This window comes from Rhodopseudomonas palustris (assembly GCF_003226555.1).
GTDB classification, from domain to species: domain Bacteria; phylum Pseudomonadota; class Alphaproteobacteria; order Rhizobiales; family Xanthobacteraceae; genus Rhodopseudomonas; species Rhodopseudomonas palustris_I.
The window spans coordinates 1465104-1569122 of record NZ_QKQS01000023.1; the positions used below are offsets into that span (position 1 = coordinate 1465104).

Genomic DNA, 104019 nt, shown 5'->3' on the forward strand with positions numbered 1-104019 from the left:
GCAGCAAGCTGCGCCTGCCGCGCCACCTTCTCCCCGCGCGCGGGGAGAAGGAACATCAGCCCAGCGCGGTGGCCTCCACACCCTCTACATCTCGCCGCTCAAGGCGCTCGCGGTCGATATCGCGCGCAATCTGGAGGCGCCGATCGCGCAGATGAAGCTGCCGATCCGGGTGGAGACCCGTACCGGCGACACCCCGGTGTCGCGGCGGACGAGGCAGCGGCGCAATCCGCCGGACATCCTGCTGACGACACCGGAACAACTCGCGCTGCTGCTCGCCTCCGACGACGCGCCGTATCTGTTCGGCAGCCTGCGGCGGATCGTGCTCGACGAATTGCACGCGCTGGTGACGTCGAAGCGCGGCGATCTGCTGTCGCTCGGCTTGGCGCGGCTTTGGCGGATCGCCCCGCATCTTCGCGCCATCGGCCTGTCGGCGACGGTGGCTGATCCGGACGAACTCGCCCGTTTCCTGGTGCCGCAGCCGGACGGCGAAGCGGTGTCGGCGGAGATCGTGGTGGCGACCGGCGCCGCGCCGGCGGTGGTCGAGATGCTCGACACCAAGGAACGGCTGCCGTGGGCCGGGCACTCGGCGCGCCATGCGCTGCCGGAGATCTACGATCTGATCCGGCGCAACACCACGACGCTGGTGTTCGTCAACACCCGCAGCCAGGCCGAGATGCTGTTTCAGGAGTTGTGGCGCATCAACGACGACAATCTGGCGATCGCGCTGCATCACGGTTCGCTCGACGTCGGCCAGCGCCGCAAGGTCGAGGACGCGATGGCGGCTGGCCGCTTGCGCGGCGTGGTGTGTACCTCCTCGCTCGACCTCGGCGTCGACTGGGGCGATGTCGATCTCGTCGTCAATGTCGGCGCGCCGAAAGGGTCGTCGCGGCTGATGCAACGCATCGGCCGTGCCAACCACCGCATCGACGAGGCCTCGCGCGCGGTGCTGGTGCCGGCCAATCGCTTCGAAGTGCTGGAATGCGCTGTGGCGATCGACGCGGTGGCCGAGAACGCGCAGGATACCCCGCCGCAACGCAAGGGCGCGCTCGACGTGCTGGCCCAGCATATTCTTGGCTGCGCCTGCGGCGAGCCTTTCTTCGCCGATGCTCTCTACGCGGAGATTCGCAGCGCTGCGCCCTATGCGGATCTGTCGCGCGCCGACTTCGACGACACGCTCGATTTCGTCGCCAGCGGCGGCTACGCGCTCAAGAGCTACGAGCGCTTCGCCAAGATCAAGCAGGACAAGCAGGGCCGCTGGCGTGTCGCTAACCCAAAGGTGCGCCAGAGTTATCGCCTCAATGTCGGCACCATTGTCGAAGAGGCGATGCTGAGGGTGAAGCTGGTGCGTTCGTCGCGCTCCAAAGGCGGCGGCGCCACCGGTGCGATCGCGCGCGGCGGCCGGATGCTCGGACAGATCGAGGAGGGCTTCATCGAGGGTCTGACGCCCGGCGACACTTTCGTGTTCGGCGGCGAGGTGGTGCGCTACGAGGCGCTGATGGAGGATCAGGTCTACGTCTCGCGCGCCCACGACAAGGACGCACGGGTGCCGTCCTACATGGGCGGCAAGTTTCCGCTGTCGACCTATCTGGCCGAACGCGTCCGCGGGCTGCTCGCCGACAAGCGGGCGTGGAAGGGCTTGCCCGATCAAGTCCGCGACTGGCTGGCGCTGCAGACCAAGGCCTCACAGGTTCCGGCGCGGCGCGAACTGGTGATCGAGACGTTCCCGCGCGCCGCCAAATATTATCTTGTCTGCTATCCGTTCGAGGGCCGGCTGGCGCATCAGACGCTCGGCATGCTGCTGACGCGGCGGCTGGAACGCGCCCGCGCCCGGCCGCTTGGTTTCGTCGCGAATGAATATGCGCTGGCAGTGTGGGGACTTGCCGACGTGTCGCAGATGATCCGGCAGGGCCGGCTCGATCTCGACGCGCTGTTCGATCCCGACATGCTCGGCGACGACCTTGAAGCCTGGCTCGCCGAGTCGGCGCTGATGAAGCGCACCTTCCGCAACTGCGCAATCATCTCCGGCCTGATCGCACGGCGGTTCGCCGGCGAGGAGAAATCACGGCGGCAGGTGCTGTTCTCGACCGATCTGGTCTACGATGTGCTGAACAAGCATCAGCCCGACCACGTGCTGCTGCGCGCCGCCCGCGCCGCCGCCGCCACCGGGCTGCTCGATCTGCGCCGCCTCAGTGATATGCTGATGCGAATCAACGGGCGTATCGTCCACAAGGAACTCGACCGGGTGTCGCCGCTGGCGGTGCCGGTGATGCTGGAAATCGGCCGCGAAGCCGTGTACGGCGAGGCCTCCGACATCCTGCTCGCCGAAGCCGCCGACGACCTGGTGCGCGAGGCGATGGGATCTTCGTAGGATGGGTTGAGCGCAGCGAAACCCATCGCACGCGCGCATTGAATCGATGGGTTTCGCTTCGCTCAACCCATCCTACGGGTGGATTGTTTTGCTGGCAGACCGCGCTTCGAACGAACTGGAAGAGGTGCCTGTTGTCACCATCGCCGGCGTGACGCTGGTCGCCGATCTGGCGGGGGCCCTGTATTGGGAAGACGAGCGGCTGCTGGTCGTTTCCGATCTGCATCTGGAGAAAGGCTCGAGCTTCGCGCTGCGCGGCGTGCTGCTGCCACCTTACGACACCGTGGCGACGCTCGGCCGGCTGGGCGCGGTGATCGCGCGGTTCGATCCGAAGGTGGTGATCGCGCTCGGCGACAGTTTTCATGACCGCGACGCGCACGGCCGGCTGTCGCCCGCCAATCGCGATATCCTGGGCGCGCTGCAGGCACGGCGCGATTGGATCTGGATCGCCGGCAATCACGACCCGGAGCTGCCGTGCAGTCTCGGCGGCAGCGTTGCCAGCGACGTTGCGATCGGGATGCTCGCATTCCGCCACGAGCCGACCGGCGCGACCGGCGAGATCGCCGGCCATCTGCATCCCAAGGCGCGGGTCAGCCGTCGCGGCCGCAGCATCGAGCGGCGCTGCTTTGCCGGCGACGGGATGCGCGTGGTGATGCCGGCGTTCGGCGCCTATACGGGGGGCCTCAACATTCGCGATGCCGCTTTCGCGCGATTGTTCGGCGGCGCGGCCTTCACCGCCCACGTGCTCGGCGACAACCGCCTCCACGCCATCGCCGCCGCGCGGTGCTGCTGATCCCACACCTTCTCCACGAGTCATTCCGGGGCGCGCGAAGCGCGAACCCGGAATCTCTCTTTGCAATAATCTCGGGTTTCCGGGTTCGCTTGCTACGCAAGCGCCCCGGAATGACGGCGAGGAAGAAGGATCACACCGCCTTGGCGTGAAGCTGGTCGCAGAATTCGGCCAGCGTTTCGGCGAGACGCTGTGTCGCCGGGCTGGCTTGCGGGGCGGCGATCAGCGCCAGCTCGGTGCGGTCGATCGGCGGAAAGCCGTCGCGCGCGGTGAGCTTCTGGTGATCGGCTTGGATCGAAATTTCCGACAGGATCGACAGGCCGAGTCCGGCCGCCACCGCGGCCTGAATGCCGGCGAGGTTTGAACTGCTATACGCCATGTGCCAGCGCCGCCCGGTGGCCTCGATCGCGTGGATGGCGCGGGTGCGATACAGGCAGCCGCCGGGGAAGAAGATCAGCGGCAGGCTGTCGGCCTTGGCGTTGCAGGGGTGGCTCTTGCTGTTCACCCAATACACCCGCTCCGGCCACACCGCGACCGCGCCCTGTCCGCCGGCCTCGCGTTTCAGCAGTGCCAGATCGAGGTCGCCGCGTGCGAGATCTCGCTTCAGATTGAGGCTCTGGTCGGCGCGGACATCGAGCCGCAGACCGGGCCGCGCGCGGGAGAAACTGCCGAGCAGCCGCGGCAGCCGATACAGCGCGAAGTCTTCCGGAATCCCGAGCCGTACCGCGCCCTCGGTGGTCGGCCGGCCCACGACGTCGCGTGCCTCTTCGGCGAGTGCAAGGAGGCGCCGTGCGTAGGACAAGAGCCGCTCGCCGGCCTCGGTCGGCAGCACTTCCTTGCCGCTGCGGTCGAGCAATTGCTGGCCGAGGTCGTCTTCCAGCCGCTTGATCTGCTGACTGACGGTCGACTGGGTCTTGTGCACGCGTTCGCCGGCGCGGGTGAAGCCGCCGGCCTCCACGACCGAGACGAAGCTGCGCAGCAATTCGAGGTCGAGCATCGCAAAGGCCGCCATTCAAAAATCCACTGAGATCTATCCTATCATTTAATTTCCAGATGACAACGCGAGCGCCTAGATCGGAGGGGTCTTCAGGAGGCCACCGATGTCCCTCGCGCCCACCACCTCGCTCGCGACCCCCGGCTTCAACACCCGTCCGCTGCAGATCGCGCTGTTCTGCGCGCTGTGGAGCTTCGCCTTTGTGGCCGGCAAGGCCGGTGTCGCCGATTGTCCGCCGCTGATCCTGCTGGCCGGCCGGTTCACCCTCGCCGGCGTGCTGATTCTCGGACTGTCCGTGCTGATGCGCGAGCAGTGGAATCTGCGCCCGCGCGACGTCGCGCTGTGCGCGCTGCTCGGCATCATCAACAACGCGCTGTATCTCGGCCTCGGCTATGTCGGCCTGCAGACCGTCTCGGCCGGCATCGGCGGACTGATCGTCAGCGCCAATCCGGTCTTCACCGCAGTGCTGGCGGCGCTGGTGCTGCACGAGGCGCTGACCTGGCGGAAGGTTGCCGGCCTAGTGCTCGGCGTTGCCGGCGTCGCCTTCATCGTCTGGCACCGCATCGCGATCGGCACCGAGGCGTGGCACGGCATCGGCTTCACGCTGGCCTCACTGGCGTCGATCGTCGCCGGCACCATCCTGTTCAAGCGGCTGGCGCCGCAGGGCAGCCTGTGGATCGGCAACGGCATCCAGAATCTCGCCGCGGGACTAGTGCTGACGCCGCTGGCGTTTTCTCTGTGGAGCGTCAGTGACATCGTGCCAAGCTGGCGGCTTGCGGGTGCCTTCGCGTTTCTGGTGTTCGGCGGCTCGATCGTTGCCTACTGGTTGTGGTTTCGCTTGCTGACTCTATACGGCGCGACCGCCGCCAGCGCCTGGCACTTCGTGATGCCGCCGCTGGCGATGCTGTTCGCCTGGCTGGTGCTGGGTGAAGCGATCGACCTCCGCGATCTGCTCGGTGTGATCCCGGTCGCAATAGGCATCTATCTGGTGACGCGACCGGCCAAGAGAGTTGTGCTGGCGGAGTGATCAGCCGGCTTGTTCCGTTGCCGGAACCGGCCGGCGTCGGCTACGTTGTGGTCGAGATCGGCGAGCCGGGGACCGAACGTGAAGAACAACGCCAAAGGCGCCGTCGAACATCCTGATTTCATCACGCCGGCACGCGGCGACGTCCCCAAGGTCCAGCGGCTCGAGAGCTTCCGGCTCCGCGGCTTCTTCAAGACACTCGGACCGGGCCTGATCACCGGCGCCTCCGACGACGATCCGTCCGGCATCGGCACTTACAGCCAGGCGGGCGCGCAGCTCGGCTATGGCATCAGTTGGACGATGCTGCTGACCTTCCCGCTGATGGTGGCGATTCAGGAAATCTCCGGCCGGGTCGGCCGAGTCACCGGTCATGGCATCGCCGGCAACGTCTGCCGGCACTATTCCGGCAAACTGCTGGCGGCGATCGTCGCGCTGCTGTTCACCGCCAACACCATCAACATCGCCGCCGACCTCGCCGCAATGGCCGACGCCACCAAGCTTTTGATCGGCGGTCACCCGCTGCTCTATGTGGCGGCGTTCGGCGGGATTTCGGTGTTGGCGCAGATCTTTTTCGACTACACGCGCTACGTTTCGGTACTGAAATGGCTGACGCTGTGCCTGTTCGCCTATGTCGGCGCGCTGGCGGTGGCGAAAGTGGACTGGCCTGAGGCCGCGGCCGGCGTGCTGATTCCGCACCTCACCTGGAGCAGCGGTTATCTCACCACCATCGTGGCGATCTTCGGCACCACCATCTCGCCCTATCTGTTCTTCTGGCAGGCCTCGCAGGAAGCCGAGGATGAGCGGATCGACCCGCACAAGAAGCCGCTGACGAAATCGCCGCAGGACGCTCCGCGGGAGTTCCAGCGCATCCGCGCCGACACCATCGTCGGCATGGCGTTCTCGAACTTGATCGCGCTGGCGATCATCATCACGGCGGCCGCGACCCTGCACGCCAGCGGCCGCACCGACATCGAGACCTCGGCGCAGGCCGCCGAGGCGCTGAAGCCGATCGCCGGTCCGTTCGCCGAATGGATCTTCGCACTCGGCATTGTCGGCACCGGCCTGCTGGCGATCCCGGTACTGGCCGGTTCGGCGGCCTATGCGGTCGGCGAGGGCCGGCGCTGGCCGGTCGGGCTGGCGCGCAAGCCGAAGCAGGCGGTGGCGTTCTACAGCGTGCTGGCGCTGTCGGCGGTACTCGGCGTCGCCATCAATTTCGCGCCGATCAATCCGATCTCGGCGCTGTATTGGAGCGCGGTGATCAACGGCGTACTCGCGGTGCCGGTGATGGTGCTGTTGATGCTGATCGCGCGGCGCCGCGACGTGATGCACCGGTTCATCGTGCGTGGTCCGCTGTATTGGCTCGGCTGGCTGTCGACCGCCGCGATGGGGCTGAGCGTCGTGGCGATGGCGGTGGGGTATCTGGTGTAGGGGCCGCCCCACGCCGGTCATTCCGGGGCGCAGGCAAAGCCTGCGAACCCGGAATCTCGATGTCGTGGTGAACCGAACAGTGCTCTGAATCTCCGGATTCCGGGTTCGCTCGCTACGCGAGCGCCCCGGAATGACGCGAGGGGCGGGTTAGTCGCGTCGGAACACGACCGATGCCATCCAGCCGGTCGCCAGCGCCATCAGCGCGGTAACCAGGCCGTAGATGATGCCGTGCTGGCGCGCCGCGGTGGCGACGAACTGTTCGAAGCCGATCTTGGCGATTTCGAACGAGGTATCGGTCTCGGCGAGCAGTTCGCCGGCCGCGAACAGCTTGATCGAGATGTCGTAGCTGCCGATCGGAACTTCGGCCGGAAGCGGAATTCCGGTGCGGAACAGCGTCGGGGTGAGGAATTTCACCGCGGCGGTGTCCTCGCGATACAGCTTGCGGTTTTCCAGGAGCCGGACGAAGGCCTGGCGGAATTGGTCGTCGGCGACGACGTCGGCATAGTCGGTTCCGATCCGCTGGGTCAGCAGCACATGGTTGATGCCGAGCTGCTGCCGCCGCCGCACCTCGAGCGGTGCGATCGCGTCGATCGGCCGATTGGCGAACACCGCCAGATAGCTCGGCACCATCAGGAACTCGCGCGAGTCGGTGTTGATCCAGATCCCGAACTTGCGCTCCTTGCGCCGCGTCACCATGCTGGCGCGGGGACCGAGCACGGTGATCACCAGATCGTATTTGGCCTGGTCGGCGAAGGCCGGATGGTCCTTCTCGATCGCGCCGAACAGCACCAGTTCGCCGCCCGAATAGTTCGGGGTCACGGTGACGCGGGCGTTGGACACCGACACGATCAGCCGCTCGGCGGCGGCCGGCGAGGCGAACGCCAGCATCAGCGCCAGCAGTCCGGCGGCGGGGACGCGGAGCGATGCGATCCGCCGCGGCATTACGTCGGGCCCAGTTCGCGCAAGGTGAACAGCTCGGCGGGCCGGATGCCGAGTTCGATCGCGAACCGGATGCCGACCGCCAGCACCAGCAGGCCGAGCAGAAGTCGGAGCTGTTCGCCGCGGATGCGCTGGCCGGCGCGGGCACCGAACTGCGCGCCGGCGACGCCCCCGATCATCAGGATCAGCGCCAGCACCGCATCGACCAGATGGCTGGTGGCGGCATGCAGCACGGTGGCGATCAGCATCGTCACCAGGGTCAGCACCATCGAAGTGCCGACCACCGTGCTGGTCGGCACCCGCAGCAGATAGATCAGCATCGGCACCAGGATGAAGCCGCCGCCGACGCCCATCACGGCGCCGATGAAGCCGATCAGCACCCCGATCGCGATCACCGGGAGCACCGACAGATAGATTTTGGAGCGCTTGAACCGCACCTTGAACGGCAGCGCGTACAGCCAGTTGCGGTTGCCGGACCGGCCCGCCAGCGCGACCTCGCCGCGGTTGGTGCGGCGGATCGCGCGGATGCCTTCATACACCATCAATCCGCCGACAGCGGTCAGCAGCACCACGTAGGATACCGCGATCACCAGATCGAGCTGACCGACCGCGCGCATCAACACAAAGAACCAGACGCCGAGCCCGGTGCCGGCGATGCCGCCGCAGAGTAAGAAGAAAGCGAGCAACGGATCGATCGCGCGGCGCCGCCAGTACGACAGCGCACCGGAGAACGACGAGGCCGCCATGTGGCTGGTCACCGAGGCCACCGCCACGGCCGGGGCGATCCCGATGAAGATCAGCAGCGGCGTCATCAGGAAGCCGCCGCCGACGCCGAACATCCCGGACACGAACCCGACCGCGGCGCCCATCGCCAGCACGAGCAGGACGTTGACCGGAATATCGGCGATCGGGAGATAAAGCTGCACGCAGGGTTCGCTTTGGAGTTCTCGCTGGCAAAACAGCAATCTCGCCGAAGCGGACAACCGGTTCGGCGTGGAGATGCTCGATGAGTCGACCGGGCGCGAATCCGAGCCGCCCAGCCGAGCCCCGCGGTCGCGGGATGCGCGGCAGACGGCGGTCGATCCGAACCGCACTCCTGCATAGCCGAAATTAGTTCGCGCCGGGATTCCTGAATCTGTCGCGGCCGGGATTTTTTCGTCCCGGCCGCGACGGCGCCGTCCAACCGGCGAACAACGAAGGTTAGCGCGCTGCGCGTTTCGCCGAGCTGTGCTTGCTCGCGGCGGTGGGCTGATCGTCCCAGCCGCCGGCCGGAGCCGCCACCTTCACCGCGGAGTCGGGCTGCGGCTCGGGCGTGAAGGTCTGGACCGCCAGTTTGGCGGCTGCCAGCGATTGCGGGTCGAGCCGCTTGCCGACATCGTCGCGCTTGCGGGCGGCGTCCTCGTCGCCCTGAGCGGCGGCGAGGGTGAACCACTTGTACGACTCGGCGAGGTTCTGATCGACGCCGATGCCGCGGGCGTACAGGATGCCGAGATTGAATTGGCTGTCGGTGACGCCACGTTCGGCGGCCTTGCGGAACCAGGCGGCGGCGGTCCGATAGTTCGCGCCCTTGCTGCCGCCGTCGGCGTACAGCACCGCCAGATTATGCATGGCCTTGGCGTTGCCGCGGTCGGCGGCGGTCGAATACAGCTTGCGAGCCATATCGAGATCTTTCTTCACGCCCAGCCCCTTCTCGTAAAGGGTGCCGATCCGGAAGACCGCCGGCGTCACGCCGGCATCTGAGGCGCGCTGATACCACTTGGCCGCTTCGTCGTAGTTCACCGGCACGCCTTTGCCCTCGGCGTAGCGGAGGGCGACCTCGTAGGCCGCAGCGGCGTCGCCTTTCAGAGCAGCCTTGCGCAGCACTGGGCCGCCGATGGCATCGGGCAGGCGCTCGGTCGCCGGGATCGCGACGGTGCCGAATTTCTCCGCTGGAGCGCTCGGCGACGCCGCCGGAATCGTGCCGGTGATGTCGTTGGCAGCGCTCGTCGCTGCAGGCTCGGCCTGCGGCGCAGCCTGAGGCGTATACAGCGATTGCCGCTCGACCGGAGTCGGCGATATCATCGACGGCGGGGGCGTCAATGGCGCGACCGGCGGTGGCGCGGCAGGTTCGGTCGGATCGGAGCTGGTCTCGTCCGCTGGCGCGTTCAGCTTCTCCGGCGCCGGTGCCGGTGTGGGCTTCGGCGTACCGACGCTGGCGACCGGCGGCGCATCGCCGCTGTCGAACAGCTTCATCGCCATGTGGAAGCTGGACAGCACGATCACCACGACGCTGGCGCCGACCAACAGCGATTTGACCTTGGAGCCGAGCGGCGAACCCGGCGTGCTGCCGTCCGGATCCGGCTTATCGCCGTCCTGCTTCGGCTTGCCGGCCTTGGCTTTGGCACCGCCGGAGCTGGCGGACGCCGCCGCCTGCGCGGCGCGGCGCGCCGCGGCGATGAAACTGGTGGCATTGGCCGGCTCGGGTTGCGCCGGTGCGATTGCGCCGAGCGCGCTCTCGGACGCGGCAATCCGTTCCGACGGCGACGCCGCGCGGGTCGGCGGCTTGGTGCCGGGTTCGAGCGGATGATCCGGCGGCAAAGTGGACGCGCGCCGCGGCGGTTGCGGCACGGCGATCGCCGGCTCGACCCTGGCGGGCTGCTGCGGGCCGGCGGCCGGCTCGTGCAAATCATGGAAGGCGCGCGGGCTGTGTGCCGGCGCGGCCGGAGCAGGAGCGGCGGGGGCTTTGGCGGCGCTGAACTCGCGCGGGGCCGCGGCGAACGGTTCGGCGGCCGGATTGACCATCTCCGGCTGCGGCTGCTGGATCGGTGCGGCCGCAGCGGGAGCGGGCGCGGCCGGAGGGGGCGCGATCGGGGCGGCGGCGAGGAAAGCAGGCTTGGCCGGCTCCGGCTCAGGGGCCGGCGGCGGCGCCAGCGGCGGAGCGGCACGGGCGGTGCGCAGATCGCCTTCGATCATCGCAAGCCGGTCGACGACGTGGCCGAGGGTGTTGTGCACCGCCTCGAGCGAATCCTGGGTGTGGCGATCGGTCTCCGACTGGCTAAAGCGCATGTCGGAGAGTTCGCGCTTGATGGTGTCGACGAAGCTCGGATCGAGCGCCGGCGCCGGGCTGCGGTCGGCTTCGGTCAGCATCGCAAATTGCGATTGCTGCCGCTCCAGCATGCGCAGGATGTCGTGCAGACCTTCCTCGACCCGGCCGAGATTGGCGCTGCCGCCACGCTGCTCGGTCGCGGCTTCCATCCGCTCCAGCAGATGCGCGACCCGCTGTTCCAGATGCGCGAATGCCGACTGGTTGTCGTTGCCGATCGGCAGATGGTCGATCCGCTCCGACAGCGCACGCACTGCGCTTTCAAGCTGTTCGGTAGACTCGCTCGGAGCGGGGCGCTCGCGGCTCTCCAGCGCCGTGGTCAGCGCCGAGATGCGCTGCTCCAGCGCTGCAAACGAGATGCTGTGGCTGTCGGCCTGGGCCAACTGCTCGATCTTTTCGCCGAGCGTGTGAACGTTGGCGCTGAGCTGCGCCAGCGCTTCGTTGGAGGCGACGTTGGAAACGATCCCGCGCAGCGCCCCGATGGCGTTTTCGAGCTGCTGCACCGTGCCCGGATCGTCGGCGTTGCGGACGATCATGTCGATCTTGCCGCCGAGATTGCGGATCGCCTCGTCGAAGCCAGCGAGCTGTTCGGCCGGCGTCAGCGAGCGCAATGCGCCGTGAATTTCGCCGAGGGCGCGCTCGATCCCGGCAACCATCTCGCTGTCGCTGCCGTTGGCGCGGCTTTCGTCGAGCCGCTGCGCCAACGACCGGATCTCGCCTTCCAGCGACTCGATCGCCTTGCGCGGCATCGCCTCGGTGATGGTCTGGCGGATCTCGGCGAGCTCGCTGCGGAATGCGGCGATCGATTGCTCGACCTTGTCGGAACGCTGCAGCGCGTCGATCTGGCTGGTGATCTTGTGGAGCTGCTGCTCCAGGCTGGAAAAGTCCGGCCCGACAGGTGGTGGCGGAGCCATTGCGGGCGCAATCGGCGGCGCAAACGAAGCCGGCTGCCGCGGCATCCGGCTCGCGGCAGCATCGAGCTCGCTCTGCCGCGCCGCGATTTCGGCAACCGCCTTGTCGAGCGCATTCGGATCGAGCGTCGGGGAAGGATAGACGTGCGCGGCGGCGCGCTCGACGCGGTCCGTTGGCGTCTGCGGCGGCACTGCGGCGGATTCGGTCGGCTGCGACGCCTGCTTCGGCTCGGTGATCCGCGCCAAGCGGGCGTCGAGCCGCGAGATGGCGTCGTTCAGTTGCCGCGCAACCGGCGGTTCGCTACGCGCCGGGGTGCGGGAAATCCGATCGATCTGGCGGGCGATGGTGTCGAGTCGCTGGTGGATCTCGGCGACTTCGCTGGCGCTGCGTTCCGGCATCGCCGGCCGGCTGGGAATGTGCGAGTGATCGGCCGCCGGCTGCGGCGCAGCTTCACCGAGCTGAGCATTGATCCAGTCGGTGAGCGACAGCCCGGCGCGCTTCGCGGCGGCCTCGGCCTTCTCGCGCACTGACGGCTCGATCTCCTCGATACTCCACGACACGCGATTCATGCTTTTGTCCGCACCCGAGCCGGCTCACAGCCGCGCCTGCAAACGTTCCGCGTTCCGGTCGAGCGAACATCGACACGACGCGGGAGTCTGCTTCTGGGGTGACTTTTTCCCGTTAGGGTAAATACCGAGTTAAGGAACGCGGCGGCTCGGGATGAAACTTAACGATCGAGGCGAAAACCGCCTTTTCCAGTGGTTTTCCGGGGCATTGAGCGCACGCGGAGCACCCAATGCTACCGCCGGCGTCGCTAACTGCCGGCGCGGGTGAACAGCGCGCTGAGGTCGTCGATGTCGGATTCCGTGACCGCATTGAGCGCGGGGTTCATCACCGCGCTCTGGCCGATATAGGCCCAGTACAGGAACTCCGCCCGCGGGCGGGCGTGACGGCTTTCGACCCCGGCTTCGATCATCAGCTTGGAGAGATATTCGACCCGCCGGGCGTCGACCGAAGCGACCATCGCAGCGGCAGCCGGATCGGTGGCCGCGAGCTCGCGGATGGCGCGGTCGAGGCTGCGGTCCTCGTTGAAGGCGAGCTTCATCAGATGTGTCAGCCGTGCGGGGCCGACGATCGCCGCATCGATGTCGCGGAACACCTGCTCGGTGACCCGCTCCTTCCACAGCTGCAACAGCTGGGTCCGGAAATCGGTCGCGTCCTTGAAGTGCCAGTAGAAACTGCCGCGCGAGACGTCCAAGCCGGCGGCCAGATCGCCGACTTTGAGCGCATTGGCGCCGTGTCGGGCGAGGGTGCGTAGCCCATGGGCGAGCCAGTCCGCACGCGTCAGCCGGTCTTTGGTATCCGAATCCATGCTCCCACCATACACGCGTGTATTGACACGGCCAAGCCACGCCATTAGATGCCATTCAGAGGTGTATGGAGATGATCTGGCAGGCTGCCGTGTTGCGGCCGCTGGAAATCGTCACATCGGAGGAGCGCTCGTGCACGCCATGTTGGTCCTGCGGCCGATGGTCGACCTGTTCCGATCCGCCATCCCGGTGCTTCGCGGAAATTTGAAGACCTGCCGGCGCCCGCGCGCGCCGCGGCGTCATCGCGCTTGATGTCGCGACCGATGATGGTCGAACATCCGCCCCGTCTCGTGTCTTCCTCGCAATTTTACCGCAACGATCTGGAGAGCGACTGATGGCCTTGAAAGGGCTCGACGCCTGGTATGCGTTCATGAAGTCCCACGACGCAGCGGCGCTGTGGGATTTGCTGCATCCGGATGCGGTGTTCGAAAGCCCGGTGGTTCACACCCCGCAGGCCGGCCGCGATATCGTGTTCAAGTACCTCAAGGGTGCCGAGAAGGTCCTGGGCGGCCCGGGCTTCACCTATGTGGGCGAATGGCGCAGCAATAATGGCGCGGTCCTCGAATTCGAAAATGTGATCGACGGCATCAAGATCAACGGCGTCGACATCATCACATTCGCCGACGACGGGCGTATTACCCACTTCAAGGTCATGGTAAGACCCCTGAAAGCGATCAACCTGTTGCATCGTTTGATGGGAGAACAGCTGGCGCAGAACTAACCGCGCCGGCGGCTGGTCGAATTCATCTCGCCGTCGTCTGAAGTTGGTTCAGGCGGCGCATACTTCACACCTGATCCCGATCGAGAGACCCGCATGACGATCTACAAGGCCCCGGTTGAAGAAGTCGGCTTCCTGCTCAACGACGTTTTTCAGTTCGATCGCTACAACAATCTGCCCGGGTTCGCCGATGCCGCTGCCGACGTGCGCGACGCGATCATCAACGAGGCGGCCCGGCTGAGCGAGGAAGTGCTGCATCCGCTCAACGCGGTCGGTGACCACGAAGGCTGCACCCGTCACGACGACGGCAGCGTCACGACGCCGAAGGGCTTCAAGGACGCCTACAAGCAGATCGCCGAAGGCGGCTGGATGGGCTTGTCGTCGCCGACCGAATATGGCGGCCAGGGGCTGCCGATCACGCTGACCCAGACGGTGCAGGAATTCCTGAACTCCGCCAACATGGCGTTCGCGATGTACCCGGGCCTGACCATGGGCGCGGCGGCGGCGCTGACGGTGCACGGTTCGCCGGAGCAGAAACAGACCTATCTGCCCAAGATGGTGTCCGGCGAATGGACCGGCACCATGAACCTCACCGAGCCGCAGTGCGGCACCGATCTCGGCCTGCTGCGCACCAAGGCAGTGAAGCAGGCGGACGGCAGCTACAAGATTACCGGTACTAAGATCTTCATCTCGGCCGGTGAGCACGACATGGCCGATAACATCATCCATCTGGTGCTGGCGCGGATCGAAGGCGCGCCTGCCGGCATCAAAGGTATTTCGCTGTTCGTGGTTCCGAAATTCCTGGTCAACCCGGACGGCACCGTCGGCTCCCGCAACGGCGTGATGTGCGGCTCGATCGAGCACAAGATGGGTATTCACGGCAACGCCACCTGCACGATGAACTACGACGGCGCCACCGGCTGGCTGGTCGGCGAAGAGAACAAGGGCATGCAGGGCATGTTCGTGATGATGAACGAGGCTCGCCTCGGCGTCGCCGTGCAGGGCCTGGCGCAGTCGGAAGTCGCGTATCAGAACGCCGTCGAATACGCCCGCGAGCGGCTGCAGGGCCGCGCGCTGTCGGGGCCGAAGGCGACCGACAAGCCGGCCGATCCGATCATCGTGCATCCCGACATCCGCCGCGCGCTGCTGACGATGCGTTCGTTCAACGAGGCGGCCCGCGCGCTGGTGCTGTGGACTGCGCTGAAGAGCGACGTCGCGCATCGCTCCAGCGACGCCAAGGAGCGCCAGGCCGCCGACGATCATCTCGGCCTGATGACGCCGGTGCTGAAGGGCGTGCTGACCGACGGTGGCTTCGCCAACGCGGTCGCGGCTCAGCAGGTCTATGGCGGCCACGGCTACATCGCCGCCAACGGCGTCGAACAGTTCGTCCGCGATGCCCGCATTGCGATGATCTACGAAGGCGCCAACGGAATTCAGGCGCTCGACCTGGTCGGCCGCAAGCTGCCGCGTGACGGCGGTCGCGCCGTGATGGCATTCTTCGCCGAGGTCGGCGCCTTCGCCAAGGAGCACGGCGGCGACGAGGCGATGAAACCCTTCGTGGCGCCGCTGTCGACCTCGCTCGGCCACCTGCAGAAGGCCACCACCTGGCTGATGATGAACGCGATGGCGCAGCCCGACAACGCCGGCGCCGCCGCCACCGACTACATGCATCTCTTCGGCCTGGTGGCGATGGGCTACATGTGGGCCAAGATGGCCAAGGTGGCGCAGGACAAGATCGCGGCCGAGGGAGCGACGCCCTATCTGACCAGAAAGCTGGTCACCGGCCGGTTCTTCGCCGAGCGGATGCTGCCCGAGACCGCGCTGCGGCTGACCCGGATCGAAGCCGGCTGCGGCACGCTGATGGAACTGCCGGCGGAAGCGTTCTGACATCGACACTGCCGTCATCCCCGCGAAGGCGGGGATCCAGTAAGCCGGGCGCCGGCGGTTTGATCGCCAGCGCCGTGATGACTGGATCGCCCGGTCGAGCCGGGCGATGACTCCTGAAAGAGCATCGCGTCACATTTTTATCGAGGGAGGTCCCATGCCCGAAGCCTATATCTACGATCACGTTCGCACCCCGCGCGGCCGCGGCAAGGCCGATGGCTCGCTGCACGAGGTGACCGCGCTGGCGCTCGCCACGGTGCCGCTGAAGGCGCTGAAGGAGCGTAACAACATCAAGAAGGACGTGGTCGACGACGTGGTGATGGGCGTGGTCGATCCGGTCGGCGAAGCCGGCTCGGACATCGCGCGTTTCGCGGCGATGAACGCCGGCCTCGGCGAAGCCGTCCCGGGCATCCAGATCAGCCGGTTCTGCGCCTCGGGCCTCGACGCGGTGAACTTCGCCGCAGCGCAGATCATGAGCGGCCAGCACGAGCTGGTGATCGGCGGCGGCGCCGAATCGATGAGCCGCATCGGCATCGGCGCTTCGGGTGGCGCCTGGCCGATGGATCCGTCGATGGCGGTGCCGTCCTACTTCATGCCGCAGGGCGTGTCGGCCGACCTGATCGCCACCAAATACGGTTTCTCGCGCGACGACGTCGACGCCTACGCGGTGCGCAGCCAGCAGCTCGCCGCGAAGGCTTGGGACGAGGGCCGGTTCGACAAGTCGGTGGTGCCGGTGAAGGACATCAATGGCCTCACCATCCTGGCCAAGGACGAGCACATGCGCCCCTCGACGACGATGCAGTCGCTGGCGCAGCTGCAGCCGTCGTTCGCGCCGATCGCGGCGATGGGCGGGTTCGACGCGGTGGCGATTCAGTCGCACCCCGAAGTCGAGAAGGTCAACTACGTCCACCATGCCGGCAACTCGTCGGGCATCGTCGACGGCGCCGGCGCGGTGCTGCTCGGCAGCAAGGAAGCCGGTGAGAAGCACGGCTTGAAGCCGCGCGCGAAAATCCGTGCCTTCGCCAATATCGGCTCGGAGCCGGCGATGATGCTGACCGGTCCGGTCGATGTCACCAACAAGCTGTTCGAGCGCTCCGGCATGAAGAAGAGCGACATCGATTTGTTCGAGCTCAACGAGGCGTTCGCCTCGGTGGTGCTGCGCTACATGCAGGCGTTCGAGATCGACAACGACAAGATCAACGTCAATGGCGGCGCGATCGCGCTCGGCCATCCGCTCGGCGCCACCGGCGCGATGATCCTCGGCACCGTGCTGGACGAGCTGGAGCGCACCGGCAAGGCGACCGCACTGGTGACGCTGTGCATCGGCGGCGGCATGGGCACCGCCACCATCATCGAGCGGGTGTGATCACTTGATATTGCCGCGGGCCGTGCAACGCGCGCGGGCCTGCTCCCTCCCCCCTTGCGGGGGAGGGGAGAAGAACATCAACCGCCGCGCCGCAACGGCTGCTGGCATCGAAGGAGCTAATCAGATGGCCTTCCAGAATTTCAAAGTCGAGACCGACGCAGACGGCATCGCGCTCGTCACCTGGGATCTGCCCGGCAAGTCGATGAACGTGCTCGACGCCAAGACGATCGAGGAACTCGGCGCGATCGCGGAAGCGACCTCCAAGGATGCCGCGGTCAAGGGCGTGGTGATCACCTCGGCCAAGGAGGCGTTCTGCGCCGGCGCCGATCTGTCGATGCTGGAAGGCATGAACCAGCAGTTCGCCCAGATCCGGAAAGACAAGGGCGAAGAAGCCGCGCAAAAAATGCTGTTCGACGAGAGCCGCAAGCTGTCGCAGATCCTGCGCGGCATCGAAACCTGCGGCAAGCCGTGGGTCGCGGCGATCAACGGCCTGGCGCTCGGCGGCGGCTTCGAAGTCACGCTGGCCTGCCATTACCGCGTCGCGGCCGACAATCCGAAGACCCGGCTCGGCCTCCCCGAGATCAAGGTCGGCCTGTTCCCGGGCGGCGGCGGCACCCAGCGGATTCCGCGCATCGTCGATCCGCAGAGCGCGATGACCATCCTGCTCAAGGGCGATCAGCTCAAGCTCGACAAGGCCAAGGCGCTGAAGCTGGTCGACGCCGTGGTGCCGGCGGCCGACCTGATCAAGACCGCCAAGGATTGGATCAAGAACGGCGGCAAGGCGGTGGCGCCGTGGGACGAAAAGGGCTTCAAGCTGCCCGGCGGCCCGGTGTTCTCCAAGCAGGGCATGATGATGTTCCCGGCCGGCAACGCCATCTATCGCCGCGAGACCTACGACAACTATCCGGCGGCCCGCGCGATCATGAGCTGCGTCTATGAGGGCCTGTTGGTGCCGATCGACGTCGCACTGCGGATCGAGTCGCGCTACTTCGCGCATGTGCTGCAGACCAAGGAAGCGGCCGCGATGATCCGCAGCCTGTTCCTGTCGATGCAGGAGCTGAATAAGGGCGCGCGTCGTCCGCAGGGCGTACCGCCGACCAAGGTCAAGAAGCTCGCCATCATCGGCGCCGGCTTCATGGGCGCCAGCGTTGGCTACGTCTCGGCCAAGGCCGGCATCGAGGTGGTGCTGATCGACCGCGACCAAGAGAGCGCCGACAAGGGCAAGGCGCATTGCCAGTCGGTCATTGACGGGCTGATCAAGAAGGGCCGCGCCAAGGAGGCCGACCGTGACGCGCTGATGTCGCGCATCACCGCGACGCCGGACTTCAATGCGATCTCGGATTGCGACCTGGTGATCGAAGCGGTGTTCGAGGATCGGAAAGTGAAGGCCGAGACCTACGCCAAGGCGCAGCCGCTCTTGAAGGAAGGCGCGATCTTCGCCTCCAACACCTCGACACTGCCGATCAACTCGCTGGCCGAGGAGTTCAAGGACCAGTCGAAGTTCATCGGCATCCACTTCTTCTCGCCGGTCGAGAAGATGATGCTGGTCGAAGTCATCGTCGGCAAGAACACCGGCGACACCGCGCTCGCGACCGCGCTCGACTACACCCGCCAGATCGGCAAGACCCCGATCGTGGTGAACGACAGCCGCGGCTTCTTCGCCAACCGCTGCGTGCTGCGTTTCACCGCTGAAGGCCTCGAGATGCTGATGGAAGGCGTCCCGGCGCCGATGATCGAGACCGCCGCCAAGATGGCCGGCATGCCGGTCGGCCCGCTGTCGCTGGCCGACGAAGTCGCGCTCGATTTGATCCTCAAGATCATGAAGGCGACCGAAGCCGATCTCGGCGAACAGGCGGTCGATCAGCAGCAGAAGAAGCTGATGGTCGAACTGGTCGAGAAGCAGGGCCGGTTCGGCCGCAAGAACGGCAAGGGCTTCTACGTCTATCCGGAGAAGGGCAAGGGGCAGAAGAGCCTGTGGGACGGCATCGCCGCGCTGCAGCCGAAGCACCTCGACCCCGACACCATCGATGTCGAAGAGCTGAAGCAGCGCTTCCTGGCGGTGCAGGCGGTGGAAGCGGCGCGCACGGTCGAGGACAACGTCATCGTCGATCCGCGCGAGGCCGATGTCGGCTCGATCCTCGGCTTCGGCTTCGCGCCGTTCACCGGCGGCACCTTGAGCTACATCGACTTCATGGGGACGAAGGAGTTCGTGGCGCTGTGCCACAAGCTCGAGGGCAAATACGGCTCGCGCTTCACCCCGCCGAAGCTGCTCGAAGACATGGCCAAGACCGGCGACACCTTCTACCACCGCTTCGCCCCGAAGAAGCAGGCGGCGGCGTAAGCCCTGCAACCGCTTCACAAAGCACAGTGCTGACCTCTCCCCGCGCGCGGGGAGAGGTCGGATTGCGCAGCAATCCGGGTGAGGGGGCGTCTCCAGGTGGCCGAAACTCAGTGCCCGCGTCGCCCCTCACCCCAACCCTCTCCCCGCAAAGAGCGGGGCGAGGGAGCTCCCTGCTGGTGGGGCGAGGCCTTCGCTTCGTCAAATGGACGAAAATGAAACGGGCCGGCTCATCGCGATCCGGTCTCTTTTGTTTTCGTCGTACTCTTCCCTCGTCATTGCAAGCGAATCTGGCTCACTCGGTGTCGCGCCTCGGCACGCCTGTCAACCGGCCGACATGGCGGCTCGATAGCGTGGCTTCGATTGTCTGCTGATGGAAGTACAGTGCCTCGGGCGACGTCGGGATCATCGCTACCCAAGTTCTTCCTGCGGGCGGTCAGCGTTCCGGCCGGCGTGCTCGCCGCATGTCTCTGGCTGGCCGCTCCAATTGCGAGCCGTGCAGCGTCGCTAGTGGTGGACGCCGCCGATGTCGTTGCGGAAAGCGAGAGCGGAGACGATCTTGCGGTCGTGAAGAGCATTTTCCAGGGCGCTCATGCGCCCCATGATTTCGCCTCGCTGGCGCCGATCGGCCCGATACTCGCCGACCTGAAGATGAAGCGGATGCGGATTCTCCACGCCGACGTCTACAGCGACCTCGACGTCGCCGGAAACTTCATGCCGAGCCCGCCCGGCACGTGGGACAACCTGACGTCTCAGATCGACTGGGCTGTTCAGAACGGGCTTTCGCTGCATGTTCCGCTCGCCTTGCACATGCCGGCCAGCTTCGTTGCCTACGGCCCGGGAGAAACCTGGCCGCAGGCCATCGTCGACCGCTACAAGTCCTACGCCCGGCAGCTCGTCAGATATGTGGTGAAACGGGCGTTCGACGGCGGTGCCGCGTCCGTGACGTTCGAAGTCAGCAACGAGCTCGACGTCGCCGACGAAACGCCTTTGCACTACCAGGATTGGCTCGCCTGGTTCGCCCAATGCGGCACGTCCTGTTCGGCGGTCGCCAACCCGGTCGTGCTCGGCTATCTGCCGCTGGGGCCGTGGGGGCGCGCGTTGTGGTGGATCGACCCGGCCACCTACGATCTCGCATACCCGGAGATCTGGGGCACCGGTGGCTATCCGTTTCCGGGCGACCCGCGCCGCCTGACCCGAAACATCGCGCCGATGCAGAAGATCTACTGCGACGCCGTCGCCGATGTCCTGGCCGATCAGCCGTTGATGTCGAACTACCCGGGCAGGACGATTGCGGTCGCCGGGCCGGCGTTTGCCGGCAACAGCTTTCGATCGGCGGAGGACCCGGCGACCCGCACCGAACGGCCGACGCTGGAGGAACAATTCATCGCACAGATGTTCGATCCGAACGCCGCCGGGGGGCAGTTCAACGTGTCGGCGCTGAACTACGTCTCGTTCCACTATTATGGCGATTTTCGCAACGGCTGGGATGGTCCCACCACGTCGTTGAGATACGTTGCGACGCGGCTACGCGAGAAATTGGCGGCGGTCGGGCGCGGTGAGGTCAATCTGTTCGTGTCGGAGTGGGGCCCCCGAGCCGACGAAACCACCGACATCAATTATTCGCATAAGGGCGCGGCCTGGGCGGCGGCGTTCCTGGCCGAAGCCGTTGCCAGCAAGATCGCGCTGGGTTCGTATTTGCAGTACACCGACGCAGTTGGCCAAGCCGCAACCGGATCGATCGCAATCGCCAGTCTGGTGCACAAGCTCGACGGCGTGTATCACCCGAAGCCACCAGCCAACGTCTTCCAGATGGTCGCGATGATGTCGGGGGCGCGCAGGCCGGTATCGGGTTTGTCGGAGAGCAACCCGGATATCGGCGCCATCGCCTCCAGCGATGCGAATTCCGCCGGTGTCCTCGTCTTCAACTACAATCCCGACTTCAACGACACGGCGCAGGATTTCACCGTCGAGCTGCGCCGGCTGCCGTTCGCCGGCCGCGAGGTCACCATCGAGCGCTATCTGATCGATGCCCGGACCAGCAATCTGCAGGCCTTTCTGGCGCTCCCGAGCCACCCGCCTCCGGACCTGCAGCGCGTCGAACGATTCACCGCGCAGGTCGATTCCATGGGTGTTCTGACATTGCCGCCGCGCACGCTCGGTCTCGGTGTCAGCTTCTGGCGGGTCACCGACTAGAATCGGTCGACGATCCGGAGAGCCCGATGATGGAACGGCCCTCCGGTCGCCGCCAATCTCACGCCTTCTGTAGCAGGCCTTCCCGCTGCATGGCTTCCTGCACCTTCGGCCGCGCCGCGACGCGGGCCTTGAAGGCGGCGAGGTTGGGGTAGGGGGTAAGGTCGATCTTCATCCGGTCGCACCAGCTCAGGATCACGAACAGATAGCCGTCGGCCACCGTGAACGAGGAGCCCATCAGGTAGTCTTTGCCGGCGAGCTGCTTGTCGACGTAGCCGAGGTGGCGGGCGATGCGGTCCTTGAAGAAGGTCTTCGCCTCGTCGTTCAGTGTCGGGGCGAACAGCGGGCCGAAGCTCTTGTGCAGGTCGGTCGAGATGTAGTTCAGCCATTCCTGCAGCCGGTAACGCTCCATCGTCCCGGCCTTCGGCGCCAGCTTGCCGGAGCCTTCCTGGTCGGCGATGAACTGCACGATCGCCGGGCCCTCGGTCAGCACCGATCCGTCGTCGAGGCCGAGCGCCGGCACCGAGCCCTTCGGGTTGATCGCGCCGTAGTCGTCGCCGGTCTCCAGCTTCTTGGCCCGGATGTCGACCTTGACCAGGTCGAACGGCAGGCCGGCTTCGCTGAGGGCGATATGCGGCGACAATGAACAGGCGCCGGGCGAATAATACAGCTTCATGGGCGGTTCCTCGGGGTGGGATTGGATTTGCGGCCGCGGGCGATTAAATGCCGGTGCATGGGCAAGTCAAGATTGATGCACCTGCATACACTGCGCTACAGTCGCCGCGGATGGACGAGTCGATGAAACGCAAGCCGTCGACCGAGGCGACTGCCGCCTGGGTCCGCCTGATGCGGGTCCGGAGCCGGGTGTTGGACGCTGTCGAACAGGATCTGAAAAAGGCGGGCTTCCCGCCGCTGGCGTGGTACGACGCGCTGCTCGAACTGGCGCGCGCGCCGGGCGGAGAGATGCGCCCGGTCGAGCTCGAAAAGCAGATGCTGATCCCGCAATACTCCACCTCGCGCCTGGTCGACCGGCTGGTCGACGAGGGCCTGGCGGTGCGCCGTGAATGTCGCAGCGACAAGCGCGGCCAGTTCGTCGAAATCACCGAGGCGGGGCGCGAGTTGCAAAAGAGGATGTGGACCGCCTATTCGGCGGCGATCGAAAAGCACGTCGGTTCGAAATTGTCCGATGCCGACGCCGCCGATTTGTGCGGGCTGCTCGACCGGCTCGGCTGCTCGTGTGACGGCTCTGCCGCTGCGCTCGATGCGCGAGACACCGCAGTCTCGCGATGATAAACGACTCTCGCTTCGCGTTCGCGGTTGCTTCCCGCCGCGGTTTCCACCACCTGGCGTCGCCCGATCTCGCGCGCTTCTTCCGGACTGCCCATGGCGCGTGACCAACTCGATATGACCCCGCTGAATTCGCGCGACGAACTGGTCGCGTGGCTGGAAGCGGGCGTAAAATCGCCGGCCGAATTCCGTATCGGCACCGAGCACGAGAAGACCCCGTTCACGCTGGAAGGGCATCACCCGGTGCCCTACGAGGGCGCGCGCGGCATCGGCGCTCTGCTCGACGGTATGCAAATCCTGCTCGGTTGGGAGCCGATCATGGAGGGGCCGCACATCATCGGGCTGCACGACGTGACCGGCGGCGGTGCGATCTCGCTGGAGCCGGGTGGACAGTTCGAACTGTCCGGCGCGCCGGTGGAGACCGTGCACCAGACCCATGCCGAACTGATGGCGCATCTTTCCCAGGTCCGGGAGGTCGCCACCCCGCTCGGCATCGGCTTCCTCGGCCTCGGTCTGACGCCGTCGTGGTCGCGCAGCGACATCCCGGTGATGCCGAAGGGCCGCTACAAGATCATGACCAACTACATGCCGAAGGTCGGCTCCTACGGCCTCGACATGATGTACCGGACCTGCACGGTGCAGACCAATCTCGACTTCTCCTCCGAAGCCGACATGGTCAAGAAGCTGCGGGTGTCGCTGGCGCTGCAGCCGGTCGCCACCGCGCTGTTCGCGAATTCGCCGTTCACCGAGGGCAAGCCGAACGGCCTGCTGTCGTTCCGCTCCGAGATCTGGCGCGACACCGACAATGATCGCTCCGGCATGCTGCCCTGGGCGTTCGAGGACGGCATGGGGTTCGAGCGCTGGGTCGACTACGCGCTCGATGTGCCGATGTATTTCGTCAAGCGCGGTGACGACTACATCGACGTCGCCGGATCTTCGTTCCGCGACTTCTTCGACGGCAACAACGACATGCTGCCGGGGCAGCGTCCGACGCTGTCGGACTGGGCCAACCATCTGTCGACGATCTTCCCCGAGGTGCGGCTGAAGCGGTATCTCGAAATGCGCGGCGCCGACGGCCAGCCATGGGGTCGGCTGACCGCCCTGCCGGCGTTCTGGGTCGGCCTTTTGTACGATGACGCCAGCCTTGATGCTGCCTGGGACATGGTCAAAGGCTGGACCGCCGAGGAGCGCCAGGTGCTGCGGGACGAGGTGCCACGGCTCGGCTTCAAAGCGAAGATCGGCAACCGCTTCCTGTTCGAGGTTGCCAAGGATTGCTTGGTGCTGGCGCATGCTGGGCTGCGCCGCCGCGGGCGGATCGACGGTTCCGGCCTCGATGAATCGCGGCATCTGGCGCCGCTCGACCACATCCTCGACAGCGGTCGCACGCCGGCCGAAGAAATGCTCGAGAAGTATCATGGCGTCTGGCGCGGCTCGGTGGAGCCGGCCTACGACGAATACGCGTTCTGAACGCTGGCGGACCAAGGCCACGCTGGTCCGCGCCGTTCATCCCCCATACAGGTTGTCAGCCGTCAGATGAGGGCTTGGGGCTGCGCTCCGGATCGGCAGAGTTTCATCGGCCGGGATTCCGAGCCTAACGCGAAAGCAAGTGTGAATGCGAAGCGGCCTGCTCAGGGCGTGTTGGCTCGTGCTCGCCGTGGCAGCGGCGACGCTGTCGCCGCATGCGTCGTGGGCACAGGCGAACTTCGACCGGATCGGCGGCGACTATCTGCGCACGCCGGTGACCAGCGGTGATCCGGCCGAATGCGGACTGATGTGCGAGCGCGACAAGCGTTGCCGGTCGTGGACCTTCAGCTATCCGCGCTCGCCCGAGGACGGGGCGATGTGCTGGCTGAAGAGCACGGTACCGCCCCGGACGCCGAGCTCCTGCTGCGTCTCGGGTGTCCGTGGCGCCGGGGTGCTGGAGCCACGCAACGATTCCAACGAGGTCTCGATCGATCGTTACGGCGGCGACTACCGTAATTTCGAGTTGAAGCAGGGCGAAGGCGACGAGGCCTGCAAGGCTGCCTGCGTCGACGAGCACAAATGCCGGGCCTGGACCTACGCCCGCCCGGGCTATGTCGGGCGCAACGCGCGCTGCTTCCTGAAGAGCCACATCAAGCCGCCGCGGCGGAAGCCCGGGTTTATTTCGGGCGTGGTCAGGTAACATCCCGGCTTGCCCCGGCGTATCTGTTGCGCGCGGCCGAAGCGGCCCTGCGCTTGCGCAACGGAGGACTACGCCATGTCGCCGACCATCACCCGAAAGAGCTTCAACCGCGCCGTGCTGGCGGCCGCCGTCGCCGCGCTGCTGCCGCTGTCGGCGGCGCTGGCGTCGACCGCCAGTCCCTACACTCCGGCGGCTTTCAAGGCGGCGCAGTCTGCCGGTGAGCCGGTGCTGATCGAGATTCACGCCGATTGGTGCCCGACCTGCAAGGCGCAGACGCCGATCATCCAGCGCCTCACTGCTGATCCGAAATTCGCCAAGCTGAAGGTCTTCCGGGTCGATTTCGACGGCCAGAAGGACGTGGTGAAGCAGTTCGGCGCCACCATGCAGTCGACCCTGATCGTGTTCAACGGCGCCGCCGAAAAGGGGCGTTCGGTCGGCGACACCAAGGAAGCCTCGATCGCATCGTTGCTCGCCAAGGCGCTGTGACGCCGTGACCGCGCTGGCGCTGGCCTTCGTTGCCGGGCTGCTGTCGATCCTGTCGCCCTGCGTGCTGCCGCTGGTGCCGATCGTACTTGGCGCCGCGGTGGCGCAGCATCGCCATGGGCCGCTGGCCCTGGCGGGTGGGCTGGCGCTGTCGTTCACGCTGATCGGGCTGCTGGTTGCGGTGGCGGGCTTCAGCCTCGGCCTCGACGCCGGCTTCTTTCGGGCTGCGGCAGCGGTGACGATGATCGCGCTCGGTGTGGTGCTGCTGGTTCCGGCGGCGCAGATGCGGCTCGCCGCCGCCGGCGCTCCGATGTCGAGTTGGGCGGATCAGTATTTCGGCCAGACCGCAGGCGCGGGTCTCGCAGGGCAATTCGGCATCGGCCTGCTGCTCGGGGCGGTGTGGTCACCTTGCGTCGGGCCGACGCTCGGGGCGGCATCGCTGCTCGCTTCGCAAGGCCGCGATCTTCCGATGGTGGCGTTGACCATGGCCGCGTTCGGAATCGGCGCCGCGCTGCCGCTGATCGCGCTCGGCCTGTTGTCGCGGGCGAGCCTGATGGCGATCCGGGGGCGGCTGTTGTCGGCCGGTAAGCTCGGCAAGGCGGTGCTCGGCGTCGCCTTCATCGCGATCGGTGTTGCGATCGTGACTGGGGTCGACAAGCAGATCGAGGCTGCGTTGGTCGCGGCCTCGCCGGACTGGCTCACCGATCTGACGACGCGGTTCTGACAGCGCGCCGAGGCCCGCCCTCAGTGCACCGAGGTGAAGAACCGCGCCACCCGGAAGCCCGACAACCAGTCGGTGATCGGCTGGCGGCGGACGCCGGGATTCCATGAGCCGACGATGGCATCGACCCGGCCGACCAGATCGTCGATCGGCAGCAGGCCGACGCCGCCGTCGCGCACTGGGACGCGACTGTCGGAGGAGTTGTCGCGATTGTCGCCCATCACGAAGAGATGACCCGGCGGCACCGTCACTTCCGGCGTGTTGTCGAGCCGGCCGTTGTCGTACAGCTTGAAGATCGGGTGGGCGACGCCGCCGGGCAGGGTTTCGATATAACGTGCGGCGGTCTCGTAGGAGCCGCTGTCGTCCTCGGCGCGGCCGGTCCCGTCGGGCGTCACCTTGGCGGCTTCGCCGTTGATGAACACCCGGCCGCCGTCGATCTGGACCCGATCTCCGGGAAGGCCGATCACCCGCTTGACCCAGACCTGCGAGCGGTCGCCCGGCCAGCGGAACACCACGACGTCGCCGCGGTGCGGGGCCGAGCCGAACAGCCGGCCGGTCTCCGGAAACGCGACATGGATCGGCAGCGATGCGCTCGAATAGCCGTAAGGATATTTCGAGGCGAGCAGCGCGTCGCCGATCAGCAGCGTCGGCTCCATCGAGCCCGACGGCACGTAGAACGGTTCGGCGAGGGCAGCCTTGCCGACCAGCACGATCGCCACCACCGCGGCGAGCTGCGTCAGCTGCGAGCCCCAGCGCCGCGCGGTGCTCGCGGCCGTCTCCGTCTTCGTCGTCATCCGCCGGTGCCTCCGACCGTAATCCGATCCATGCGCAGCGTCGGCTGACCGACACCCACCGGCACGCCCTGGCCGTTCTTGCCGCAGGTGCCGATGCCGTCGTCGAGCTGCATGTCGCTTCCGATCATGGAAATGCGGTGCAAATCGGTCGGGCCGTTGCCGATCAGCATCGCGCCCTTCAGCGGTGCGCCGATCTTGCCGTTCTCGATCCGGTAGGCCTCGGTGCACTGGAACACGTATTTGCCTGACGTGATGTCGACCTGACCGCCGCCGAAGTTCACCGCGTAGATGCCGTTCTTCACCGAGGCGAGGATTTCGGCCGGATCACGCTGGCCGGCCAGCATGTAGGTGTTGGTCATCCGCGGCATCGGCACGTGGGCGTAGGACTGCCGGCGGCCGTTGCCGGTTGGCTTCATGCCCATCAGCCGGGCATTCTGGCGATCCTGCATGTAGCCGGTGAGAATGCCGTCCTCGATCAGCACGGTGCGGCTGGTCGGGGTGCCTTCGTCGTCGATCGACAGCGAACCGCGCCGCGCCGAGATGGTGCCGTCGTCGACCACGGTGACGCCCTTGGCGGCAACCTGCTGGCCGAGCAGGCCCGCGAAGGCTGAAGTCTTCTTGCGGTTGAAGTCGCCTTCGAGGCCGTGACCGACCGCCTCGTGCAGCATCACACCGGGCCAGCCCGGGCCGAGCACCACGTCCATCTCGCCGGCGGGCGCCGGGACCGATTCCAGATTGACCAGCGCTTCGCGCAGCGCGCCGTCTGCGGCGTCGCGCCATGCCTTGGTCTCGATGAAGCGCGCATAGGGTTCACGGCCCCCATAGCCCTTCGAGCCGCTCTCCTGACGGTCACCCTGGCCGGCGACGACTGAGACGTTGACCCGCACCAAGGGGCGGATGTCGCGATAGCTTTCGCCGTCGGGGCGCAGGATCTCGACCACCTGCCAGGTGGCGCCGACCGACACCGACACCTGCCGCACCCGCGGGTCCTTGTCGCGGATATAGGCGTCGATCTCGCCGAGCAGCTTGACCTTGGCCTCGAAGCCGGGCGCGTCGAGTGGATTGTCGTCGCCGTACAGCCGCACATTGGTGTGCGGCGGCGCGACCGACAGGCTGCCGCTGTAATCGCCGCGCACGGCCGCGACCGCGTCCGCGGCGCGGATCAGCGCCGGCAGCGACACGTCGGAGGAGTGCGCATAGCCGACCGCGTCGTCCTTAACGGCGCGTAAACCGAAGCCCTGCGCGGTGTCGTAGGTCGCCTGCTTCAGCCGGCCATTGTCGAACGCCAGCGCCTCGGTCTGGCTGTATTCGAGAAACAGCTCGCCATCATCGGCGCCCGCAAGCCCCCGCGCGATCTCGCGCCTCACTTCGTCGCGATCGAGATTGGCGCGGTCGATGAGCGAGGTCTGGGCTGGGTTGGTCATGAGGTCCTGTTCCCGAAGTTGTTCGGGGCACAACATAGGTGGTCTGACCTGGTTCTGCGAGGGGTTGGCGGATTTGGGAGCGGCGCCTGCGCCCCACCGAAAAAGCATGCTATGGTGTTCAGATGGATTACCGGGAGATCATCACCATCGAGCCGGGGAAGCGCGGCGGTCGGCCTTGCATTCGCCATATGCGAATTGCGGTCGCGGATGTGCTCGGCTGGCTGGCAGATGGCCAGACGCCGGAAGAGATTATCTCCGATTTCCCGGAGCTGACCCAACAGGACATCCGTGCGGCGCTCGCGTATGCGGCGGATCGTGAACGGCGGCTCATCACGGCTTCGTAATGAAGCTGCTGTTCGACCAGAACCTCAGCTTCAAGCTCTGTCGAGACGTCTCCGATCTTTTCCCGTGATCGTGCCACGTTCGCGATGTCGGCCTGACGGTGGCAGACGATCGGACGATATGGAGTTTCGCTCGGGCCAATCAGCTGACGATCGTTTCCAAGGACGCGGATTTTTCCGACATGGCGATGCTGCTGGGGCCGCCGCCGAAAGTTATTTGGGTGCGCTCAGGAAATGGGTCGCGCGCCGCAATCGCGTTGTTGCTTCGAACCCATTCCGGTTTGATTGCGGAGTTCGAGGCCGATGATGCCGTCTGTCTGGAAATCTATTAGCGCAAAGACCGAGTTTTGAGTTTGATGGGTTGGTTGACATTGTATCGTGCGCGATATAAATCACCCTCCATGAAATCGCCCCAGACATCGTCACGCGCGCCGCGATCGGCGGACAAGCAGAAGCTCGAGAACCAGCTCTGCTTCGCGCTGTATTCGACGCTGCTCGGGGTCAACAAGGTGTATCGCAGCCTGCTGCGCGAGTTCGACCTGACCTATCCGCAATATCTGGTGATGCTGGTGCTGTGGGAGAGAGACCAGATCAACGTGTCTGAGATCTGCGAGCAGCTCTATCTCGAGACGACCACGCTGACTCCGCTGCTGAAGCGGCTGGAGACGCGCGGGCTGATCAGCCGGCGGCGGTCGGCCGAGGACGAGCGGCAGGTGATCGTCGGCCTTACCGATGAGGGACGGGCGCTGCGCCAGCAGCTCAAGCACGTGCCGGACTGTCTTGGCACCGCGATGGGCGGTTCGCTCGACGACATCGTCGAGCTGCGTGACAAGCTGACCAAGCTCCGATCCAAGTTGTTTCAGGCCGCCTGATGCGGAAAGGGCGGCCGGACAAATCGACAAACGGCGCAAAAAATATCGCGCACGATAATTATGCGAACGATGTAAATCGATCGCCGGATTTTTCCAAGACCCTCAACCCGAGAAGGACCACACCATGTCAGTCGAGAAAGTTCTCTACCGCGCCACCGCCACTGCCACCGGAGGCCGCGACGGACGCGGCGTTAGCAGCGATGGCCATCTCGATGTCGCGCTCACGACGCCGAAGGAGCTCGGCGGCGGAGGCGGCGCCGGCACCAATCCGGAGCAGTTGTTCGCGGTCGGCTATTCGGCCTGCTTCCTCGGCGCGATGAAGTTCGTCGCCGGCCGCGACAAGCTGCCGATCCCGAAGGATGTCAGCGTCACCGGGGTGGTCGGCATCGGTCCGATCCCGACCGGCTTCGGCATCGAGGTGGAGCTGAAGATCAGCCTGCCCGGCATGGACCGCGAGCAGGCGCAGACGCTGGTCGATCGCGCCCATATCGTCTGCCCATATTCCAACGCTACCCGCGGCAATATCGATGTGACGTTGACGCTGGTTTGAGGCCGCGCCGCCTCGCCAAGGCGGCCGTTGCCAACGCTGACGTCATCGCCCGCGGACGCGGGCGACCCAGTATTCCAGGGCGCTTGTTGGTTCGCCGCGCGCTTGCCACGGAAGCTCTGCGATACTGGGTCGCCCGCATGCGCGGGGGACGACAGCATTATTCTGTTCGCCGGGTTATTGCGAAGTACAAGGACGCTTGCGTTAAACAGCCGTTCTCGCGCAAGACCCGCCTAAGGCAGCTTGTCGTAGCCTTCGCCGAGGCCGTTGAGGCTGAGCGGGAAGCCGATGCCTTCTTCCGGCGTTTCGAAGATGATGAAGGTCGCAGTCTTGGCGCTGCGGAGCTGGGCGAGAAGCTTGTCGTCCATCACCACCTCGGCGACGCAGCCGTTCGGGAGGCAGCGCACGAAGCCGGCGCGGCCGATGTCGGCGTTGTCGAGCTTGAGACCGAGGCCCGACGGCAGCAGCACGCCAAGCGGCGCCACCACGCGCATCAGCTTGCTCTTCTGATCGGCGGTCTTGAGGATGATCACGGTGAGGCCGGCGTTGGAGCGATCCTCCGCGACCACGCTCTGGATCAGCGCGCATTGCTCGGCCTTGGCGCCGGGCGGGGTGTCGCAGCGGATCTGCCAGTCGCCATGCACCGATCGGACTGCGCCTTGGGCGGCAACACTCCCGCTGCCTGCCAGTGCGGTCAGCGCCAATACGCCGACCGTAAGCAGGGCGCCGGTGGCGGCACGTCGGCTTGGGGCAAGAAACGGCGAAAGTCTGGCAAAGCCCATCAGAGGTGTTTCCGAGGTCGTAACGGGTGAACGATGCGATGTGTGGCGGGTTCCGACTGACCGCCAATGACGGCGCCATGAAGGCAGCTCGCGCGCCGGCGAATCAGGCTTCCGTGACGTTCGGGTGCTTTGCCTACAGCGAGGCCAGCATCTGTCAAGCCGACCGCACATTCCTTCGTGAGCGCGTCAGCGCCGCGAGACACGTGATGCCGTTGCCGATCAGGAAGCACCGGTTGTTTACGCGAGCTTATCTCAATCCTCATTGCGAGGCGCGCTGAATTGTGTTTCAAAAGTAGAATAAGAAGCGTTCGCACTTAGGCTACGCTTTTGTGCCGGACGCGACAAAAACTGAACGGCCTGTCACGCCGAATACGGCGGGCTTGCTGTGAGCAGGTATAGGGAGCGCGGCGGCATGAGAATGTCGAAGGAGCGAATCGGCCAGTGGTCGCTGGGGTTGGCGATCGCCTGTTGTGCGGCAGCGGTCGGCGGGACTGCCTTCGCCGAGATGGGACAGCCCGCCCCGTGGGAGGTCACCCTCCAGCAGCCCGCCTCTCCGGTCATGGAAAACATCGTCTGGTTTCACAGCTTCTTGCTGTGGCTGGTCACTCTGATCACGCTCTTCGTGCTGGCGCTGCTGGTGATCGTGGTGGTGAAGTTCAACGCCAAGGCCAACCCGGTCCCGTCCAAAACCACTCACCACACGCTGATCGAAGTGGCCTGGACGATTGTGCCGGTGCTGATCCTGGTCGCAGTCGCGGTGCCGTCGTTCCGTTTGTTGTTTCTTGAGCTCGACATTCCGAAGCCGGACCTCACCGTCAAGGCCACCGGCAACCAGTGGAACTGGACCTACACTTATCCGGACGACAAGATCGAGTTCACCTCGATCATGCTGACCGACGAAGAGAGGGCCAAGATGAATCCGGCGCCGCCTCGTCTGCTCGGTGTCGACAACGAGATGGTGGTGCCGGTCGACAAGGTGGTGCGGATCCAGACCACGGCTGCCGACGTGATCCATTCCTGGGCGGTCCCTTCGTTCGGCGTGAAGATCGACGCCATCCCCGGCCGGCTCAACGAAGCCTGGTTCAAGGCCACCAAGGAAGGCCGCTATTACGGACAGTGCTCCGAACTGTGTGGCCGCGACCACGCGTTCATGCCGATCGTCGTCCATGTGGTGAACGAGCAGGAGTATCAGGCCTGGAAGAAGAAGCAACAGGTCGCCTCGCGCATGCGTGACACATCCTACGCCTCAGCCGCTGCCGCCACGCGCTGAGCGCGGCGGGATCGTAAGACGTCGAACGGGAGCCGCAGGCTCCAAGGTTTTCAAGTCAGGATCTGAAGATGGCAATGGAAGCTGCAAGGGTCGCTCATTCCGATCACGCGCACGACGATCATGCGCACACGCACCCGACCGGATGGCGACGCTATCTGTACTCGACCAACCACAAAGATATCGGCACCATGTACCTGGTGTTCGCGGTGATGGCCGGCATCATCGGCGGCGTGATGTCGATCGCGATCCGGGTCGAGCTGATGTACCCCGGCGTTCAGATCTTCCACAATTCTCACACCTACAACGTGTTCGTCACCTCGCACGGCCTGATCATGATCTTCTTCATGGTGATGCCGGCGATGATCGGCGGGTTTGGCAACTGGTTTGTGCCGCTGATGATCGGTGCGCCGGACATGGCGTTCCCGCGCATGAACAATATCTCGTTCTGGCTGCTGCCGGCGGCGTTCACGCTGCTGATCATTTCCACTTTTGTGGAGGGCGAGCCGTCGTCGAACGGCGTCGGGACCGGCTGGACGATGTATGCGCCGCTGTCGACAACAGGGCACCCTGGCCCCGCGGTCGACTTTGCGATCCTGGCGCTGCATCTGGCCGGTGCATCGTCGATTCTCGGCGCGATCAACTTCATCACCACCATCTTCAACATGCGGGCGCCGGGCATGACCCTGCACAAGATGCCGCTGTTCGTGTGGTCGGTGCTGATCACTGCGTTCCTGTTGCTGCTGTCGCTGCCGGTGCTCGCCGGCGCCATCACCATGCTGCTGACCGACCGCAACTTTGGAACGACTTTCTTCTCGGCCGAAGGCGGCGGCGATCCGCTGCTGTTCCAGCACTTGTTCTGGTTCTTCGGTCACCCAGAAGTCTACATCCTGATCCTGCCGGGCTTCGGCATGATCAGCCAGATCGTGTCGACCTTCTCCAAGAAGCCGGTATTCGGCTATCTCGGCATGGCCTACGCGATGGTGGCGATCGGCGTGATCGGCTTCGTGGTGTGGGCGCACCACATGTACACTGTCGGCATGTCGAGCACGACGCAGGCCTATTTCGTCGCCGCCACCATGGTGATCGCGGTGCCGACCGGTGTGAAGGTGTTCTCCTGGATCGCCACGATGTGGGGCGGTTCGATCGAATTCAAGACGCCGATGCTGTGGGCGGTGGGCTTCATCTTCCTGTTCACCGTCGGCGGCGTCACCGGCGTGGTGCTGGCCAATGCCGGCGTCGACCGGGTGCTGCAGGACACCTACTACGTCGTCGCGCACTTCCATTACGTGCTGTCGCTCGGCGCGGTGTTCGCCATCTTCGCGGGCTGGTACTACTGGTTCCCGAAGATGGCCGGCTACATGTACAACGAGACGATCGGCAAGCTGCATTTCTGGCTGACCTTCATCGGCGTCAACATGGTGTTCTTCCCGCAGCACTTCCTCGGCCTGTCGGGGATGCCGCGGCGCTACGTCGACTATCCGGATGCCTTCGCCGGCTGGAATCTGGTGTCGTCGATCGGCTCCTACATCTCCGGCTTCGCCGTCCTGGTATTCCTCTACGGAATGACGCTCGCCTTCATCCGCAAGGAGCGCGCGGCGCACAATCCGTGGGGCGCCGGTGCGACCACGTTGGAATGGACGCTGTCGTCGCCGCCGCCGTTCCATCAGTTCGAGGTGCTGCCACAGGTCCGGTAAGACCGGTGAAGGAACCTGCATCCGCCGCCGCTGTTGCGACTGCGGATGCAGTCCGAAACGAAAGGTGAGACCTTGTCGGTTATCGATGCCAATCCGATCCCGCTTGCGCCCCGGATTTCCGAAGCCGGAGTTGCCGACTACATCGCGCTGCTGAAACCGCGGGTGATGTCCCTGGTGGTGTTCACCGCGCTGGTCGGCCTGCTGATGGCTCCCGGCAGTTTTCATCCGGTGCTGGCGATCACCGCGGTCATCTGCATCGCGGTCGGCGGCGGCGCGGCCGGTGCGCTGAACATGTGGTACGAGGATGACATCGACGCCAAGATGACGCGCACCGCCAACCGGCCGATTCCGCGCGGCCGGGTGACGCGACCCGAGGCGCTGACCTTCGGCATGACGCTGGCGTTCTTCTCGGTGGTGACGCTCGGCATCCTGGTGAATTGGGTTGCTGCCGCGCTGCTCGCCTTCACCATCTTCTTCTACGTCGTGATCTATACGATGTGGCTGAAGCGCTGGACCGCGCAGAACATCGTGATCGGCGGCGCCGCCGGCGCGCTGCCGCCGGTGGTGGCCTGGGCCTCGGTCACCGGATCGCTCGCGGTCGAGCCGATCCTGCTGTTCCTGATCATCTTCTTCTGGACCCCGCCGCATTTCTGGGCGTTGGCGCTGTTCCGCAACGACGACTACGCCCGCGCCGGCGTGCCGATGCTGCCGGTCGTCGCCGGCCCGGATCACACGCGGCTGCAGATCCTGCTCTACACCGTGGCGCTGGTCGCAGTGGCGGCCGCGCCGTGGCCGCTCGGCTACTTCGGTGCGATCTACGGCGTCGCGTCGCTCGCGCTCGGCGGCTGGATGCTGATGCTGGCGGTGCGGGTGTATCGCCATCGCTCCGGCAGCGCCGCGCTGCGCGCGACCCGCAATCTGTTCAAGTTCTCGATCCTGTATCTGTTCGCACTGTTTGCGATTCTCCTGGTCGAGGTCGTTGCCGCGGCGGTTTTGCGGCTGATCGGATGACGGAGGACGCGATGGAGCCAGGTCACAAGCAGCCGCCCGGCGTCGTTCTCACCGAGGCCCAGAAGAAACGCCAGCGCGAGCGTTCGATCGCGATTGCGGTGGCGCTCGGTGTGCTGGTGGTGCTGTTCTTCGCGGTCACCCTGGTCAAAGGGCCGGCGGTGCTGCAGCGGCCGATGTGAGGGAGAAGCCGATGTCACCGCCGCTCTCGCAAGCTCCGCAGCCGCCCGCGCCACGTCGCGGGCTCGGACGCGACACGATGGTGGCGGCGGTGTGCGGCCTCGTGGTCGCGCTGATGGTCGGCGCGTCGTTTGCCGCGGTGCCGTTCTACAATTGGTTCTGCCGGACGACCGGATTCAACGGCACCACGCAGGTGGCGCGCGCGGCGCCAAGCGCCGCGCCGCTCTCCCGGACCGTTACGGTCGGTTTCGATTCCAACGTCAACGGTCTGCCATGGAAATTCGAGCCCGAGCAGCGTGAGATCGAGGTCCCGATCGGCAAGGTGGTGACGATCTACTACCGGGTCACCAACCTCTCCAAACACGCCACCACCGGGCAGGCGGCCTACAATGTCACGCCGCTGACCGTCGGATCCTACTTCACCAAGATCAACTGCTTCTGCTTCACCGAGCAGACATTGGCGGCCGGTGAAAGCCGCGACATGCCGGTGGTGTTCTACATCGATCCGGCGTTCGCCGCCGATTCGGAGAACGACACCGTCAAGACCATCACTCTGTCCTACACCTACTACCCGGTGCGCGATCCGGCGCCGAAGCCGGTGGCTTCGAGCGATCCGGTGCCGCGCAAAGGCAATCTCTGACAGGAAACGCTGCAACAAGAACAGCCGGGATTAAGCATCGGCATCCCGGGGGGATCGAAACGGAGAGCGACCATGGCCACGGCGCACGTCAAGCACCACGACTATCATCTCGTCGATCCGAGCCCCTGGCCGTTCGTCGGCTCGGTGTCGGCGTTCGTCATGGCGCTCGGCGCGGTGTCGTGGATGCACCAGATGTACCAGGGCGCGCCGATCGTATTCGGCGTCGGCGTCATCGGCGTGCTCTACACCATGGCGAGCTGGTGGAGCGACGTCATCCGCGAGGCGCAGTATCAGCACGACCACACCCGCGTGGTGCAGCTCAGCCATCGCTACGGCATGATCCTGTTCATCGCCTCCGAGGTGATGTTCTTCGTCGCCTGGTTCTGGGCCTATTTCAATGCAGCGCTGTTCCCGGCCGATCCGGTCCACGCCGTCCGCGCCGAGCTGTTCGGCGGGGTATGGCCGCCGAAGGGGATCGAGACCTTCGACCCGTGGCATCTGCCGCTGCTCAACACGCTGATCCTGCTGACCTCCGGCACCACCGTCACCTGGGCCCATCACGCCCTGCTGCATAACGATCGCAAAGGCCTGAAACAGGGGCTGATCTTCACTATCCTGCTCGGCGCGACGTTCTCCTGCGTCCAGGTCTACGAGTACAGCCACGCCACGTTCTCGTTTGCCGGCAACGTCTACGGCGCGACCTTCTTTATGGCGACCGGCTTCCACGGCTTCCACGTGCTGGTCGGCACCATCTTCCTGCTGGTGTGCCTGATCCGCGCCTATGCGGGGCACTTCACGCCGAAGCAGCATCTCGGATTCGAGTTCGCCGCTTGGTACTGGCACTTTGTCGACGTGGTCTGGCTGTTCCTGTTCGTCTGCATCTACGTCTGGGGCCATGGAGCCTCGACGATGGCACACGGCGGCTGAGCTCGACCGATCCGCGGGGAGCGGCCGGCGCGGTCGCCCTCCGTGCTTTCAAGGCTGCACGATGATGAGCTTGCACCAATCCGTTATTGCGAGGAGCGAAGCGACGAAGCAATCCAGGAGCGCCATGCACCGGGCCCTGGATTGCTTCGCCTTCGGCTCGCAATGACGGAGCGGATCGATCAGGCTCCCTCCGTCCTGCAAACCGCGCTACGCGGCATTGCCTGCCGCTGTCCGCGCTGCGGTGAGGGACGGTTGTACGCCGGCTTCCTGACGCTGGCGCCGCGTTGTGAGGTGTGCGACCTTGATTTCAGCTTCACCGATGTGGGCGACGGCGCAGCGGTGTTCACCATCCTGGTCGGCGGCGCGATCGTGGTGCTGTGTGCGCTGATCGTCGAAGTCAAATATCAGCCGCCGTACTGGGTGCATGCGGCACTCTGGCTGCCCTTGGTGCTGATCACGACGCTGCTGCCGCTGCGTTCGATCAAGGCGGCGTTGATCGCGCTGCAATTCCACCACAAGGCGCGGGAAGGTCGCTTGGTCGACCGCGAGCAGGAATGACCTCGGCCGCGGCGCACCGGCGCGGCACCGCCGGGATGAGCCTGATTGCGCTGACGATGGTGGCGGTGCTGCTGTCGCTCGGGGTCTGGCAATTGCAGCGCCGCGACGAGAAGCACCGGCTGATCGCGGCGCTGCACGAGCGGCTTGCGGCCGAGCCGGTGGCGCTGCCGGTCGCGCGCGACTGGCCGTCGCTCGATCCGGTCCATCACGAATTCCGTCGCGTCCGCTTCACCGCGACCTATCTGAAGCTACCCGACGCGATGGTGTATTCGTCCGGCTCGGCGGTGCGCGACGACGTCGCCGGCCCCGGCACCTGGGCATTCCTGCCGGCGCGGCTGCCGGACGGGCGCACCGTGGTGATCAATACCGGCTTCGTCCCCAACACCATGCAGCAGCGCGGCACCGAGGATCGCGCGATCGCGCCGCTGCTCACCGGCGAGCCGGCGACGCTGACCGGCTATTTGCGGTTTCCCGAGCACCCCGGCCTGTTCACCGCTTCGCCGAACGTCGACAAGCGGCTCTGGTTCACCCGCGACGTACCGGCGATGGCCGTCGCGCTCGGCTGGGACCGGCCGGCCGAACTGGCGCCGTTCTACGTCGATTTGGAAGCGCCGGTGCCCGCCAGCGGCGTGCCGAAGCCCGGGCCGCTGGGCGTGCATCTGCGCGACAACCATCTGCAATACGCCATCACCTGGTTCGGGCTGGCGCTGGCGGTGACGATCGCATTCGTGGTCTGGCTGTTCGGGCAGAGCCGGCGCTCCGCCGCAGCGGTCGGTTGACGCGGCGGCTTGGCCGGGCTTCGGCGGATCGTGTAGGATCGTACGGAAGCGCTGGTCCGGTTCAGCCCTTGTGGGTCCAGGAGCCACCTCATGCCGTCAAGCTACAGCTACTCGGTCATTCTCGAGCCCCAGGAAGGGGGCGGCTTCACTGTGCTCGTCCCGGCGCTGCCGGAGGTGGTGACCGAGGGCGACACCGAGCAGGAAGCGCTCGCCAATGCCGAGGAGGCGATCCGTGCAGTCCTCGCCTACAGGCGGGATCAAGGAAGGGCGCCTCCATCCGATGCGCATCCCGAAATTCGCCACGTGACGGTGGCCGCCTGACATGGTCGGCGGCCGGCTACCGGTCGTCAACGGCAGGCGGGTAATTCAGGCGCTCATGAGAACGGGTTTTGTCGTCGATCGGATCGTCGGCAGTCACTATGTTCTGGTATATCCGGGCGATCCGGCGCGCACCGTGACCGTTCCAGTCCATGCAGACGTGACCTGAAGCCCGGTACACTGCGATCGCTTATCCGGCAAACCGGCCTGACGGTGGACGAGTTCACTGAGGTTCTTTGAAGTCGTATCGCCAAACCAGCGCACATGATGCATCGGATGCGACGTGCAGCGACGGTATCGTGCTGCCCCGCCTGATCGGGCGATCGAGGACTTCTGCGATGGGAGTGATTTCCCCTGCGCCTCAAACTCCTTTATGGTGAGGCCGATTTCACCCACGCGTGAGACTGAACTCGATCAATATCAAAGGCTTGGGCGTTGGGCCGGGCCTTTGGAGGCACCCTTGACGACCTATGTTTCGACCCGGGGCGACGCCCCGCGCCTCGGCTTTTGTGACGTGATGCTGACCGGGCTCGCCCGTGACGGCGGGCTGTATATTCCCGAAGTCTGGCCGCAGCTCACCCCCGACACAATCACCAGCCTGTTCGGCCGGCCATATTGGGAGGTCGCCGTCGAGGTGATCCGGCCGTTCGTCGCCGGCGAGATTTCCGACGCCGAGCTCGGCCGCATGGCCAACGAGGCCTATGCCACCTTCCGCCACCCGGCGGTGGTGCCGCTGCGCCAGACCGGTCCGAGCCAGTTCGTGCTCGAGCTGTTCCACGGCCCGACGCTGGCGTTCAAGGACGTGGCGATGCAGCTGCTGTCGCGGCTGATGGATCACGTGCTGGAGAAGCGCAAGCAGCGCACCACCATCGTGGTAGCGACCTCCGGCGACACCGGCGGCGCCGCGGTCGATGCTTTCGCCAACCTGAACAATGTCGACCTCATCGTGCTGTTTCCGCACGGCCGGATCTCCGACGTGCAGCGGATGATGATGACCACGTCCGGCGCGCCGAACGTGCATCCGTTGGCGATCGAAGGCCATTTCGACGATTGCCAGGCGATCGTGAAGGGGCTGTTCAACCACCACAAATTCCGCGATCAGGTGGCGCTGTCCGGCGTCAACTCGATCAACTGGGCCCGGATCGTCGCGCAGGTGGTGTACTATTTCACCAGCGCGGTGGCGCTCGGTGCGCCGAACCGGCTGGTCGACTTCACCGTGCCGACCGGCAATTTCGGCGACATCTTCGCCGGCTATGTCGCCAAGAAGATGGGCCTGCCGGTGCGGCGGCTGAAGATCGCCGCCAACGTCAACGACATCCTGGCGCGCACGCTGAAGACCGGCATCTACGAGGTCCGCGAGGTCCACGCCACCACCTCGCCGTCGATGGACATCCAGGTGTCTTCGAATTTCGAGCGGTTGCTGTTCGAGGCCTCCGGCCGCGACGCTGCGCTGATCCGCTCACTGATGGGCTCGCTGTCTCAGTCCGGCCGTTTCGTGCTGCCGGATGCGGTGCTGGCCGCGATCCGCGACGAGTTCGACGCCGGGCGTGCCGATGAAGCGGAGACCGAATCGGCGATCCGTGCCGCCTGGCGCGAGGCGGGCGATCTGATCGACCCGCACACCGCGGTCGCGCTCGCGGTGGCCGACCGCGACACCACCGATTCGAGCGTGCCGAACATCGTGCTGTCGACGGCCCATGCGGCCAAGTTCCCGGACGCCGTCGAAGCCGCCTGCGGCATCCGGCCCGGGCTGCCGGCCTGGCTCGACGGGCTGATGAGCAAGCCCGAATCGATCAAGATCATGCCGCGTGATCAGGTGGCGATCGAACATCATGTGCTGGCGGTGAGCCGCGCCGCCAAGCAAGGAGTCGCCGGATGACCGTGGAAGTCAGCAAGCTGCCCTCCGGCCTCACGGTCGTCACCGACACCATGCCGCATCTCGAGACCGCGGCGCTCGGGGTCTGGACCGGCGTCGGCGGCCGCGATGAGAAGCCGGACGAGCACGGCATCTCGCATCTGCTCGAACACATGGCGTTCAAGGGCACCACGCGCCGCACCTCGCGCGAGATCGCCGAGGAGATCGAGGCGGTGGGCGGCGATCTCAACGCCGGCACTTCGACCGAGACCACAGCGTATTACGCGCGGGTGATGAAGGCCGACGTGCCGCTGGCGCTCGATGTGCTGTCGGACATTCTCGCCAATCCGTCGTTCGAGGCCGAAGAGCTCGAGCGCGAGAAGAGCGTGATCGTGCAGGAGATTGGTGCCGCCCAGGACACCCCCGACGACGTCGTGTTCGAATATCTCAACGAGCTTTGCTACCCGGAGCAGCCGATCGGACGTTCGCTGCTCGGCACCGCCAAGACGCTGAAGAGCTTCAGCCGCGAGAAGCTGCAGTCCTACCTGTCGACGCATTATCGTGGGCCCGACATGGTGGTGGCGGCGGCGGGCGCGGTCGATCACGCCCGCATCGTCGAGGAAGTCGCGCATCGCTTCGCCAGTTTCGACGCCAACCCGGCGCCCAAGCCGCAGCCGGCGATGTTCGGCGCGGGCGGCGCGCGCGTGGTGCATCGCGACCTCGAGCAGGCGCATCTGACGCTGGCGCTGGAGGGGCTGCCGCAGTCCGATCCGTCGCTGTTCAGCATGCAGGTCTTCACCAACATTCTCGGCGGCGGAATGTCGTCGCGGCTGTTCCAGGAGGTGCGGGAGAAGCGCGGGCTGTGCTACTCGATCTACACCTTCCACGCGCCCTACAGCGACACCGGCTTCTTCGGCCTCTACACCGGCACGGATCCGGCGGATGCGCCGGAGATGATGGAGGTGATCGTCGACGTCATCAACGACGCGGTCGATACCCTGACCGAAGCCGAAATCGCGCGGGCAAAAGCGCAGATGAAGGCCGGCCTGCTGATGGCGCTCGAAAGCTGCTCGTCGCGTGCCGAGCAGCTCGCCCGCCACATCCTCGCTTATGGCCGGCCGTTGCCGGTCGACGAACTGGTCGGACGGATCGATGCCGTCACCGTCGACACCGCGCGCGAGGCGGGGCGTACGCTGTTGTCGCGCAGCCGGCCCGCCGTGGTGGCGCTGGGCAGCGGCCGCGGTCTCGACAGAGCTGCCGGCTTTGCTGAAGGCTTGACACAATCCAAGTCCAAGACGTCCTATCATTGATCTGACGCCGCGGGTTGCGGCGTTCGTGGCCCGCCGATTTTGCGGGTCGGGAGTGCCGCCATGGCGCTGTTTCGTATGCCCTCCGTCGGCCCTGCTGCTCTGGCGCCGCGCGGCAACGGGTTGCTGCTGCGCTCGCCGCAGATGGCGGATTTCCCGCAATGGGCCGAACTGCGTGAGTACAGTCGGGCCTATCTGACGCCGTGGGAGCCGATCTGGCCGTCGGACGATTTGACCCGTGCCGGCTTTCGCCGCCGACTGCGGCGCTACGCCGAGGACATTTCCGCCGATCGTTCCTATCCGTTTCTGGTGTTTCGCGAGCAGGACCAGCAGCTAGTCGGCGGAGTCACCCTGGCGAATGTCCGTCGCGGCATCGTGCAAGCCGGCACGATCGGCTATTGGATCGGCCAGCCGTTCGCCCATCAAGGGTATATGACGGCTGCGTTACGGGTGCTGCTGCCGACGCTGTTCGGCGAACTCAACCTGCATCGTGTCGAGGCCGCCTGCATCCCGACCAACTCCCCGTCGATCCGGGTGCTGGAGAAATGCGGCTTCACCCGGGAGGGGCTGGCGCGGCGCTATCTGTGCATCAACGGCGTCTGGCAGGACCATCTGTTGTTCGGCCTTCTGCACGAGGATTTCCGCGGCTGATTCGTCCCATTCCGAATCGCCTGCGCCTTTGGTTCGCCGGCATTGCTTTGCTATAACCCCGGCCGACGAAACGATGGCAATGCCGGGTGGAATGAATGGCTCAGGAGATTGAACGGGTGCCGACGCGGTACCGGACCTCGCGGGCGGCGCGGGTCACGGTGGCGGTGGCGATCTGCGGCACAGTGCTGGCGGCGACGCCGGCGTCGTCGCAATCGTTCACCGATCGCTTCAAAAGCCTGTTCGGCGGCTCGTCCGACCAGGAGCCGTCGCCGACCGTCACCAATGGTCCGCCGGTCGAAAGCCAGCTGACCTGTCCGTCGGTGACGGTGCGCTCCGGCGCCTCGACTTATGCGGTCGGCCTGCCGGGCAAGGAAGCTAGCGGTGCTGATCTGCGCTATCAGGCGGTGATCAGCCGCACCGCGCGCGAATGCAATCTCAATTCCGGTGTCATCACCGCCAAGATCGGCATTCAGGGCCGGATCATCGCCGGCCCGGCGGGCGCACCGACCTCCGTCGACGTGCCGCTGCGCATCGCCGTGGTGCAGGAAGGCGTGTCGCCGAAGACGATCTTCACCAAGGCGTATCGGACGACGGTTTCGATGCAGCCCGACGGCAGTGTGCCGTTCAGCCTAGTGGCCGAGGACGTCGCCTATCCGGCGCCGTCGGTCGCCGCCAACGATGCCTACGTGTTCTATATCGGCTTCGATCCTCAGGCGCTGAAGCCGGAGCCGCGGTCCCGCAAGCGGAGATAGCCGAACCTCGTCAGGAACGGCGGCGGCGCCGATCCGATGTCACCGAGAAAACAAAAGGCCGGCGCGATCGCTCGCGCCGGCCTTTTTTGGTTTGTTCTGGAAAAAGGCGTTAGCTCAGTTGAGCTTGCCGCGGACTTCCTGGATGCCCTTGCTGAGCAGCTCGTCGGCGAGGTTGCCCTTGACCGATTCAGAGAGGATCCGCGAGGCCGCCGCAACCGCAGCTTCGGCAGCCGCCGCGCGAACGTCGGCGAGCGCCTGGGCTTCGGCGAGGGCGATCTTGCTCTCCGCGGTCTTGGTGCGGCGAGCGACAAAGTCTTCCAGCTTGGCCTTGGCTTCCGCTGCGATCCGTTCGGCATCGGCCTTGGCGCTGTCGACGATCGCCTGAGCTTCGCGTTCGGCCGAGGCGCGGCGCGCCCGGTAGTCGGCGAGCAGCTTGGCAGCCTCGTCCTTCAGCTTGCGCGCTTCGTCGAGCTCCGCCTTGATCCGGTCGCGACGCTTGTCCAACGCCTGCAGCACGGTGCGGTGCACGCCGAAATAGGCGAACACGCCGAGCAGGATGACGAACGCAACGGCGACCCAGGTCTCTGCTTCTGCGAAGATTGCCATCAGCCTCAACCCTTCAACGAAGCGTCGACTGCGCTGTCCACCGCCTTGCCGTCCGGCGTGACGCCGGCAAGCTGCTGGACGATCGCCGAGGCGGCGTCCGACGCGATGTTGCGCACGTTACCCATTGCCGCAGTCCGAGTTGCAGCGATGGTCTTCTCGGCGTCGGCGAGCTTCGCCGCCAGCCGTTCTTCCAGCGTCTTGCGCTCGGCTTCCGCCTGCGCATTGAGCTTTTCGCGGGTCTCCGCACCGATCGCCTGGGCCCGGGCGCGGGCGTCGGCGAGTTCGGCCTCATAGGCCTTCAGCGCGTCGTCCGCCTCGCCCTTCAGCTTCTGCGCGGCCGCCAGATCGCCGTCGACGGTCTTCTGCCGCTCTTCGATCACACCGCCGACGCGCGGCAGTGCGATCTTGGAAACGATCAGGTAGAGCGCGACGAACGCGATCGCCAGAGACACCAATTGCGACGCAAAAGTGCTCTGGTCGAACGGCGGAAACGCAGCGTGTCCATGGGCGTCGGCTTGCGTATGGGCAGTGGTGCCCTTGGCATCGCCATGACCTTCAGCCACGGGCTTCTCCTGTTCGGCCGGTCGCGACCCGAAGGGTCAGGACCGGATTTTGGATCTTAGAGGGCGAACAGCAGCAGCAGGGCGATCAGCAGCGAGAAGATGCCGAGCGCTTCGGTCACCGCGAAGCCGAAAATCAGGTTGCCGAACTGGCCCTGAGCGGCCGAGGGATTGCGCACCGCAGCGGCGAGGTAGTTGCCGAAGATGATGCCCACGCCAGCGCCGGCGCCACCCATGCCGATGCAGGCAATACCAGCGCCAATGTACTTCGCGGCAATCGGATCCATGTTAACGAACTCCTGTTGGGGTTTGGTTGTAGACGTCGGTGGTCAGGCTCAGTGGCCCGGATGCATCGCATCGTTGAGATAGATGCAAGTCAGAATGGCGAACACGTAGGCCTGCAGGAAAGCCACCAGGATTTCCAGGGCGGTGAGCGCGATCACCATGATCAGGGGCAGCGTGGCGCCGAACCAGCCGGCGATCCCGATGCCGGCGAGCAGCGGGATGAAGCTCGCGAACACCTTGAGGGCGATGTGGCCGGCGAGCATGTTCGCGAACAGACGAACCGAATGCGAAATCGGCCGCAGGAAGAACGAGAACACTTCGATGAAGACCACCAGCGGCAGCACGAAGATCGGAATTCCGGACGGCACGAACAGCTTGAAGAACTTCAGGCCGTTCTTGGCGAAGCCGTAGATCACCACGGTCAAGAACACCAGCAGCGCCAGCGCGGCGGTGACGATCAGGTGGCTGGAAACCGTGAAGGTGTAGGGAATGATGCCGACCAGGTTGGACACGCAGATGAACATGAAAAGCGTGAACACCAGCGGGAAGAACTTCATGCCTTCCTTGCCGGCCGTCGATCGGATCGTGTTGGCGACGAACTCATAGGAGAGTTCGGCCATCGATTGGAACCGGCCGGGCACCAGCTTACGGCCGGGGGCCAGCATCAGAATGCCGATCAGCGCCACCGCGGCGAACATGTACGCCGAGGAATTGGTGAACGCGATCTCCTGATTGCCGATATGGCCGATCGTGAAGATCTTCTGGATATTGAATTGGTGAATCGGATCGACCATCCGCCCGCTTCTCTCGGTCCCGCCGGGTTATCGCCGGCTCAATGACATCAATCGTCTGGCTGCGCCTCGACGTCAGTGCATTGTCGGCTTCTGAACCACGCCTGCCGACCGCACCACGTTCACCACACCGGCGATGAAGCCGAGCAGCACGAACACGATGAGACCCCAAGGCGAAATCGACAACAAACGGTCGATACCCCAGCCTAGCAATGCCCCGCCGGCAACGCCCGCGACCAGTTCCGAGGAAAGCCGAAAACCGAGTGCCATCGCCGAGGCTCTGGCAGGTCCGTCTTCACTTCCTGTTCCGGATTGGTCCGACTGGAGTTTCCGGCTTTCCCGAGAATGGGTGAGCCGTTGTTCCAGGCTTCCGAGCCTTGCGGAAAGCGCGGCCTCCTCGGGTGATCCGTCGCGCGTTTCATGCGGTCGCCTGCTGCTGTCGTGCGTGTCGTCCGCCATGTCGTGGAGACCCGAACTAGCTGCCGCTAACGATGAAATAACGCCCCAGAGACCCTTAAAAGCCGCGCGGACCATACTGACCGCCTGTAGGCAAGTCAAGATTCGGTCGCAGCCACTTACAGCGTTGTTTTGGCTGATTTTATTGATGATCTGCGAGTCGATGCGATAACTTGTCCGCAGTGCATTTGCGGCGCTGCGCCATGATCCGGCTTGCATGGTGCGAATGGCTCTGATCCGATGCCTTCCGCTTCCAGCGATCCGTTCGCAACGGCTCGCTGGAAAGCCCGCCATCGGAGACCTCATGTCGCGCCGGATCGACTACTACTTCTCGTTTCAATCGCCCTGGGCCTATATCGGCCATCAGTCGTTGCGGCGGCTGGTGGAGACCTATGCACTCGAGCTCTCCTACAAACCCGTGTTGTTGGGCGAGCTGTTTTCCGAGACCGGCGGCTTGCCGCTGGCGAAACGGCATCCGGCACGGCAGCTCTATCGCGCAGTCGAACTGCAGCGCTGGCGCGACAAGCGTGGTCTCGACTTCAAGTTGTGGCCGAAGCATTGGCCGTTCGATGCGCGGCTCGCTGACGGCGTGGTGATCGCCGCGCTCGCCGACGGGCTCGATCCGGAGCCCTATCTGCAGCGCGCTTATGCCGCGGTGTGGGAACGGGAGCTCGATCTCACTCAGAAGGCGGTGCTGACCGAGCTCGCCAATGCCGCCGGCTTGCCGGGCGAACGACTGGTCGCACAGGCTGGTTCTGACCAGATTCGCGCCGCTTACGAGCAAAACCGGCTGGATGCGATCGCCGCCAACGTGTTCGGCTCGCCCGCTTACGTGCTCGATGGCGAGGTGTTCTGGGGCCAGGACCGGATCGAACTCCTCGAGGATGCGTTGAAGTCCGGTCGCGAGCCGTACCGGCCGGTGGACCGAGCCCCCATATAGGCGGGGTCTCGAATCTTTAACGCGGAGCATCCCCGATGAGCTTTGCACGATTGGCCGTGGATTTTTCCGGCGGCGCCCGCCGCGGCCCGCGGGCGGCCGTGTTGGCGTTGCTGGTCGCGTTCGGCGGAGCAGGTGGTGCGGTGGCTGAAACGCCGCTGCCGGACAGCGAGAATGGCCGCTATACCTTCACCCCGTCGGCCGATGGGGTGGTGCGGCTCGATACCCGAACCGGCAAGGTCTCGACCTGCACCGACAAGGGCAGTGGATGGGCCTGCTATGCGGTCGCGGACGAACGCGCCGCGTTCGATGCCGAGACCGGACGGTTGCAGGCCGAGATCGATCGGCTGAAGCAGGAAGCCGATGCGCTGCGCGCCGCCAACGACAGCCTGAAAGCGCAGCTCGCCAGTACCGGGCAGCCGGGTGCCAAGATTGATGAGGCGATGCCGAAGAGCGACCGGCTGCCTCAGCCGCAGGTCACCGAGAAGGATGGCCAGCGTAAGCTGGAAATCCCTCTACCGAGCGATCAGGACGTCGATCGGGTGGTGGGCTTCCTCGAGCGCGCCTGGCGCAAGCTGGTCGATATGGCGACCCGGGTGCAGCGGGACATCAGCGGCGACAAGATCTGAGCGGTCGTGGCGCGAGGCCTTCGATGAGTTCATCCCGCACCGTGACCCGCACGCCACTGGCGCGCGGGGCCGTCACGACCGTCGCCTCTTCGCTGCTGACCGTGCAGACGGGCGGCGCCGGGTTCACCGATATCACTCGCGAGATCGCTGCGTTCGTTGCCGAGGCGCAAGCGCAGGACGGCGGCGTCACCGTGTTCGTGCGCCACACCTCGGCGTCGCTGACGATTCAGGAAAATGCCGATCCGACCGTGCTGGCCGATCTCACCACCGTGCTGAACCGGCTCGCGCCGGAGAACGCCGGTTGGCGCCACGACACCGAGGGACCCGACGACATGCCGGCGCACGTCAAGACCATGCTGACGTCGGTGTCACTGCAGATCCCGGTGCGACAAGGACGGCTCGCGCTGGGCACCTGGCAGGGCGTTTATCTGATCGAACACCGCGCACGGCCGCACCGCCGCGAGATCGTGCTGCAGTTTCTCGGTGCGACGGAGTCATAACTCTTCCCGAGATGCACTGAGCCCTTATCCCCAAGAACCCGGCGACGGTTCGAGACGGCGCTTCGCGCCTCTTCGCCACGAGTTGCACAGGTTGTTAGCGGCCTTATCTCACGGCCAAATGCAAAGCGGCCGCGGATTACTCCGCAGCCGCTGCTGTCTGGTTGGTCCGGCGCAGGCGCCGAACTAATGCATCAGGTCCTGCTGATGTCGACGTTCTTGGTCTCGGGCAGGAAGATCAGGCCCACCACCACCGTGATCGACGCGAACACGATCGGGTACCACAGACCCGCGTAGATATCGCCGGTCGAGGCGACGATCGCGAATGCGGTCGCCGGCAACAGGCCGCCGAACCAGCCGTTGCCGATGTGATACGGCAGCGACATCGAGGTGTAGCGGATCCGGGTCGGGAACAGTTCGACCAGCAGCGCCGCGATCGGGCCGTAGACCATGGTGACGAACAGCACCAGCACGAACAGCAGGCCGATCACCGCGGCGATGTTCGGGCTGAACACATCGAACGGGTGTGCCATTTTGACGATCTGGGGGTTGCCGGCCTTCGGATAGCCGGCTTCGTGCACCGCCGCGAGTACCTGCGGGTTCGAGGTCTTGGCGTCGATGTACGGCACCTCCTTGTCGTTCACCATGACCTTGACGCCGGAGCCGGCCGGGCCGCTGACGGTGGAGTACTTCACCGACGATTTCGACAGGAAGTCGCGGGCGGTGTCGCACGGCTTGGAGAAGACGCGGGTGCCGACCGGGTTGAACAGATCGCCGCAGCCGGCGGGGTCGGCGACGACCTGCACCTTCACGGTCTCGATCGCCTTCTCCAGCGCCGGGTTGGCGTAGGTGGTGATCATCCGGAAGATCGGGAAGAACGACAGCGCCGCGATCAGGCACCCGGTGAGGATGATCGGCTTGCGGCCGATCTTGTCCGACAGCCAGCCGAAGATGATGAAGAAGCCGGTGCCGAGCAGCAGCGACCAGGCGATCAGCAGGTTCGAGGTGTAGCCGTCGACCTTCAGGATCGATTGCAGGAAGAACAGCGCGTAGAACTGGCCGGTGTACCAGACCACGCCCTGGCCCATCACCGCGCCGAGCAGCGCGATCAGCACGATCTTGGCGTTGCCCCAGTTGGCGAACGCTTCGGTCAGCGGCGCCTTCGAGGTCTTGCCCTCTTCCTTCATCTGCTTGAACACCGGCGACTCGTTGAGCCGGAGCCGGATCCAGACCGAGACGCCGAGCAGGGCGACCGACACCAGGAACGGCACGCGCCAGCCCCAATCGGCGAACGCGGCTTCCCCGACGATGGTGCGGGTGGCGAGGATCACCAGCAGCGACAGGAACAGGCCGAGCGTTGCGGTGGTCTGAATGAACGAGGTGTAGTAGCCGCGTTTGCCGGGCGGAGCATGTTCGGCGACGTAGGTCGCGGCGCCGCCATACTCGCCGCCGAGCGCGAGGCCCTGCAGCAGACGCAAGCTGATCAGGATGATCGGCGCGGCGATGCCGATCGTCGCTGCGTTGGGCAGCAGGCCGACAATGAACGTCGACAGGCCCATGATCAGGATGGTGACCAGGAAGGTGTATTTGCGGCCGACGATGTCGCCGACCCGGCCGAACACGATGGCGCCGAACGGGCGCACCAGGAAGCCGGCGGCGAACGCCAGCAGCGCGAAGATGTCCCGGGTGGCCGGCGGATAGGCGCTGAAGAACTGCGCACCAATGATCGCGGCGAGCGATCCGTACAGGTAGAAATCGTACCATTCGAAAACGGTACCGAGCGAAGAAGCGAGAATGACGAACCGCTCGTCGCGGGTCATTCCGCCCGATCGCTTGCTCGTCGCGGCGAGTGTAGCCATCAGCGTTTGCCTCCCTGAGGTTGTTTCGAGGGCTATGTTGTTGTTTTTATTACGCACGCGCCGCGTCAAACGGCGCTGGCGGATCGTGCGTCAGTGTACGGTAGCACCGCCGCTGCATCGCGGCATTACGACTTTCGACGCCGAAAATCCGCACAGTTGCGCTTGCTCAATGTTTTCGGCTGCGCGTGAGGGCATGATGATACGGACGAGGCGGACATGTCCGCCTTGCCAGCCGTCCATCTGAGGGCGACACTTGCGACCGGTTCGCTGCGGCGTGCCGGCAGAAGAACAGTTCGGTTCGGTTCCAGCTTGCGAGTAAGGGACATCATGAGCACCCCCGCCAGCACGCATTTGATCATTGCCGACGACCACCCGTTGTTTCGCGATGCGCTCCGTCTGGCGGTTGCCAGCGTCGTGTCCGCCGCGAAGATCGGTGAGGTCGGATCCTTCGAAGACCTGACTGCAATGCTCGAGCGCGAGGGCGACGTCGACCTTGTGTTGCTCGACCTCAAGATGCCGGGGATCAGCGGCTTTTCCGGGCTGATCTATCTCCGGGCGCAGTATCCGGCGATCCCGGTGGTGGTGGTGTCCGCCAGCGACGATGTCGAGACCATCCGCCGCTCGCTGGATTTCGGCGCCTCGGGCTTCGTGCCGAAACGCTTCGGCGTCGAGAAGCTCGGCGAGGCGATCCTGCGGGTGCTGGACGGTGACGTCTGGGTGCCACCGGATGTCGACCTGTCGGCCGCGTCCGATCCGGAGACGTCCAAGCTACGCGACCGGCTGGTGACGCTGACGCCGCAGCAGGTGCGGGTGCTGATGATGCTGTCCGAAGGCCTGCTCAACAAGCAGATCGCCTACGAGCTCGGCGTCTCCGAAGCCACGATCAAGGCCCACGTTTCGGCGATCCTGCAGAAGCTCGGCGTCGAGAGCCGGACCCAGGCGGTGATCGCCGCCGCCAAGATTTCCGGCAACCAGTGGCGCCAGGAAGAGCCGATCGCGTCGTAGAGTTAGTCCTTTTGTACGACGGAGATAGCCTCTCCCTCATGGTGAGGAGGCGCGAAGCGCCGTCTCGAACCATGAGGCGGCACGGCCTTGCCTTCCAGCTCATCCTTCGAGACGGCCGCTGCGCGGCCTCCTCAGGATGAGGTCGGTGTGCCGGGATAAGTGATTACTCCGCCGCCGCCACCGACTGCTGCGCGTGCCATTGGCTCAGCAGTGCCCGCAGCGAGGCGGCTTTCACCGGCTTGTTCAGCACTGCGATCTCTTCCTGCCGTGCCGAGGCGCGGACGCCGGGGCTGCGGTCGGCGGTGATCAGGATCGCCGGGATGCTCTGGCCGAAGCGGGCGCGGATTTCCCGGATCGCCGCGATGCCGTTGCCGCGATCGAGGTGGTAATCGACAAGCAGGCCGGTGACGCGCTGATCGCTGCTCTCGATCGCCCGGATCGCGGCCTCCGGATCGGCGACCGCGATCACCTTGGCATCCCAGGTGGTCAGCAGCGTCTTCATGCCGTCGAGGATCGCCGGGTCGTTTTCGATGCAGACCACCAGGATGCCGCTCATCGACGCGCGGGACAGTGGCGTCGCACTGGTCACTGCGGCGGTATGATTGACGACTTCGGCGACCGGCACGGTCACCGAGAAGCACGAGCCGCCGCCGCGATTGGAATCCAGCGCGATGCCGTGGTTGAGCACTCTTGCCAGCCGCTCGACGATCGACAGTCCAAGGCCGAGACCACGAGCGATCCGCGCGCCCTGTTCGAGCCGGTGGAATTCCTTGAAGATCTCGCCGCGCTTGAGGATCGGCACGCCGACGCCGGTATCGTAGATGCCAATCCGCAGCGACTGGCCCTGCCGCCGGCAGCCGACCAGGACCCGGCCCTGCGGGGTGTATTTGATCGCGTTGGAGATCAGGTTCTGCAGCAGCCGCCGCAGCATCAGCCGGTCCGACTGCACCGGCAGCGAGCACGGCACGAAGCTCAGCTCCAGCCCCTTGGCGCGCGCCGTCGGAGCAAACTCGATCTCCAGTGACCGCATCAGATCGCCGATCACGAAACTCGACAGCGACGGTGTCATCGCGCCAGCGTCGAGCCGGGAGATGTCGAGCAGCGCGCCGATGATTTCTTCGATCGCCTGCAGCGACTCGTCGATGTTGTCGACCAGCCGCGAATCCTCGCTACCGGCCTGGCGCTCGACCAGGCTGGTGGCGTAGAGCCGCGCCGCGTTGAGCGGCTGCAGGATGTCGTGGCTGGCGGCGGCGAGGAAGCGGGTCTTGGAGATGTTGGCTTCTTCGGCCGTACTCTTGGCGAGCGCGAGCTGCGAATTCAGCCGCGTCAATTCCTCGGTGCGTTCGCGCACCCGGCGCTCCAGCGTGGCGTTGGCGCGCTCCAGCGCTTCGGCAGCTTCGAAACTCGGGGTGACGTCGGAGAAGGTGATCACCAGCCCGCCGTCGGGCATCCGGTTGGCGCGCACCTCGACGACCAGATGCCGCTCTGGGAACCGTTCGATGAACGGCTCGCCCTCGGTGGTGTAGGCCGCCATCCGCATCTGAGTATGCGCTTCGGCGTCGGTCGGGGCGATGCCGTTGCTGGCGAGGAATTCCAGGATCTCGATCAGCGGAATGCCGATCTGGATGATGTGCGGGGGTAGGCCGAGGATCTCGCCGAACTGCCGGTTCGAGCAGATCAGTTGCAGCTCGGGATTGAACACCGCGATGCCCTGGCGGACGTGGTTCAGGGCGGTCTGAAGAATTTCGCGGTTGAAGTGCAGCGCCGCGTGGGAATCGTCCAGCAGCTTCAGTGCGGCTTCCGCCGACACTGTGCGCTTGCGCAGCAGCAGCGACAGCACCAAGCGTGACGAGGCGGCGCCGATCGACGACGCGATCAGATGTTCGGCGTGCTTCAGCAGTTCGAAATCCGCCGGCGCGGCGGGGTCGAGCGTGATGCGGCGGCCGGCGGCGAAGTTGCGGAAAGAGTCCCGGGTGCGGTCCGGGCCGAGATATTGCGAGACCGCTCCGACGATGTCCTGCACCGTGACGGTGGTGCGCCAACGCCGGAACGCCGGAGTCATCGGTGTCAGCGTGTCGGGCACGAACACTTCGGCTTGCAGCCGCTCGATCGATGACGGCTGCCGCAACAGTGACAGCACGATATAGGCGACGAGATTTAGCGACAGGCTCCACAGCACGCCGTGCAGCAACGGCGGCAGGTCGGAGCCGAACAGAGCCTGCGGCCGCAGCGCCTCGATCCCCCATGGGCCGTGCTGCAACAGCAGCAGCCCGGCGGTCGAGTTCTCCATGAAGCTCGGAATGAACAGCGTGTAGGCCCACACCGCGAACCCGACGAGCAGGCCGCCGATCGCGCCGCGCGCGGTGGCGCGGCGCCAGATCAGCCCGCCGAAGAACGACGGCGCGAACTGGGCAATGGCGGCGAACGACAAGAGGCCGATCGCTGCGAGTTGAGTGTTGCCGAGAGCCCGGTAATACAGATAGGCGAGAATCAGGATCGCGAAGATCGCCAGCCGCCGAACCGTCAGCAGGAAACTGCCGAAATTGCGCTGCTCGTCGGCCCGCGGCGCGCCATGGCGCTTCAGCACCAGCGGCATCACCAGATCGTTCGACACCATCACGGCGAGCGCGACGCATTCGACGATCACCATCGCGGTCGCGGCCGACAGCCCGCCGATGAACACCGCGACGCTGAGCATCGGGGCATTCGCCTCGATCGGCAGCGCCAGCACGTACATGTCGCTGTCGACCTTGCCGAACGGGAACTTGACCAGGCCGGCCAGCGCGATCGGGATCACGAACAGGTTGATCGCAACCAGATACAGCGGAAACAGCCAGCGGGCGCGGCCGACCTCGGCGTCGTTGGAATTCTCCACCACGCTGACGTGGAATTGCCGCGGCAGCATCATGAAGGCGCAGAACGACAGCGCCGTCATGGTCAGGAAATTGGCCGGCGAGGTCGAATCGAGCGCCCGGACCGCTTCGGGCATCTGCATCGCCCGCTCGATCAGGGCCGAAGGGCTGAACAGCCAGAAGGTGACGAAGATGCCGGCGGCCAGGAACGCCACCAGCTTGACGATCGACTCGGTGGCGACCGCCAGCATCAGCCCGTGCTGGTGTTCGGTGGCGCTGGCCTGGCGCGTGCCGAACAGCACCGTGAACAGCGCCATCGCCATGGCCACGATCAACGCGATGTCGCCGACGATCGGGATGTCGGCGATGTTGTGGTCGTCGCCGAGGATGGTCTGCAGCGACGACGACACCGCCTTCAACTGCAGCGCGATGTAGGGCACCGAGCCGACGATCGCGATGATCGCCACGGTGGCGGCGACCTTCTGGCTCTTGCCGTAGCGGGCGGCGATGAAGTCGGCGATCGAGGTGATGTTCTGCGATTTCGCCAGCCGGATGACGCGGCGCAGCAGCGGCGTCGCCACCATGATCATCAGAACCGGGCCGACATAGATCGCCAGAAAGTCGAAGCTGGAGCGGCTGGCGAAGCCGACCGAGCCGAAAAACGTCCAGGACGTGCAATAGATCGCCAGCGATAGCGGATAGATCAGCCCGCCGGCCCGTTCGCGCTGGCCTTTCGACAGCCGGTCGCCCCAGCTCGCGACGCAGAACAGAAACCCGATGTAGGCGAGAGCGGCTGCGATCACGCCCCAATCGTGCAGCATCGCGGTCGTGCTCCCTCGCGCTAGGCGATTGATCGATCGCCCCGCACCAGGCCGGATGCAGCCTTGCGGGACGCGATCGTCAGCCTACCAAAATCGAAGGGGCGCCTGCGACAGGGATTTTCCCGGTCGCGGGCGCCCCCGCTGAATAGTCGCTACCGTATCGTGCGCGCGGTGCGGATCACTCCGCGGCGAGCGCCTTGGCGCCGAGCGGCAGGCCGAGCTCGTTCCAGACCTGCACCAGGGCTTCGGCGAGCGCGTCGATCAGCTTGTCGTCATGATACGGCGACGGCGTGATCCGCAGCCGCTCCAGGCCACGGGCGACGGTCGGGTAGTTGATCGGCTGAATGTAGATGCTGTGCTGGTCGAGCAGCAGGTCCGACGCCTTCTTGCATTTCTCGGCGTCGCCGACGAACACCGGCACGATGTGGGTGTCGGTCGGCATCACCGGAATGCCGGCGTTGTTCAGCACCGCCTTGACGCGGGCGGCGCGGTCCTGATGACGTTCGCGCTCCCAGGTCGAGGCGCGCAGGTGCTTGATCGCCGCAGTTGCCGCGGCGCAGATCGGCGGCGGCAGCGCGGTGGTGAAGATGAAGCCCGGAGCGTAGGAGCGTACCGCGTCGATCACTTCGGTCTTGCCGGTGATGTAGCCGCCGAGGCAGCCGAACGCCTTGGCGAGGGTCGCTTCGATGATGTCGATGCGGGCCATCACGCCGTCACGCTCGGCGACGCCGGCACCGTGCGCGCCGTACATGCCGACCGCGTGCACTTCGTCGCAGTAGGTCATGGCATTGTACTTCTCGGCGAGATCGCAGATCTTCGCCAGCGGTGCGGTGTCGCCGTCCATCGAGTACAGGCTCTCGAACGCGATCAGCTTCGGCCGGTCCGGACCGGCGGCGATCAGCAGTTCTTCGAGATGCGCGGTATCGTTGTGGCGCCACACCACGCGCTCGCAGCCCGACTGGCGAATGCCTTCGATCATCGAGTTGTGGTTGAGCGCGTCCGACAGGATCAGACAGTTCGGGATCAACCGGCCCAGGGTCGACAGGCCGGTCTGGTTGGAGACGTAGCCCGAGGTGAACAGCAGCGCCGCTTCCTTGCCGTGCAGCGAGGCGATTTCCTGCTCGAGTTGCACCAGCGGATGATGCGTGCCGGCGATGTTACGGGTGCCGCCGGCGCCGGTGCCGATCCGGGTCGCGGTCTCGACCATCGCCCCGACCACCTTCGGGTGCTGGCCCATGCCCAAGTAATCGTTCGAGCACCAGATCACGACATCGCGAGGTCCGGAAGCGGAATGCCATGTGGCGTGCGGGAACCTGCCGGCGAGTCGCTCGAGATCGGCGAACACGCGGTAACGACGCTCCTCGTGCAGGCGGTTGAGAGCGTCTTGAAAGAACTGGTTGTACTGCATCGCGATGACCTGTTGGGGAGGCGGATCGAACGACGGAACGCCGCACGCGGCGAGACTATTAGAACTCTTCCATCACCGAAGTCGAGGCGCAATTCGACGTTCGAGCTGCGCCGGTTCCGATCCATATCACCGCTGTCGCAGGTGATTGCTTGATGAAGATCAATGCCGCTTCGAAGGGGGCATTCCGGCGTGTCCGGGAATACGCGGACAGCGCGGCCAAGAGTTAAGTCGGCGTAAATTGCAGGACGCCGTCGGTGTCCGGCGCGAGCTGCAAGCGGTTCTGTGCAAGCATGTAGTTGACGTGCGCGATCAGCTCGCCGACGGCAAAGCCGGTCTGATGAGCGTCGAGCACGTGTTTGTGAAACACCACCGGGACCAGCTCCGCCGAGCTCATCGGCCTGTCACGGCAGGCGTCGGCGATCATCTCGCAGCGCTCTTGGTGGTGGTCGGCAAGCTGCTTGATGCGGGCCTTAACGCCGTGAAACGGCAGTCCGTGGCCGGGCAGTACCAGCGCGTCGTCGGGCAGCAACGCGTCGAGCTCCGCGAGCGAGCCGAGGTAGGAGCCGAGTGCGTCTTCGTCCGGTTCGTGAGCCCAGACGCTGACGTTCGGCGAGATCTTGCTGAGCACTTGGTCGGCGGAGAGGAACAGCTTCTCGGTGGCGCAATACAGCATCACCTGATCGGGTGAGTGGCCGGCACCGGTGATAATACGAAAAGACCGCTCGCCGATCCGGATCTCTTGGCCCTTGGAAAGGCGTCGATACGCCGCTGGCAGCGGTACTGTCTTCTTCAGATAGTCCTGACCGCGTCCGACCAATTGCTCGATCACTTTTTCGTCAATTCCGTGCCGACGGAAGAACGCGCGGTTGTTGACCAGCCGCTCGTCGGTTCGCCTGTTCTGGTGATACACGCCCTGCAGATATTCGATCTGCGACATGTAGAACGGGCAGCCGAACCGCTGCACGATCCAGCCGGCCATGCCGACATGATCGGGATGGGCATGGGTAACGATCACCCGGCTGATGGCAAAGCCCGCAAGCGCGCCGTCGAACAGCCTTTCCCAGGCCTCGATGGTGGCGTCGTTGCCGAAGCCGGTATCGACCATCGCCCAGCCGTCGCCATCGGCGAGCAGGTAGATGTTCACGTGATTGAGCCGGAACGGCAGCTTGAGCCGTAGCCACAACACGCCCGGTGCGATTTCGACCGTCTGATCCGGTCCGGGATGGCCGTCGTGCAGATAGTGGAGTTCGTCGTGCGGCGTGGTGGCGTCGGTCTTCTTATTCATTCGGCGCAGGCTCCCTGATCCGACTTAGCGGGAGCGGAGCGGTGGCGCCAGCCGAAAAACGGCCGGGGCGGCTGCAGTTGGAGCGGGGCAGGGTCCTCGCCGCGCAAAAAGGCTTGCGGTGCAGCGTCTGGACACAAAAAAGGCCGGCGGCGCGTACGCCGCCGGCCGTTCGAAGCTGTCCGACGGTCAGGCCGCGCGGATGTTGGTCAGGAACGCGTCGATCTCCTCGCGCAGCAGCACCGCCTCCTGGCGCAACGAGCCGGACGCGTTGAGCACCTCGGCGGCGGCGGAGCCGGCCTGAGCCGCGGCGGCGCTGACGCCGACGATGTTGCTGGAGACCTCGCTGGTGCCGCCGGCGGCGTGCTGGATGTTGCGGGCGATCTCGCGGGTGGCTGCGCCTTGTTCCTCGACCGCGGCGGTGATCGCCGTGGTCACCTCGTTGATCGAGGTGATGGTCTGGCCGATGTTGCGGATCGCGCCGACCGCGGTGCTCGTCACCCCTTGCATCGCGGCGATCTGGGCCCGGATTTCCTCGGTCGCCTTCGCGGTCTGGCTGGCGAGATCCTTGACCTCAGCGGCCACGACGGCGAAGCCGCGCCCGGCGTCGCCGGCCCGCGCCGCCTCGATCGTGGCGTTGAGGGCGAGCAGGTTGGTCTGCGACGCGATGCTCTGGATCAGGTCGATCACCGCGCTGATCCGCTCGGCATTGTCGGCGAGGCCCTGCATGGTGGTGTCGGTCTCGCCGGCCTCGCGCACGGCGCGAGTGGCGATCTCCGCCGACGTGGTGGCCTGATGGCTGATCTCGGCGATCGAGGAGGCGAGCTGCTCGGTGCCGGTGGCAACGGTCTGGACGTTGACCGAGGTTTCCTCGGCGGCCGAAGCGACAGTGGTGACCAGCGCGCTCGACTGCTCCGACGTCGTCGCCATCGCGTGTGCGGTCTCCTGCATCTGGTCGGCGGAGGATTGCAGCTTTTCCATCGTGCTGCGCACGGTCGCCTCGAACTCGGCGATACGAGCCTCGATTCGCTGGGTCCGCTCGGCCTTGGCGGCTCGGTCCTTGTCTTGTTCATCGCTCAAGGCACGCGCGCGGATCATGCTGTCGCGGAACACCTCGAGCGACTCGGCCATCACGGCGATTTCGTCGCGGCGGCTACCGCGATCGATCGTGGTCTCGAGATCGCCCGCCGACAGGCTCTGCATCGATTTCTGCAGGCCGCCGATCCGGCGCAGGATGCTGCGGCCGACATACAGCCAGACGAACAAGGCCGAGCCGATCAGGGTCAGTGCACCGAGCGCGATCATGACCTGGGTCGCCAACGCGATCTGCGACTGGGCTTGCGACGTTCCGACCGAGGTCTCGTTGCGAACGTTGTCGACGAGCTGTTTGACACTGATGCCGAGGCCGACATTGAGCTTGCGAGTTTCGTCGAGCAAAAGGTCGCGATAGTCGCGGGCGTCGAGTTCGAGCTGCCGCAGTTTGAACGCGCCAGTCTTGCCGTCGCCGAGCGCCATCAGCTTTTGAGCCGCGGTCTTGATCTCGGTCGTGGTCTGGTTGTTGGGAAGGCCGTCCAGATTGCTGTTCACCACCTGCCGGGCTTCCTTGAAGCTGGCTTCCACCGGCTCCAGGTCGTCGGAGCTGGAGGCCGACAGCGCCGCCATCAGGTCGGAGGCGATCAGATTGCTCAGGGCGATCACGTTGCCGAGCTGTTCAATGTGCCGGCCGGCGGCGGTGGCGTCGTCTTGCGACAGGTTGGCGGCCCCGAGCAACGCATTCATCTGGGTTTGGGCGTCGAGCATCGCCGGATTGGCGACTGCGATGAAGGCGTCGTGCGAGCGGCGCAGCTCGGCATAAAGCTTAGCGTGCTGCGTGCTCAGATCGAGCCGCTCCTTGGCGGCGGAACCGAGGCTCCGGATGGTGTCGGCGATGTTCTTCAGCGTCTCATTGAGCGCCGACACGACGGCTTTGTCGCCGCCGTAAGTGGTAATGTCGGCGAGCTTCTGAAGCGCCACCTGCTGCGCAGCGTTCATCCGTGCCGAACGCTCGCGAAGCTGGTCGTCGGTTTGGGAATCGAGCAAAATCGGGGCCTGACTGGCGAGGCTCTCGCTTTGGGTGGCGAGTTGCAGGCTAGCGGCCAGCTTGGGAATATCGCGGCCGCTCAGCTCGGACATGGTTTGGCCGAGCTGATGCAGGCTCATTCCTGACCAGGCGCTGATTAGGATTGCCATACCGGCGATCACGGCGAATGCGGCGAAAAGGCTGCCGCGAATTCCGAGTTGCGGAAGACGGAGCCGCGGTCGTCGGAATTTCGCGAATTTCCCTGACATATTTCCCCCACCAGACACGATTCAACGTGGCGTCGGTCTCGGCGACGCCTGGCGGGAGTATCAGATTAGGGAGTTAATATTCTTCACGTAACTCCACGAGGATCGATCGCGATTTGAGCGATCGGTTCGGTGGTGGTCGGTATGGTTTCGCAAATGAAAAAGGGCCGGCGCGAGGCCGACCCTTTCCAGCTTCCAGAAGAGGAAGCGATCAGTTCTTAGTACTTGGCGACGACCGGACCACCCCAGTTGAAGCGGTAGTTCAGGCCGGCCTTGACAACGTGCTCGTCGTTCTTCGCGGTGAAGCCCGGGGCGAGGGTGACGTTGCCGAAGTCGTAGTACTGGTACTCGATCTTGCCCGACCAGTTCGGAGCGAACAGATATTCGAGACCGCCACCGACGGTGTAGCCATCGGTCTTGCTGTCGACCGCAACGCCGACGCCGTTGAGGGTCAGGCTGCTCGAGTAGTCGGCGTAAGCCCAACCACCCTTGACGTACAGCAGCGCCGGACCCCAGGTGTAGCCGAGGCGGCCGGTGACCGAGGCCAGACCACGCTGGTTGTCAGCATAGGTGAACACCGCACCCGGGGCACCCCACGACACCGAGCTGTTGGTGCCGCTCAGCCAGCTGTACTGACCTTCAACACCGAGCACCCAGTTCGGAGCGAACTGCCAGTCGTAACCGGCCTGCACACCGCCGAGGAACTTGCCGTCGTTGCTGGCGGTGACGCCAGTGCCGATGCTGTTGTCGCCCGAGAAGGCGCCACCGATGTGACCACCGATGTAGAAGCCGGTCCAGTTGTAGATCGGGGCCGGGGCGTAGGCCGGAGCCTTGGTGTACGGACGGGCAGCGAGGTCGGCGGCGAGGGCCGGGGCCGCGCCGAGGGCGACCAGGGCCACGGTGCCGAGCAGAATCTTCTTCATGTGTTGTCTCCAGACTTTGTCAGACGCACCGTTCGTCGGCGCCATCTGCTGCTTGGCTTAGCGGGATTTTACGTAAAATGCTGTCACCGGGAGGCCACACTCGCTTCGGAACTAACCTCATGAGAGCGCACAATTTTTTATGGCTAATGGAACCTTAAACGAGTCTAAATTCCGCCTTAATTTGGAACCCGCGGCGGCGCTGCATTGGGCGGCGACTAGCCGGCTCTGCTCAAACTTTCGGCGGCTTTTGGATCCCCATTTAACGCCTTGATTTATGACGGATATGTACGGTCCGGTGCGCTTGCCTCCACCCGCAAGAATGATGTTATAATGTAACGAGGATGCAATCTGCGGCTGGCGATGGAATCGGGCGTGAGCGAAATTTCTTCTTCTTCCCCGAGCCGCGGCGGCCACCATGTACCTCTGCAGGGCAACGGCGCCGAATCGCCGCACCCACCGCAGCCGTCGCCCTGGTCGATCCTGAGAATGGGGCTGGCCAGCCGGATGGCGACGGCATTCGCCGCCAGCGCTGTGCTGTGGGCGTTGGTGCTGCTGGCAATGAGGTGACGATGGCCGCACAGCTCACCTTCCAGAACGTCACGCTGGGCTACGATCGCCATCCGGCGGTGCACCACCTCTCCGGTCGCGTTGAAGCCGGCACTCTGCTGGCTGTGGTCGGTCCCAATGGCGCCGGCAAGTCGACCTTGTTCCGCGGCATCGTCGGGATTCTCAAGCCTTTGGCCGGATCGATCGACCGCAACGGGATCGACGTTCACGACATCGCCTATCTGCCGCAAAGCGCCGAGATCGATCGCACATTTCCGATCTCGGTATTCGATTTCGTCGGCACCGGACTGTGGCGCACCACCGGTGCGTTCGGCAGCCTCGGCCGGCAGGCCAAGCAGCGGATATCCAGCGCGCTGGCCGCGGTCGGGCTGTCCGGATTTGAAAACCGGAACATCGGCACGCTGTCGGGGGGGCAGATGCAGCGTATGCTGTTCGCCAGGGTGCTGCTGCAAGACGCCCGCGTCATCGTGCTCGACGAACCGTTCAACGCCGTTGACGCTCGGACCACAGCCGACCTCGTGCATCTGGTCGGCCATTGGCACGCCGAAGGGCGGACAGTGATCGCTGCGTTGCATGACATGGATCTGGTGCATGCCAGCTTCCCGGAAACGCTTTTGCTGGCGCGGACCGCGGTGGCGTGGGGGCCGACCGCGGAGGTCCTGACTGCCGACAACCAGACCGAAGCCCGGCGGATGTGCGAGGCGTTCGATGACGGTGCGCCGGCCTGCACCGCGGCGCCCCAGGCGGCCTGACATCATGATGCTGTATCAGGCGCTGATCGCGCCGTTCACCGAGTTCGAATTCATGCGCCGGGCGCTCGCCGGTATCTTCGCGCTGTCTCTCGGCGGCGCGCCGATCGGCGTGTTTCTGATGCTGCGGCGGATGAGCCTGGTCGGCGACGCAATGGCCCACGCCATTCTGCCCGGCGCGGCGATCGGTTTCCTGCTGTCGGGACTCAACCTGTTCGCCATGACGTTCGGCGGCCTGATCGCCGGCTTCGCGGTGGCGATTCTCGCCGGCCTGGTGTCGCGCGTCACCGAACTGAAAGAAGACGCCTCGCTGGCTGCGTTCTATCTGGTGTCGCTGGCGCTCGGCGTCACCATCGTGTCGATGCGCGGCACCAATATCGACCTGCTGCATGTGCTGTTCGGCAACATCCTGGCGATGGACGACCGCACCCTGCTGGTGATCGCCTTCAACGCCACGCTGACGCTGCTGGCGCTGGCAGTGATTTGGCGGCCGCTGGTGATCGAATGCGTTGATCCGTTGTTTCTGCGCACCGTCAGCCGCGCTGGCGCGCCCGCGCATCTGATCTTCATGGCGCTGGTGGTGATCAATCTGGTCAACGGCTTTCACGCGCTCGGGACGCTGCTTGCGGTCGGGCTGATGATCCTACCGGCCGGCATCGCCAAATTCTGGGCCCGCGACATTTCCGGGATGATGTTGGTGGCGGTCGGTAGCGCGATGCTGTCCGGCTATTGCGGCCTGGTGCTGTCGTATCACGGCGGCCTGCCGTCGGGCCCCGCGATCATCCTGGTCGCGGCGGTGATCTATCTGATTTCGCTGTTTTTTGGTCGGTCCGGCGGGGTGGTGCGCAAGCTGTTTCCCGGCCGTCATCTGGAGGCTTGAGGACGATGATTCGTTGGGGAATGGTGTTGATCGCGGCGCTGCTGATGGCGGCGCCGGCGCAGGCCGATGATCGTATCCGTGTGGTCGCGAGCTTTTCGATCCTCGGCGATTTCGTGCGCAATGTCGGCGGCGAGCGCGTGGAGGTCTCAACGCTGGTTGGGCCGAACGGCGACGCCCACGTCTATACCCCGTCGCCGAGCGACGCCAAGACCATCGCCGACGCCAGGCTGGTGGTGGTCAACGGTCTCGGGCTCGAAGGCTGGCTGCCGCGGCTGGTGCAATCGTCCGGCGGCAAGGCGACTATCGTGACCGCGACCAAGGGCATCAAGGTACGTGAGGCTGACGATGATCATGATCACGGGCATGGCGGCGATCATGCCCACGACCATGGCAAGACCGATCCGCACGCTTGGCAGTCGGTGCCCAATGCCAAGATTTACGCGGCGAATATCCGCGACGCGCTGATCGCCGCCGATCCGGCCGGCGCCGCAACCTACCGCGCAAATACCGAAGCTTATCTCGGCAAGCTCGACGCGCTCGACCGCGACGTCCGTGCTGCCGTTGCGACGATTCCCGAAAGCCGCCGCAAGGTGATCTCGACCCACGACGCGTTCGGCTATTTCGCCGACGCCTACGGGATCGTCTTCATCGCCCCGCAGGGCGTCTCGACCGAGTCCGAGGCCAGCGCCCGCGACGTCGCCTCCATCATCACCCAGATCCGCAAGGACAAGGTGCCGGCGGTGTTCCTGGAGAACATCAGCGATCCGCGGTTGATGCAGCGGATCAGCGCCGAGACCGGCGCCAAGATCGGCGGCACGCTGTATTCCGACAGCCTGACGCCTGAAAACGGCGAGGCCCCCACTTACATTGATATGGTCAGGCACAATATAAAGACGCTGACCGGCGCTCTGAGCAGCTAGCGGCCCCGGTCCCGCTGCGTCCGGCCGCCCGGCGGGGCGCGCGGTCCCCGCCTTTTCCGGCCCCGACCTTGGAGACGCGCACGCCGTGTGATTCAGGACGGGGCTTCCGTGCTGGAGTTCGTGCCTGATGTCTTCGACCGCCGCCTCGAAAATTCCCGTCACCGTGCTCACCGGCTATCTCGGCGCCGGCAAGACCACGTTGCTCAACCGCATCCTGTCGGAAAATCACGGCAAGAAATACGCGGTGATCGTCAATGAGTTCGGTGAAATCGGCATCGACAACGATCTGATCATCGGGGCCGACGAAGAAGTGTTCGAGATGAACAACGGCTGCGTCTGCTGCACGGTGCGCGGCGATCTGGTCCGCATCCTCGCCGGCCTGATGAAGCGCAAGGGCAAGTTCGACGCGATCATCGTCGAGACCACCGGCCTCGCCGACCCGGCGCCGGTGGCGCAGACCTTCTTCGTCGATGAAGACGTGCAGAACGCCGCGCGGCTCGACGCCGTGGTCACGGTCGCCGACGCCAAATGGCTGAGCGAACGGCTGAAGGACGCGCCGGAAGCCAAGAACCAGATCGCGTTCGCCGACGTCATCGTGCTGAACAAGACCGATCTGGTGAGCCCGGCCGAACTCGCCGAAGTCGAAGCCCGGATTCGCGCGATCAATCCCTATGCCAAGCTGCATCGCACCGAGCGCTGCCAGGTCGCGATCGCCGACGTGCTGGAGCGCGGCGCGTTCGATCTCGATCGCATTCTCGAAATCGAGCCGGCCTTCCTCGAGGCCGACGATCACGATCATCATCACGATCACGGTCATCACCACCATGGCCACGATCATCATCACGGTCATGGCCTGAAGCACTATCACGACGAGGACATGCAATCGCTGTCGCTGAAGAGCGACAAGCCGCTCGACCCGGCCAAGTTCATGCCTTGGCTGCAGCAATTGGTGCAGACCGAAGGCGGCAAGATTCTGCGCTCCAAGGGCATTCTCGCGTTCAGGGGCGACGACGATCGCTACGTGTTCCAGGGCGTGCACATGATGCTGGAAGGCGATCACCAGCGCGCCTGGAAGGACGATGAGCCGCGCGAAAGCCGCGTCGTGTTCATCGGCCGCGATCTGCCCGAACAGGCGATCCGCGACGGCTTCGCCAAGTGCATTGCGTCATGAGCGGCTTCGAGGCGCCCGGCGAAGCCGGGTCGATCGCGTCGATCACCGACCGGGTCAAGCCGGTCACGATCGAAGGCGGCACCAGCGCGGTCCACTTCCTCGGTGAGACCGCGGTGTTCATCGGCACCGAGGAGAACGCGACGCTGCTCGCCGCCGATGGGACGAGCTCGACCGTTTCGCTGCACGGCGGCGGCATTCTCAGCGTGGCGTGTGACGGCAAGCGTATCGTCACCGGCGGTGACGACGGCAAGGTGACGCTGCTCGACGGTTCCGGCAAGACCGAGGCCCTCGCCACCGACGCCAAGCGTCGCTGGATCGACAACGTCGCGCTGCATGCCGACGGCGCGGTGGCGTGGTCGGCCGGCAAGATCGCCTATGTCCGCGCGTCCAAGGGCGACGACAAGTTCTTCGAGGTGCCGTCAACCGTCGGCGGTCTTGCGTTTGCACCCAAGGGGCTGCGGCTTGCGATCGCGCACTACAACGGCGTGACGCTGTGGTTTCCGAACATGGCTGGCAACGCCGAAGTGCTCGAATGGGCCGGCTCGCATCTCGGGGTGATGTTCAGCCCCGATAACCGTTTCCTGGTCACCGCGATGCACGAGCCGGCGCTGCACGGCTGGCGGCTCGCCGATTCCAAGCACATGCGGATGACCGGCTATCCCGGCCGGGTGCGGTCGATGGCCTGGACGGTCGGCGGCAAGGGGCTCGCGACCTCCGGCGCGGATGCGGTGATCCTCTGGCCGTTCGCCAGCAAGGACGGCCCGATGGGCAAGCAGCCGGCGATGCTGGCGCCGCTCGAGGCGCGCGTCAGCGCAGTCGCCTGCCACCCCAAGAACGACATCCTCGCCGCCGGCTACAGCGACGGCACCGTGCTGCTGGTGCGGATGAACGACGGCGCCGAGATCCTCGCCCGCCGCAACGGCACGCCGCCGATCGCAGCGCTCGGATGGAGTGCCGCCGGCACGCTGCTGGCGTTCTCCGACGAGGATGGTGCGGCCGGCATTCTTCCGCTGTAAGAGGAAGCCGTCTCCGAAATCGGGCGGCTTCCGATGCGCTTCCTCACGACCTTCCAGACCGCGGACTTCTTCGACACGCTGGTCAGCCTCACCGTCGCCTTCGTGCTCGGCATGCTGATCGGAGCCGAGCGGCAGTATCGGACTCGCGCGGCGGGTCTTCGCACCAACGTCCTCGTGGCAGTCGGCGCGGCCGCCTTCGTCGATCTGGCGATGCATCTGGCCGGCGCCGACGGTGCGGTTCGGGTGATCGCCTATGTGGTCTCCGGGATCGGCTTTCTCGGCGCCGGCGTAATCATGAAAGAGGGCATGAACGTCCGCGGCCTCAATACCGCGGCGACGCTGTGGAGTTCGGCGGCGGTCGGCTGCTGTGCCGGCGGCGACCTGGCGGCCCAGGCTGTCGCGCTGACGCTCTTCGTGATCGCTGGCAACACCCTGCTGCGGCCGCTGGTCAACGCCATCGATCGTATCCCGTTCGACGAGCGCACCTCGGAAGCGACCTATGCGGTGCGTGTCACCGCCGGGAGCGCTGAGGCCGGCCGGCTGCGGGAGCATCTCGAGAAGCGGCTGGAAAAGGCCGACTATCCGGTCGCGGAGGTCGAGGTGGAAGCAGCCGAACGCGCCGACGACAAGGTCGAGATCGTCGCTACCCTGGTATCGACCGCGGTGGAGCCGAGCGAGCTCGACGCGGTGGTCGCCGAGCTCGGCAAGGAGCCGGGCGTCGACTTCGCCACCTGGGAAACCAGCACTAAAGATTGATTCACTTTGTCGGCAATTCCGAGCGTTCCGGAACCGGATGCGACAGCGGAACCCGGAACGATGCCCCCGCGCGTCCGTTGGTCCGGCAAGCAAGGGATGAGGATCATGACGGCGAATCAGAACGACAAAGAGCGCGGCTTGAAGCGGGATCTGCTGCTGGCTGGCGTGTTGATCGCGGCGGGTGTGGTGCTGTCCGGCCTGTCGCTGACCCAGGTCGATAGCCGCACCGGGCGGTTGCATTTCGCCCAGGCGACGCCGCAGCCGCCGACCTCGACGCCCGGCGCAGAGAGCAAGCCTACTGCTCCCGACGAAACTAAGCCCACGGGCGCGCGCCCGCACGACACTCCGCCCCAGCCGGCGCGCCCAGATCAGGATGCGGTGCAGTCCGGCGCCAAGCCGGCGCTGCCGCCCGCCCCGCCGGAGAAGATCGGTGAGCCGATCCGGCCGAAGGGCGGCTGACCGCCGCCACCAAGAAACGGCCGACGATCACCTCACCGGGCTCGCATTTGCGGGCTCGGTTTTTTTTGGTGATCAGTGGTCGTCGGCGAAGGAGCCCCAAGCACAGCGCACCTCTCCCGCTTGCGGGAGAGGTCGGATCGCGTAGCGATCCGGGTGAGGGCACTCCTATCAACGAGTCGCTGAGTCAGTGTCCGCGTCGCCCTCACCCCAACCCTCTCCCGCAAGCGGGAGAGGGGGCGCGCTGCGGTCGGGGAGGGGCGCGTGTACTTATTTGAAGCTGAAATCGCCGTTGAGGCGACCTCGTTGCCTCAGCGCACCAGCACGTTCTTGAACTGCCACGGGTCGGAGGTGTCGATGTCCTCCGGGAACAGGCCGGGGCGGTCGGTGATTGGGGTCCAGTCCGTGTAGTAGCCCTTCACCGGGCCGAGATACGGCGTCTGCACTTCGAGGCAGCGGCGGAAGTCCATCTCGTCGGCTTCGACGATGCCGGCTTCCGGATTCTCCAGCGCCCACACCATCCCGGCCAGCACCGCCGACGACACCTGCATGCCGGTGGCGTTCTGATACGGGCAAATCTCGCGGGTTTCTTCGATCGAGAGCTGCGAGCCGTACCAATAGGCGTTCTTGGCGTGGCCGTAGACCAGCACGCCGAGTTCGTCGATGCCGTCGACGATTTCGTTTTCATCCAGGATGTGCCACTTCGGCTGCATCTTGCCTTCGGCGCCGAACATCTCGTGCAGCGACAGCACCGCGTCGTTGGCCGGGTGATAGGCGTAGTGGCAGGTCGGGCGATACACCACGTTCTGGCCGTCGCGCACCGTGAAGTAGTCGGCGATCGAGATCGACTCGTTGTGGGTGACGAGGAAACCGTACTGCGCGCCCGGGGTCGGGCACCAGGTGCGGACGCGGGTGTTGGCGCCCGGCTGCAGCAAATAGATCGCGGCCTGACAGCCTTCGGTGTGCTTGCGGCCGTTGTCCGGGATCCACTTCTCGTGCGTGCCCCAGCCCAGTTCGGCCGGCTGCAGGCCTTCGGACACGAAGCCTTCGACCGACCAGGTGTTGACGAACACGTTCATCGGCTTCGGCGTCTTGGCGCGCTGGGTATCACGCTCGGCGATGTGGATGCCCTTGACGCCGAGCTTCTGTGCGAGCTGGCCCCAGCCTTCGCGGCTCTTCGGTTCGTTGAATTCGGTGCCGGTGTCGCGGGCGATGTCGAGCAGCGCCTGCTTGACGAACCACGACACCATGCCGGGGTTAGCGCCGCAGGTCGACACCGCGGTGGTGCCGCCGGGGTTCTTGGCCTTGGCGGCCAGCAGCGTCTCGCGCAGCGCGTAGTTGGAGCGCTTCTCCGGGCCGGCATTCTTGTCGAAGTAAAATCCGAGCCACGGCTCGACCACGGTGTCGATGTACAGCGACCCGATCTCGCGGCACATCGTCATGATGTCGACCGAGCCGGTATCGACCGACAGGTTGACGCAGAAGCCCTGGCCGCCGCCTTCGGTCAGCAGCGGGACCAGCAGTTCGCGATAGTTGTCCTTGGTGACCGCCTGCTTGATGAAGCGGACGCCGTGCTTCTCGGCGAGTTCGCCGTCCGCGTGCGGATCGATGATCACGAACCGCTTCTTGTCGTACTCGAAGTGCCGCTCGATCAGGGGCAGCGTGCCCTTGCCGATCGAACCGAAGCCGATCATCACAATGGGGCCGGTGATCTTGGCGTGGATCTTCGAGTTAGACGACATCAGGTTTGCACTCCGGACAGGGGGACAGGATTACGCCGCTATGTGCGGCCAGGACAGTTCGGGAATGTGACGGCGAGGTGAATTTCGAATGTCACCTGCGACGGCTGTTCAGTTCGGCTCGGACACGCTGAGCACCGTCAGGGAGCGCTGCTCGCCCGACGGGGTCTCGAAGCTGATCGATTGTCCGACCGAGAGGCCGATAAGCGCGGCCCCGATCGGGGTCAATACCGAAATACGACCAGCCTCGACGTCGGCCTCGGTCGGATACACCAGCGTCACCTGCTTTTCCTTGCCGGTGGTATCGTCCCGGAAGGTGAGGGCGGAGTCCATGCAGACGATCCCCGGCAGCGGATCGCTATCGGGCGCGACACTGGCGCGGGCGACCTCGCCGGCAAGGAATTCGGCCGTCGCCGGATAACGCTGCGCGGCGGCTTCGGCGAGCTGGCCGAGCCGTTCGGCGTCGCAATTTCGGATAGTGATCGGCGGGCGTTGGGTGCGAATGGTCTGAATCATGTCTTTCACGGGTCCTTGTCACGCCGCGCGCCTCATGCGCATCGGCATTTTCGGGATAAGTAGCAGTCTGAAAAAGGGGAGAAGTCGTCGACGAGATCGTTAAGCCCGGACGGCGCACGCGCGCGCCCGGGTCACCTTCCTGCGTGAAGGCGACCGGCGCGCAGCGTCAAACGATGGCGGGGCAAGATCATCATGATCGTCGGAACGTAGGGCTCCCCGCCGGAAAGTCAACGGGGAGCCGATTATCGTATAATTAGATAGGCTTAGCTGCGGCGCTTGGCGGTGACTTCGATTTCGATCTTCATTTCCGGCTTGTACAGGCCGGCGACCGCGACGATCGTCGCCGCCGGGCGGATCTCCGACAGGTTCTCGCCACACACCGCGAACACCGCATCCGCATCCTTCGGATCGGTGATGTAGTAGGTCGCGCGTACAATGTCTTCCATCGCGAACCCCGCTTCCTTCAGCGCCGCGCCGATGGTCTTGAAGCAGTTGCGGGTCTGCGAGGTGACGTCCTCGGGCAGCGTCATGGTGGTGTAGTCGTAACCGGTGGTGCCGGACACGAAGACGAAATCACCATCGACCACGGCGCGGCTGTAGCCGGCAGTCTTTTCGAACGGCGATCCGGTGGAGATCAGACGACGCGACATCGAAACAATCCTGGAATTGAGGGGAGATCGGCAGCCAATGCCGCGTCCGGTTCTGCAAATCAAGGCCGAGACTGTCTCAGCCCTGACACATGATCGGGTTAGGCTGCGGTTGTCTCGGCATCGCGGCCCCGCCGGCGGCGCCAGGCGTCGACGGCGATCTTGAGCGCGAACACGGTGAGAACCAGCACCGTGACGCGCGGACGCTTGGCCGGATCGCGCGGCGCGAAGACGCGGTGAGACGGGCGCGGAAAACGCAAGCTACGCATCGGCCCCTCCTTACGCGGCGCGACGAAGACGCACCCGCTCGGCGCGCGCTGGCTTGGCGGCGGCGCCGGTGGCGACGATCAGGCCGGCAGCGCCGTCGAGGGCGCCATCGCGCAGTTCGAGCCCGAGCAGGCGGTCGCGTTCGAACGGGCCGGGCAGCGCCAGCGCGCCCATCTTATCGGCCGAGAAGCCGAACCGCGCGTAGTACGGCGCATCGCCGAGCAGGATCACGGCGCCATGGCCGCGCGCGGCGGCTTCCGCCAGCGCCGCACGCATCAAGGTGCCGCCGACGCCGAACTCACGGCACGACGACTGGACGGCGAGGGGGCCGAGCACGAGTGCGGCCCGGCCCCCTGCGTCGACATGCCAGAGCCGCACCGTGCCGACCAGCCGGCCTTGACGGACCGCGGAGAAGGCAAGGCCTTCCGCGGGCGCGCGTCCATCACGCAAACGCTGGCAGGTGCGCGCATGCCGGCCTTCGCCGAAGCACGCATCCAGCAGGCGCTCACGCGCGGCAATGTCGGAGCTCTTTTCCGCACGGATCGCGAACGGAACGGCTGCGACGTCCAAGGCGGTCAGGGTGGCGAGGGTGTTCGTCATGGCACGTCGATCCCCACGCTCTCCGGCGAACCGCGCCGGCAGCATGTTGTCAGCAAAAAACGCATGTGACGGGAGAGGTCGGCGAGCCGGCCTCGACTTTTCTGCTCCCTCTCCCGCTCGCGGGAGAGGGCCGGGGTGAGGGCGACACGAGTCGCTGCTTCACCCTGCTAGCCGACCCCTCCGCAAGCGGGGAGGGGAAAGCTCAGATGTGATAGGTCGCCAGCGGCGGGAAGCCGTTGAATGCCACCGCCGAGTAGGTCGACGTATAGGCGCCGGTGCCTTCGATCAGCAGCTTGTCGCCGATCTCAAGCGTCACCGGCAGCGGATACGGCAGCTTCTCGTACAGCACGTCGGCGGAGTCGCAGGTCGGGCCGGCGAGCACGCAAGGCGTCATCTCGGCGCCGTCGTGGCGCGACTTGATGGCGTAGCGGATCGACTCGTCCATGGTCTCGGCGAGGCCGCCGAACTTGCCGATGTCGAGATACACCCAGCGCGTCTCGTCCTCGTCGCTCTTCTTCGAGATCAGAACGACTTCGGTCTCGATCACGCCCGCGTTGCCGACCATGCCGCGGCCCGGCTCGATGATGGTCTCCGGGATCTGGTTGCCGAAGTGCTTACGCAGCGCCCGGAAGATCGAGCGGCCGTACTGCACCACCGGCGGGACTTCCTTCAGATACTTGGTTGGGAAGCCGCCACCCATATTGACCATCGACAGCGAGATGCCGCGCTCGGCGCAATCGCGGAACACCTGCGCGGCCATCGCCAGCGCGCGGTCCCACGCCTTCACCTTGCGCTGCTGCGAGCCGACGTGGAACGAAATGCCGTACGCCTCAAGGCCGAGACGCTTGGCGAGATCGAGCACGTCGACCGCCATCTCCGGATCGCAGCCGAACTTGCGCGACAGCGGCCACTCGGCGCCGGCGCAGTCGTACAGGATACGGCAGAACACCTTCGAGCCGGGCGCGACGCGCGCGATCTTCTCCACCTCGGCGGTGCAGTCGACCGAAAACAGGCGAATGCCGAGCTCGTAGGCGCGCGCGATGTCGCGCTCCTTCTTGATGGTGTTGCCGAACGAGATGCGGTCCGGGGTCGCTCCCGCGGCCAGTCCCATCTGGATTTCCTGCACCGAGGCGCAGTCGAAGCACGAGCCCAGCGAGGCCAGCAGCGACAGCACTTCAGGTGCCGGGTTGGCCTTGATCGCATAGAACACGCGGCTGTCCGGCAGCGCCTTGGCGAAATGCATGAAGTTGTCGCGGACCACTTCGAGGTCGACGACCAGGCACGGCTCGACGTCCAGACCCTTGGCGCGGCGGTCGCGCAGGAATTCGCGGATACGTTCGGTCATGGCACTCTCCCACGCGCCCAGCGACGGGCGCAAACCAACGATGGCGCTGGTCCGACGACTGCAGCGCCGTCGCGCGATGGAGGCGCGGCGAGCGATCAGCTCGGACAAGCAGTGCTGCCTTGGATTGGTTGGGAAGGATCCCGCCCGCTCACTGGCAATGAAGGACAAGCCTCTTCGGTATTCGCGCCGGCTGATGGAAAGCCGGCAGAGACCAAAAAAGCCCGCTCCGTCGTTGCTTTAAGTCGCGTCCCCCGTTGAGAACGAGGTGCGCCGGTTCGCCTCCGGCTGTCAGTCACGGTTGCAAGAGAGGAAGACACCTTCAACGGCATCTCTTGAGAGAGATGCTGGCCTCGCTGCGCGAACGCTTGGAGACCCTCGGCTCTTCATCCCTTGGCGGCTGTCCGGCCTCTTGTCCGGATACCTACCGACTGACACACGACCACGGGCACGTGCGAAATTGGGCAAGGCTGGAAATAGGTGTTTCGATGCCGGGTCGCAAGATTTTTTTTGTCTTAACAGGCGAATTACTCGCGCCTGTCGCTCAGCGTTGCCGATCCATCACACCGCCGAGCGCGAAGCTGAACATCCGTTCAAGTTCGTCAACAGCCACGGGGGTAAATGTGACGGAGGCGTGGCGGCGCGCGTGTGCGCGTTGCCCGAAATCAGGCGCGCTTGAAGAAAGGCTCGATGCGTTGCGCGTTGCGGACGAAGCCGATCATGATCACCACGCCAATCACGAACAAGACCGCCTGCATGATATGGGCGGCGTCGTCACCGAGACCGAACAGGATCGCCAGTGCCCACCCGCCCGCGAACGCGGCTCCGAACACCTCGGCGCCAATCAGGATGGCGGCACTGATGACGGTGATGACGCTCGGCCAGGCGATCTGGCGCGATCCGGCGGCGGTGACAGGCTTGCTCATGGTTCGAAGGTCCTTCTGGCGGGCGCAATCTAGCGAAATCGCCCGCGGCGGCAAGCGGTAGGCGATGATCTTGTAAAGTGTCAGCAGTGGGGCAACCGGTCGGCTTGCGCAATTTACCGGCAAGAGCGGGGCGTTCCGGGCGCAAAAAAGCCTTACCCAATGGTATATGTCGAAACCCGAAACGCTCCGCACGCAGGATGGATCGATGTCAGAGAGCTCCGCGCCGATTGCCGCACCCCTCACATCCGGCAATCCGCTGCTTGCCGCCTGGACCACCCCGTTCGAGACCCCGCCGTTCACCGAGATCAAGCCCGAGCACTTCATGCCGGCGTTCGAGCAGGCGTTCGCCGATCATGCAGGCGAGATCGCAGCGATCGTCAACGATCCGGCGGTCGCGGATTTCGACAACACCATCACGGCGCTTGAGCGCTCCGGTAAGCTGCTCAGCCGGGTGGCTGCGGTGTTCTACGATCTGGTGTCGGCGCATTCGAGCCCGGAGCTCTTGAAGATCGACGAGGAGGTGTCGCTGCGGATGGCACGGCACTGGAATCCGATCATGATGAACGCGGTGCTGTTCGGCCGAATCGCAGCGCTGCGCGACCAGCGCGACAGCCTCGGGCTCACCCCGGAGCAGAGCCGGCTGCTCGACCGCACCTACACTCGCTTCCACCGTGCCGGTGCCGGTCTCGACGAAGCGGCGAAGGCGAGGATGGCCGAGATCAACGAGCGGCTGGCGCAGCTTGGCACCAGCTTCAGCCACCATCTGCTCGGCGACGAGCAGGACTGGTTCATGGAGCTCGCCGAAGGCGACACCGACGGGCTGCCGGACAGCTTCGTCGCGGCGGCTCGCGCCGCGGCGAAAGAGCGCGGCCTGCCCGGCAAAGCGGTGGTGACGCTGTCGCGCTCGTCGGTCGAGCCGTTCCTGAAGATGTCGAGCCGGCGCGACCTGCGCGAGAAGGCGTATCGGGCCTTCATCGCTCGCGGCGACAACGGCAACGATAACGACAACAACACCATCATCGGCGAGATCCTCAATCTTCGCGAGGAAAGCGCTAAGCTGCTCGGCTATCCGACCTTTGCGGCCTACCGGCTGGAAGATTCGATGGCCAAGACGCCGGACGCGGTCCGTGGCCTGCTCGAGCGGGTTTGGAAGCCGGCGCGCGCCCGCGCTCTCGCCGACCGCGACGCGCTGCAGGAACTGGTCACCGAAGAGGGTGGCAATTTCAAGCTGGCGCCGTGGGACTGGCGTTACTACGCCGAGAAGCTGCGGCAGCGCCGCGCCAATTTCGACGACGCCGCGATCAAGTCGTATCTGACGCTCGACAACATGATCGCCGCGGCGTTCGACACCGCCACCCGGCTGTTCGGCGTCACTTTCGACGAACGCAAGGATGTGCCGGTGTGGCACCCGGACGTGCGGGTCTGGGAGGTGAAGGACGCCGACGGCGCCCATCGCGGGCTGTTCTACGGCGATTACTACGCCCGGCCGTCGAAGCGTTCCGGCGCCTGGATGACCTCGCTGCGCGACCAGCAGAAGCTCGACGGCGCGGTGGCGCCGCTGATCATCAATGTCTGCAATTTCGCCAAGGGCGCTGGCGGCGAGCCGTCGTTGCTGTCGCCCGACGACGCCCGCACCCTGTTCCACGAATTCGGCCACGGCCTGCACGGCATGCTGTCGGACGTGACCTATCCGTCGCTGTCCGGCACCTCGGTGTTTACCGACTTCGTCGAGCTGCCCTCACAGCTCTACGAGCACTGGCAGGAGCAGCCGCAGGTGCTGCGGCAATTCGCCCGACACTACCAGACCGGCGAGCCGCTGCCGGACGAGCTGCTGCAGCGGTTTCTCGCCGCCCGCAAATTCGGCCAGGGCTTCGCCACCGTCGAGTTCGTGTCCTCGGCGCTGCTCGATCTCGAATTCCACACCCAGCCGGCGGCGTCGATCGGCGAGGTCCGTGACTTCGAACGCCGCGAACTCGCCAAGATCGGCATGCCGGACGAAATCGCGATGCGCCACCGACCGACCCAGTTCGCCCACATCTTCTCCGGCGATCACTATGCCTCGGGTTACTACAGCTACATGTGGAGCGAGGTGATGGACGCCGACGCGTTCGGTGCGTTCGAGGAGGCCGGCGACATCTTCGCGGCCGACGTGGCCAAGCGGCTGCGCGACGACATCTACGCCTCCGGCGGCTCGCGCGACCCGGAGGAAGCCTATGTGGCGTTCCGCGGCCGCAAGCCGGAGCCCGACGCGCTCTTGCGCCGCCGCGGCCTGCTCGACACGCCGGAGGCCGCGTAGCCGCATGATCGGCCTATTGCGCCGCGCCGCCGTCCGCTCCGCGCTGGTCGCGGCGGTGCTGGCCTTGTTCGGTCTGTCCGCCGCCGAGGCGCACCCGCACGTCTGGGTGACCTCGACCAGCGAGCTGGTCTACGCGCCGGACGGCTCGTTCACCGGCGTGCGGCATTCCTGGGCGTTCGACGACATGTTCTCGACCTATGCGCTGCAGGGCGTCGAGACCAAGGAGAAGGGCGTCTACACCCGCGAGGACCTGGCGCCGCTGGCGCAGACCAATGTCGAGTCGCTGAAAGAATTCGCCTACTTCACTTTCGCCAAGGCCAACGGCAAGAAGCAGAAGTTCGGCGAGCCGGTCGACTATTATCTGTCCTGCAAGGACGGCGTGCTGACGCTGCACTTCTTCCTGCCGCTGAAGACCCCGGTGAAGAGCAGCGAGCTGTCGGTCGAAGTGTTCGATCCGAGCTACTTCATCGACTTCTCGTTCGCCGAGAAGACCCCGGTCAGTCTGGTCGGCGCGCCGGCGGGCTGCAAATTCGACTTCCAGCGCCCCAACGACGGCACCGCCACCGCGCAGCGGATGAGCGAGGACAACTTCCTCAGCGGTGCCAACTTCAACTATGGCGCGATGTTCGCCAACAAGATCACGGTGACCTGCCCATGACGTCCCATCGCCGCTTCGCGCTCGTCGCCTTGATGGTCTGCATTGCCACGCTCGCGTTCGCTGACGCTACGCTGCACGCGGCGTTTGCGCACAATCCGTTCGGTGCGCCGAAGGGCGCTGCGGAGCCGCAGGTCGGCGGCATCATCGGCTGGCTGCTGGCGCAGCAATCGGCATTCTACAAGCAGATGTCGGCGACGATCCGCGCCGCCAAGGCCGATGGCAGCGCAGTGTGGACGCTGCTCGGCATCTCGTTCGCCTATGGCGTGTTCCATGCCGCGGGTCCGGGGCACGGCAAGGCGGTGATCTCGTCCTATCTGGTCGCCAACGAGGAGACCGCCCGGCGCGGCATCGCGCTGTCGTTCATCTCGGCGTTGCTGCAGGCGCTCGTCGCGGTGCTGATCGTCGGCATTTGCGCCTGGCTGCTGAATGCCACCGCCAGCACGATGTGCGGGGCGGAGCGGGCGATCGAGATCGGCAGCTACGCTCTGATCGCGCTGTTCGGTGTGCGCTTGGTCTGGATCAAGGGTGGCGGATTTTTCCGCGCGCTGCAGGCGAATATTCACAGGCCGCAACTGGCGATGGCCGGGGTGCCGTCGGGGTTGGCCGACCATGGCCACGATCATCCGCACGACCACGATCACGGCCATACTCACGCCCGTCATGCGCACCCGGCCGGCGACCATCATCATGACCACCACCACGACCACAATCATGGTCACGGGCACAGTCACGCGCACGACCATGGCGATCACCATCATCACGCCGCCGGCGAATCCTGTGATCATTGCGGTCATTCGCACGGGCCGGAGCCGAGCGAGCTCGCCGGCCCCGGCGGCTGGCGCCGTGGGCTGGGCGCGGTGCTGACGGTCGGCGTCCGCCCGTGTTCCGGCGCGATTCTGCTGTTGGTGTTTGCGCTGGCTCAGGGGTTGTTCTGGGCCGGGATCGCCGCCACCTTCGTGATGGCGCTGGGCACCGCGATCACGGTCGCGACCATCGCGGTGGCGGCGGTGTCGGCCAAGGGGCTGGCGCGCAGGCTTGCCGCACACCGCGACGGGGGTGGCATGCTGGTGATGCGGGGGCTTGAATTTGGTGCGGCCGCCCTGGTCATGTTGCTCGGCTGCGGACTTCTCCTAGGGTATGTTGCAGCCGAACGTGTGACGTGTCTTTAACCAGCAGACCGCAAACTTCGTTTTTCAGCGGTGGTGGCAAAACCCGATGGGGTTTCGTGCGTAGATGATGTGGTCGTCACGGAACCGCGGCAGTGCGCTGCAGTCATCGAACAGCCGCCCCGTCACCGCGTCGTCTTGACAACGATAGGCCAAAGCGCGAAGCCAAGCAGCAACATGAGCGTCATTGTTCCGATCCATGGACCTGCGATCGCCCCGGCGCCCGCGCCGGAGCGCGTTGGTGTGCTGTTGGTCAACCTCGGCACCCCCGACAGCTGCGACACCAAGGGCGTGCGGATCTATCTGCGCGAGTTCCTGTCCGATCCGCGCGTCATCGAAAACCAGGGGCTGTTCTGGAAGCTGGCGCTCAACGGCATCATTCTGAACACGCGTCCGGCCCGCAAGGCGAAGGACTATCAGAAGATCTGGAACCACGAGGCGAACGAATCGCCGCTCAAGACCATCACGCGTGCGCAGGCGGAGAAGCTGACGGCGTCGCTGGGCGATCGCGGCCATCTGATCGTCGATTGGGCGATGCGGTACGGTAACCCGTCGCTGCGCGACCGCATCGAGGCGCTGGTGGCCAAGGGCTGCACCCGGCTGCTGGTGGTGCCGCTGTATCCGCAGTATTCCGCCGCGACCTCCGCGACCGTGTGCGATCAGGCGTTCCGGGTGCTGCGCGAGCTGCGCGCCCAGCCGACGCTGCGGGTGACGCCGCCGTATTATCGCGATCCGGCCTATATCGATGCGCTGGCGACCTCGATCAATGCGCATCTTGCGACGCTGTCGTTCGAGCCGGAATTGATCGTCGCTTCGTTCCACGGCATGCCGCAGGCCTATATCGACAAGGGCGATCCGTATCAGGCGCAGTGCGTGGCCACCGTCGAGGCGCTGCGTGACCGGATGGGGCTGGCCGACGACAAGCTGCTGCTGACCTTCCAGTCGCGGTTCGGCTTCGACCAGTGGCTGCAGCCCTACACCGACAAGACCATCGAGGCGCTGGCGCGCAAGGGTGTGCGCAAGATCGCGGTGGTGATGCCCGGCTTCTCGGCCGACTGCCTGGAGACTCTGGAAGAGATCGCGCAGGAGAACGCCGAGATCTTCATGGAGCACGGCGGCCAGGAATTTACCGCGATCCCCTGCCTCAACGATTCCGACGCCGGCATCCAGGTGATCCGCCAGCTCGTACTGCGCGAACTGCAGGGCTGGCTGTAATCGAAGACCGGCTGTCGTCAGCGACCGCCGGCTCCAAGCGCAAATCCGTCATCTCGAACCTGAATCGCTAAGGCCGCGACCCATCAGGGTTGCGCCGGTCCGGCGCACCCATCACCATGCCCGCACGAAAAGCGAAATCCGGCGAGGAGAGTTTGCATGTTCTATGATCTCAGCGGGTTCGATGTGGTGTCCATCGTTCTCGTCCTGCTGGTGATCCTGACGCTGTTCGCCGGCGTCAAGACGGTGCCGCAGGGCTTCGATTGGACCATCGAACGATTCGGCAAGTTCACCCGGACGCTGTCCCCCGGCCTCAATCTGATCATCCCGTATTTCGATCGTGTCGGCCGCAAGGTGAACATGATGGAGCAGGTGATCGAGATTCCGGAGCAGGAAGTCATTACCAAGGACAACGCCACCGTGACGGTGGACGGCGTCGCGTTCTATCAGGTGTTCGACGCCGCCAAGGCGAGCTACGAGGTCTCCGACCTCAATCAGGCGATCGTGGTGCTGACCATGACCAACATCCGCTCGGTCATGGGCTCGATGGACCTCGACGCCGTGCTGTCGCATCGCGACGAGATCAACGAGCGGCTGCTGCGCGTCGTCGACGCCGCGGTTTCGCCGTGGGGGCTGAAGGTCAACCGCATCGAGATCAAGGACATCGCGCCGCCGGCCGATCTGGTCGAGGCGATGGGGCGGCAGATGAAGGCCGAGCGCGTCAAGCGCGCCGACATTCTGGCCGCCGAGGGCCAGCGCCAGTCGGAAATTCTGCGCGCCGAGGGCGCCAAGCAGAGCCAGATCCTGCAGGCCGAGGGCCGGCGCGAAGCCGCGTTTCGGGACGCCGAGGCGCGCGAGCGCTCCGCCGAGGCCGAGGCGCGGGCCACTCAGATGGTCAGCGAAGCGATTGCAAAGGGCGACGTCGCGGCGCTGAACTACTTCATCGCCGACAAATACATCAAGGCGTTCGGCCAGCTCGCCGACTCGCCGAACCAGAAGGTGATCATGCTGCCGGTCGAGGCGATGAGCATGCTCGGCTCGCTCGCCGGGATCGGCGAGATCGCCAAGGCGACGTTCGGCGAAAGCGCCGCGTCCGCGCAGGCTGCCGCCCGCCGCGGCTCGGTGCCGCCGACGACGCCGGTGCCGCCGGCGCGGTGAGACGGAGGCTGCTGCCATGACCGCGATGTTCACCGCGCTCGGCGCCTGGAATTGGTTGATTTTCGGCTTCGTGCTGATGGGCCTCGAGCTGCTCGCGCCGGGCGTGTTTCTGTTCTGGCTCGGGCTCGCGGCGCTGTTGGTCGGGCTGCTGGCGCTGCTGCTCGAGCCGGGATGGCAGGTTCAGATCCTGCTGTTCGGGCTGTTTGCGGCCGCCGCGGTGCCGTTGTGGCGGCGGATGGCGCGCGGCGGCGACGCCGAGGCGCACGCCACCAACCCGTTCCTCAACCGTCGCACCGATGCATTGGTCGGTCGCGAATTCACCCTGGAGAAGCCGATCGAGGGCGGCGTCGGTACGGTTCGGATCGACGATACGGTGTGGCGCGTGTTCGGCCCCGACACCCCAGCCGGCAGCCGGGTACGAATCGTCGCGGCGGATGGGGTGAAGCTGACAGTGGCGGCGGTGTAGGCCTGCTTCCGATCCTTCAAGCGAAGCGGCGGCCAGGAAGGATGGGGCAACTACACGCGCGACAGCATCCTTCGCGGCTCGCCCTGGCGGGCGAGCGCTTCAGGATGACGACTCGGAGAAAGCACGAAGGCTTAAGCCACGCCTGCCCGCAGCAGGTCGTGCAAATGCACGATGCCGAGCGGCTTCTTGCCTTCGGCGACGAGCAACGCGGTGATCTTCGAGGAGTTCAGCAGTTCCAGCGCCTGACCGGCCAGCAGGTTCGGGCTGATCGTCTTCGGGTTGCGGGTCATCACCTCGTCGACCGTCGCGGTCATCAGGTCCGGCCGCATATTGCGGCGGAGGTCACCGTCGGTGACGATGCCGGCGATCTGACCGTTGGTGTCGATGATGCCGACGCAGCCGAAGCCCTTGGCGGACATCTCGACCAGGGCGTCCGACATCCGGGTGCCGAGCGGCTTCAGCGGAATCGCATCGCCGGTGTGCATCAGGTCGCGGGCGTATTTCAGCATGGCGCCGAGCTTGCCGCCGGGGTGCAGCACGCTGAAATCGCCCGGCGTGAAGCCGCGGCTTTCCAGCAGCGCGATCGCCAGCGCATCGCCGAGCGCCAGCATCATCAGCGACGAGGTGGTCGGCGCCAGATTGTGCGGGCAGGCCTCGCGCGCCTTCGGCAGCGTCAGCGACACGTCGGCGGCGGTGGCCAGCGTCGAGGTCGGGTCGGAGGTCATCGCCACCAGCGCGATCTTGAAGCGCTTGGCGTAGCTGATCAGATTCTTCATCTCCGGCTGCTCGCCGGACCAGGACATTGCGAGAATGATGTCGTCGGCCGTGATCATGCCGAGGTCGCCGTGGCTCGCCTCGGAGGCGTGCACGAAGAACGCCGGCGTCCCGGTCGAGGCGAAGGTGGCAGCGATCTTGCGGCCGATATGTCCGGACTTGCCGAGCCCGGTGATGATCAGGCGGCCCTTGGCGTTCTGAATCAGGTCGATCGTGGCGGCGAAGCGGGCACCGAGATCGGATTGCAGCGCAGTGGCGAGCGCGGTCACGCCGCTGGCTTCAGCCTCCAGGGTGCGCAGGGCCGAGGGGATCGCGGCGGCGGCTTGCTCGCTCATTGCGGGTATCTTGGTATGGGTTTTGGACAGTGCCATGCAGGGTCTCCGGCATGGGCCGCGAAGCGGCCGGGCCTTCTCCTAGCATGGGGCTGGCCGGGATGCGACGAGGGCCGCCGCGGCTCCGCTCCGTTCTCAACCGCTCCTTAACCATAGTTGTTTTAACTCCATTAACGATGAGGAGCGGCTCGCCGCCCCTTGGTGTCGTTCATGGTTCTGATTTTGTTGGAGTTTCGGCAGTCGTGACGTGGGCTCCAGCATCGGGCCGCCGCTCTCGCGCAGGGTTGTGCGCTGGCGCCGCATGTCTGGCGCTCGCTGCGCTCAACACAACTGGCGCGGGCGCTCAAAGTCTGACACGCGATCTGCTCAATCCGCAGCGCGGCGGTTTCGTGGCTGCACAGGACCTGCCGCTGCGGCCGACTCCCGGCACCACCATCTCGGCATCCCGGGCCCGCAACGTTTTCACGCAGCCCCAGGACGACGCCGCCAGCACGCCGCTACGCTCGACCTCGACGGCGGCGTTGCAACCCCCGCCCGGCAACGCCAATCCGGACAATGCTGGCGTCGCTTACGACGCGCTGAATCGTAAGCGTCAGAAGCCGAAATACTATCCCGGCGCGCCGCGGCCAAAATCGGTGGGCCCGGGCTCGCCGATGGTCACCCCGGCCCCGCCGCCGGCGCGGCCCTTGCCGCCGTCGCAGACCGCCGCCAAGCCGCCACTCCCGGCTGCGCTCGCCGGCCGCGTCCCCGGCCAGCCGACCCGGCGACAGCTCAAGATCGACGATGATCCGTTCGGCCCGGTGGGCGACTACGCCGGCAGTTTCCTGATCAAGGGTGCGCTCGAAGTCGGCGGCGGCTACGATACCAATCCGGCGCGCACTAACACGCCGCGCAGCTCCGGCTTCTACAAGGTGGCGCCGGAACTGATGATCACCTCGGATTGGGAGCGCCACGCGCTGGTCGCCGATCTGCGCGGCGCCTTCACCGGCTACGGGCACGACTTCAATCCGCCGGCCGGCACGGTGTCACCCGCGCCGATCAGCCTCGATCGGCCGGAATTCAACGGCCATGTCGACGGCCGGATCGACGCCAGCCGCGACACCCGGCTGATCGGGCAGGGACGGCTGATCGTCGGCACCGACAATCCGGGCAGCCCGAACATCCAGGCCGGCCTCACCAAATATCCGCTGTCCACCACCACCGGATTCTCCGGCGGCATCGATCAAAACTTCAATCGTCTGCAGGTCACCGCGGTCGGCAATTTCGACCGTACCGTGTATCAAGACTCGCAGCTGACCGACGGCACCAGCTATCCCAACAAGGACCGCAACTACAATCAATACGGCGGTGTCGGCCGGGTCAGCTACGAGCTGAAGCCGGGCTTGAAGCCGTTCGTCGAGATCGAAGGCGATACTCGCGTCCACGACGTGCCGGTCGACCGTTATCAGTATCTGCGCGGCTCGGATGGTGGGTACGTCAAGGGCGGCACCAGCTTCGAGCTGACGCGGCTGCTGACGGGTGAAATCTCGATCGGTTATGCGGCACGCAGATACGTCGATCCGCGGCTCGAGAAGCTCGGTGGCCTGCTCACTGCGGCCTCGCTGGTGTGGACGGTGACGCCGCTGACCACGGTGAAGTTCAACGCCGACACCCAGATCTCGGAATCGCCGCTGGCCGGCGTCTCCGGCGTGTTCACCCACACCTACACGGCGGAGGTCGGCCACGATTTCCGCCGCTGGCTGACGGCGATCGGCCGGTTCACTTACGCGACCTACGATTATCAGGGCTCCGGCCGTTCCGATCGGCTCAATTCGATCGAAGGCAATCTGATCTACAAGCTCAGCCGCTCGCTGTGGGTGAAGGGGCAGCTCCGCTACGACAAGCTGGATTCCAATGTCGTCGGCGGCAGCTACAACGCCACCGTAGCGATGCTCAGCGTCCGGCTGCAGAACTGAGGCGCGTGTCGTTCGACGCCGTTGCAACAGGCCGCAATCAGAAGTGATTTTGCTCCGCCGCTCCGACCGGCGAGTGTCCCGCCCCGCAGGATAGGGGCGGGGACGGGGTGAATGTCGGTTGGTCTGTTGCGCGGGATCGCAATTCCCGTGAAGGGGCTTGCATGGATCGGCCGGCAAGGGACCAGGGCGATCGCCGCCCTGGTGGTTCTCGGCCTCGCGGTGCCGCCGCTCGGCGACGCGCTCCGGCCGTTCGTCACCGAGGCGATCTTTGCGCTGTTGTGCATCTCGTTCATGCGGGTCGATGTCGCGCAAGTACGCGCCAATCTGCGCCGGCCGGCCGTCGTGCTGGCGGCGACGGCGTGGACCGCCCTGGCAGTCCCGGTGCTCGCCGGCCTCGCGTGCTTTGCCGCGAGGCTGGATGTGCGAGCGCCGGATTTGTTGCTGGCGTTGATGCTGCAGGCGGTGGCCTCGCCGATGATGGCGTCGCCGGCGCTGGCAGCGCTGATGGGGCTCGACGCGACTCTGGTGCTGATGACGCTGGTGACGAGCACGGCGCTGATTCCGTTCACGGCGCCGCTGTTCGCCTATGTGTTCGTCGGCTCGTCGATGACGCTGTCGCCGCTGGCGCTCGGTCTGAAGCTGTCGGCGATTCTCGGCGGCTCGCTGCTGGTTGCGGCGATCATCCGCAAGCTGGTCGGCGCGGAAGCCATCCATCGCCAAAAGCAGCCGATCGATGGCGCCAACATCCTCATTCTGTATGTCTTCGTCGCCGCGGTGATGGGCAATGTGGTGTCGAGCGTCATCGCGCAGCCACTGCTGATGATCGCGCTTGCGGCTTTGGCGTTCGCCGTTTTCCTCGTCCTGCTGGTCGTGACGACGCTGATGTTCAGGAAGATCGGTCCGGATCGCGCGCTGGCGCTAGGCCTGATGGTGTCGCAGCGCAATATGGGATTGATGGTGGCGGCGACCGACGGCGCGCTACCGGGCGTCACCTGGCTGTATTTCGCTTTGTCGCAATTCCCGATTTATCTGGCGCCGCAGCTTCTTGCGCCGGTCGCCCGCAAGGTCGTGGCCGGACGGGCGCGTTCGGTCGACGACGAAGAAGGAGCCGTATCCTCCGCAGGTCGCTGACTGCCAGTCGACCGGCGGCGAGTGACAATTTGTCAGCCGCGCCAGCGCGAACGGTCGGTCTTGATCCGTCTGAAGCGCACCCCGGAGCCGTCCGGCAGCCGGGTGGCGATATAGCCGGCGGCCAGGCAAGCTTCGCGCTGCGGCATGTGCTCGTCCGGTGCGTAGGTCGAATCCCACCAGGCGGCACGGTGCGACGCGCGCGGCAGATCGAAGCCGAGCATCTCCTCGATTTCATCCATACGCAGCACGAGCTCCGGCGCGGTTTGCTGTGCAAGGTAGTCGCGTAACGGGTCGAAGTTCTTCATCGGCGGCGTCAACGTTGGTCGGAGGAGTGGAAGCGGTCGGACAGGTCGGTGCTTGCGGAGTACGTTCGCCGGGCGAAACATACAGCCTGGGGTGAAAGCGCGCGTTAACCCCACGTTACGTCAATAACGCAACTTAAGCGCTCTGCAAGACATTGCGTGGAACCTGCCGCAATGGACACGCACGGTCTGCTCGACACCCTTCGAAGAGAAATCCATCGCCGCCGACGCATGTCGGCGCGGTTGATGGTGGTGTTCTCGATGATCACCGTGCTTGGGTTTTCCGCGGTCTGTGGCAGCGTGCTGATCGATATGCGGCGCGGCGCCGAGGATCTGGCGCGGCAGACGCTGGAGAATTTGGCGGCCTCGATCGATGCCGACATCGACCGCAATCTCGAACTGTACGATTCCGCGCTGCGGACGGTCGCCGGCAAACTGCTGCTGCCCGAACTGAGCGCGGTCGATCCGACGATCGCTCGGCTGATCCTGTTCGATCATTCGGTCGCAGCCCCGCAATTCGGTGCGATTCGGATCTACGATCAGCACGGCAATCTGATGCGCGACTCGGCGGTGCCGAATCCAGCCGCAGAGAACCGAGCCGATCAGCCTTTCTTCACGGCACAACATGACGACCCGAATCTCGGGCTGTTCATCGGCAAACCGCAGCAGCTCGATGGTGCTTATTCCTTGATCGTCAGCCGCCGGGTGACCGGCCAGGACGGCCAATTCCTCGGCGTCGTCGCCGGCTCGATCAAGTTCGATTATTTCCAGGATCTGTTCAAACGGCTGCGGCTGCAGCCGAATGACATGATCGCTGTCCTGGCCCACGACGGCACGCTGATCACGCGTGCGCCGCTGACGCCGGAGCTGATCGGCAAGAACATGATGTTCACGCCCGGCGTTCAGAAGATGTTCGGCCGCCGCAGCGGATGGTTCGCCGGCGCCGGAACGCTGGATGGCGTGAAGCGGATGTTCGTTTGGAGCGACAGCACCAGACCTCTCGTGGTGCTGGTGGCGAAGTCGTGGGACGACATCTATGCGATGTGGCGCCGCGAAGCGATTTGGATCGGCATCGCGCTTTTGGTACTCGCCACCTTCGTCGCCGCCGTGACGGTGTTTTTCATTCATGAGATCGATCGGCGCGCCGAGGCCGAACGGCGGCTCGAGGAACTCGCGACCACCGATCCGCTGACCGGGCTGACCAATCGCCGCAAGTTCGACGCGGCGATCGATGCCGAATGGCGCAGAGCCGCTCGTCAGAACAGCTCGATCGCGCTTCTGATGATCGACGCCGACCACTTCAAGGCCTTCAACGACAGCTTCGGCCATCAGGCCGGAGATCAGATGCTGGTCGGCATCGCCGTCTGCATCGCCGACACCGTGCAGCGCGCCAGCGACTGTGCGGCGCGGTTCGGAGGCGAAGAATTCGCGGTGTTGTTGCCCGGGCTCAGCGTGCAGGCTGCCGTGTCGGTCGCCGAAACTATCCGGCGCAAGGTCGAGCAATGGTCGAACCTCGAAGGGGGCGTCACCGTCTCGATCGGTGTCGCCAGCACCAAGCCAACCGCTTCGCAGCATTGGCAAGACCTGGTCGAAGTCGCCGATCGCGCGCTGTATGGCGCCAAGGAGCTCGGCCGCAACCGTTGCGTCGTCGGTGGCCGCAGCGAGATCACGCTGGTGGCGTGACCGCAGCCGCGGCCGGATCGCGACGATTTACTTGTCGAGTCTTACTTGTCGAGGTAGCGCTTCATGTCGTCGATCAGCCCGGCGCGCAGATCGGCGCGCTGCATCGCGAACGCGATGTTGGCGCGCAGGAAGCCGGCCTTCGAGCCGCAATCGTGGCGCTCGCCCTCGAATTCGACGCCGTAGAATTTCTGCGTCTTCGACAGTCCGATCATCGCGTCGGTGAGCTGGATTTCGCCGCCCGCGCCGCGCTCCTGCGTCGCCAGGATCTTGAAGATCTCCGGCTGCAGGATGTAGCGGCCGGTAATCGACAGGTTCGACGGTGCCGTGCCCGGCGCCGGCTTCTCGACCATGCCGTCGACCTCGAACACCTTGCCGGTCCGCTTGCCGACGCCGCAGATGCCGTACTGATGGGTGCGGTCGGCCGGCACTTCCTCGACCGCGATGACGTTGGCCTTGTCGCCGAGCTTCTCGGCGGCCTGGATCATCTGCTTCAGGCAGCCCGGGGTGTTGAGCACCAGTTCGTCCGGCAGCACCACCGCGAACGGCTCGTTGCCGACGATGTCACGGGCGCACCAGACCGCGTGGCCGAGGCCGTGCGGCGCCTGCTGGCGCGTAAAGCTCATCGCGCCGGCCTCCGGCTGATCGCGCGCCAGAATCTCGATCTCGGCGGTCTTGTTGCGGCCCTTCAGGGTCATGTCGAGCTCGAACTGACGGTCGAAGTGATCCTCGATCATGCCCTTGTTGCGTCCGGTGACGAACACGAAGTGTTCGATGCCGGCTTCCCGCGCTTCGTCGACGACGTACTGGATCAGCGGCTTGTCGACGATGGTCAGCATCTCCTTCGGCATCGCCTTGGTGGCGGGGAGAACGCGGGTGCCGAGGCCGGCGACCGGGAAGACGGCTTTGCGGATTTTCATGGTCGGGAGATCTTTCGAGAGGGTACGGGAGGCGACATCGGACGGTCTTGCAACCTGCAACCAAGGCGGATGTGTGGAGTTCCGAAATCCGGCGCGAAGCCTCGATCGGGACAGATTGTCACATCAGAACGACGGCGTCCCCGGTACGAAAGCATCGAATGCCGCCCAGAATTGCTGGCGGTAGCGATCCTGCTCCTGCAGGATTTCGTGGCGGGCGCCGGGGATCACCAGATGCGAGCCGGTCCGCAAATGATAAGCGAACTCTTCGATCGCCGGCGTCGACACCACGCTGTCCATGCCGGCCGCGACCATCAGGATCGGCTGCCGGATCTGCGACGGGTAGTGCGTCGCCTTGAAGGCGTGCATGGCGCGGAGCGCGGTATCGGCCCAGGCGACGGTCGGCGAGGCGAGGCCGAGGGTCGGGTCCTCGGCGACGATCGCGGCATTGCGGGCATAGCGCAGCGGGTCCGAGGTGAGCTTGTTGCCGGCGAACGGCTCTGTGTTGGCGAGCACGTCATTGCCGCCGGGCACGTAGCGACCGCCCTGGCCCGCCAGCCGCATCGTCAGCAGCAGCAGCCTGATCGGCAGCGCGGTGGTGTTGCCGGCCAGATCGATCATCGGCGCCGACAACACCATTCGGTCGAACCAGCGTTTGCCGGAGCGGGCGATGCGCAGCATCACCGCGCCGCCCATCGAATGCGCCAGCGCGAAGTGCGGTGGTGGGCAGTCCGGCAGCACGACCTCGCGGACGAAGGTTTCGACGTCGATTTCGAAGTCGGCGAAGTTGCGCACGTAGCCCTTGCGATAATCGCGTAGCCGGCGCTCCGAATGTCCCTGGCCGCGCCAGTCGAGCGCCGCGACCGCAAAGCCGCGGTCGCGCAGGTCGCGCACCGTTTCGAAGTACTTCTCGATCTGCTCGGTGCGCCCGGTGAACACGCACACGGTGCCCTTGCGGTGCCCCGTCGGCTCCCATCGTGCGAAGCGGAGCTGCACGCCGTCGGGCGTCTTGATGAAACCGGAGACGGCGTCTTCGGGCACCGGATTGGCAGGAGTCGAGACGAGCGTCATGAATCGGGTCCGGGTGAGCGCAAATGCCTGGAAATCTGAACGAAGTCGGCGGGCGCGAACGGCCTCGGGACCCCTCTTGAACCCCGAAACACCCCTCCCATATCATCTCCGTGCAGGCCACACCAAGGGGTCAGGAACTGACTTCTCCGGCTGCACGGACAAGGCCCGGCCCGATGGCGGGCGGGTCATCCCATAGTCGCTTCTAGGAGGACTTTGACCATGCGTAGCTTCGATCTCACCCCGTTCTATCGTTCGACCATCGGTTTCGACCGCCTGTTCAATCTGCTCGACCAGACCGCTGCGGATGCGGCGGCGCCCGGCTATCCGCCCTACAATATCGAGCGGACCGGCGAGAATGCGTATCGCATCACCGTTGCGGTCGCGGGTTTCTCTCCGTCCGAGCTTTCGATCGTCAGCAAGGAGAACACGCTGACCATCAAGGGCGAGAAGGGCGGTGAAGAGGCCGGCAAGGCCGAAGTGCTGTATCGCGGTATCGCCGCGCGCGCCTTCGAGCGGGCGTTCCAGCTCGCCGACTACGTCACGGTGAAGAACGCCAGCCTCGAAAACGGTCTGCTGCACGTCGATCTCGTGCGCGAGATTCCCGAGGCGAAAAAGCCGCGCAGCATTCCGATCAGCATCAATGCGCAGGCCGGCCCGCAAGTGGTCACCGACAACAGCGAGAAGGCGGCCGCGTAACGCGCCGCCGGCTTGCGAACTTTCTTTCGCTGCATAGACCCCTAGCCAAGCAGGCGCCCCGGGCAACCGGGGCGCTTTGCTTTCGGAGCCGTCGCGGTCCGTCGCGAAGGGCACAGGTCGTCTGAAAAGCCGACCGAGCGGCTACTCCAGCCCCTGCACCGGCGGCATTGCTTCGGTCGGGCGGATCGTCGCCGAGGAGGAGGGCTTGGCTCGCACCGGCGAGGGGCCTGCGGCCGATGGCACGGCGCTGGCCGGGCTCTGCACCGCTGCGGTGTCCTGTTTGGTGTCCTTGCCGGCGTCCTGCCTGGCCTGATCGAGCATCGGCTTGGAGCCGTCCTTGGCGGCGGCGTCGCCTGCGGCCTTAGCGGCTTTGTCGCCGGCCGGATGCTGAGGCGCCGGCCGCGGGATCGGTGTGGCAGCATTGCGGTTGGCGACGCGGGCGACCGGCTTCGGCGGCCGCGGCGGATTGGTCTCGACGAACCGGGGCAGTCCCTGGATCCGGCCGTAGCTGGCGACCGTCACCTCTTCCATGCGGTCGCCCATCTGCCAGGCCGGCATGAAGCGGACCAGACGGCCGGTGCGGGCGTCGATCACCAGGCGACCATCGTCACCGTCCGGATTGATCGCCGCCATGGTGTAGACCGCGCCGCGCTGGCGCGGATAGCCGAGCGGGGCGAAGCCTTCGGCGCGCGCCGCCCGGGTGACCGCGTCTGGTGACAGCACGTCGAGCCCCTCGGCCGGCAGCGCCATGCGGCGCACCTCCCGCCGCGGCGGCGGAGGCGGCATCGCCGCATAAGAGCCCTGAATGTCGGACACTCTGGAAACGGGCGGCCGTGCGTCGCCGCCGGCCGGCAGCGGGTCGGCCATCGCCGTGGTTGCGGCGGTCGCGGCGAGACCGGCCGACATCACCCACCCTTTGAACTTCATTGCTCGATGCTCCCTGCAGCGCCCCGCCCCGTTCTGGCGCGGGCGGGAGCCTCGCGGGTGAATTTGACCCGGAGTTGGCTCAAACGGGGCGGGTTTGGCGTGAATCCGTGGCGCGTGCGGCGGCATTGGGCGGTCGATATCGACGCCGAAACGCGCCGGAGCCACCATCGAATGGGCGACGTGGGCGCGCTTGTGTGCTAGACAAAAATTTGGCAAAGTCGTGCTAGGACAGCATCGCTGTCTCATTTACGGTGGTAGCCCGGCACGGGGTTGCAGCGTCACGCGAGGCGATTGACGTCGCGCGCGGCACCTGATTGTCCGTTGGGCGATATGGACACCGGGGTCTGAATACGCAAATCGTGGCTCGCGGAGCGCGAGCGGTGGCCCGGAGGGTGCCGCGAGCGTCCGAACTGCGCCGATGCTGGATAGTGTATCCCCTCCCGGGATGAAGAGGACGAAGATGAGCGGGTCTGAGTACGAGCGCGAAAATATGGTTGCCAATGCGCTGACGGCGGACTCGGCTGTCAAAACCACTGCGCGCGAGCACACTTGGCGTCCGCCGGCCGAAGGGCTGTACGACCTGTCGCGCGAGAAGGACGCCTGCGGCGTCGGCTTCATCGCCAACATCAAGGGCGTCAAGTCGCATCAGATCGTCTGCGACGCGCTGCGCATTCTGTGCAACCTCGAGCATCGCGGCGCCGTCGGCGCCGACCCGCGCGCCGGCGACGGCGCCGGCATTCTGGTGCAGATCCCGCACGCCTTCTTCAGCCGCAAGGCCACCGAACTCGGCTTCTCGCTGCCGGCGCCGGGCGAATACGCCGTCGGCGCGCTGTTCATGCCGCGCGAGACCTCGTGGCGGAAGGTGATCAAGAGCATCATCGAGGACCGGATCAAGGCCGAAGGGCTGACTCTCCTCGGCTGGCGCGACGTGCCGACCGACAATTCCTCGCTCGGCGAGACCGTGAAGCCGACCGAACCGGCCAACATGCAGGTGTTCATCGGTCGCGGCAGTGCCGCCAAGTCCGAGGACGAGTTCGAGCGTCAGCTCTACATCCTGCGCAAGTCGATCTCGAATGCGATCTATCAGCGCCGCGAGCGTGGCCTCGCCGGTTACTATCCGGTGTCGCTGTCGTGCCGCACCGTGATCTACAAGGGCATGTTCCTGGCCGACCAGCTCGGCAAGTACTATCCCGACCTGCACGAGGACGATTTCGCCAGCGCGCTGGCGCTGGTGCATCAGCGGTTCTCGACCAACACCTTCCCGACCTGGTCGCTGGCGCATCCGTACCGCATGGTCGCGCACAACGGCGAGATCAACACGCTGCGCGGCAACGTCAACTGGATGGCGGCGCGGCAGGCGTCGGTGCATTCGGAGCTGTACGGCAAGGACATCAGCCGGCTGTGGCCGATCTCCTACGAAGGTCAGAGCGACACCGCCTGCTTCGACAACGCGCTCGAATTCCTGGTGCGCGGCGGCTACTCGCTGCCGCACGCGGTGATGATGATGATTCCGGAGGCGTGGGCCGGCAACCCGCTGATGGACGAGAAGCGCCGTGCCTTCTACGAGTACCATGCCGCGCTGATGGAGCCGTGGGACGGCCCTGCCGCGCTCGCCTTCACCGACGGCCGCCAGATCGGCGCCACGCTCGACCGTAACGGCCTGCGCCCGGCGCGCTATCTGGTCACCAAGGACGACCGCATCGTGATGGCGTCCGAAATGGGTGTCCTCAAGATTCCGGAAGACCAGATCGTCACCAAGTGGCGGCTGCAGCCCGGCAAGATGCTGCTGGTCGATCTCGAGCAGGGCCGGCTGATTCCGGACGAAGAGATCAAGGCGCAGCTCTCCGCCAGCCATCCTTATGCCGACTGGCTGCATCGTACCCAGATCGTGCTCGAAGAGCTGAAGGAAGCGCCGGTCAAGGGCCAGCGCTCCAACCTGCCGCTGCTCGATCGGCAGCAGGCGTTCGGCTACACCCAGGAAGACATCTCGATCCTGCTGACGCCGATGGCGTCGACCGGCGAGGAAGCCTCGGGTTCGATGGGCAACGACACGCCGCTGTCGGCGCTGTCGGACAAGCCGAAGCTGCTCTACACCTATTTCAAGCAGAACTTCGCCCAGGTCACCAACCCGCCGATCGATCCGATCCGCGAGGAGCTGGTGATGAGCCTGGTGTCGATCATCGGCCCGCGGCCGAACCTGTTCGACACCGAAGGCCTCGCCGGCACCAAGCGTCTGGAAGTGCGTCAGCCGATCCTCACCGACGGCGACCTCGAGAAGATCCGCTCGATCTCCGAGATCGGCGATCCGCACTTCAAGTCGCGCACGCTCGACACCACCTTCCATTCGGCGCTCGGCGCTGCCGCGATGGAGCAGGTGCTCGACGACCTCAACGCCCGTGCCGAATCCGCGGTGCGTGACGGCGTCAACATCATCATCCTCAGCGACCGCGCCGCCGGCGCCGATCGGATTCCGATCCCGGCGCTGCTGGCCTGCGCCTCCGTGCATCATCACCTGATCCGCACCGGTCTGCGCACCTCGGTCGGTCTGGTGGTCGAGTCGGGCGAGCCGCGCGAAGTGCATCACTTCGCCTGCCTCGCCGGCTTCGGCGCCGAGGCGATCAATCCGTATCTCGCCTTCGAGACCATCATCGCGCTCAAGGACAGGCTGCCGGCCAAGCTCGACGACTACGAGATCGTCAAGCGCTACATCAAGTCGATCGGCAAGGGCCTGCTGAAGGTGATGTCCAAGATGGGCATCTCGACCTATCAGTCGTACTGCGGCGCGCAGATCTTCGACGCGGTCGGCCTGCGTCACGACTTCATCGCCAAGTACTTCGCCGGCACCCATTCGCAGATCGAAGGCGTCGGCCTGGCCGAAATCGCCGAAGAGACCGTGCGCCGGCATCGCGACGCGTTCGGCGAGGCGCTGGTGTACAAGACCGCGCTCGACGTCGGCGGCGAGTACGCCTACCGCACCCGCGGCGAAGACCATGCCTGGACCGCGGACTCGGTCGCGACGCTGCAGCATGCGGTGCGCGGCAACTCGCAGGAGCGCTACCGCGCCTTCGCCAAGCTGCTCAACGAGCAGCAGGAGCGGCTGCTGACGCTGCGCGGCCTGTTCAAGATCAAGGGCGCCGAGGCCGAAGGCCGCAAGCCTGTGCCGCTCGCCGAAGTCGAGCCGGCCGCCGAGATCGTCAAGCGGTTCTCGACCGGCGCGATGAGCTTCGGCTCGATCTCGCGCGAGGCGCACACCACGCTGGCGATCGCCATGAATCGGATCGGCGGCAAGTCGAACACCGGCGAGGGCGGCGAGGAGGCGGATCGCTTCAAGCCGATGGCCAACGGCGATTCGATGCGCTCGGCGATCAAGCAGGTCGCCTCGGGCCGGTTCGGTGTCACCACCGAATATCTCGCCAATTCGGACATGATCCAGATCAAGATGGCGCAGGGTGCCAAGCCCGGCGAAGGCGGTCAGTTGCCCGGCCACAAGGTCGATGCGACGATCGCGGCGGTGCGCCACTCGACCCCCGGCGTCGGCCTGATCTCGCCGCCGCCGCACCACGACATCTACTCGATCGAGGATCTGGCGCAGCTGATCTACGATCTGAAGAACGTCAATCCGTCGAGCGCGATCTCGGTGAAGCTGGTGTCGGAAATCGGCGTCGGCACCGTCGCGGCGGGCGTTGCGAAGGCGCGCGCCGACCACGTCACGATTTCGGGCTTCGAAGGCGGCACCGGCGCTTCGCCGCTGACCTCGATCAAGCACGCTGGTTCGCCGTGGGAAATCGGCCTCGCCGAAACCCACCAGACCCTGGTGCGCGAGCGGCTGCGGTCGCGCATCGCCGTCCAGGTCGACGGCGGCTTCCGCACCGGCCGTGACGTCGTGATCGGTGCGCTGCTCGGCGCCGACGAGTTCGGCTTCGCCACCGCGCCGCTGATCGCGGCCGGCTGCATCATGATGCGCAAGTGTCATCTCAACACTTGCCCGGTCGGCGTCGCGACCCAGGATCCGGTGCTGCGCAAGCGCTTCACCGGCCAGCCCGAGCACGTCATCAACTACTTCTTCTTCGTCGCCGAAGAAGTGCGCGAGCTGATGGCGAGCCTCGGCTACCGCACCTTCAACGAGATGGTCGGTCAGTCGCAGATGCTCGATCAGGCCGCTCTGGTGGCGCACTGGAAGGCCAAGGGCCTCGACTTCTCCAAGCTGTTCTTCAAGCAGAAGGCGGAGAGCGGCCAGACCATCTTCCACTCGGAACACCAGGACCATCATCTCGACAGCGTGCTCGACCGCAAGCTGATCGCCAAGTCGCAGGCTGCGATCGACCGCGGCGCGCCGGTGAAGTTCGAGATCGAGATCAACAACACCGACCGCTCCGCCGGCGCGATGCTGTCCGGCGAGGTGGCGAAGCACTACGGCCATGCCGGCCTGCCGGCCGACACCATCCAGGCGCACCTCAAGGGCACCGCGGGGCAGGCGTTCGGCGCCTGGCTGGCGCGCGGCATCACCTTCGATCTCGAAGGCGAAGGCAACGACTACGTCGGCAAGGGCCTGTCGGGCGGCAAGATCATCGTCCGGCCGCCGGCGATCTCCGGCATCGTGCCTGAAGAGTCGATCATCGTCGGCAACACCGTGATGTACGGCGCGATCGAGGGCGAGTGCTACTTCCGCGGCATCGCCGGCGAACGCTTCGCGGTGCGTAACTCGGGCGCGGTCGCGGTGGTCGAAGGCGCCGGCGATCATTGCTGCGAATACATGACCGGCGGCATCGTGGTGGTGCTCGGCAAGACCGGCCGCAACTTCGCCGCCGGCATGTCGGGCGGCGTCGCCTACGTGCTCGACGAGGACGGCTGCTTCGCCAAGACCTGCAACATGGCGATGGTCGAACTCGAGCCGGTGCTGTCGGAGGAGATGATCAACGCCGGCGCGTTCCATCAGGCCGGCGATCTCGAAGCGCACGGCAAGGTCGACGTGTTCTCCGATCTGCTCGGCGCCGACGTCGAGCGGCTGCATGTGCTGATCTCGCGTCACGCCAAGTACACCGGCTCCAAGCGCGCTCAGGACATCCTGGCGAACTGGAAGAGCTACTTGCCGAAATTCCGCAAGGTGATGCCGGTCGAGTACCGCCGCGCGCTGCGCGAGATGAAAGCCCGCGCCGCCGAGGAGCCGAAGATCGCGATCGGGGCGTAGGTTCTCGATCGCTCATCCTTCGAGACGCGCGCCGCAGGCGCGCTCCTCAGGATGAGGGCTGGACGCGCGGCGTGCCGCTGTCCGGCAACCAGCACAGTCCCCTCATGGTGAGGAGGCGCGAAGCGCCGTCTCGAACCATGAGGGCCACGAAACGAAGACTTAAAGTCGAAGACAAGAATTCGAGGCGTCAGAGTTCGATGGGCAAGGTCACGGGGTTTCTGGAAATCGAGCGGCATGATCGCGCCTATGCGCCGGTCGCCGAGCGGATCAAGGGCTACAACGAATTCGTGGTGCCGCTCAGCGAGAAAGACCTGCGCGACCAGGCCGCCCGCTGCATGAATTGCGGCATCCCGTATTGCCACGGCACCGGCTCGCCGCAGCCGGGAGCGACCGGCTGCCCGGTCAACAACCAGATCCCGGACTGGAACGATCTGGTTTACAACGGCTATTGGCAGGAAGCCGCGCGCACCCTGCACTCCACCAACAACTTCCCGGAATTCACCGGCCGGATCTGCCCGGCGCCGTGCGAAGCCTCCTGCACGCTGAACATCGACGACAACCCGGTGACCATCAAGACGATCGAATGCGCGATCGTCGACACCGCGTTCGACAACGGCTGGGTCAAGCCGGAGATCGCCGCGGTCAAGACCGGCCAGAGCGTCGCGATCGTCGGTGCCGGCCCGGCCGGCCTCGCCTGCGCCCAGCAGCTGGCGCGCGCCGGTCACGACGTCCACGTCTATGAGAAGTTCGCCAAGGCCGGCGGCCTGCTGCGCTACGGCATCCCGGACTTCAAGATGGAGAAGCATCTGATCGACCGCCGTGTCGCCCAGATGGAAGCCGAAGGCGTCACCTTCCATTATGGCGCGCCGGTCGGTGGCAGCGCTCCGGGCGCGGTCGATCCGGCCGAGCTGCTGAAGCAGTACGACGCCGTGGCGCTGACCGGCGGTGCGGAAGCGCCGCGCGATCTGCCGATCCCGGGCCGTGAGCTTTCCGGCATCCACTTCGCGATGGACTTCCTCACCCAGCAGAACCGCCGCGTCTCCGGCGAAGCCGTGAACGGCGACGACATCCTCGCCGCCGGCAAGAACGTGGTGGTGATCGGCGGCGGCGACACCGGCTCGGACTGCATCGGCACCTCGATCCGTCAGGGCGCCAAGTCGGTGACCCAGATCGAGATCATGCCGGCGCCGCCGGAGCGCGAGAACAAGGGGCTGACCTGGCCGAACTGGCCGATGAAGATGCGCACCTCGTCGAGCCAGGCCGAAGGCGCGCAGCGCGAATTCGCCGTGATGACGCAGTCGTTCGAAGGCGAGGGCGGCGTCGTCAAGAAGCTGAACTGCGTCCGCGTCGACGCCAAGTTCCAGCCGATCCCCGGCACCGAATTCGTGCTCGAAGCCGACCTCGTGCTGCTGGCGATGGGCTTCGTCTCGCCGGTCAAGGAAGGTCTCCTGACCCAGCTCGGCGTCGCGCTCGACCCGCGCGGCAACGTCGCCGCCGACCTGTCGCACTTCACCACCTCGGTCGACAAAGTCTTCGCCGCCGGCGACATGCGCCGCGGCCAGTCGCTGGTGGTCTGGGCGATCCGCGAAGGCCGCCTGTGTGCGCAGGCGATCGACCGGTTCCTGATGGGCGCGACCACGCTGCCGCGGTAAGCGGGGCAAGGCAGACGGAATTCAGCGGCTTCCGCTAGCGACACTTTCGTGATTCGATCGGACGCGAATCTGCGGCTCGCGGAGGCGGACATGGCCGACACCTCGATCGAATGGACCGATGCGACTTGGAATCCAGTCGCGGGCTGCACGATCATCTCGCCCGGTTGCAGCAACTGCTACGCCATGAGGATGGCCGCCCGATTGGATGCGATGGGGCTGCCGAAGTACCGAGGATTGACGCGGCGGAGCGGGAGACGCGCAGTCTGGACAGGCGAGATCCGACTGGATGCCGTGGCGCTCTCCGTGCCCACGAAGTGGGCGCGGCCTCGCAAGGTCTTCGTGAATTCGATGTCGGACCTCTTTCACGAAGACGTTCCATTTCAGTTTGTCGACCGAGTCTGGAAGGTGATGGAGGAAACGCCTCGTCACACTTACCAAATACTGACGAAGCGACCGGCCCGCATGTTGTCGTTCATGCATCGCAGGGAGGTCGGGACGCTTCCAAACGTTTGGCTTGGTACGAGCGTCGAGGATAGTCGGGTCTTGGACCGCCTGGATGCCATCCGCAATGTGCCAGCGATAGCGACGGGCGCACAACTCGGGCTCACCGAGCCGCGAGAGCGATTGGCCGTGGCTGTTTGACAGTGTGGATCGGAGAATGTGGAGATGCGGGGCGCCTGCCTCACTCACGGCGTCATCGCCCGACTTGATCGGGCGACCCATTATTCCAGAGCGCCTGTGGCGATGCGGTGCTTTGCTGCGAGCGCTTCGGGATACTGGATCCCCGCCTACGCGGGGATGACGGTTGAGGGTGGGGCGACGTTATCAGGTACAAACTATCCACGAGTCATTCCGGGGCGCGCAGCGAAGCTGCGTGAACCCGGAATCCATAGCCCCTGTGTTCGCGGTTACGTCGAGGCACCCGTTACTACGTCTTTGCCGCATCACTGATGCTGCGGCGTATGGATTCCGGGTTCGCGCTTCGCGCGCCCCGGAATGACAAACGTGAGGATCATGTGATCCTCACGCATTCCTTGCCATCAACCCACCGTCGACCGGGATCACCGCGCCGGTGATGAACGAGGCCGCGGGCAGGCACAGGCTCAGCGTCATGTGGGCGACTTCTTCCGGGTCGCCGTAGCGGTGCAAAGCGGTGCGGCGTCTTGCGTACTTCTGCTTGTGATCGGCGCTGATGCGGTCGGTCATGCCGGTGGTGATCGGGCCGGGGCAGATGCAGTTGACCGTGATGCCTTCGGGCCCGAGCTCGACCGCGAGCGAGCGCGTCAGGCCGGTGACGCCGGCTTTCGCCGCCGAATACGGGCTGTGCGGCGCGGTGGCGCCGAGCGCTTCGGTGGAGGCGATGTTGACGATGCGCGGGGACTGCGACTTGCGCAAATAGGGCAGCGCGGCGCGGATCACGCGCGGATGCGCGGTGAGCAGAATATTCAGCGCGCGCTCCCACACCGCGTCGTAATTCGCATCGTCGATCGGCAGCGCCGCCGAGATGCCGGCGTTGTTGATGACGATGTCGAGCCCGCCGAGCGTCTGCGCGATGTGTTCGACGCCGCTTCGGATCGCCTCGGCGTCGCCGACATCGAGCGCGAACGCGGTGGCATCGCCGCCGCGCGCCTTGATGGCGTCGGCGACCGGCTGCGCGCCGGCCAGCGTGACGTCGGTGACGGCGACGCGCGCGCCTTCGTCGGCGAACACATGCGCGGTGGCGCGGCCCATGCCGCTCGCAGCGCCCGTGACGAGAACGCGCAGGTCTTTGACGGAACGGCTGAGGGGCTTGTACGACATCGGTTTCCTCCGGTTGTTTCTTGTTGCGGAATGTGCGGCGCGCGGGGCGCGCGGTCTTCCGATTGACAAGGCTGACATCGATCGACACACAGGTCAAACGTCGCGCAGACGACGAACAACAAACAAACAGGAGGACGCGCGTGAGCGATCTCGATTTCAGCGGCAAGCAGGTTCTGGTGGTCGGCGGCTCGAGCGGCATCGGCAACGGCATCGCACAGGCGTTTCGCACCCGCGGCGCAGAAGTCTGCGTCACCGGCACGCGCGCGGCGCCATCGGACTACGCGCGCGAAGACGGCAGCAACTTCGATGGGCTGACCTACGTCCAGCTCGACGTCGGCAAGGCGCAGGCGGTCGATGCGTTCGCGCCGCCGATTCAGAAGCTCGACGTGCTGGTGCTGGCGCAGGGCGCGGTGATCTATCGCCGCGGCGAGTTCGAGATGGACGGCTTCCGCCACGTCATGGAAGTCAACCTGATGAGCCTGATGGCCTGCGCGTCGAAATTCCACGCCCAGCTCAAAGCCTCGTCCGGCAAGCTGATCATCGTGTCGTCGACCGCGGCATTCCACGCCACCAAGGGCAACCCGGCCTACAACGCCTCGAAGACCGGCGCTTACGGCCTGACCCGGACACTGGCGCAGGCCTGGGCCGAAGACGGCATCCGCGTCAACGGCATCGCGCCGGGCCTGGTCGATACCAAGATGACCAAGGTCACCACCGACAATCCGAAGCGGCTCGCCGGCGCGATCGAAGGGATTCCGATGAAGCGCCTCGGCACCCCCGAAGACATGGCCGGGGCCGCGCTGTTCCTGGCCTCGCCGCTGTCGGCCTATGTGCTCGGCCAGACGCTGGTCGTCGACGGCGGGCTGATTTTGTAGCAGAGCCTGTAGGATGGGTTGAGCGGAGCGAAACCCATGCGGGACGCGCGTCAGGATGGGTTTCGCTGCGCTCGACCCATCCTACGAACTAACCAGTCGTCATTCCGGGGCACGCGCAAAGCGCGTGAGCCCGGAATCCATATCCGCCGAAGTGGCGGTTATGTCGCGACGTTTATGACTACGGCCTCGCGAAATCATGAACGCTGCGGCGTATGGATTCCGGGCTCGCGCTGCGCGCGCCCCGGAATGACCAACGACAGGGTCGTGCGCCTCAGCGGAAGATCGAGAAGAAGCCCGACGCGCTCGGCGGCGGGGCGCGGCGGCCCTGCTGCTGCTGGCCGCCGAAGCCGAAGAAGCCGGACGCGGTCGGCGGCGGCGGTGGCGGGGCGGAGCGGGCGACCCGGCGTTGTGGCTGCTGCGGCTGCGCGGCGGCGCTGCCCGACGAGCCGCTGCTGCTCGGCTTGGTGCTCGCCACCGGCACCTCCGGCTTCGGCGGTTCCTTCGGCGGCGGCGGCTCCTGGGCCTTTTCGATCGACACCTCGCGGCGCGGCCAGACATCGTCGTCGGCGCGGCCGGCGGGAGCGGACAGCGGTTCGCCCTTCACCAGCGTGCGCGCCACCAGCGCATCGACCGGAGCGGGCTGGGTGCCGGGGCCGCCGAGCAGGCGGTCGGTCGAAACCGAGGAGGCAACCAGCGGCAGGATCGGACCGGCCACCGGGCGCGGCGCCGGGCCGCTCGGCGGCTTGGCCTCTTCGGGGCTCGCCGGCTCGGTCGGCAGCGCGATCGGGCCACTGCGCGCCGCCAGCAGCCGGGCGATCTCGCGCTCGACATAATGCGCCAGCTTGCGGGCGCCGGACTTAGTGAAATACACGCCGTCATAGGAGCGCAGCCGGCGGGTCTGGCCCTCGAAATCCGGTCCCTGCAGCACGTAGCGGCCGCCTTCGTCGACGAAGCCGTCCCAGACGTCCACATAGGTGATGCCGGCCTTGGCGGCGCCCTCGCGGAACAGCGCGTTCAGGAATTGCATGTCCGAGGTCGCCTTGGTGCCGCGCACCGCCGGCAGGCCGACCCAGAGGATCGGGACGTTCTTGGTCTTGAGGACGTTGATCAGCTCTTCGATCTTCTTGGCGTACAGCTCCGACCAGCGATCATCGCGGAACTGGGCGACGCCGCCGGGGGCGCGCTTGCCCTTCTCGGTCATGATCCGCAGCGAATCGTCGTCGTCCTCGTCGTCGTCCGCCGCATTGTCGGCCGCCTTGTCGTCCGGCTTGGCTTCCTCACCGGGCTTGGCGGCCTTGTCGTCCTTCTTGTCCTTGTCGGGCGTCGCCTGCTCGCGGATCGGAATCCGGTCGGACAGGCCGAGCATCACCACGATCGCGTCCGGGTTCTCCTGGGCGATCACTTCCTTGGCGGCGCCGACCCAGTCCGACGGCTCGCCCTTCGGGGCGTAGCGCAAAAGGCCCGAGATGGTCTTGAATTTGCGGACCACGCCCATTTCGGGCTGCTCGGTGTAGGCCTGCTCCAGGCCGTAGCCGAGCCAGTCGGCCATCGAGTCGCCGAGCACCAGCACGGTGCGGTCCGGCACGGTGTCGCGCTTCTCCGGCGCCGGCGCCTTGGAATAGTCCTCGCGCGGCGCCGGCCGGCGCTGCGGCTGGTTCTGATGGAACGGCTGGAACACGTCGTTGCCGAACCAGCCGAAACCGCCGCCGCCGCGCTGCTGCTGGCGCTGCGGCGGGCCGCCGCCGAAATCGAAGAACTGCGCCGAGGCCGGCGCGGCGATGCCGACCAGCAGCACGCCGGCGACCGCCAGCACGGCCAGCGGGCCGCGCTCGGTGAAGACGCCAAAAAACGATCTCGGCTTGTCGGACATACGGATCTTGCGCAATCGCTACCGTTCGGAACGGGAGCTGATCCCTATACTAGCGGATTCGGGCCGCAACCGGGCAGCTTTCGCCCCGCTCCATAAGGCGAGCCCGGCCATCCCCGTCAAGGGGCGGCCGGGGTGCCCGAGGCCGCTCAAGCGGCGGAGCGGCCGGCAAGCAGCCGGGCGTCGAGGGTGGCGGCGAGCGGCGCGGAGACCGGCGTCATCGGCAGCCGCACCTCGGGGCTGTCGATCAGCCCGCGCCGCCACAGCGCGTATTTGATCGGCGCCGGCGACGGCTCGGCGAACAGCAGCTTCGGCAGGTCGGCGAGCCGTTGCCATTCGGTCGTCCCGCCGAGCCGGTCGCCGGCCTGCAGCCGCTGCATCATCGCGGCGAACGCCTCGGTTTCCAGATGTGCGGAGGCCAGGATCGCGCCGTCGCAGCCGCGGCTCAGCGCATCGAAAGCCAGCGCGTCCTCGCCGGTGAGCACCGCAAAGCCCGGCGGGCGCAGCCGCAGCAGCTCCGCGGTCTGGGCCGGATCGGCGCAGCAATCCTTGACGCCGACGATGTTGGCGCGCTCGGCGAGCCGCAGCATCGCCTCGTTGTGCAGATTGACGCCGGTGCGATACGGGATGTTGTAGATCAGGATCGGCCGCGCGGTGGCGTCCGCCGCGGCTTCGAAATGCAGCACCATCCCGTGCTGCGACGGGCGGGTGTAATACGGGCAGGCGATCAGCAGGCCGTCGACCGGCCAACGCGCAGTCCGCGCCAGCGTCTTCACCAGCTTGCGCGTGTCGCTGCCGGACAGGCCGAGATACACCGGCAGCCTGCGGCCGCTCGCCGCCAATGCGTCGGCGGTCAGCATCACCAGGCGTTCGAGCTCGTCTTCATTCAGCGTCAGCCCTTCGCCGGTGGTGGCCCCCAGGATCAATCCGTCGAGCGGGGCGCGTGCATAGTGGGCGATCAGCCGGCGCAGCGATGCGGCGTCGAGCTCGCCGCCCCGAAACGGCGTGATCAGCGGCAGCCACAGCCCGCGCGGCGGCGTTTGGTCGGGTTGGTCGGTGCAGGTGTCCATCTTCGATCTCCTTGGGGCGGACCGGAAGACGGAGCAGCAACAAAAAACCCCGTCGAAACCGGCGGGGTTGGGTGCATGCGTGAAAGCGAAACTGATCTATCGCGCGCGCAAGCCACCGGCCCCTGAAGGAGCGCAGGCTTTCGATTTCGAGGCGGCGGCACGAACGATCATGCGGCGGAAGATGCGGCGACAGGGCGCCGGCTGTCAAGCAGGGCGCTGGTGCCGACGCGTACCAAACAATGCCGTGAACGCCCGCGCCGCGCCGGCTCCGCCAGGAACCTCGCTCCGCCAGCTTCGTTCGCCCCTCTCAAGAACCCGGCGGAGCCACGCGATGGCGCAAGACACATTCCCGACACGCCCCTACGGATTGGCCTCGACGGCGCGGATCGGCGCGCATCCGATCCACCCGATGCTGGTGCCGGTGCCGATCGCCTGTTTCGTCGGCACGCTGCTGACCGATATCGTTTACTGGCAGACGGCGGAAATGACCTGGTCGAATTTCTCCGCCTGGTTGATCAGCGTCGGCGTCGTGGTCGGCTGGCTGGCCGCGATCTTCGGCGCTGTCGACCTGCTGGCCAATCGCCGCATCCGCAATATCACCGCGGCGTGGATTCACGGCATCGGCAATCTGCTGGTGCTGGCGCTCGCCACCATCAACATGTTCGTCCACACCCACGACGCCTGGACCTCGGTGGTGCCGTGGGGGCTGACACTGTCGGCGCTGACGGTGCTGATCCTGCTGGTGACCGGCTGGATGGGCTGGGCGCTGGTGTATCGCTATCGCGTCGGAGGCGCCCGATGAGCACGACCGGTTTCAAGCGCACCGCGACGCTGCTCGCCTGCGCATCGCTGCTGACGCTCGCCGGCTGCGGCGGCGAGGACAATTTCGACGTCTCCAGCCAGATCGGGCCGAATCCAAAGCTGCCGGAGCCGCAGCAATATCTGTTTCCGCCGATGAAACTCGCCCCGATCGTCGGCTGGAAGGACGGCGAGAAGCCGGTCGTGCCGCAGGGTCTGCAGGTGACCGCGCTGGCCACCGGGCTGCAGCACCCGCGCTCGGTGTACACGCTGCCGAACGGCGACGTGCTGATCGTCGAATCCAAGAAGCCGCCGGGCGAACCGGTGAAGCGGCCGAAGGACCTGGTGATGGGCTGGGTCGAATCCTTCGTCACCTCCGGCGGCGCCTCCAGCGAGCCGAGCAACCGCATCACCCTGGTGCGCGACACCAATCACGACGGCAAGCCGGAACTACGCACGACGTTTCTCGATCACCTCAACTCGCCGTTCGGCGTCGCGCTGGTCGGCAGCGATCTCTACGTCGCCGCCACCGATGCGATCCTGCACTACACCTATCACACCGGCGACACCAAGCTCACCGGGCCGGGCGAGGTGCTGACGCCGCTGCCGGGCGGGCCGATCGATCACCACTGGACCAAGAGCCTGGTCGCCAGCCGCGACGGCTCGCTGCTGTATGTCGGCGTCGGCTCCAATTCCAACATCACCGAGAACGGCATGGAAGCGGAGAAAAACCGTGCCGCGATCTGGGAGGTCAACCGCCAGACCGGGGCGTGGCGGCTCTTCGCCACCGGCCTGCGCAATCCCAACGGCCTCAGCCTCGAGCCCGAGACTGGCGCGCTGTGGGCGGTGGTCAATGAACGCGACGAACTCGGCCCCAATCTGGTGCCCGACTACATGACCTCGGTGAAGGACGGCGCGTTCTACGGCTGGCCGTACAGCTACTACGGCCAGCATGTCGATCCCCGGGTGCATCCGCAGCGGCCCGATCTAGTCGCCAAGGCGATCGCGCCGGACTACGCGCTGAGCTCGCACGTCGCCCCGCTCGGGATGGTGTTCGACACCGGCGATAATCTGCCGGCCAGATATCGCGGCGGCGCGTTCGTCGGCGAACACGGCTCGTGGGACCGCCAGCACCTCAACGGCTACAAGGTGGTGTTCGTGCCGTTCGAAGGCGGCAAGCCGAACGGCAAGGCCGAGGACGTCGTCACCGGCTTCCTGACCAAGGACGGTGAGGCCCACGGCCGCCCGGTCGGCCTCGCGTTGGATTCCACCGGCGCCCTGCTGATCGCCGACGACGTCGGTAACACCGTGTGGCGCGTCAGCGGCACCGCGCCGAAGACTGCGGCGGGAGAGGCGCCACAAAGTACAACGGGGGCAGTCTCCGGCGCATCGCCGCGCTGACAGCTACCGCGCCAATCCGGCCAGGATGTTCGCCCGCTCCAGCGTCGAGCGCAGCGCTTCGTCGGAGACGTGGGTGTAGATC

The 104019-nt window shown here is 65.7% G+C and carries 93 protein-coding genes and 2 pseudogenes; 60 read left to right on the top strand and 35 right to left on the bottom strand.

All coding sequences use genetic code 11. The annotated features are described in order from the left end of the window. The coding region (locus DNX69_RS19325) for a ligase-associated DNA damage response DEXH box helicase (protein ID WP_234827009.1) at positions 1 to 2368 on the top strand (2368 nt) is incomplete at its 5' end. Positions 2369 to 2483: 115 nt separating this feature from the next. Continuing rightward, entirely contained in the window at positions 2484 to 3158 is a 675-nt protein-coding gene (gene pdeM, locus DNX69_RS19330; protein ID WP_110787722.1) for a ligase-associated DNA damage response endonuclease PdeM, read from the top strand. Positions 3159 to 3288: 130 nt separating this feature from the next. On the opposite strand, the gene DNX69_RS19335 is transcribed toward pdeM, so the two are convergent. Next, on the bottom strand, positions 3289 to 4152 hold the full coding sequence (locus tag DNX69_RS19335; RefSeq protein ID WP_110787723.1) for a LysR family transcriptional regulator: 864 nt from the start codon (positions 4150 to 4152) through the stop codon (positions 3289 to 3291). 103 nt (positions 4153 to 4255) lie between these two features. On the opposite strand from DNX69_RS19335, the gene DNX69_RS19340 reads away from it, so the two are divergent. Both DNX69_RS19340 and DNX69_RS19345 read left to right on the top strand, forming a co-directional pair. Then, on the top strand, positions 4256 to 5176 hold the full coding sequence (locus DNX69_RS19340) for a DMT family transporter (RefSeq protein WP_110787514.1): 921 nt from the start codon (positions 4256 to 4258) through the stop codon (positions 5174 to 5176). A 120-nt stretch (positions 5177 to 5296) separates the two neighbouring features. Continuing rightward, a complete protein-coding gene (locus tag DNX69_RS19345; RefSeq protein WP_425327316.1) occupies positions 5297 to 6601 on the top strand; it encodes an Nramp family divalent metal transporter in 1305 nt (434 codons plus the stop codon). Between the two features lie 147 nt (positions 6602 to 6748). Here DNX69_RS19345 and DNX69_RS19350 read toward each other — a convergent pair whose 3' ends face one another. From DNX69_RS19350 to DNX69_RS19365, 4 genes are all read right to left on the bottom strand, one after another. Then, on the bottom strand, positions 6749 to 7543 hold the full coding sequence (locus DNX69_RS19350; protein WP_110787516.1) for a TIGR02186 family protein: 795 nt from the start codon (positions 7541 to 7543) through the stop codon (positions 6749 to 6751). After that, on the bottom strand, positions 7543 to 8466 hold the full coding sequence (locus tag DNX69_RS19355) for a sulfite exporter TauE/SafE family protein (RefSeq protein WP_110787517.1): 924 nt from the start codon (positions 8464 to 8466) through the stop codon (positions 7543 to 7545). Before DNX69_RS19355 ends, DNX69_RS19350 begins: the two co-directional genes overlap by 1 nt. A 274-nt stretch (positions 8467 to 8740) precedes the next feature. Next, positions 8741 to 12103: a tetratricopeptide repeat protein gene (locus DNX69_RS19360; protein ID WP_110787518.1), complete on the bottom strand. Its 3363-nt coding sequence runs from the start codon at positions 12101 to 12103 to the stop codon at positions 8741 to 8743. Positions 12104 to 12348: 245 nt separating this feature from the next. Continuing rightward, entirely contained in the window at positions 12349 to 12906 is a 558-nt protein-coding gene (locus DNX69_RS19365) for a TetR/AcrR family transcriptional regulator (protein WP_110787519.1), read from the bottom strand. A gap of 332 nt (positions 12907 to 13238) precedes the next feature. Between DNX69_RS19365 and DNX69_RS19370 the strand changes: the two genes are divergently transcribed. The 5 genes from DNX69_RS19370 to DNX69_RS19390 all read left to right on the top strand — a co-directional run bounded on the left by DNX69_RS19370 (position 13239) and on the right by DNX69_RS19390 (position 21406). Further along, positions 13239 to 13625 carry a nuclear transport factor 2 family protein gene (locus tag DNX69_RS19370; protein ID WP_110787520.1) on the top strand — a complete coding sequence of 129 codons (387 nt, stop codon included), beginning with the start codon at positions 13239 to 13241 and terminating at the stop codon, positions 13623 to 13625. A gap of 93 nt (positions 13626 to 13718) precedes the next feature. Beyond that, positions 13719 to 15509, top strand: a complete 1791-nt coding sequence (locus tag DNX69_RS19375; RefSeq protein WP_110787521.1) for an acyl-CoA dehydrogenase C-terminal domain-containing protein — start codon at positions 13719 to 13721, stop codon at positions 15507 to 15509. A gap of 154 nt (positions 15510 to 15663) precedes the next feature. Then, positions 15664 to 16872 (top strand): acetyl-CoA C-acetyltransferase, encoded by a 1209-nt coding sequence (locus DNX69_RS19380; protein ID WP_110787522.1) that lies wholly within the window; start codon positions 15664 to 15666, stop codon positions 16870 to 16872. A gap of 124 nt (positions 16873 to 16996) precedes the next feature. Continuing rightward, positions 16997 to 19213 carry a 3-hydroxyacyl-CoA dehydrogenase NAD-binding domain-containing protein gene (locus tag DNX69_RS19385; protein WP_110787523.1) on the top strand — a complete coding sequence of 739 codons (2217 nt, stop codon included), beginning with the start codon at positions 16997 to 16999 and terminating at the stop codon, positions 19211 to 19213. Positions 19214 to 19777: 564 nt separating this feature from the next. Beyond that, entirely contained in the window at positions 19778 to 21406 is a 1629-nt protein-coding gene (locus tag DNX69_RS19390; protein WP_133256029.1) for a hypothetical protein, read from the top strand. 58 nt (positions 21407 to 21464) lie between these two features. On the opposite strand, the gene gstA is transcribed toward DNX69_RS19390, so the two are convergent. Next, positions 21465 to 22079, bottom strand: a complete 615-nt coding sequence (gene gstA, locus DNX69_RS19395) for a glutathione transferase GstA (RefSeq protein WP_110787525.1) — start codon at positions 22077 to 22079, stop codon at positions 21465 to 21467. Positions 22080 to 22201: 122 nt separating this feature from the next. Here gstA and DNX69_RS19400 point away from each other — a divergent pair, with 122 nt between their 5' ends. The 5 genes from DNX69_RS19400 to DNX69_RS19420 all read left to right on the top strand — a co-directional run bounded on the left by DNX69_RS19400 (position 22202) and on the right by DNX69_RS19420 (position 26061). After that, positions 22202 to 22693: a MarR family winged helix-turn-helix transcriptional regulator gene (locus tag DNX69_RS19400; RefSeq protein WP_110787724.1), complete on the top strand. Its 492-nt coding sequence runs from the start codon at positions 22202 to 22204 to the stop codon at positions 22691 to 22693. Positions 22694 to 22786: 93 nt separating this feature from the next. Continuing rightward, complete coding sequence (locus DNX69_RS19405) at positions 22787 to 24157, top strand: glutamate--cysteine ligase (RefSeq protein WP_110787526.1); 1371 nt, start codon at positions 22787 to 22789, stop codon at positions 24155 to 24157. Positions 24158 to 24302: 145 nt separating this feature from the next. Next, the gene (locus tag DNX69_RS19410; protein ID WP_110787527.1) at positions 24303 to 24854 is read left to right on the top strand and encodes a PAN domain-containing protein; all 552 of its coding nucleotides are present in this window, start codon (positions 24303 to 24305) and stop codon (positions 24852 to 24854) included. Positions 24855 to 24929: 75 nt separating this feature from the next. After that, a complete protein-coding gene (locus tag DNX69_RS19415) occupies positions 24930 to 25340 on the top strand; it encodes a thioredoxin family protein (RefSeq protein WP_110787528.1) in 411 nt (136 codons plus the stop codon). Between the two features lie 4 nt (positions 25341 to 25344). Beyond that, complete coding sequence (locus DNX69_RS19420) at positions 25345 to 26061, top strand: cytochrome c biogenesis CcdA family protein (protein WP_110787529.1); 717 nt, start codon at positions 25345 to 25347, stop codon at positions 26059 to 26061. A gap of 20 nt (positions 26062 to 26081) precedes the next feature. On the opposite strand, the gene lepB is transcribed toward DNX69_RS19420, so the two are convergent. Then, positions 26082 to 26852, bottom strand: a complete 771-nt coding sequence (gene lepB, locus DNX69_RS19425; protein WP_110787530.1) for a signal peptidase I — start codon at positions 26850 to 26852, stop codon at positions 26082 to 26084. Continuing rightward, positions 26849 to 28276, bottom strand: coding sequence for a metalloprotease TldD (tldD, locus tag DNX69_RS19430; RefSeq protein ID WP_110787531.1), 1428 nt, complete (start codon positions 28274 to 28276; stop codon positions 26849 to 26851). The genes lepB and tldD overlap by 4 nt, the downstream gene beginning before the upstream one ends. A gap of 122 nt (positions 28277 to 28398) precedes the next feature. Here tldD and DNX69_RS19435 point away from each other — a divergent pair, with 122 nt between their 5' ends. The 4 genes and pseudogenes from DNX69_RS19435 to DNX69_RS19450 all read left to right on the top strand — a co-directional run bounded on the left by DNX69_RS19435 (position 28399) and on the right by DNX69_RS19450 (position 30039). Next, a complete protein-coding gene (locus DNX69_RS19435) occupies positions 28399 to 28620 on the top strand; it encodes a DUF433 domain-containing protein (protein ID WP_110787532.1) in 222 nt (73 codons plus the stop codon). 83 nt (positions 28621 to 28703) lie between these two features. After that, positions 28704 to 28949: pseudogene (locus DNX69_RS26790) on the top strand (DUF5615 family PIN-like protein); the annotation flags it as partial. A 69-nt stretch (positions 28950 to 29018) separates the two neighbouring features. After that, positions 29019 to 29489 carry a MarR family winged helix-turn-helix transcriptional regulator gene (locus tag DNX69_RS19445; protein WP_110787533.1) on the top strand — a complete coding sequence of 157 codons (471 nt, stop codon included), beginning with the start codon at positions 29019 to 29021 and terminating at the stop codon, positions 29487 to 29489. A 124-nt stretch (positions 29490 to 29613) separates the two neighbouring features. Beyond that, positions 29614 to 30039: an organic hydroperoxide resistance protein gene (locus tag DNX69_RS19450; RefSeq protein ID WP_110787534.1), complete on the top strand. Its 426-nt coding sequence runs from the start codon at positions 29614 to 29616 to the stop codon at positions 30037 to 30039. Between the two features lie 230 nt (positions 30040 to 30269). On the opposite strand, the gene DNX69_RS19455 is transcribed toward DNX69_RS19450, so the two are convergent. Then, positions 30270 to 30818 carry an invasion associated locus B family protein gene (locus DNX69_RS19455; protein WP_110787535.1) on the bottom strand — a complete coding sequence of 183 codons (549 nt, stop codon included), beginning with the start codon at positions 30816 to 30818 and terminating at the stop codon, positions 30270 to 30272. A 412-nt stretch (positions 30819 to 31230) separates the two neighbouring features. On the opposite strand from DNX69_RS19455, the gene coxB reads away from it, so the two are divergent. The 14 genes from coxB to DNX69_RS19530 all read left to right on the top strand — a co-directional run bounded on the left by coxB (position 31231) and on the right by DNX69_RS19530 (position 42757). Continuing rightward, positions 31231 to 32088 (top strand): cytochrome c oxidase subunit II, encoded by an 858-nt coding sequence (gene coxB / locus DNX69_RS19465; RefSeq protein ID WP_110787537.1) that lies wholly within the window; start codon positions 31231 to 31233, stop codon positions 32086 to 32088. Between the two features lie 68 nt (positions 32089 to 32156). Next, complete coding sequence (ctaD, locus tag DNX69_RS19470; RefSeq protein WP_110787538.1) at positions 32157 to 33782, top strand: cytochrome c oxidase subunit I; 1626 nt, start codon at positions 32157 to 32159, stop codon at positions 33780 to 33782. A 72-nt stretch (positions 33783 to 33854) separates the two neighbouring features. Next, positions 33855 to 34793 (top strand): heme o synthase, encoded by a 939-nt coding sequence (locus DNX69_RS19475; RefSeq protein WP_110787725.1) that lies wholly within the window; start codon positions 33855 to 33857, stop codon positions 34791 to 34793. Positions 34794 to 34804: 11 nt separating this feature from the next. Beyond that, the gene (locus tag DNX69_RS19480; RefSeq protein ID WP_110787726.1) at positions 34805 to 34972 is read left to right on the top strand and encodes a CoxF protein; all 168 of its coding nucleotides are present in this window, start codon (positions 34805 to 34807) and stop codon (positions 34970 to 34972) included. An 11-nt stretch (positions 34973 to 34983) separates the two neighbouring features. Continuing rightward, complete coding sequence (locus DNX69_RS19485) at positions 34984 to 35610, top strand: cytochrome c oxidase assembly protein (protein WP_110787539.1); 627 nt, start codon at positions 34984 to 34986, stop codon at positions 35608 to 35610. A 72-nt stretch (positions 35611 to 35682) separates the two neighbouring features. Continuing rightward, positions 35683 to 36537: a cytochrome c oxidase subunit 3 gene (locus DNX69_RS19490; RefSeq protein ID WP_110787540.1), complete on the top strand. Its 855-nt coding sequence runs from the start codon at positions 35683 to 35685 to the stop codon at positions 36535 to 36537. Positions 36538 to 36699: 162 nt separating this feature from the next. Beyond that, positions 36700 to 37095, top strand: coding sequence for a DUF983 domain-containing protein (locus tag DNX69_RS19495; RefSeq protein ID WP_110787541.1), 396 nt, complete (start codon positions 36700 to 36702; stop codon positions 37093 to 37095). After that, positions 37092 to 37874, top strand: a complete 783-nt coding sequence (locus tag DNX69_RS19500) for an SURF1 family protein (RefSeq protein WP_110787542.1) — start codon at positions 37092 to 37094, stop codon at positions 37872 to 37874. The genes DNX69_RS19495 and DNX69_RS19500 overlap by 4 nt, the downstream gene beginning before the upstream one ends. Before the next feature lie 90 nt (positions 37875 to 37964). Further along, complete coding sequence (locus DNX69_RS19505) at positions 37965 to 38195, top strand: type II toxin-antitoxin system HicB family antitoxin (RefSeq protein ID WP_110787543.1); 231 nt, start codon at positions 37965 to 37967, stop codon at positions 38193 to 38195. 55 nt (positions 38196 to 38250) lie between these two features. Beyond that, positions 38251 to 38361 carry a type II toxin-antitoxin system HicA family toxin gene (locus tag DNX69_RS26700; protein WP_234827027.1) on the top strand — a complete coding sequence of 37 codons (111 nt, stop codon included), beginning with the start codon at positions 38251 to 38253 and terminating at the stop codon, positions 38359 to 38361. 291 nt (positions 38362 to 38652) lie between these two features. Continuing rightward, positions 38653 to 40071 carry a threonine synthase gene (gene thrC / locus DNX69_RS19515; RefSeq protein WP_165825281.1) on the top strand — a complete coding sequence of 473 codons (1419 nt, stop codon included), beginning with the start codon at positions 38653 to 38655 and terminating at the stop codon, positions 40069 to 40071. After that, the gene (locus DNX69_RS19520) at positions 40068 to 41357 is read left to right on the top strand and encodes a M16 family metallopeptidase (RefSeq protein WP_110787545.1); all 1290 of its coding nucleotides are present in this window, start codon (positions 40068 to 40070) and stop codon (positions 41355 to 41357) included. The genes thrC and DNX69_RS19520 overlap by 4 nt, the downstream gene beginning before the upstream one ends. A gap of 60 nt (positions 41358 to 41417) precedes the next feature. Then, a complete protein-coding gene (locus DNX69_RS19525; protein ID WP_110787546.1) occupies positions 41418 to 42005 on the top strand; it encodes a GNAT family N-acetyltransferase in 588 nt (195 codons plus the stop codon). A 95-nt stretch (positions 42006 to 42100) separates the two neighbouring features. Continuing rightward, complete coding sequence (locus DNX69_RS19530; protein WP_110787547.1) at positions 42101 to 42757, top strand: hypothetical protein; 657 nt, start codon at positions 42101 to 42103, stop codon at positions 42755 to 42757. A 114-nt stretch (positions 42758 to 42871) separates the two neighbouring features. Here the strand turns inward: DNX69_RS19530 and DNX69_RS19535 are convergent, their stop codons facing one another. The 5 genes from DNX69_RS19535 to DNX69_RS19555 all read right to left on the bottom strand — a co-directional run bounded on the left by DNX69_RS19535 (position 42872) and on the right by DNX69_RS19555 (position 45458). Then, positions 42872 to 43363, bottom strand: coding sequence for an ATP F0F1 synthase subunit B (locus DNX69_RS19535; RefSeq protein ID WP_110787548.1), 492 nt, complete (start codon positions 43361 to 43363; stop codon positions 42872 to 42874). A gap of 5 nt (positions 43364 to 43368) precedes the next feature. Then, positions 43369 to 43926, bottom strand: coding sequence for a F0F1 ATP synthase subunit B (locus DNX69_RS19540; RefSeq protein ID WP_110787549.1), 558 nt, complete (start codon positions 43924 to 43926; stop codon positions 43369 to 43371). Positions 43927 to 43982: 56 nt separating this feature from the next. Beyond that, the gene (locus DNX69_RS19545; protein WP_009796340.1) at positions 43983 to 44210 is read right to left on the bottom strand and encodes a F0F1 ATP synthase subunit C; all 228 of its coding nucleotides are present in this window, start codon (positions 44208 to 44210) and stop codon (positions 43983 to 43985) included. Positions 44211 to 44258: 48 nt separating this feature from the next. Continuing rightward, positions 44259 to 45002, bottom strand: a complete 744-nt coding sequence (locus DNX69_RS19550; protein ID WP_110787550.1) for a F0F1 ATP synthase subunit A — start codon at positions 45000 to 45002, stop codon at positions 44259 to 44261. A 72-nt stretch (positions 45003 to 45074) separates the two neighbouring features. Beyond that, a complete protein-coding gene (locus tag DNX69_RS19555; protein WP_110787551.1) occupies positions 45075 to 45458 on the bottom strand; it encodes an AtpZ/AtpI family protein in 384 nt (127 codons plus the stop codon). 301 nt (positions 45459 to 45759) lie between these two features. Between DNX69_RS19555 and DNX69_RS19560 the strand changes: the two genes are divergently transcribed. The 3 genes from DNX69_RS19560 to DNX69_RS19570 are packed head-to-tail and all read left to right on the top strand — an operon-like array spanning position 45760 to position 47521. Next, positions 45760 to 46395 (top strand): 2-hydroxychromene-2-carboxylate isomerase, encoded by a 636-nt coding sequence (locus DNX69_RS19560; protein WP_110787552.1) that lies wholly within the window; start codon positions 45760 to 45762, stop codon positions 46393 to 46395. Positions 46396 to 46430: 35 nt separating this feature from the next. Next, a complete protein-coding gene (locus tag DNX69_RS19565; RefSeq protein ID WP_110787553.1) occupies positions 46431 to 47021 on the top strand; it encodes a hypothetical protein in 591 nt (196 codons plus the stop codon). Between the two features lie 23 nt (positions 47022 to 47044). Beyond that, on the top strand, positions 47045 to 47521 hold the full coding sequence (locus DNX69_RS19570) for a secondary thiamine-phosphate synthase enzyme YjbQ (RefSeq protein ID WP_110787554.1): 477 nt from the start codon (positions 47045 to 47047) through the stop codon (positions 47519 to 47521). Positions 47522 to 47712: 191 nt separating this feature from the next. On the opposite strand, the gene DNX69_RS19575 is transcribed toward DNX69_RS19570, so the two are convergent. After that, entirely contained in the window at positions 47713 to 49377 is a 1665-nt protein-coding gene (locus DNX69_RS19575; RefSeq protein WP_110787555.1) for an MFS transporter, read from the bottom strand. Positions 49378 to 49704: 327 nt separating this feature from the next. On the opposite strand from DNX69_RS19575, the gene DNX69_RS19580 reads away from it, so the two are divergent. After that, the gene (locus DNX69_RS19580) at positions 49705 to 50382 is read left to right on the top strand and encodes a response regulator transcription factor (RefSeq protein WP_110787556.1); all 678 of its coding nucleotides are present in this window, start codon (positions 49705 to 49707) and stop codon (positions 50380 to 50382) included. 163 nt (positions 50383 to 50545) lie between these two features. On the opposite strand, the gene DNX69_RS19585 is transcribed toward DNX69_RS19580, so the two are convergent. From DNX69_RS19585 to DNX69_RS19605, 5 genes are all read right to left on the bottom strand, one after another. Then, a complete protein-coding gene (locus DNX69_RS19585; protein ID WP_110787557.1) occupies positions 50546 to 54055 on the bottom strand; it encodes a hybrid sensor histidine kinase/response regulator in 3510 nt (1169 codons plus the stop codon). 178 nt (positions 54056 to 54233) lie between these two features. Then, a complete protein-coding gene (gene hemA / locus DNX69_RS19590) occupies positions 54234 to 55463 on the bottom strand; it encodes a 5-aminolevulinate synthase (RefSeq protein ID WP_110787558.1) in 1230 nt (409 codons plus the stop codon). 223 nt (positions 55464 to 55686) lie between these two features. After that, positions 55687 to 56748 (bottom strand): MBL fold metallo-hydrolase, encoded by a 1062-nt coding sequence (locus tag DNX69_RS19595; protein WP_110787559.1) that lies wholly within the window; start codon positions 56746 to 56748, stop codon positions 55687 to 55689. 186 nt (positions 56749 to 56934) lie between these two features. Beyond that, positions 56935 to 59073 (bottom strand): methyl-accepting chemotaxis protein, encoded by a 2139-nt coding sequence (locus tag DNX69_RS19600; protein WP_110787560.1) that lies wholly within the window; start codon positions 59071 to 59073, stop codon positions 56935 to 56937. Positions 59074 to 59288: 215 nt separating this feature from the next. After that, positions 59289 to 59993, bottom strand: a complete 705-nt coding sequence (locus tag DNX69_RS19605) for an outer membrane protein (RefSeq protein WP_110787561.1) — start codon at positions 59991 to 59993, stop codon at positions 59289 to 59291. Positions 59994 to 60365: 372 nt separating this feature from the next. Here DNX69_RS19605 and DNX69_RS19610 point away from each other — a divergent pair, with 372 nt between their 5' ends. From DNX69_RS19610 to DNX69_RS19645, 8 genes are all read left to right on the top strand, one after another. After that, on the top strand, positions 60366 to 60560 hold the full coding sequence (locus tag DNX69_RS19610; RefSeq protein ID WP_110787727.1) for a hypothetical protein: 195 nt from the start codon (positions 60366 to 60368) through the stop codon (positions 60558 to 60560). Between the two features lie 2 nt (positions 60561 to 60562). Next, complete coding sequence (locus DNX69_RS19615; protein ID WP_110787562.1) at positions 60563 to 61312, top strand: metal ABC transporter ATP-binding protein; 750 nt, start codon at positions 60563 to 60565, stop codon at positions 61310 to 61312. A 7-nt stretch (positions 61313 to 61319) separates the two neighbouring features. Then, entirely contained in the window at positions 61320 to 62189 is an 870-nt protein-coding gene (locus DNX69_RS19620; protein WP_165825293.1) for a metal ABC transporter permease, read from the top strand. A gap of 5 nt (positions 62190 to 62194) precedes the next feature. Next, positions 62195 to 63109 (top strand): metal ABC transporter substrate-binding protein, encoded by a 915-nt coding sequence (locus DNX69_RS19625; RefSeq protein ID WP_110787563.1) that lies wholly within the window; start codon positions 62195 to 62197, stop codon positions 63107 to 63109. A gap of 127 nt (positions 63110 to 63236) precedes the next feature. Then, positions 63237 to 64280, top strand: coding sequence for a CobW family GTP-binding protein (locus DNX69_RS19630; RefSeq protein WP_110787564.1), 1044 nt, complete (start codon positions 63237 to 63239; stop codon positions 64278 to 64280). Next, the gene (locus DNX69_RS19635) at positions 64277 to 65296 is read left to right on the top strand and encodes a WD40 repeat domain-containing protein (protein ID WP_110787565.1); all 1020 of its coding nucleotides are present in this window, start codon (positions 64277 to 64279) and stop codon (positions 65294 to 65296) included. Before DNX69_RS19630 ends, DNX69_RS19635 begins: the two co-directional genes overlap by 4 nt. Positions 65297 to 65329: 33 nt before the next feature. Then, positions 65330 to 66052, top strand: a complete 723-nt coding sequence (locus tag DNX69_RS19640) for an MgtC/SapB family protein (RefSeq protein ID WP_110787566.1) — start codon at positions 65330 to 65332, stop codon at positions 66050 to 66052. A 105-nt stretch (positions 66053 to 66157) separates the two neighbouring features. Then, complete coding sequence (locus DNX69_RS19645; protein ID WP_234827011.1) at positions 66158 to 66511, top strand: hypothetical protein; 354 nt, start codon at positions 66158 to 66160, stop codon at positions 66509 to 66511. Positions 66512 to 66819: 308 nt separating this feature from the next. On the opposite strand, the gene DNX69_RS19655 is transcribed toward DNX69_RS19645, so the two are convergent. The 7 genes from DNX69_RS19655 to DNX69_RS19685 all read right to left on the bottom strand — a co-directional run bounded on the left by DNX69_RS19655 (position 66820) and on the right by DNX69_RS19685 (position 72545). After that, a complete protein-coding gene (locus DNX69_RS19655; RefSeq protein ID WP_110787568.1) occupies positions 66820 to 68250 on the bottom strand; it encodes a homospermidine synthase in 1431 nt (476 codons plus the stop codon). Between the two features lie 108 nt (positions 68251 to 68358). Then, positions 68359 to 68763, bottom strand: coding sequence for a nucleoside diphosphate kinase regulator (gene rnk, locus DNX69_RS19660; protein ID WP_110787569.1), 405 nt, complete (start codon positions 68761 to 68763; stop codon positions 68359 to 68361). A gap of 263 nt (positions 68764 to 69026) precedes the next feature. After that, positions 69027 to 69413 (bottom strand): RidA family protein, encoded by a 387-nt coding sequence (locus DNX69_RS19665; protein ID WP_013500818.1) that lies wholly within the window; start codon positions 69411 to 69413, stop codon positions 69027 to 69029. Positions 69414 to 69511: 98 nt separating this feature from the next. Continuing rightward, the gene (locus tag DNX69_RS26365; RefSeq protein WP_165825252.1) at positions 69512 to 69679 is read right to left on the bottom strand and encodes a hypothetical protein; all 168 of its coding nucleotides are present in this window, start codon (positions 69677 to 69679) and stop codon (positions 69512 to 69514) included. A gap of 10 nt (positions 69680 to 69689) precedes the next feature. Next, positions 69690 to 70277, bottom strand: a complete 588-nt coding sequence (locus tag DNX69_RS19670) for a GNAT family N-acetyltransferase (RefSeq protein ID WP_110787570.1) — start codon at positions 70275 to 70277, stop codon at positions 69690 to 69692. A gap of 202 nt (positions 70278 to 70479) precedes the next feature. Then, entirely contained in the window at positions 70480 to 71622 is a 1143-nt protein-coding gene (locus DNX69_RS19675; RefSeq protein ID WP_110787571.1) for a type III PLP-dependent enzyme, read from the bottom strand. A gap of 662 nt (positions 71623 to 72284) precedes the next feature. After that, positions 72285 to 72545, bottom strand: coding sequence for a hypothetical protein (locus DNX69_RS19685; RefSeq protein WP_110787572.1), 261 nt, complete (start codon positions 72543 to 72545; stop codon positions 72285 to 72287). A 205-nt stretch (positions 72546 to 72750) separates the two neighbouring features. Here DNX69_RS19685 and DNX69_RS19690 point away from each other — a divergent pair, with 205 nt between their 5' ends. The 6 genes from DNX69_RS19690 to DNX69_RS19715 all read left to right on the top strand — a co-directional run bounded on the left by DNX69_RS19690 (position 72751) and on the right by DNX69_RS19715 (position 79501). Continuing rightward, entirely contained in the window at positions 72751 to 74841 is a 2091-nt protein-coding gene (locus DNX69_RS19690) for a M3 family metallopeptidase (RefSeq protein ID WP_110787729.1), read from the top strand. Positions 74842 to 74845: 4 nt separating this feature from the next. Then, the gene (locus DNX69_RS19695; RefSeq protein ID WP_110787573.1) at positions 74846 to 75499 is read left to right on the top strand and encodes a DUF1007 family protein; all 654 of its coding nucleotides are present in this window, start codon (positions 74846 to 74848) and stop codon (positions 75497 to 75499) included. Beyond that, positions 75496 to 76668, top strand: coding sequence for a nickel/cobalt transporter (locus tag DNX69_RS19700; protein WP_110787574.1), 1173 nt, complete (start codon positions 75496 to 75498; stop codon positions 76666 to 76668). The genes DNX69_RS19695 and DNX69_RS19700 overlap by 4 nt, the downstream gene beginning before the upstream one ends. Positions 76669 to 76842: 174 nt before the next feature. Further along, positions 76843 to 77880 carry a ferrochelatase gene (gene hemH / locus DNX69_RS19705; RefSeq protein ID WP_110787575.1) on the top strand — a complete coding sequence of 346 codons (1038 nt, stop codon included), beginning with the start codon at positions 76843 to 76845 and terminating at the stop codon, positions 77878 to 77880. 156 nt (positions 77881 to 78036) lie between these two features. After that, complete coding sequence (locus DNX69_RS19710) at positions 78037 to 79035, top strand: SPFH domain-containing protein (protein WP_110787576.1); 999 nt, start codon at positions 78037 to 78039, stop codon at positions 79033 to 79035. 16 nt (positions 79036 to 79051) lie between these two features. After that, entirely contained in the window at positions 79052 to 79501 is a 450-nt protein-coding gene (locus DNX69_RS19715; protein WP_110787577.1) for an NfeD family protein, read from the top strand. 131 nt (positions 79502 to 79632) lie between these two features. On the opposite strand, the gene DNX69_RS19720 is transcribed toward DNX69_RS19715, so the two are convergent. Next, the gene (locus tag DNX69_RS19720; protein ID WP_110787578.1) at positions 79633 to 80646 is read right to left on the bottom strand and encodes a KpsF/GutQ family sugar-phosphate isomerase; all 1014 of its coding nucleotides are present in this window, start codon (positions 80644 to 80646) and stop codon (positions 79633 to 79635) included. Positions 80647 to 80849: 203 nt separating this feature from the next. Here DNX69_RS19720 and DNX69_RS19725 point away from each other — a divergent pair, with 203 nt between their 5' ends. Together DNX69_RS19725 and DNX69_RS19730 are read left to right on the top strand one after the other, a co-directional pair. Continuing rightward, positions 80850 to 82562, top strand: a complete 1713-nt coding sequence (locus tag DNX69_RS19725) for an outer membrane beta-barrel protein (RefSeq protein WP_110787579.1) — start codon at positions 80850 to 80852, stop codon at positions 82560 to 82562. A gap of 111 nt (positions 82563 to 82673) precedes the next feature. Next, positions 82674 to 83693, top strand: a complete 1020-nt coding sequence (locus tag DNX69_RS19730; RefSeq protein ID WP_110787580.1) for a Na+-dependent transporter — start codon at positions 82674 to 82676, stop codon at positions 83691 to 83693. 32 nt (positions 83694 to 83725) lie between these two features. On the opposite strand, the gene DNX69_RS19735 is transcribed toward DNX69_RS19730, so the two are convergent. After that, the gene (locus tag DNX69_RS19735) at positions 83726 to 83998 is read right to left on the bottom strand and encodes a DUF7662 domain-containing protein (protein ID WP_110787581.1); all 273 of its coding nucleotides are present in this window, start codon (positions 83996 to 83998) and stop codon (positions 83726 to 83728) included. A gap of 171 nt (positions 83999 to 84169) precedes the next feature. Here DNX69_RS19735 and DNX69_RS19740 point away from each other — a divergent pair, with 171 nt between their 5' ends. Further along, complete coding sequence (locus tag DNX69_RS19740; RefSeq protein WP_110787582.1) at positions 84170 to 85678, top strand: sensor domain-containing diguanylate cyclase; 1509 nt, start codon at positions 84170 to 84172, stop codon at positions 85676 to 85678. A gap of 41 nt (positions 85679 to 85719) precedes the next feature. On the opposite strand, the gene galU is transcribed toward DNX69_RS19740, so the two are convergent. Both galU and DNX69_RS19750 read right to left on the bottom strand, forming a co-directional pair. Beyond that, positions 85720 to 86595, bottom strand: a complete 876-nt coding sequence (gene galU, locus DNX69_RS19745) for a UTP--glucose-1-phosphate uridylyltransferase GalU (RefSeq protein ID WP_110787583.1) — start codon at positions 86593 to 86595, stop codon at positions 85720 to 85722. Positions 86596 to 86718: 123 nt separating this feature from the next. Then, on the bottom strand, positions 86719 to 87663 hold the full coding sequence (locus DNX69_RS19750; RefSeq protein ID WP_110787584.1) for an alpha/beta hydrolase: 945 nt from the start codon (positions 87661 to 87663) through the stop codon (positions 86719 to 86721). A 219-nt stretch (positions 87664 to 87882) separates the two neighbouring features. Here DNX69_RS19750 and DNX69_RS19755 point away from each other — a divergent pair, with 219 nt between their 5' ends. After that, positions 87883 to 88359, top strand: coding sequence for an Hsp20 family protein (locus DNX69_RS19755; RefSeq protein WP_110787585.1), 477 nt, complete (start codon positions 87883 to 87885; stop codon positions 88357 to 88359). Positions 88360 to 88500: 141 nt separating this feature from the next. On the opposite strand, the gene DNX69_RS19760 is transcribed toward DNX69_RS19755, so the two are convergent. Further along, a complete protein-coding gene (locus DNX69_RS19760; protein WP_110787586.1) occupies positions 88501 to 89286 on the bottom strand; it encodes a hypothetical protein in 786 nt (261 codons plus the stop codon). Positions 89287 to 89746: 460 nt separating this feature from the next. Here DNX69_RS19760 and gltB point away from each other — a divergent pair, with 460 nt between their 5' ends. The 3 genes and pseudogenes from gltB to DNX69_RS19775 all read left to right on the top strand — a co-directional run. Next, positions 89747 to 94474, top strand: coding sequence for a glutamate synthase large subunit (gene gltB, locus DNX69_RS19765; RefSeq protein WP_110787730.1), 4728 nt, complete (start codon positions 89747 to 89749; stop codon positions 94472 to 94474). Between the two features lie 197 nt (positions 94475 to 94671). Beyond that, positions 94672 to 96126 carry a glutamate synthase subunit beta gene (locus DNX69_RS19770; protein WP_110787587.1) on the top strand — a complete coding sequence of 485 codons (1455 nt, stop codon included), beginning with the start codon at positions 94672 to 94674 and terminating at the stop codon, positions 96124 to 96126. Positions 96127 to 96216: 90 nt separating this feature from the next. Continuing rightward, a pseudogene (locus DNX69_RS19775) lies at positions 96217 to 96705 on the top strand (DUF5131 family protein); the annotation flags it as partial. Between the two features lie 444 nt (positions 96706 to 97149). On the opposite strand, the gene DNX69_RS19780 reads toward DNX69_RS19775, so the two are convergent. Beyond that, on the bottom strand, positions 97150 to 97926 hold the full coding sequence (locus tag DNX69_RS19780) for an SDR family NAD(P)-dependent oxidoreductase (protein WP_110787589.1): 777 nt from the start codon (positions 97924 to 97926) through the stop codon (positions 97150 to 97152). Between the two features lie 140 nt (positions 97927 to 98066). Between DNX69_RS19780 and DNX69_RS19785 the strand changes: the two genes are divergently transcribed. Further along, the gene (locus DNX69_RS19785) at positions 98067 to 98801 is read left to right on the top strand and encodes an SDR family NAD(P)-dependent oxidoreductase (RefSeq protein ID WP_110787590.1); all 735 of its coding nucleotides are present in this window, start codon (positions 98067 to 98069) and stop codon (positions 98799 to 98801) included. Positions 98802 to 99072: 271 nt separating this feature from the next. Here DNX69_RS19785 and DNX69_RS19790 read toward each other — a convergent pair whose 3' ends face one another. Both DNX69_RS19790 and dapA read right to left on the bottom strand, forming a co-directional pair. Further along, a complete protein-coding gene (locus tag DNX69_RS19790) occupies positions 99073 to 100671 on the bottom strand; it encodes an SGNH/GDSL hydrolase family protein (RefSeq protein ID WP_110787591.1) in 1599 nt (532 codons plus the stop codon). Between the two features lie 146 nt (positions 100672 to 100817). Further along, a complete protein-coding gene (gene dapA / locus DNX69_RS19795) occupies positions 100818 to 101738 on the bottom strand; it encodes a 4-hydroxy-tetrahydrodipicolinate synthase (RefSeq protein WP_110787592.1) in 921 nt (306 codons plus the stop codon). A gap of 331 nt (positions 101739 to 102069) precedes the next feature. Between dapA and DNX69_RS19800 the strand changes: the two genes are divergently transcribed. Together DNX69_RS19800 and DNX69_RS19805 are read left to right on the top strand one after the other, a co-directional pair. Next, positions 102070 to 102540 carry a DUF2231 domain-containing protein gene (locus DNX69_RS19800; protein WP_110787593.1) on the top strand — a complete coding sequence of 157 codons (471 nt, stop codon included), beginning with the start codon at positions 102070 to 102072 and terminating at the stop codon, positions 102538 to 102540. After that, entirely contained in the window at positions 102537 to 103937 is a 1401-nt protein-coding gene (locus DNX69_RS19805) for a PQQ-dependent sugar dehydrogenase (protein ID WP_110787594.1), read from the top strand. Before DNX69_RS19800 ends, DNX69_RS19805 begins: the two co-directional genes overlap by 4 nt. Positions 103938 to 104019 lie beyond the last annotated feature (82 nt).

Excerpts from the sequence above, each read along its gene's own strand:
- DNX69_RS26700 (WP_234827027.1), top strand. The coding sequence starts at position 38,251 with ATGAGAACGGGTTTTGTCGTCGATCGGATCGTCGGCAGTCACTATGTT.
- DNX69_RS19480 (WP_110787726.1), top strand. The coding sequence starts at position 34,805 with ATGGAGCCAGGTCACAAGCAGCCGCCCGGCGTCGTTCTCACCGAGGCC.
- DNX69_RS19340 (WP_110787514.1), top strand. The coding sequence starts at position 4,256 with ATGTCCCTCGCGCCCACCACCTCGCTCGCGACCCCCGGCTTCAACACC.
- DNX69_RS19385 (WP_110787523.1), top strand. The coding sequence starts at position 16,997 with ATGGCCTTCCAGAATTTCAAAGTCGAGACCGACGCAGACGGCATCGCG.
- DNX69_RS19535 (WP_110787548.1), bottom strand. The coding sequence starts at position 43,363 with ATGGCAATCTTCGCAGAAGCAGAGACCTGGGTCGCCGTTGCGTTCGTC.
- DNX69_RS19505 (WP_110787543.1), top strand. The coding sequence starts at position 37,965 with ATGCCGTCAAGCTACAGCTACTCGGTCATTCTCGAGCCCCAGGAAGGG.
- DNX69_RS19585 (WP_110787557.1), bottom strand. The coding sequence starts at position 54,055 with ATGCTGCACGATTGGGGCGTGATCGCAGCCGCTCTCGCCTACATCGGG.
- DNX69_RS19755 (WP_110787585.1), top strand. The coding sequence starts at position 87,883 with ATGCGTAGCTTCGATCTCACCCCGTTCTATCGTTCGACCATCGGTTTC.
- dapA (WP_110787592.1), bottom strand. The coding sequence starts at position 101,738 with ATGGACACCTGCACCGACCAACCCGACCAAACGCCGCCGCGCGGGCTG.
- DNX69_RS19695 (WP_110787573.1), top strand. The coding sequence starts at position 74,846 with ATGATCGGCCTATTGCGCCGCGCCGCCGTCCGCTCCGCGCTGGTCGCG.
- gltB (WP_110787730.1), top strand. The coding sequence starts at position 89,747 with ATGAGCGGGTCTGAGTACGAGCGCGAAAATATGGTTGCCAATGCGCTG.
- rnk (WP_110787569.1), bottom strand. The coding sequence starts at position 68,763 with ATGATTCAGACCATTCGCACCCAACGCCCGCCGATCACTATCCGAAAT.
- DNX69_RS19525 (WP_110787546.1), top strand. The coding sequence starts at position 41,418 with ATGGCGCTGTTTCGTATGCCCTCCGTCGGCCCTGCTGCTCTGGCGCCG.
- DNX69_RS19360 (WP_110787518.1), bottom strand. The coding sequence starts at position 12,103 with ATGAATCGCGTGTCGTGGAGTATCGAGGAGATCGAGCCGTCAGTGCGC.
- DNX69_RS19560 (WP_110787552.1), top strand. The coding sequence starts at position 45,760 with ATGTCGCGCCGGATCGACTACTACTTCTCGTTTCAATCGCCCTGGGCC.
- DNX69_RS19455 (WP_110787535.1), bottom strand. The coding sequence starts at position 30,818 with ATGGGCTTTGCCAGACTTTCGCCGTTTCTTGCCCCAAGCCGACGTGCC.
- DNX69_RS19740 (WP_110787582.1), top strand. The coding sequence starts at position 84,170 with ATGGACACGCACGGTCTGCTCGACACCCTTCGAAGAGAAATCCATCGC.
- coxB (WP_110787537.1), top strand. The coding sequence starts at position 31,231 with ATGAGAATGTCGAAGGAGCGAATCGGCCAGTGGTCGCTGGGGTTGGCG.
- DNX69_RS19805 (WP_110787594.1), top strand. The coding sequence starts at position 102,537 with ATGAGCACGACCGGTTTCAAGCGCACCGCGACGCTGCTCGCCTGCGCA.
- DNX69_RS19605 (WP_110787561.1), bottom strand. The coding sequence starts at position 59,993 with ATGAAGAAGATTCTGCTCGGCACCGTGGCCCTGGTCGCCCTCGGCGCG.
- DNX69_RS19790 (WP_110787591.1), bottom strand. The coding sequence starts at position 100,671 with ATGTCCGACAAGCCGAGATCGTTTTTTGGCGTCTTCACCGAGCGCGGC.
- DNX69_RS19615 (WP_110787562.1), top strand. The coding sequence starts at position 60,563 with ATGGCCGCACAGCTCACCTTCCAGAACGTCACGCTGGGCTACGATCGC.
- DNX69_RS19715 (WP_110787577.1), top strand. The coding sequence starts at position 79,052 with ATGACCGCGATGTTCACCGCGCTCGGCGCCTGGAATTGGTTGATTTTC.
- DNX69_RS19640 (WP_110787566.1), top strand. The coding sequence starts at position 65,330 with ATGCGCTTCCTCACGACCTTCCAGACCGCGGACTTCTTCGACACGCTG.
- DNX69_RS19545 (WP_009796340.1), bottom strand. The coding sequence starts at position 44,210 with ATGGATCCGATTGCCGCGAAGTACATTGGCGCTGGTATTGCCTGCATC.
- DNX69_RS19565 (WP_110787553.1), top strand. The coding sequence starts at position 46,431 with ATGAGCTTTGCACGATTGGCCGTGGATTTTTCCGGCGGCGCCCGCCGC.
- DNX69_RS19685 (WP_110787572.1), bottom strand. The coding sequence starts at position 72,545 with ATGAGCAAGCCTGTCACCGCCGCCGGATCGCGCCAGATCGCCTGGCCG.
- lepB (WP_110787530.1), bottom strand. The coding sequence starts at position 26,852 with ATGACGACGAAGACGGAGACGGCCGCGAGCACCGCGCGGCGCTGGGGC.
- DNX69_RS19370 (WP_110787520.1), top strand. The coding sequence starts at position 13,239 with ATGGCCTTGAAAGGGCTCGACGCCTGGTATGCGTTCATGAAGTCCCAC.
- DNX69_RS19500 (WP_110787542.1), top strand. The coding sequence starts at position 37,092 with ATGACCTCGGCCGCGGCGCACCGGCGCGGCACCGCCGGGATGAGCCTG.
- galU (WP_110787583.1), bottom strand. The coding sequence starts at position 86,595 with ATGAAAATCCGCAAAGCCGTCTTCCCGGTCGCCGGCCTCGGCACCCGC.
- DNX69_RS19415 (WP_110787528.1), top strand. The coding sequence starts at position 24,930 with ATGTCGCCGACCATCACCCGAAAGAGCTTCAACCGCGCCGTGCTGGCG.
- DNX69_RS19700 (WP_110787574.1), top strand. The coding sequence starts at position 75,496 with ATGACGTCCCATCGCCGCTTCGCGCTCGTCGCCTTGATGGTCTGCATT.
- DNX69_RS19690 (WP_110787729.1), top strand. The coding sequence starts at position 72,751 with ATGTCAGAGAGCTCCGCGCCGATTGCCGCACCCCTCACATCCGGCAAT.
- DNX69_RS19350 (WP_110787516.1), bottom strand. The coding sequence starts at position 7,543 with ATGCCGCGGCGGATCGCATCGCTCCGCGTCCCCGCCGCCGGACTGCTG.
- DNX69_RS19410 (WP_110787527.1), top strand. The coding sequence starts at position 24,303 with ATGCGAAGCGGCCTGCTCAGGGCGTGTTGGCTCGTGCTCGCCGTGGCA.
- DNX69_RS19555 (WP_110787551.1), bottom strand. The coding sequence starts at position 45,458 with ATGGCGGACGACACGCACGACAGCAGCAGGCGACCGCATGAAACGCGC.
- DNX69_RS19570 (WP_110787554.1), top strand. The coding sequence starts at position 47,045 with ATGAGTTCATCCCGCACCGTGACCCGCACGCCACTGGCGCGCGGGGCC.
- DNX69_RS19770 (WP_110787587.1), top strand. The coding sequence starts at position 94,672 with ATGGGCAAGGTCACGGGGTTTCTGGAAATCGAGCGGCATGATCGCGCC.
- DNX69_RS19645 (WP_234827011.1), top strand. The coding sequence starts at position 66,158 with ATGACGGCGAATCAGAACGACAAAGAGCGCGGCTTGAAGCGGGATCTG.
- DNX69_RS19635 (WP_110787565.1), top strand. The coding sequence starts at position 64,277 with ATGAGCGGCTTCGAGGCGCCCGGCGAAGCCGGGTCGATCGCGTCGATC.
- DNX69_RS19530 (WP_110787547.1), top strand. The coding sequence starts at position 42,101 with ATGGCTCAGGAGATTGAACGGGTGCCGACGCGGTACCGGACCTCGCGG.
- DNX69_RS19365 (WP_110787519.1), bottom strand. The coding sequence starts at position 12,906 with ATGGATTCGGATACCAAAGACCGGCTGACGCGTGCGGACTGGCTCGCC.
- DNX69_RS19550 (WP_110787550.1), bottom strand. The coding sequence starts at position 45,002 with ATGGTCGATCCGATTCACCAATTCAATATCCAGAAGATCTTCACGATC.
- DNX69_RS19670 (WP_110787570.1), bottom strand. The coding sequence starts at position 70,277 with ATGACGAACACCCTCGCCACCCTGACCGCCTTGGACGTCGCAGCCGTT.
- DNX69_RS19620 (WP_165825293.1), top strand. The coding sequence starts at position 61,320 with ATGCTGTATCAGGCGCTGATCGCGCCGTTCACCGAGTTCGAATTCATG.
- DNX69_RS19675 (WP_110787571.1), bottom strand. The coding sequence starts at position 71,622 with ATGACCGAACGTATCCGCGAATTCCTGCGCGACCGCCGCGCCAAGGGT.
- DNX69_RS19750 (WP_110787584.1), bottom strand. The coding sequence starts at position 87,663 with ATGACGCTCGTCTCGACTCCTGCCAATCCGGTGCCCGAAGACGCCGTC.
- DNX69_RS19445 (WP_110787533.1), top strand. The coding sequence starts at position 29,019 with ATGAAATCGCCCCAGACATCGTCACGCGCGCCGCGATCGGCGGACAAG.
- DNX69_RS26365 (WP_165825252.1), bottom strand. The coding sequence starts at position 69,679 with ATGCGTAGCTTGCGTTTTCCGCGCCCGTCTCACCGCGTCTTCGCGCCG.
- DNX69_RS19520 (WP_110787545.1), top strand. The coding sequence starts at position 40,068 with ATGACCGTGGAAGTCAGCAAGCTGCCCTCCGGCCTCACGGTCGTCACC.
- DNX69_RS19435 (WP_110787532.1), top strand. The coding sequence starts at position 28,399 with ATGGATTACCGGGAGATCATCACCATCGAGCCGGGGAAGCGCGGCGGT.
- DNX69_RS19665 (WP_013500818.1), bottom strand. The coding sequence starts at position 69,413 with ATGTCGCGTCGTCTGATCTCCACCGGATCGCCGTTCGAAAAGACTGCC.
- DNX69_RS19760 (WP_110787586.1), bottom strand. The coding sequence starts at position 89,286 with ATGAAGTTCAAAGGGTGGGTGATGTCGGCCGGTCTCGCCGCGACCGCC.
- DNX69_RS19450 (WP_110787534.1), top strand. The coding sequence starts at position 29,614 with ATGTCAGTCGAGAAAGTTCTCTACCGCGCCACCGCCACTGCCACCGGA.
- DNX69_RS19405 (WP_110787526.1), top strand. The coding sequence starts at position 22,787 with ATGGCGCGTGACCAACTCGATATGACCCCGCTGAATTCGCGCGACGAA.
- DNX69_RS19710 (WP_110787576.1), top strand. The coding sequence starts at position 78,037 with ATGTTCTATGATCTCAGCGGGTTCGATGTGGTGTCCATCGTTCTCGTC.
- DNX69_RS19625 (WP_110787563.1), top strand. The coding sequence starts at position 62,195 with ATGATTCGTTGGGGAATGGTGTTGATCGCGGCGCTGCTGATGGCGGCG.
- hemH (WP_110787575.1), top strand. The coding sequence starts at position 76,843 with ATGAGCGTCATTGTTCCGATCCATGGACCTGCGATCGCCCCGGCGCCC.
- DNX69_RS19380 (WP_110787522.1), top strand. The coding sequence starts at position 15,664 with ATGCCCGAAGCCTATATCTACGATCACGTTCGCACCCCGCGCGGCCGC.
- hemA (WP_110787558.1), bottom strand. The coding sequence starts at position 55,463 with ATGCAGTACAACCAGTTCTTTCAAGACGCTCTCAACCGCCTGCACGAG.
- DNX69_RS19485 (WP_110787539.1), top strand. The coding sequence starts at position 34,984 with ATGTCACCGCCGCTCTCGCAAGCTCCGCAGCCGCCCGCGCCACGTCGC.
- DNX69_RS19490 (WP_110787540.1), top strand. The coding sequence starts at position 35,683 with ATGGCCACGGCGCACGTCAAGCACCACGACTATCATCTCGTCGATCCG.
- DNX69_RS19400 (WP_110787724.1), top strand. The coding sequence starts at position 22,202 with ATGAAACGCAAGCCGTCGACCGAGGCGACTGCCGCCTGGGTCCGCCTG.
- DNX69_RS19655 (WP_110787568.1), bottom strand. The coding sequence starts at position 68,250 with ATGTCGTCTAACTCGAAGATCCACGCCAAGATCACCGGCCCCATTGTG.
- gstA (WP_110787525.1), bottom strand. The coding sequence starts at position 22,079 with ATGAAGCTGTATTATTCGCCCGGCGCCTGTTCATTGTCGCCGCATATC.
- DNX69_RS19375 (WP_110787521.1), top strand. The coding sequence starts at position 13,719 with ATGACGATCTACAAGGCCCCGGTTGAAGAAGTCGGCTTCCTGCTCAAC.
- tldD (WP_110787531.1), bottom strand. The coding sequence starts at position 28,276 with ATGACCAACCCAGCCCAGACCTCGCTCATCGACCGCGCCAATCTCGAT.
- DNX69_RS19800 (WP_110787593.1), top strand. The coding sequence starts at position 102,070 with ATGGCGCAAGACACATTCCCGACACGCCCCTACGGATTGGCCTCGACG.
- DNX69_RS19730 (WP_110787580.1), top strand. The coding sequence starts at position 82,674 with ATGTCGGTTGGTCTGTTGCGCGGGATCGCAATTCCCGTGAAGGGGCTT.
- DNX69_RS19735 (WP_110787581.1), bottom strand. The coding sequence starts at position 83,998 with ATGAAGAACTTCGACCCGTTACGCGACTACCTTGCACAGCAAACCGCG.
- DNX69_RS19595 (WP_110787559.1), bottom strand. The coding sequence starts at position 56,748 with ATGAATAAGAAGACCGACGCCACCACGCCGCACGACGAACTCCACTAT.
- DNX69_RS19575 (WP_110787555.1), bottom strand. The coding sequence starts at position 49,377 with ATGGCTACACTCGCCGCGACGAGCAAGCGATCGGGCGGAATGACCCGC.
- DNX69_RS19600 (WP_110787560.1), bottom strand. The coding sequence starts at position 59,073 with ATGTCAGGGAAATTCGCGAAATTCCGACGACCGCGGCTCCGTCTTCCG.
- DNX69_RS19580 (WP_110787556.1), top strand. The coding sequence starts at position 49,705 with ATGAGCACCCCCGCCAGCACGCATTTGATCATTGCCGACGACCACCCG.
- DNX69_RS19335 (WP_110787723.1), bottom strand. The coding sequence starts at position 4,152 with ATGCTCGACCTCGAATTGCTGCGCAGCTTCGTCTCGGTCGTGGAGGCC.
- ctaD (WP_110787538.1), top strand. The coding sequence starts at position 32,157 with ATGGCAATGGAAGCTGCAAGGGTCGCTCATTCCGATCACGCGCACGAC.
- DNX69_RS19720 (WP_110787578.1), bottom strand. The coding sequence starts at position 80,646 with ATGGCACTGTCCAAAACCCATACCAAGATACCCGCAATGAGCGAGCAA.
- DNX69_RS19780 (WP_110787589.1), bottom strand. The coding sequence starts at position 97,926 with ATGTCGTACAAGCCCCTCAGCCGTTCCGTCAAAGACCTGCGCGTTCTC.
- DNX69_RS19630 (WP_110787564.1), top strand. The coding sequence starts at position 63,237 with ATGTCTTCGACCGCCGCCTCGAAAATTCCCGTCACCGTGCTCACCGGC.
- DNX69_RS19495 (WP_110787541.1), top strand. The coding sequence starts at position 36,700 with ATGACGGAGCGGATCGATCAGGCTCCCTCCGTCCTGCAAACCGCGCTA.